Origin of the sequence: uncultured Maricaulis sp., assembly GCF_947259345.1 — a bacterium.
Taxonomy (GTDB): domain Bacteria; phylum Pseudomonadota; class Alphaproteobacteria; order Caulobacterales; family Maricaulaceae; genus Maricaulis.
This window is the reverse complement of sequence record NZ_CAMYLS010000029.1, coordinates 1-91,992: the sequence shown is the minus strand read 5'-3', so window position 1 is coordinate 91,992 and position 91,992 is coordinate 1. Positions and strand designations below refer to the sequence as shown.

Genomic DNA, 91,992 nt, shown 5'->3' with positions numbered 1-91,992 from the left:
TGGCCGCGCTGGGTGCGCCGTTCGAGCGTGACGGCGAGGCCTGGGCCCTGTCCCGCGAAGCGGCGCATTCGCGCCACCGCGTCGCCCGGGTGAAGGGTGATGGCGCGGGCGCGGCGGTCATGGCGACCTTGATCGAGGCGGTTCGCGCGGCCGCTCACATCGAGATCCGCGATGGCTGGAAAGCGGTCGCGCTGACGGGCGATGCGCGCGGCTGCACCGGCGCTGTCGCACAAGGCCCGGACGGGCAGACCGAAACCCTCACAGCCGACGCCACCCTGCTCGCCATGGGCGGCGCAGGCGGATTATTTGCCCTGACCACCACGCCCGCCATCGCGCAAGGCCAAGCCATGGCCATGGCGGCGCGTCTGGGCGCAGATATTCGCGACCCCGAATTCGTGCAATTCCACCCGACGGCGCTCAATGCCGGTCTCGACCCGGCGCCCCTGTGCACCGAAGCCCTGCGCGGTGAAGGCGCGATACTGGTCGACAAGACCGGTCGCCGCTTCATGAAGGCGATCCACGACGATGCGGAACTGGCGCCACGCGATGTCGTCGCCCGCGCCGTGCATCGCCAGAATACGTCGGGAAAAGGCGCCTTCCTCGATTGCCGCGAGGCGTTGGGCGAGGCCTTCCCGGAGCGTTTCCCGGCCGTCTTCGTCGCCTGTCAGCGCGCCGGTATCGACCCGCGCATCGAACCGATTCCGGTGGCCCCGACGGCGCATTATCATATGGGCGGCGTCGCGACCGATATCGATGGCCGCACCTCGGTGCCCGGCCTGTTTGCGATCGGAGAATGTGCTGCCACCGGCCTGCACGGCGCCAACCGTCTGGCCTCGAACTCGTTGGCCGAAGGGCTGGTAAGTGCGGCCCGGTTTGCCAACACCCTCAGGTCCTCGCCCTTGATGGGCGAGGGGGACCGCGAAGCGGTGGAGTGGGTGATCGGTGGTCAGCAGCAGAACGCTGCGCGTCTCACCCCTTCCGCCCCTTCGGGGCACCTTCCCCATCAAGGGGAAGGACCTGGAGCCAGCTTGCCGCCCCTCACCCTGACCCGTCTGCGCCAGGCCATGTCGCGCCATTGCGGGGTTGAGCGGAGCGAAGCGGGGCTGACCGAACTCGCCGCCTTGATCGATACGATGCGAGGCGAGCATGGTGAGGCGGATGCGTTGATCGCCGCGCGCTTCATCGTCACCGGAGCGCTGAACCGGCGTGAAAGCCGGGGTGGCCATTTCCGAAGTGATTGCCCACAAAGGCACACCAAGGCGCGCCATAGCGCGCTGCGCCTGGACGATCTCGCCACAGTCACGCCGCAACCTGCCGCCCTGACCGGTCCGGCCGAATAGGATATCCCCATGTCGATCCTGCCCCTGCCCCGCCATGCCGTCATCGAAGCGGTGACCCGCGCGCTGGCCGAGGACCAGGGCGGGCGCGGTGATGTCACCTCGCTGGCCTGTATTCCCGCCAAGGCCGAGGCGAAATTCTACGTCAATGCGCGTGAGGCCGGTGTGGTCTGCGGCTTCCAGCCGGCGCTGGAGGCGATCTGGCAATGTGACCCGGAAGCCCTGGTCAGCCCACAGCAGGAAGATGGCGACACGGTGAAGCCCGGCGATGTGCTGATCTCGGTCACCGGCCGCGCGCGCGGCCTCTTGTCCGCCGAGCGCATCCTGCTGAACTTCATGGGCCGGATGAGCGGGATTGCGACCTTCACGGCCTGCTATGTCGACGCCGTCAAAGGCACAGGTGCCCGTATCGCCCATACCCGCAAGACCACGCCGGGCTTTCGCGCTTTCGAACTTCAGGCCGTACAGGCCGGCGGCGGCGCGCTGCACCGTTTCGGGCTCGATGACGCGATCCTGATCAAGGACAATCATGTCGCCGTATGCGGCGGTGTCGCCGCTGCCGTGAAGGCCGCCCGCACCCACGCCGGCCACATGACGCGCATTGCTGTCGAGGTGGACCGGCTCGACCAGCTGGATGCCGCGATTTCGGCTGGCGCAGAGAGCGTGTTGCTGGACAATTTCTCGCTGGATGATCTCAAGGCCGCCGTCGCCGCCGCCAAGGGCAAGGTGACGCTGGAAGCCTCCGGCGGCGTCAATCTGGACACGGTGCGCGGCATTGCCGAGACCGGCGTCGACGTGATTTCCGTGGGCGCGCTGACCCATTCAGCGCCCAATTTCGATATCGGGCTCGATGAGGGCTAGGCGACGACCATCGCCATCTTGAGGGAGAGACAGACATGTTCAATCACATCATGCTCGGGACGAGCGATATCGAGCGCTCGAAGCGCTTCTACGACGCGGTTCTGGGTGCGATGGGCGCCGGCGACCCCATTCGCAATGTCACCGCGAGTGGTCATGTCCGCTATTTCTACCTGCATGAGGGCAATGCCTTTTGCATCAGCGAGCCGATCAATGACGAGCCGGCCACAGCCTCCAATGGCTCGACCATCGGCTTCAAGTGCAATTCGCCGGAACAAGTGGTCGAATTTCATGATGTGGCGGTCGCCAATGGCGGCACCTCGATCGAGGACGCGCCCGGTCCTCGCACCACGGATATGGGCATTCTGCACCTGGCCTATGTCCGTGATCCCGATGGCCACAAGCTGTGCGGCATTCACCGTCCGGGCTGAGATGGGGCGTTCAAGCGGCGCCTGGTTTCATGCCGGGCGCCACGGCGCACAACCCGCCATAGGTCGCTTGTCAGCCAGCAGGCCGAATCCGGATCTTCAGCTCAAGGGTGAAACCGCGAAGCGGCCCGGCGGGCCCTTGACCTGAAGATCCGGATACGGCGATCTCTCGGCAAGCGATTTATGGTGCGGTTTGCGCCGGAGGCGCTGGAGAGAAACGAGGCTTCATGGTGTTTGCCCGGTCTAGTTTCCCGACACACCGGCACCTAATCGGCCAGCTGATCGACCAATTCCGTCAGCTCGCCCCTTGCCAGGCTCGGTGCCTCAAGCTGGCCGGGCCGTGAAAAGGGTGACAGCTCGAAGTAATTGGCGACGCTGTTGAACCAGACGGCTTGATCGCCCTGCACGGCGACCACCCAGACCGCGAAATCAAACCCGGTCTCGACCGGTGCGCGCCAGGTTTCCGGCTCGATCATCACGCCTTCCCAGAACGCCCATTGCGCCTCGGACAGCCTGCCTTCGGCGACAATGAGGATACCGCGCAACTGCGCCGCAGTGACAAGACTCATGATTTCAGGATCACTGCGCCGGCCTCGCCCTTGGCGGCGATTTCCTCATCACTGAGACCGCAGATCTCGTGCGGGAAGACCAGCCAGTCATCGCGCTCATGGACGAAATAGTCCGGCGTCAGATCGGTCGTATTGCGCAGGGGTTTGTAATAGACGGTCGCGATCCGGGCATCGGCGGGGAAATTGCGTCGGCACTTGGCTTGCAACACCTTGAGCACGGCCGCGATGGAGCGGCCGCTGTCATAGACATCATCGACGATCAGCAGCCGGTCATCGGCATTGAGCGTGTCGACCAGATAGCCCTCGCCATAGACGCGAACATTGCGGTCCTGCTCGCCGATACCGGTATAGGAGGCGGTGCGGATGGCGATGTGGTCGGTCTCGATCCCGCGATACGCCAGATACTCCTGCACCGCGATCCCGACCGGCGCCCCGCCACGCCAGACACCGACAATATGAGTGGGACGAAAACCGCTCTCGAGGATTTGCCGCGCCAGGCGCAGACTGTCTTCGAGCAGGTCATTGGCGGAGATGTAGTGCTTGGCGCTGGTCATGATCGCAGGATGACCCGGTTTGCCAATGCAGCTCAAGCATTTGCCACCGGCGCGGCACAGCCTAGGCTGCGCGCCAGCAGATCGGGGAGTTGATATGCGCCAGGACCCTTCCCTGCCCGCCGGGCAGGTTCACACGCTTTACATCGACAGCCAGGCACTCGCCTGCAATCGCCTTGGCGATCCGACCCGGCGCCGGGTCGATGTCTATGTCCCGCACGGGCATGACGGGTCCGGCCTGCCGCTCCTGGTCGACCTGGCCGGCTTCACAGGCTCCGGCCTGGGCCATGTGAACTGGAAGAATTTCGGCGAGAATATCCCCGAGCGCGCCGACCGGCTGATCGCCACCGGCGTCATGAAGCCGGCCGTGATCGCCTTTCCCGACTGCTTCACCCGGCTGGGCGGCAACCAGTATGTGAACTCACCGGCGATGGGGATGTGGGAGGATTTCCTGATCAAGGAAATGCTGCCGGGCATCGAGAACAAGTTCGGCTGTGGCGGCACCGGCAAGCGGGCCGTCTTCGGCAAGTCCTCGGGCGGTTATGGCGCCATCATGCACGCGCTCTGGCATCCCGATGTCTGGGCCGGCGCGGTCTGCCATTCCGGCGATATGGGGTTCGAGCTGATGTTCGCTACCGATTTCGCCCATACGCTGCGCCGCATGGCCAAGCATGGCGGCACGATTGCCAGCTTCATCGAGGCCTTTGAGGCCTCCCCCAAGGTCTCCGGCGATGATCTGCACGCGCTGATGACCCTGGCCATGGCCGCGACCTATGACCCCGATCCCGACCCGGATGTGCTGATGGGCATCCGCCTGCCGGTGACGATGGATACGTGTGAGCTCATCCCGGAGCGCTGGGCCGAATGGATGAAGTTCGATCCGCTCGAGATTGTCGACACGCATGGCGAAGGGCTGAAACAGCTCAAGGCCTTGATGATCGATTGCGGCGATATCGACCAGTACAATTTGGTCTATGGCGCCCGCAGGATGACGCGCAAACTGACAGCCATGGGCGTTGCACACCGCTATGAGGAATTCCCGGACACCCATTCCTCCATCGATTACCGGATGGATGTCTCCCTGCCCTATCTCGCCGAGGCGCTCAGCGACTGATCCCGGTCAGGCGTTGGCTTTCGCCTTCGGCGCCACGATCTCCGGCTTGTCGCCTCCCACAGACCGGCTGACTGCGGTCGCGACGATGGCGATCAGCAGGCGGGCGATGATGGTGAAGAAGAGGAGCACGATCTTGTCGTCGGAGACCGCGAAGCGGACCCCGGCGCGCCAGCGTCCGCCGATCGGCAGATGGGCGATCTGGTCCTCGACCCAGTCCGCGGCATCGAGCAGTGAGTGCAGCACGCCCTCGGCTGCGATCGAGATTACGGCCAGCATGATGATCGCGATGACGAAGGACAGGAAGAGCGTCGCCATCATTGACGAGACCTGGCTGATCAGACCCGGTTCCTTGACCTTGTATCGGTCATTGCCGCCGGTCAGGGCGGTGAAACTCCCCCCGATGATCGCCAGGATGATACGGGCGATGATGGTGAAGATGAGCAGGACGATCTTGTCGTCGCTGGCAAACAGGCGGACGAAATTATTGTAACGGTCTTCCAGCGGGATGGCCGCAATCATGTCCTCGAGCAGGTCCGCGCCGTCCTGGACCCAGCTGAGCCAGTCGGCAGCATAGAACCACAGCAGAACCAGCATGAAGATGGCCATGACCATCGACAGGAACAGCGTGGCGGAAATCTTGGACAGACGCGCAAGCAACATGATCTTCCCCCGCCGCCCGGTTTCTTGATGTCAGACGGCCTCGTTGGGCACCATAACGCCGATCCCGCTCGCCGTCGCGGGTGAACACGTGAGGCGCGAAACCGGCCCTGCCGCGGATCGCAAGGCGCGACCCGCGGCGGTATCTCCGGTCTAGCCGGCGATCAGCTGGATGGTCAGCGGGCTGCCATCGGCTGACCAGCCATCCGTGACCCAGCGCTCACCGGGTGCCAGGCCTTCATTCCACGGTCCGCAATTCTCGTCGGCGCCGTTTTCGGTCATGACCTGGATGCAGAGCTGGCTGTCATAGGTCCAGGTCCCGGAAATGCCGCGACTGTCGCTATAGCTGCCATCGGCCTGGAACCAGGCATCGAAGGACTGCTCACCCATGGTCACACGCACGGCATGACCGAACGCGTTTTCCATGCCGTCAGCCAAAGCTGGCGCAGTGAGGCTTGCAGCGGCCAGACCGGCCACAATCAGATATTTCATGGATTTCTCCCCGATAGGCAGACTCGCACGAGTCCGCATGCGCCCCCTTGCGCGAAGCAAGGCTAGCAAACTCGCCTGTTCGGGGAAACCGGAATCCGGTCTGAGCCGGAAACCTGTCAGAGGTCGTCCGGGTCGCCTTCCTCGGACTCGGTCGAGGGCACTTCGACGATCTGCACCCAGTATTCGCCGATGGAGTTGACCACCCGCATCAGGCGATCCAGCGAGATCGGCTTGACGATATAGGAAGACGCTCCCAGCCCGTAGGAGGAGAGAATATCATCCTCGTCCTTGGACGTCGTCAGCACGATGATCGGAATATGCCGCAGATCGGCATCGGCCTTGATCTCCTCAAGCGCCTCGCGGCCATCCTTCAACGGCATGTTGAGATCGAGCAGGATAATCCCCGGGAAGGGTGCGCCCTCGCGGTCTGCGTAATTGCCTCGTCGCTTGAGATAGTCCACCAGCTGCTCGCCATTCTCCAGAAAGTCGAGCGGGTTGCGCAATCGCACTTCCTCGCAGGCTTCCTTGAACAGCAACCGATCATCCGGGTCGTCATCGACCATCAGGATGGTGAAAAGCTGGTTTTCGTCGCTCATGATGACAGCCTCAACCCGGTTAGAGCCTTGATTTGGGATCGTCTTGTAACAAACTCGCCTTTTGAAGCGGCAAGATCAAGGTGAAGACCGCGCCATTTCCGACTTCTCCCTGCGCATGCAGCGTTCCGCCATGCCGTTCGGCAATTTTTCGCGCTGTGGCCAGACCGATCCCGGTCCCGGGATAAGCGTCGCGTGTGTGCAACCGTTCAAAGGGCTGAAAAATCCGGTCCGCCTTGTCCGGTGCGAAGCCGATCCCGTTGTCAGCGCAACGAAACTCGACCCGCCCGTCAGCGCGTTTCTCGCCGTCAATCGTGATCCGAAGCGGCCTGTCGGCGTGCGCATACTGGATGGAATTGGCGAGCAGGATGGTGAACAGGATGCGGAATTGCGCCCGGTCGCAGTGAACGTCCGGCAAATCGCCGATGACAACCTCTCCGCCCGAGGCGGCGAGGCGATCGGCCGCGGACGCAACGAGCTGGGAAATTTCTTCACCCGCGTCAAAGCCCTGCGGGTCGGTCGACGCGTCATTGATACGCGCGTACTGGGCCAACTCGTCCAGCATGCCCTGCATGCGCGTTGCCGCATCGGACATGCGCTCAGCGCAGCGGTCAATCTGGGCATCGGGAGCCGGACCGAGGCGCTCTCGCAATCGCTCACCAAAGGTGATGATCTTGCGGACGGGCTCTCGCAAATCATGACGCGCTGCCTTGGCATAAAGCTCAACATCCTCGAGTCGACGCTGCAGGGCGTCCGCCTCATCGCGCTGCCGGGCATTCACCCGCAAACCGTAAACGGCCAGCGCGCACAGGCCGGCAACGGAGAGCGCACCCAACCCCAACAGCACAGTCTCGCCAAAGGCGGGGCGTGGTGATTCAAAAAAGGGCCGCAGCACCACGAGGGTGAGCACACCGCCAGCTGCGCCGATCAGCACCGGAGCAAATCGGTCAAGCGCTCGCTCGCGAAATGTCATGCCTGCCCCTGCTGTCCCATGAAGTCGCTACATCACGCTTCCCTGCCGCACGGGCAGGAGCAGGGTGAAAACGGCCCCGGAATCCGGCTCGCCCCAAGCCGTCAACTCGCCGGCATGGCGCTCGGCGATCTTGCGGCAAGTCGCCAGACCAACCCCGGTTCCATCAAACTCGTCACGCCCGTGGAGGCGTTCAAACATGCCGAAAATGCGCTCGGCATGGCGAGGCTCGAAACCGACGCCATTATCCGCCACGGCAATCCGCGCAATGGCACCATTCTCACCCACTTCCACACTGCCCTCAATGGAGATCGAGGGCTGCACACCGGGGCGACGGAATTTGAGCGCATTGGCCAGAAGGTTGAGGAAGAGCTGATGCATCTGCCCGGGATCGGCTTCGATCGCCGGTAATTCACCAACCCGGATCTTGGCATCCTCCGCATTGATGCGCGGCTCGAGGTCCGAAAGGACATCGGCGACGACCGTCGACAGATCAACAGGAAGGAAATTGGTGGTCTTGGAATTGACCCGCGAATAGCTGAGCAGATCATCAATGAGGCGGCGCATTCGCGTCGAGGCGTCAACCATCCGTTCCAGATAATGCCGCCCGGTATCGTCCAGCGCGTCATGGCATTTATTGTTCAACCGCTCGCCGAAGGCTTGGATTTTGCGCAACGGCTCCTGCAGGTCGTGCGAGGCCGCATACGCGAATTCCTGCAGCTCGGAGTTCGAGCGTTTGAGTTCCTGAGCATAGCGGCGCAGGGCGAGCTCATCGCGCTTGCGATTGGTGACATCCCGGAATGTGACCACGGCGCCGGCCGATTTGTCATCCGGATCAATCGGCGAGGAGGCGGATTCGATCGGAATGGGTTGGCCGCTCTTGGTCCAGAAGACATCGCCGTCCGGTGATTCCGCCGACACACCCGCACAATGGATCGCGCATTCCTCGCGCGGAAAGATCGAACCATCGCGCCGGGAATGATGCACCACATTGTGCATGGTCTTGCCGATGAGCTCGTCCTCGCGATAGCCCAGCATGGCGCAGGCGCGCGGATTGATGAAAGTCACGACCCCGTCGCCATCGATCCCGTAAATCCCCTCGGCCACTGTCATCAGGATCTGGGACAGGCGCTGATTGGCCTCATGCGTGGCCTGGGCCCGACGCCGGGTGATCGAACGGTGCGCGCTGAACAGGACGGCCAGCAATATGAAGGAGAGCGCCATCGCCACGGCAAAGACCCGCAGGACAGCGCGCGCCTGGTTGGCGCCGGCCATCGCCTCGCCCAGTTCGACCTCGGTGATAATGCCGATATCGCGGGCCGGGTCCCAATCCCAGGCCCCCATCACCAGCACACCACGCATATCGCGGTATCCGCGCAGATTTCTGCCCTGCCCCTCGGCAATGACCCCGGCTGCCGCTTCGGTCAGAGGCCATTCGGCATAGGGACGGGACGGAATGCCGCCCATCGTGACATCAATACCGGGATCACGGACTTCGACATGCAGGATCGAAGGATGCCCCTCGACCAGCAGGTCGGCCTCGATCAATTCCTCGCCGTATCGCGTCTCGGTCAACAGACGCCCTTCACGATCAATGGCAAAGGTCTCGCCAGACACGCCCGTGCGCCCGACACGGAAGGTGGCTGTGTATTCGGACAGGGGATCAATGCGCAGCGCCAGGTAGCCCAGCAGGGTGTCGCCACTACTGACCGCCGCGACGGCATACATCAGGATTTCCTCATCGACCGCATCGGCATTGCCGACATCCGCGACGTCGATCAGGTCGACGATATGCGGCCGGGTGAGAACAACCCCGGCCGAATTGAGGCGATTGGCATTGACCAGGTCGAGCACGAGTGAGGGCTGCCCCAGATCCTCATCGCGCATCGAGGCGAGAGTCGTGCCATTGGGCGCGATCACGGTGAAGCCGCGATAACCATACTCGGTCAGCCAGGGTCCCAGCGTCTCGCGCAACCAGGCTTGTTCCTCCGACCGCGCCAGATCGGCGGGAACCGGCGACTCCCCCAACCCTTCAAGCGCCGTCCGGATGCGTTCATTCTCGGCCCAGATTCGGGCGTCATTCTCTCGCGCCTGTGCCCAGAGCTCGAAGCGTTGACGCGTATTGCGCAGAACCGTTTCCAGCGTCCGGAGGTTGGTTTCGCGGGCGGAGGACATCAACCGCCCCTCACCCGCCATCACGGCCAAGGCGACGATGAAAATACACGTGACTGCAACCAGGCCGGGCAAGACCTGCCCCACCCAGCTATCCGTGTCGGTCAGACGCTGGACGGCCGATTTCGGCGCATCGGCATCCGACGCGGTTCGAAGATAGGTATCGCCGCTTGGCGTTGTGGTCATTCGAATCGGCCCCGATCCATCACCCCGTAAGACGCATCCTAGTGAATTTGCCGCACTTGTCCCCACTTGAAGCCACATTCGGGGCAAAAATGGGTCCAAACGCGTCAGCTGGGGTTCAGGCAGGGCCGCCTAATGTCGTCAGCGTGCGCCCCGCGGTGTACCGGACAGGCCGGCTCGATACCCCTCGCTTCAGGCGGGCCTGCTCCGGTACACCGCACCTTATCCGGCGCGCGCCCTCTGCCCTGTCACCAGACATCGACCACCGGCGCTTGTCCGAGATATTCGGCCAGCCGGCCCCGTGTCGCAGGCGTGGTCCCCTTGGGTGGATCGGCCGGGTCGAACCAACCGGTTTCAGCGATTTCGCCGTCGGCGTCGGGCGTGCAGGAAGACCAGTTCCGCACGATGCAAACAACAACATGATCGCCGCGAAATTTCCGGTGATTGGCGTAGACGCCCAGGACCGGCGCTTCTCCAGCCAGCACCACACCCGCCTCATCGCGCAATTCATGCGCCAGGGCATCGCGAGCGCTCTCGCCCTTTTCAACGCCGCCGCCCGGCAGATGCCAGCCGCCGACATAGGTGTGACGCACCAGAATCACATGGCCATCCTTACGCACCACAATTGCCCTCACTCCCAGTGTGGTTCCGCGTGAAAGCCGCCAGAAGGCATGCATGAAGGGACGGATGACAGGCTCGATGCGTTGACGCCAGTTCATGCCGCATCCACCGCTAGCCAGTGCCGCATCGGCGGGTTATGTACGGACCCAACACATGCCGTTTTGGGGAATTTTCTCATGTACGCTCTGATTGCTCTCGGCCTCGTGGCAGGCATTTTCGGTTTGCTCAATCTCATCGAATATCGCCGTCTCGACTAGTCCGCGAACCGCAAGGTCCGCCCGTCAATGGCTGCTCCCGCTTATATCGCTCTAATTCTGGCCGGCATCGTGATTTTGCTGTTCGGCGGAGATTTGCTTGTGCGTGGCGGCGCCGCGCTGGCTCGCCTCTGGCGACTGCCGCCGCTCCTCGTCGGTCTGACCATTATCGCCTTCGGCACCTCGGCACCGGAACTGGTGGTCTCGATCCAGTCTGCCCTTTCGGGCGCACCGGGACTGGCGCTGGGCAATATTGTCGGATCCAATACAGCCAACTTCCTGCTGATCCTCGGCCTTCCCGCCGTCTTCGGCGCCATCGCGACCACCACGCCGGGCGTGCGACGCAATGCGATCTTCGCGCTCGGGGCCGCCGTGATCCTGATCGCGGTCAGTTGGGACCGGATCATCTCACCGGTCGAGAGCTATATCCTGTTCGGCCTGATCATCGGCTATATCGCCCTGCTGGCCTTCCTGGCGCGTGGCAAGAGTGATGATCCCACCATCGCCGAGCTGACCGATCTGGAACATATGGACGGTCTGCCGAAATCCATGCCGACCATTCTTGGCTCCTTGCTGATCGGCCTCGTGGGACTGCCCATCGGCGCGCAGATGATCGTATCGGGCGGTACGGCCGCAGCGGCGGATCTGGGCGTGGATGACGCGCTGATCGGGCTGACAGCGGTAGCGTTCGGAACGTCCCTGCCGGAACTCGCCACCGTGGTTATGGCGTCCGTGCGTCGCCAGGCCGAACTGGCGATCGGCAATGTCCTCGGCTCAAACATCTTCAACGTCTTTGCGGTCGGCGGCGCGACGGGCATTGCCGCCGCCCTGACGGGCAATACGCTCCCGGTCCCCGAAGGCTTCTTCAGCCTCGACCTCTGGGTCATGCTGGGTGCGAGCGTGGTCATTGCCGGCGTGATCCTGCTCAAACAGCCGATCAGCCGCCTGCTCGGAGCCGCGCTTTTTGCGGGTTATCTCGGCTATATTTTCGTGCTGGCCCGCGGCGTCATCGGCTAGTCATCCGTCCCGGTCTGACGGTCCACAATCAGCGTCTGCAGAAAGCGCCGGTCCGACCAGTCCTCGGTCCGGGTGCGCGGATCATCCACCACACCGCGCGTCATCCGCACCACGACCAGATCGAGCTGCGGAATGACATAGAGACGCTGACCGCCCGCGCCAGCCGCCATGGCGACAAAGGGAAAGTCCGGGTCATGCATCGTGATCTGCGGGCCACGCCGCATCCCTGATGCGCCGCCCGGCGGATTGATCAGCCACCAGCCCAGCCCGTAATTCGGATTGGCCGCACTCGGCTCCCACATCGCCGCCAGCACATCGGGATCGCCCAGCTGGACTTCCCGGAAACGCCCACCTTCCAACACAGCATGGCCGAATCGGGCCCAGTTGAGCGGCGTAATCTGCGTCCCTTCCGACATCGTCGGGTTGCCATCCACCGAGCGCCAGGCCCCGACGCCAATCCCCAGCGGTCTCAGAAAACGGCGCAACAGGTAATCGGCCGGCGTCGGGTCCAGATCGGCCGCCGCAAGACGCCGCCGCACCACCTCGCCCAGCGCCTCGAAATGCGCGGCGCCGTACACGAAGCGCTCGCCCGGCGGGTATTCCTGCCGGGTTTCGACCGCGCGCTGATAGCTGGGCAGGCGCCGATTGCGCGGATTGACGGCCAAGCCGCTGGACTGATCGAGCAACTGACGGATGGTGATGGCGGACCGGTCCGGATCATCCTGCCATTCTGTGAGAATCTCGGCTGCCGGCTGGTCCAGCTCGAGCAGTCCGTCCTGGACGGCGAGGGCGATGATGACCGGGGTGAAGCTTTTCGTCCCACTGGCCAGCCACCTGGCCTCGTCCGCCTCGACTCCGCGATCATAGCGCTCGCATACAAGGATGCCGCGGTGGACAACCAGGAATGCCACGCCGCGCGCCGCGACATGATGGCGACCACCGGCCTCGCAGTCGATTTCATGGCGCGGCTGCGCACTCGCCGACGCAATACCGACTCCCCAAAGCACAATCACAGACAGGCAGATTCTGACAATCAGCATCGACCGGCAACTCCCCTCCAGCCCGAGCGGATCCAGTCTGCCCATTCCGCGACCGGCGGCCAGTCGCGATGGGTCACTTGGCCGTGATCGGCTTAACCGAAGACGCGTCGCAGGATGTCGGTCGTGCGATTGACCGGATCGCGCCGAATGGCCCGCTCTTCTTCGCCGACATAATGGAAGACACCGGCCATGGCCCGACGCGAGGCATCTTCAGTCAACTGATCACGCAGGGATTGCCCGCCCGAGCGGCCTTGCATGAGGCGGCCCAGGAAACCGCCCTGACTATTCATCCGCTCCTCGATCGGTTGCAGGGTGCGGTAGGCCCCGGAGGCTTCCAGCGTGTTTTCCATGCGCGGGCGGATCAGGGCGAAGAGCTGGTCGGAGGTGCGCCGCTCCAGATAATCGGTGGCCGAGCGGTCGCCGCCACGGACAATGCCGACCGCATCATCCAGGGTGATGGAGCGCACCGCATCAACGAAAATGGTCTGCACGGCTGGCATCGCCGCCTCGGCCGAGCGGTTGATCTGGCGTTCCAGATCATCGAGCTGGGCCGACAGGCCGACCCGGCGCAGCATGGATTGCAGATCCCGGATCCGCGACGGCAGCGGAATACGCACCTGTGGATCACCGAAAAACCCGTCTGTTCGTCCCAGACGCGTGGTCGCCAGCCGGGCCGCCTGGCCCAGCGCGGCGCGAATCCCCTCGCTCGCCTGACGATCGGACAGACCGAACTGGCCGGCCCGGACGGGGCTGGCCGCCATGACAAGCGCGCTGGCCAGTCCCAGCGTGAAGAAACGTCGATCCATGCAGGCCTCCCTTGAAGCCCCGCACTCTGGCACATCCCCCACAGCCGGAATACGGGGCAATTCCGCCGATCAGCAAGACAGGGGGGACGCGGCCGCAATCTATCCCCGGGACTTTCCGGTTTCATGGCGCTAGTCTTCCGCGCTATCGCATCCGGGTTGAGGGGGACAAGACCGATGAATGCACCAAGAACAGACCGTCTGGTCTCGATCGATGCCCTGCGTGGCATCGCCGTGCTGGGCATTTTGATGATGAATGTCCAGGGCTTCGCGATGACGCCCTTTGCCTATGACGATCCCACCATGCAGATGGATCTGACCGGCGCCAATCTGGATGTCTGGGCTATGGCCCATACCTTCTTCGCCTTCAAGTTCATCACCATTTTTTCGACCCTGTTCGGCGCCGGCATCATCCTGATGGCGGGCGATGGCGATGATGTCGGCAAGCATTATCCACGCATGCTGTGGCTGCTCGCGATCGGGGCCGTCCACGCCTATTTCCTGTGGTGGGGTGATATCCTCGTCCACTATGCCCTGCTTGGCATGATCGCCGTGAAGGCCCGCCGCATGGCGCCGCTCAAACTGGTCATCTGGGGCCTTGTCCTGATCAGCATCACCGCCTTGTTGATGGTCGGCGGTGGCTATCTCGGCGTGATGTTCGCAACACCGGAAAGTGCTGCCCAGGAAGCCGAAATGATAGCCGGTTTCCAAACCGGAATGACAGCCGCCTACCAGGCCGGCTTTGTTGACCGCCTGCCCTGGAATGCCGGTTTTGCCTTGGTCGGGCAGCTCTTCTCGATGATTGGCCTTGGCCCCAGAACGCTCGGCCTGATGTTCATCGGCATGGCGCTGTTCAAGAGCGGCTTCCTGTCGGCCAGCTGGAGCCATGCCCGCTATGGCATCCTGGCCCTGATCACCCTGCCCCTCGGCTGGTGGCTCTGCCACGAATCGACAACGGTGATGATTGCCGGTGAGTTCGAGACGCAAGCCATGGCTGACGGCAATGCGCTGACCTATATCGGCAGCCTGACCCTGTCCTTCGGCTATGCCTCGGCCGTCATGCTGCTGTCGAAGATCGGCCTCTTCAGCCTGATCATCAAACTCTTCGCGGCGACCGGCCGGATGGCCTTCACCAATTATCTCAGCCAGACCCTGATCATGAGCTTCATCTTCGTCGGCGCGCCGGGCCTCGGCCTGTTCGGAACGGTGGAGCGGGTCGACCAGGCCAAGCTGGTCCTGATCGTCTGGGCCGTCCAGCTGATCTGGTCGCCGATCTGGCTCCACTTCTTCCGCTTCGGCCCACTGGAATGGGTCTGGCGCTCGCTGACCTATGGCAAGGCGCAGCCGCTCTTGAAGGAAAAGCCCGTCGAGGCAGCCGGGTAAAGGTGCAACGACCACCTCTCGTCATCCCTGATGGACGCCCGGCGAAAGCCGGGCGAAAGTCAGGGACCCGGCTGGTGCCTACCCTGCAGAGCCGGTCGCGCTAAGCGGCGGCGTCCACGTCTCCAGCAGATGACGGACGAAGGCGCGGCGCAGCGGCGACTCTGTTCGTGAACCAGGCCAGACGGCGTGCAAGTCGATAGGCGGCACGTGCCAGCCTGGTGCGGCTTCCACGAGTGCGCCTGAAGCAAGATGTCCGGCAACGAGATGGGCGGGCGGCGTCGCGACCCCCATGCCGGCCAGTGCCAGTTCGATCATCGCATCGATGCTGCCGACTTCGGCATGGGTCATCGTTGCCAGTTCGACCGTCTCCCCGTCCGGCGCCAGCAAGGCGCGGCGCGGTGACATGCTGGCGAGGCGTATCCAGGGCCGTTGAGCCAGCTCGTCCGCATCAAGGAGCACGACCTCCGCGTCCCGAAGCCGCGGCGCGCAGACCAGGCAACGCTCGATCCGCCCGATCCGGCGCGTCTTCATGGCACTATCGGCGAACTGGCCTGCGCGAATGCCCAGATCGAAACGCCCGGCAATCAGATCGGCCGCCACGTCCGACACATCGAGCCGGATGGTGATGTCGGGATAGGTCCGCGTGAAGGCCGCCACCGCCTCGCCGAAACCGGCGCCGATCACCGCCGAGGTACAAGTGACAGAGAGCTGACCACGCAGCACACCGGTACGCGTCCCGGCCAAATGCATTGCCGTCTGGGCGGCTGCCAACATCGTATCCGCCTGTTCCCCCAGTGCTTCGCCCAACGGGGTTGGCGACAGGCGACGGGTCGAGCGGTTCAGCAGGGGCGCACCCAGCGCTCCCTCCAGCGCGCTGACATGATAGCTGACTGTCGACGGCGCCATGCCCAGCTGCTCCGCAGCACCGCGGAACGAGCCTGTCCGCAGCACCATGCCGAATGTGGCAAGCGATTTGAGTTGCTCAAGCATTCATCAGATTTTTCGAACGATAAGTATCAATCAGACAATCTAATCAACTTTATCAGCAGCGGCTACCTCCTCGTAAAAGGAGACTGCGATGGGAAATTTGCTGGCCATGAGCGCGTTTGCGCTGACCATGTCGATCTCGCCGGGACCGGTGAACATGATGACGCTGTCCGCCGGACTGCATCACGGACCGGTCCGCGCCCTGCCCTTTGTGGTCGGCTCGACAGCCGGCTTTACCGCCCTCTTGGTGGCGGTGGGGCTGGCCGCCAATCTGGTGGCCGCGATGGGCGGATACTGGATGCAGGCCCTGTCGGCGATCGGCGCCGCCGTGATTGTCTGGTTCGGCATCAGGATCGCGCTCGCTCCGACCGGCCTTGCGGAGACCGACAGACCGGACCTGCCCCGTGCCTGGCAAGGCGCCCTCATGCAATGGGTCAATCCCAAGGCCTGGGCGGCTTGTCTGGCCGCGGTCTCACTGTTCGAACTGACCGGACCCAGCGCGGAATTGGCCGTTTTTGCCAGCTTGTATTTCGCGCTTTGCCTGGTCGGGGTCGGCAGCTGGGCAGTCCTGGGCAGCAGCATCCGCCGCTTCCTGGCCAACCCCGTCCGCATGCGGCTGTTCAACATCACAGTCGGCGGCACGCTTGTCCTGCTGGCGCTGGGACTTGTGGTGGAAAGTCTCGTTTAGCGTCGACCTTGATCGCGCAAGCTTTACCACCACGTTTGTTCATGGGGGCGCCTTGCGCGGACCGAGCCGTAAATCCCTTTTCAGCCAGCGGGCCGTATCCGGTTTTCCAGCTCAAGGGTGAAACCGCGAAGCGGCGCGCTCGCGCCCTTGACCTGGAAAACCGGATACGGCGACGTCTCGGCAAGTGATCTATGGGGCATTGTGCGCCGATGGCGCGTCTGCACCTGCGAATGGCGCGACCTAAACCTTCCGGCGGAACCGTGTCAGACCAACGGCCTCGGCGTCCGCATAGGCATCGACCTTGCGGGTGGTGACCTGGGCGGCGGCGACGGTGGCGGGTTCCAGGGCGAGATCGAGGACGACACCGCACAGGGTTTCCTGAAGGTCGAACTGGCGCGCTTCCAGCGCCTTGATACCGTGCAGGATATAGTCGTAATCGACCACGGTGGCGATGTCGTCCGAGCCGCACCAGGTCTTGTTGACCAGGGTGACAACATCGATCAGGACGCGCTGTTTCACGCCGCGCTCATAGTCGTGAATGCCGATCTCGACATCCAGCTTCACACCCTCGAGACGATAGACGAAGACATCCTCGCCCGACGCATTGGCGAGGGCATTCTCGATCACCTGGTCCAGTCTCATGAGGCATCGTCCTGCGGCGGATTGGCGGCATACATAACATCGCGATTGCGAGCGTCGAGATGCTGGCCACCATCAATGGTGATCGTCTCGCCTGTCATGGACGGGGTCGCAAGGATGAAGCGCACCGCGCGGATGATGTCGTCCGGCGTCGAGCCACCGCGCATCGGGTTCATGGCATGGGCGCGTGCGAACTCGTCCTCGCTCTGACCACCCGATGGCAGGGTGATGCCCGGCGCGATCGCATTGACGCGAACGGCCGGCGCAAAGGCCATCGCCATCGTGGTCGTCGCGCCCAGCAGGGCCTGCTTGGACAGGGTGTAGGCGAAGAAGTCCGGATTGAGATTGAAGAGTTTCTGGTCGAGCAGATTGATTACACAGCCCGAGGCGCGGCCGGTATGATGGGCCGCCATCGCCTTGGCCAGCAGGACCGGCGCAGCGGTATTGATGCGCCAGTGATCTTCCAGCGATTGCGGGGTGACGTCTTCCGGCCGGTCCATCTCGAAAATAGAGGCGGAGTTGATCAGCACATCGACGCGGCCCACATCGGACATGAAGGCGTCGATGGCGCCCGTGTCGGAAAGGTCAAACCCGACCGCCTCCGCCGACCCGCCAGCGCTGCGAATATCCGCAGCCAGCTGGTTCGCGGCTTCGGCCGAAGCATTGTAATGAACGATCACATGCCAGCCATCCTCACCGAGGGCGCTGGCGATTTTGGCACCCAGGCGCTTGCCGCCGCCGGTTACGAGCGCAATCCTGTCCGACATGTCGTCCCAAACTCCTCAATCTGATCCGATAGATGACGCTTCCGCCGCGCAGGCGCAATCTCTGACGGGCGCGAAACTCATCGCGGACTATGTCAGGAACCTGCCACCCAGGCCGGGCGTCTATCGCATGTTCGGCGAAGATGGGGCGGTGCTCTATGTCGGCAAGGCCCGGCATCTGAAGAACCGGGTGTCCAATTATGCCAATGGCCGCGGGCATTCCAACCGCATCGCCATGATGATCGCGCTGACCCGCCGGATGGAGTTCGTGGTCACCCAGACCGAGACCGAAGCCCTCCTGCTGGAAGCCAATCTGATCAAGTCGCTGAAGCCGCGCTTCAATATCCTGCTGCGCGACGACAAGAGCTTCCCCTATATCCTGATCCGCAAGGACCATCCCGCGCCGCAACTGACCAAGCATCGCGGGGCGCGCAAGGTGAAGGGCGATTATTTCGGTCCCTTTGCCTCGGTCGGCGCGGTCAACCAGACCCTCAACACGCTGCAAAAGGCCTTCCTGGTCCGCACCTGTTCCGACAGCGTCTATGAAGGCCGCTCGCGGCCCTGCATGCTGTACCAGATCAAGCGCTGCGCCGGGCCTTGCGTCGATCTGATCGAACCGGCCGCCTATGACGCGCTGGTCTCCGAGGCGACGGACTTTCTGCGCGGCCGCTCCAATGCCCTGCGCCAGGATTTGCAGACCCGCATGAATGAGGCGGCCGAGGCCATGGACTTTGAAAGCGCCGCCAAGCTGCGCGACCGGATCCGCGCCATTGCCGCGGTGACCACCGACCAGGGCATCAATCCGGACGGGGTCGAGGAAGCCGATGTGGTCGCGGTACATCAGGATGGTGGCAAGTCCTGCGTCCAGGTCTTCTTCTTCCGCGCGGGACAGAATTGGGGCAATCAGTCCTTCTTCCCGCGCCATGACAGCGAGGCCGAACCGGCCGAGGTGCTGGCCGCCTTCGTGGCGCAATTCTATGACGACAAGCCGGCTCCGGGCCTGATCCTCCTGTCGCACGAGATCGAGGAAGCCGAATTGCTGGGCGAGGCGCTGAGCCTGAAGGCCGAGCGCAAGGTCGCCCTGCATACGCCCAAGCGCGGCGAGAAGCGCAAACTGGTCGAGCGCACGCTGACCAATGCCCGCGAGAGCCTCGCCCGCCGCCTGTCGGAAAGCGCGACCCAGACCCAATTGCTCAAGGGCGTGCAGCGCATTTTCGACCTGCCCGACCTGCCCCAGCGCATTGAGGTCTATGACAATTCCCATATCCAGGGGACGAATGCGCTGGGCGCGATGATCGTGGCCGGGCCGGAAGGCTTCGAGAAGAACCATTATCGCCGCTTCAACATGAAGGGTGATGACGCCGCCACCAATGACGATTTCGCGATGATGAAGGCGATGCTGAAACGGCGCTTCTCGCGGCTCCTGAAAGAGCAGGAAGACGGCGCCCCCGTGCCCGATCTCGTCCTGATCGATGGCGGCAAGGGTCAGCTCTCCTCGGTCATGGAGATCGCCGAGGAGCTTGGCATTACAGCAGAAACCGGCATCACCATCGCTGCTATCGCGAAAGGTCCGGAACGCGATGCCGGTCGCGAAGCCTTCTACCTGCCCGGCAAGCCACCCTTCAAACTGCCGATGAAGGATCCGGTCCTCTACTATCTCCAGCGTCTGCGCGATGAAGCCCACCGCTTTGCCATTGGCGGCCATCGGGCCAAGCGCAAGAAGCAGATGACCGAAAACCCGCTGGACGGGATCGACGGTATCGGCCCGTCGCGCAAGAAGGCGCTGCTGGCGCATTTCGGATCGGCCAAGGCGGTGCGCAATGCGGCACTGGCAGACCTGGAAGCGGTTGACGGCATCTCCAAAGCCATGGCCAAAAAGATCCATGACTGGTTCCAGAAGTAACGGAGCGACGCTCGTGTCCAACCGCCTTTCAAGCCTGGCTGCCCTTTTGCGCCTCATCCTGGTGATCACCGGACCGGTGGCGATCTGGTTTTCCTTTCGCTGGACCGCAACAGCAGAGGGCGTGGCCCAGTTCGACGGCTTCCTCGACACGTCGCGCGCGCTGGCGGCCTTTGGCGCGGCAAGCTGGGTAATTGCCAGCCTGATCGCAGCAGCCCGTCTCGGCGGTGACCCCCTGATCGCCCGACTGGCCCGGGCCGGCCATGCCAATCTCCTTTTCCTGCTCTACTTGCTGATCATCGGCACGCCCGCCACGCTGGTCGTCCCCGTTCTGGCAATCCTTGTGAGCGATGGCGATGCGCTGCTGCGGCCACGGCCGGGCGATGGGCTGTCTGCCAATGCCGCTCCGATCGCCCTGATCGGCCAGCTCCTTGCTGTCCTCGGTGCCGGCCTGCCCCTGCTGGCCGCAGCGATGGGATGGATCGGCCATGATTGGGCCCTGAATGGCTGGCTGATCGGGCTTTGGCTGGCCGCCGCCTTCAAGCTCTATCGCTTCATGCCGGGCCCGGCCCGCGCCGAATGAGGCTTTTCGCCACGCCACAGCGCTGTATGATCCACCGGCGGCCTCCGTCGGGCGGGTGATTTGAGGAATTTGTTCAATTACTTGCCGCTGGCCCCGGTCGCGACGAGAAGATAGCCACACTCAGCGTCACCGATGGCGAGTGGGGCGAGATGGTCAAACGGGTCAATCATGGTTCCAAGCGCAAATGACACGTCCCTGGCGGGCGTCCGGGCCTTTCTGTTCGACCTTGACGGGACCGTCACGCGCGATGGCCGCGTGCCGGCGAGCAGCCTGGCTGCGATGGAACTCCTGCAATCGGCTGGTATTCTCACCCTTGCGGTGACCGGGCGCCCGGCTGGCTGGTGTGATTTGATCGCGCGCTGGTGGCCCGTCGATGCGGTGATTGGCGAGAATGGCGCCTTCTGCTTTGCCCGCGAGGCCAATGGTCACATCGCCCGTGACTGGTATTGCGACCGCTCCGACGCGCGCCGCCAGCAGCTTGCGGCGCTCGCCGACGGCAGTCTCGCCCTCACCGACAATCTCGCTCCGGCGGCCGATAATGACTGGCGTGCCTGCGATGTCGCGGTGGATTTTGCCGAGGAAGTCTCAGGCGCCTCACTCGATGATGCCGAGCGCGTGCGGGCGCATTTCGAACAGGGCGGTGCGGTGGCCAAGACCAGCTCGATCCACGTCAATGCCTGGTTTGGCGATCACGACAAGAAGACCACGGCCTGTCGCGTTCTGACCGCGCGTTTCGGGCTGGCCGCAGACAGGCTGGCCGAACAGGTCGCCTATATCGGGGACGCCCCCAATGACGAACCGATGTTCGCCGCCTTCCCGATCAGTTTCGGGGTCGCGGGCGTGCGCCGCTTCCTGCCGCAAATGACCGCCCACCCGGCCGAGATCGCCAGGGGCGACGAAGCGCAGGGCTTTGCCGAGATTGCCGGACGACTGCTTGCCGCCAGGAAGGCCCCGCGCTGATGTTGACCCTGCCAAACCTGCTGACTGCGTCCCGCATCGCCCTGGTGCCGCTTCTCTTTCTCGCCCTGTCACTGGACGGGCCGACCCGCTTCGCAGCCGCTCTGGCTATCGCGGTCCTGGCCGAGATCACCGACCTGCTTGATGGCTGGGTCGCGCGGACCTTCAATCAGCAATCAGAATTCGGCGCACAATTCGACCCGCTCGCCGACAGCCTCTACCGGATCGGCGCTTTCACTGCCCTGGCCGCCGCCGGGCTGATTCCGGTCTGGGCGATTCTCGTCTTTGCCTGGCGCGATGTCCTGGTCAGCTATGCGCGATTGATGATGCAATCGAAGGGCGTTGCGGTTGGCGCGCGCCTGTCGGGCAAGCTCAAGGCCATCGTCCAGGGCATTGCCATCATCGCCCTGCTGGGCGCGCCGCTCATCCCGGCCAGCTGGCTGGCGCCCGCGATCGCCCACAATGTCGCCAATGCCAGCTTCTGGATCGCCATCGCCGTGACCGCCTGGTCCTGTGTTGATTACCTCTTGGCCGGGCTACGACCGGCACGCGCCCGGTCGTGAACACCGTTTGGTTCCCTCTCCGGCCGACGCGTGCGGAACGACTTGAATCATCGCGTCATTTGCTGGCAGGTGCCGATAAAGCACCTTGAGCGCCTGCCGCCCACGCGTCATGATCGAAACTCGCAATTCGGCAGGACTTCATGGCCCAGACGCCCGGTGATGACCCGCATATCCTCGTGGTCGATGATGACGACCGCATCCGCAACCTGCTCAAGCGCTTCCTGCAGGAACGCGGCTATCGCGTCTCGACGGCCCCGAATGCCGACAAGGCCCTGTCCACCCTCAACTCGCTCGCCTTCGACCTTCTGGTGCTCGATGTGATGATGCCCGGTATGGACGGGTTCGAATTGACCCAGGCTGTCCGCGAGCGCGGGGAGACACCCATCCTGCTCCTGACCGCGCGCGGTGATGCCGAGGACCGGATCAAGGGCCTCTCGCTCGGTGCCGATGACTATCTGCCCAAGCCGTTCGAGCCGGAAGAACTCGTCCTTCGAATCAATGCCATCTTGCGCCGGGCCAAGCCGGCCCAGGCGGCGATCCAGCATGTCTGCTTTGGCGATTGGCGCTTTGACATCCAGCGCGAAAGCCTGACCCGGGCCGGTGAGGCCGTCCGCCTGACGGGTGGCGAAGCGGCGCTGCTGGCCGCGCTGGCGGCCTCGGCCGGGCAGACCGTCTCGCGCCTCACCCTGTCGGAACGGACCGGCGGCGGCGAACGCGCCGTGGATGTCCAGGTTACGCGTCTGCGGCGCAAGCTGGAGACCGATCCGAAAGAACCCCTCCACTTGCAGACGGTCCGCGGCGAAGGGTATCGCCTCCTCGCCGACCCGGTCTTCGAGGACTGACCCGGCGTGTCCCTGATCAAGCGCTTCATGCCCAAGGGGCTGTTCGGCCGGACCCTCCTGATCATTGTCCTGCCCGTGGCTCTGATGCAGGTCGCCGTGGCCTGGTCCTTCTTCGAGGAGCACTGGGAGACGGTCACCAGCCGTCTGTCGGAAGGCGTGGCCGGCGAAATCGCCATGGCGACACGGCTCTATGAGGAAGAAGGCGGCGAGACCCCGGCCTTCCAGCGTCATATCGAGACGGCGCTGGGCACAACCCGCCTTTCGATCGATTTCCGGCCCGATGACACGCTCCCGACCTCGCGTCGATCCTCCTTCTTCCGCACGCTGGACATCACCCTGCGGGAAGCGCTTTCGCAGCAGCTCGACAATCCGGTCTGGTTCGACACCACCCGCTACCCCAGCTATGTCGATGTCCGCGTCGAGGTGGAAGGCGGGGTCCTGCGTTTCATCACGCCGCGCGACCGGGTCTTTGCCACGACCGGGCATATCTTCCTGCTCTGGATTATTGGCGCGACGACGCTGCTCACGGCCGTTTCGGTCGTCTTCATCCGCAACCAGGTCAAGCCGATCCGCCGCCTTGCCGACGCTGCCGAGCAATTCGGGCGTGGTCAGGACGTCGCCCATTTCCGCCCGGCCGGCGCCACTGAAGTCCGTCAGGCCGCCCATGCCTTCCTGGAGATGCGGGCCCGCATTCGCCGTCATCTTGAACAGCGCACCGCCCTTCTGGCCGGAGTCAGTCATGACCTGCGCACCCCGCTGACCCGGCTCAAACTCCAATTGGCCCTGATGCCGCCAAGCGACGAAACCGCCGATGCCCGACGCGATCTCGACGAGATGGAAGCCATGCTGGACGAGTATCTCGACTTTGCCCGCGGCGAAGCGTCAGAGGAGACCGCCCGTTGCGACCTGGTCGCCCTGACCCGCGAAGCGGTCGAGGACGCCCGGCGCCAGGGCGGCGAGATCCGCTTCGAGCCCGGTGAGCCACTCGATGCCGAAGTCCGGCCGGGCGCAGTTCGGCGCGCCCTCGCCAATCTGATCGGTAATGCGCTGAGCTTCGGGGATGTGGTGGCTGTCACGGTCAGCCCGGCCGGCTCGCGCGTGGAAATCCGGGTCGAGGATGACGGGCCGGGCATTCCGGAAGAGCAATATGAAGACGCGCTGAAACCCTTCAACCGCCTCGATGAAAGCCGTAACCAGAACCGCAAGGGCGTCGGCCTCGGCCTCGCCCTCGCCCGCGATGTGGCGCGCAATCACGGCGGCGATATCCGGCTTGGGACGTCAGAGCTGGGCGGGTTGATGGCGGTGATCAGCTTGCCGAGATAGGGGGTGGCCCATGCGCGTCAAGTTGATGCTGGTATTGATCGCCTCAGGTCTGTCCTTGGTGGTTTGGGCCACGCCAAGTCGGTTGGAAGCCCCATATCAATGCGAGCTCCTCGGCGCTTCCACCGTCGTATTGTCGGGCCGGATCAACGAGGAGATGGCTGACTGTGCCGATGCGTTGCTAAGGCCAGAGATTACTACCGTTGTCGTCGCATCGGATGGCGGGGAGACTTTTGCCGGACGACGTATTGGACATCGCATAGGCGACAGGCCACGCACGCTTGTCATCCGGGACCGTTGTCTGTCCTCTTGCGCAAACTACTTTATTCCGGCAGCTCGGCGCCTCGAGCTCGGTAATCACGCAGTCATAGGATTGCATGGAACGCCAGACCCATCGATGCGGGAGCGGAGTCGTTTCGCTCAGGAGCTTGAGCAAGCCCTGTTGGCTGGCGAGATCACGGAGGATAACTACGCTCGATCAATCGCTCAACACAACTCGCGCTGGGAAAGACAACTCGCAGAAGAGCAAGCCTTCGCTGAACGCTTCGCCGTCCCGCCAGGGTGGCGTCTCTATCGCGACGCCGACGACTCAAGGCTCGGATTCCTCCAGTATTTCATCGGTACCACTGATCAACTCGAAGCATCCAACTGGACCATGCTTGTCGTCGAAGCCCCGATGCTGCGTTCTTGTCTGCCAGGTTTGCAAGTCTCAGCCTCTGCAGCCTTGTCGGAAGGGTCTGATCGTCGAGCGCCTCAGCCCTGGGTAAGATGGGCGGTGCTCGGAAACGCTAGAAGCGGCGATTTGCGCTGCGCACCTGCAAGTGCGGAGGCCGAGGAGGAACCGGCGTCAGCAGACAACTAATGCACCATGCACGAACACCGGTGCCGGACGCTGGCCAGCAACCATAGGCTGGATGGGCTGATGGCGGTGATCAGCTTGCCAAGATAGGGGGGCGAGCTTGCTCGCCATTCCATATTGGCATATATTGCCAATGCTAGGAGTTTTGTCATGGCCACGCGAAACGTCGTCCTCACCGATCCGCAAAATGAGCTCATCGACCAGCTGGTTGCGTCCGGGCGGTATCAGAATGCTTCGGAAGCGCTGCGGGCCGGGTTGCGGCTTTTGGAGCGAGAGGAAATCGAGCTCGATGAAGTCCGGCAGCGACTTCAAGTCGGCCTGGAGGAATACCGGACCGGGAAATTCATCGATGAATCCGGTGAGGACGCGATCAACCGCGCCTTCAATGCCGCACAAGGCGATTAAGCCTTGTCAGACCGCTGGCGCCTCACTCCCCAGGCAAGGCGCGCCATTCAGGATATCGCCCGTTGGACCGTCCAGACCTTTGGCCCCGAACAGGCGGATCGATATCGACAAGCTCTGATCGACACGTGTTCCCGCGTCGCGGGCCACCAAACTTTCGATCAAAGCTGCCGCCGCCTGGTGGCCCACGACCTCGCAGAAGACCTTCGCTTTGCGCGATGCGAACAGCATTTCATCGTCTTCGTACGCGATCCGGGCGTCGTCACCATTATCGACATTCTGCATGCGAGATCAGATCTGCCAGGCAAACTGTCGCGACTGGATCGGGCGCCCTGAGCCTTGCTGCTCTGGCAGTGCCAGCGCGAGCCCCGCCCGCAACCTCCCCTTCAATCAATTGCCTGCCAACAGGCCCTCGCCCTTGATGGGCGAAGTCGATCGGCGCGCAGCGGCGAGACTATGTGGGTGATGGGCAGACGGGGAAGAAAGCCCTACCGCTTGCCCGGATCCTGGCCCATTTGCCGCGAGCGACGTTCCGCAGCGGCAACCGCCTGACGAACCAGTTCCGGCAGTCCGCCGCCTGCGCCCATCAACACATCAACAGCGGCCTGGGTCGTGCCCCCCGGTGAAGTGACCGCGCGGCGGAGTTCCTGGGGCGTCTTGCCGGACTTGGCCAGCAAGGCGCCCGCCCCGACAATGGTTTCGCGGGCCAGCTTGTCGGCGAGATCGCGCGGCAGGCCTTCGGCGAAAGCGGCACCGGCAAGGGCTTCGGCGAGCAGGAAGACATAGGCGGGGCCGGATCCGGAGACCGCGGTCACGGCCCCGATCATGCGCTCATCGCCGACCCATTCGACCGTGCCGGCACCCTTGAGCAGGCGGGTGACGGATTTCTCCAGCGCTTCGCCGGCATCATTGGCCACACAGACCGCCATGCCGGCGCCAACCGCCGCAGCCGTGTTGGGCATGGCGCGGATCAGGGCCCGGTCGCCCAGGGCCATGCTCATGCGGTTGAGGGTGACGCCGGCCATGACCGAGATCACGCCGGCATCGGCCGGCAACAGGCTGGCGATGGCGGCGGCGGCGGGTTCGAAGGCCTGCGGCTTGAGCGCGAACACGACGAGTTCCAGACCGGCGGCCGCCTTCGCGGTCAGTTCGGGCAGGACGGTAACGCCGCCATTGGCCGCAAGGTCCTGAACCGCATCACCGGGATGCGGGTCGATGATGAGCAGCTCCTGCGCCGTGACAGGGCCACGTTTGGTGCGCAGCCAGCCGGACGCCAGCGCGCCGCCCATATTGCCACCACCGATCAGAGCAATCCGATGTGCCGTTTCCATCTTCGCTGTCAGGCCTCGCCCGCAGTTTCGAACATCGCTGCAGCGACCGCCTCTTCAACGCCCTTGCCGCCCCAGACCAGGAAATGGAAGGCCGGGTAGAAACGCTCGCCGGCATCGCGGGCGGCCACGATCATCGCAGCCGCCTGGGACGGGGAAACAGTCTCGCCATTAGGCAGGGAGATCGCGTGACGGTAGACGATCGAGCCGTCCTCGGCCCAGATGTCGAAATGACCGAGCCAGAGCTTCTCGTTGAGACGCGCCACCAGTTCGCAGACATCGCGGAAGCGATTGGCCGGGACTTTCAGGTCAAGGCTGCCGCAAATATGCAGGGCTTCCAGTTCCGGCCGCCAGGCGAACCAGATCTGGTGATCGCGCCAGGCCCCGGATGCGGTGAGGTGCACCTCACCGGTTTCGTCGCGGTCATAGGGGTATTGCTCGGCGATCACCGCCTGTTCGACCGCGTCGAGCGGGTCGGTCACAGTCGGTGAAAATTCGTCTGACAGCAGGTCCATCGAAGTGGCTCCATCGTCTGCGCGGCGACTCACACCGTGCCATGACGGTATGTCTGCGCCGCGTCAGGCGCAATAAAAAGCGCGCTTGGCGCGTGTTCAGGAAAGTCAGGCCTTCTTGGTCTTGGCCTTGCTGGCTGCCGGTTTGGCAGCGGTCGTTTTCTTGCGGGTCGCCGGCTTCGGCTTGGCGGCGGCCTCCAGCGCCTCGAGGCGCTTGGTCAGGGCGGCCACCTCATCCTGTGAGGCGTCCAGGGCGGCTTTCACGGCGTCGAATTCCTCGCGCGTAACCAGGTCCATCTCGGCGACCATGCGATCAGCGCGGGCCCGGAAAACCGAGCGCGCCTCTTCGCCCATCGCCTGTGCCGCGCCAAAGGCGTCGGTCATGAGATCAGCAAAATCATTCAGAAGCGGGTTGCGCGTTTGCATCAAAGAAAGCCATTAGAGTGTTCAACATCGCCTATATGCGGCTCTGGCCCGAAAAGCGCAACGCGCTGTTCCGTCACAGCTGCACCTCGCCGAGCCATGAGCCGAGTACACCATGCAGTATTGCCCGCCAAGCTTTGACCTGATCGACCCCGTCCTGTTTTCGATCGGACCGGACGGATTCGCCTTCGGAAGCCAGGACTCGATCTGGTTCGCCCTGCGCTGGTATGCGCTCGCCTATATCGCCGGTCTGATGCTGGGCTGGCGCTATATGGTCGCTCTCGCCCGCCGTCCCGCACTGTGGCATGCGCCGGGCAAGAAGAAGCCCAAATCGCCCTTCACCGAGCCACAGGTCGATGACCTTTTGATCTGGGCGACGCTGGGTGTGATTGCCGGCGGTCGACTGGGCTTTGTCCTCTTTTACATGCCGGACATGATCTGGGAGCGGCCGCTGGACATCGTGCTGGGCATCACCGATGGCGGCATGTCCTTCCATGGCGGACTGATCGGCGTCTCGCTGGCGCTGTGGTGGTTTGCGCGCGGCCAGAAGCTGGACCTGATGCGGATCGGCGATGCCGCCGCCGTGGTCACCCCGCTGGGCCTGCTCTTCGGCCGTCTGGCAAACTTCATCAATGGCGAGCTCTGGGGCCGTCCGACCGATGTGCCCTGGGCCATGCGCTTCGCCAATGACCCGCAATGCGCCCTGCGCCATCCCAGCCAGCTCTACGAGGCGGCGCTGGAAGGCGTGCTGCTCTTCGCCATCATCAATGTCGCGACCTGGAAATTCCGCTCGCTCGAGAAGCCGGGCCTGAATGCCGGTCTCTTCCTGCTCTTTTACGGCCTGTTCCGGACCTCGCTGGAGCAGGTGCGCGAGCCGGATCTCTACATGCCGGAAGCGCTGCGCGGCTACATCACCATGGGCATGATCCTGTCCATTCCGATGATCATTGCCGGCGTCTGGCTGATCCATCGCGCCCTCAAGAGCGAGACCCCGTCCAAGCCATGATTGCCGACACGCTTCGCGACCGCATCCGGTCGGGCGGCCCGCTGTCGATTGCCGCCTTCATGACCGAGGCCCTGTTTGATCCGCGGCACGGCTTCTATGCCACCAAGGACCCGATCGGGGCCGGGGCGGATTTCATCACCGCGCCGGAAATCAGCCAGATGTTCGGCGAGCTGCTGGGCCTGGTCGCGGCCCAGACCTGGCTCGACATGGGCCGGCCGGACACGCTCAAACTGATCGAAATGGGACCGGGACGCGGCACCATGATGGCCGACGCCCTGCGTGCAGCGCGCACTGTGCCGGGCTTCATGGACGCCGCCGAGGTCGTCCTGATCGAGGCCAGCGCCGCCTTGAAGGCCGTCCAGGCCCAGACGCTGGGCCCGTCCGGTGCGCAGATCCGCTGGGTCGACCGGCTCGAGGCGGTTGCGCCCGGCCCCTCCATCATTCTGGGCAATGAATTTCTTGACTGCCTGCCCGTGCGCCAGGCCCTGCGCCATGAGGACGTCTGGCATGAGCGTCTGGTCGGTCTGAATCCGGACGATGATGATGATTTTGTCTTCGTGCTCGGCCCGCCGCTGGGCGAGGACGAGGCCCTGATCCCGGAACGGCTGCGCGAAGCTGACGATGGCGCCCTGGTCGAGCTGCGCCCGGGGGACCGCCAGGTCGTCGACCAGATCGCTGCCCGCTTTGACGACCAGCCCGGCCGCGCCCTCTTCATCGATTATGGCCCGGCGCAGAGCGAGATCGGCGATACGCTGCAGGCCATTCGCGCTCATAAGAAACAACCGCCCTTGGCGGCGCCGGGCACCGCCGACCTGACCGCGCGCGTCGACTTCGAATCCCTTTTGCAGGCAGGGCGGGACGCCGGATTGACGGTTTACGGTCCGGAAGCCCAGGGCGCCTGGCTGATGGGTCTCGGCCTGGAAGCCCGCGCGGCAGCACTGAGCCAGTCACAACCCGGCAAGCGCGCGGAAATCGCGAGACAAATCTGGCGTTTGACCGATAAAGAGCAGATGGGAGAGCTGTTCAAACTGGTCTGTCTGGACAGTGCCGAACTGCCACTCCCGCCGGGATTCTCCGCAGGCTGATCATTTCAGCTTCAATCCCCGGCGTGCCTCTGTTAAGCAGCCCGCGGTTTCTAAAGACTCGGGGGTCGAAACGATGAAGCTGATGTCGGGCACTGCCAACCAGGACCTGTCCCGGTCCATCGCTGACTATCTCGACGCACCCTTGACCGCCAGCGAGATCGAACGTTTCGCCGATGGCGAGATCTTCGTGCGGATCGACGAGAATGTGCGCGGCGAGGACGTTTTCGTCCTGCAATCGACCTCCTATCCGGCCAATGACCATTTGATGGAATTGCTGATCTGCATTGACGCGCTGGTGCGCGCCAGTGCCCGCCGGATCACCGCCGTCATCCCCTATTTCGGCTATGCCCGGCAGGACCGGAAGACCGGTGGCCGGACCCCGATCTCGGCCAAGCTGGTCGCCAATCTGATCGCCAAGGCTGGCGCCCACCGGGTTCTCACGGTCGATCTGCATGCCGGCCAGATCCAGGGCTTTTTCGATATCCCGACGGACAATCTCTTCGCCACAAAGGTGATGGAGGCCGATATCCGCCGGCACTACGAAACCGACAATCTGCTGATCGTCTCGCCGGATGTGGGCGGAGTTGTCCGCGCCCGCGCCCTGGCCAAACTGCTCGACGCCGAGATCGCCATTGTCGACAAGCGCCGCCCCAAGGCCGGTGTCGCCGAGGTGATGAATATCATCGGTGAAGTGGAAGGCCGTCGCTGCATCCTGTTCGACGATATGTGCGACAGTGGTGGCACGCTGGTGAATGCCGCCGACGCGCTGCTGGAAAAGGGGGCCGTGGAAGTCTCCGCCTATGTCACCCATGGCGTCTTGTCGAATGACGCCCAGGGCCGCATCGCCAAGTCGAAACTGCGCGAGCTCGTGGTCACCGATTCGATCGTTCCGCCTCCGGGCTCGACCGAAACCCCGAAAGTGCGCCGCCTCTCCGTCGCCCCGCTGCTCGGCGAAGCCATCCGCCGCATCGCCAATGACGAGTCGGTGTCGAAACTGTTCGACTAGCCGCGCAAAGGTTGCGCCGCCACTTTGATTCCCGTTAAAATCACCCCGATTGTCATGGGGGTCAGGATGCGTATTCGGTTTTGCGCGGCAATATTGGTTGCGGCAGGCTTATCGACCGTCGGCCCGTTCTCGGCCGACGCGGACAACAGCTGCCCCAAGGTCTGGAACACCGTTGACCGCATCGCAGATCCGCAGCTTGGCGTTATCCTTCGACAGGAATTGAGAGTTGGAATCCAGTCAGAGGCCGAGGCTGTCGCCAGTCATGAAGCCCTCATCGCGGAGGCCCGTGCCGCCGGCCTGAATGCAGACGTTACCTTCCGATCCCTTTTGGAAGGTCCCGACTGCAATGGTGATCAGGTCGTCGACGGCTATGAGCACATCTTCCTTGATGGTGCCCCGGTCGGCTTCAGTCCGGAAGATTGGGCGGTGGCGCGCACCGCGCGGTCAGACCCCTTCATGGCACCGCTGCGCGAGGGCCGGGCTGAGGCTCCGGAATGATCCGCGTCAATTCATCCCAATCGATACAAAGCTGTCCGCCCCGCATCGTCCTAATTTCGACCTTGCTGGCCGTCACACTTGCCGCCTGCGCCAGCCAGCAACTCGTCCATTTCGGAGGGACCCTCAATCCGGTCGAGCCGCCTCACACCGCGCTGATCTGCGCCGAGGCTGGTGAGCACATGACGATAGTCGACAGACCCGCTCCGGATTTCCCGGAAGAGCTCGCCTATTTCATGTACATCGGTCAGAGTTCGGCCCCGCGGCAGATCCATATGCGTTTCGATATCGGCCCGGACGGGACCACAAAAAACATTCGATATGGCGGCGATCTCGAGGATCTGGATCATGGCGCGACGCGCGACGCGGTCCTGCCAGCGGCCAGCGCGATCGAAACCTGGCGCTATGCCTGGAATGACACCGCTCCGGCCAATTATGCCACCGGATGCGAGACCCGCTTCGACTTTGCGATGCGCGGCTGACCGGGACAGGGCTGCCAATCGCTGACTCTTCCCGTGCAGCGCTGTTGCGTGGGGCGTTTGGATCGGCTATAGCCCGCCGCTCGAAATAACACTGTGGCATCAAGCCTGGATAGATCGCCGCCCGCCGGGGCAAAACCGGCTGGGGGCGGCGTTTGCATTTAAGGATCTGGACCGATGAGCTCCAACATCGTTCTCACCGTCGACGTTCGTGAAGGCACTGGCAAGGGCGCGGCTCGCGCTGCCCGCCGTGAAGACCTGGTTCCGGGGATCGTCTATGGCGGCAAGCTCGAGCCGGTTTCGGTCACCCTGCGCGGCAATGAAATCCGCAAGGCTCTGCTGGGCGGTCACTTCCTGTCCAACATGATCGAGATCGATCACGAAGGTAAGCGCCAGACGGTCATCGCCCGGGACATCCAGTTCCACCCGGTATCCGACCAGGCCATGCATATCGACCTGTATCGCGTCGACGAAGACACCAAGATCAATGTCGATGTGCCGGTGAACTTCATCAATGAAGACGCCTGCCCGGCCCTGAAGCGCGGCGGCGTGCTCAACATCGTGCGTCACGATGTCGAGCTGCTCTGCCCGGCCGGCTCCATTCCGGAATCGGTCGAAGCTGACCTGACCGGCCTGGACATTGGCGATTCGCTGCACATCTCGGCCATCAAACTGCCGAAGGGCGTGGTCCCGACCATCACCGACCGTGACTTCACCGTCGCCACCCTGCAGGGGTCGCGCGCCGTCCTGACGGATGCGGAAGAAGAGACGGACGAGACGCCGGAAGAGCCGGAAGCCATCAAGCAGAAGGGCGACGAGGAGTAAGCTCCTTCGCTTTTCAGCACTGGAATTGGGATCAGCGAGGCCACACCATGGCTTCGCTGATTTCGTATCCGGCAGATGTTTGCCGGTCCTGTGGGGAGACCGCGCGATGAAGATCCTGGCCGGCCTCGGCAATTACGAGCCCAAATACCTGCGCAACCGGCACAATGTCGGCTTCATGGCGATGGACATCATCGCGCATGCCTGGAGCGCCGGTCCGTGGCGCAAACGCTTTCATGGTCTCGCCACCGAGCTGGTCATCGGCTCGAACAAACTCCTCCTGCTCAAACCGCAGACCTTCTACAATAATGCCGGCAATTCGGTCGGCGCTGCGGCCGCCTTCTACAGGGTGAAGCCGGAGGACATCATCGTCTTCCATGACGAGCTCGACCTGGCGCCGGGCAAGTTTCGCATGAAAATGGGCGGCGGTGCCGCCGGCAATAACGGCATCAAGTCGATCACCAGCCAGCTCGGCCCCGACTTCCGCCGCGCCCGTATCGGCATCGGCCATCCCGGCGACCGCAATCGCGTCACCGGCTATGTCCTGTCCGACTTCGCCAAGGCCGAAGAAGCCTGGCTGATCGACCTGCTCGATGCCATCGCCGACAGCCTCGACCTGCTGGCGGCTGGCGATTACGACGCCTTCCAGACCCGCGTCACGCACAAGGCACCCGCGCCGGAGGTGGTGAAACGCGGTCCGGAGGCGGATTGAGGCGCTCTCGGCGTTGTCATCCCTGACGCACGCCCGGCCTCGAGCCGGGCGGAGATCAGGGACCTAGGTGTTCGAACATCGAGGTCCCGGCCTTGCGTCCGGCCTTCGCCGGACATTCAGCGGGGATGACAAGGTGAGTCCCCGGCAAGCGAGACCCACTGACAAGCCCATCGACCCCGCGCTGCATTCTTCTTATAAGGCGCGCTCGTACCAGCGAGGGATATCCATCATGGGATTCAAATGCGGCATCGTCGGGCTTCCGAACGTCGGCAAGTCGACTCTGTTCAATGCGCTCACCCAGACAGCGGCGGCGCAGGCCGCGAATTATCCCTTCTGCACGATCGAGCCGAATGTCGGGGATGTCGCTGTGCCCGAACCGCGCCTGGCCAAGTTGGCCGAGATCGCCGGCTCGAAGGAAATCCTGCCGGCGCGGATGAATTTCGTCGACATTGCCGGCCTGGTCGAAGGCGCCTCCAAGGGCGAGGGCCTGGGCAATCAATTCCTCGCCAATATCCGCGAGACCGACGCCATCGCCTATGTGCTGCGCTGTTTCGACGATGACGACATCACCCATGTGAACAACAGGATCGACCCGCTTGCCGATCTCGAAACCGTCGAGACCGAACTGATGCTGGCCGATCTGGAAAGCCTGGAAAAGCGCAAGGCCGGCCTCGAGAAACGGGCCAAGTCGGGCGACAAGGAGGCCAAGGCCGGCCTCACCCTGATCGATGTGGCGCTGGAACAGCTCAATGCGGGCCGACCCGCGCGCTTTGCCGAGATATCCAAAGATGACCGCAAGGCCTGGCGCGGCCTGCAGCTTTTGACCACCAAGCCGGTCCTCTTCATCGCCAATGTCGATGAGGAAAGCGCCGGGACCGGCAATGCCTATTCCGAGATTGTCCTCAAGCGGGCTGCCGAGGAAGGCGCCCAGGCCGTGGTCATCTCGGCCAAGATCGAGAGCGAGCTGGCGCTGCTGGAAAATGAGGAACGCGACGAATACATGGAGGCGATCGGTCTGGAAGAGCCCGGCCTCGACCGGCTGATCCATACCGGCTATTCGCTCCTGGGCCTGCAGACCTATTTCACCGCCGGCCCGAAAGAAGCCCGCGCCTGGACCATCCGCGAGGGCTGGACCGCCCCGCAGGCGGCCGGCGTCATCCATGGTGATTTCGAGAAGGGCTTCATCCGCGCCGAAACCATCGCCTATGACGATTATATCGCCTGCGGCGGTGAGGCTCCGGCCAAGGAAGCCGGCAAGATGCGCGCCGAAGGCAAGGACTACATCGTCAAGGATGGCGACGTCCTGCACTTCCGGTTCAACGTTTAAGCGGCGCCTGCGCCAACCGGTCACATCGTACATCGGCGCAAGCCGTCCTACATCCGCCTCATGTCGTCACCTATTCCCGTCCGCGTCACCCAGGCCCGCCAGACCGCCCGTACCGAGGCGGCGGAGATGGGCATCACGCGCGAGCAGATTTCCGATCTGGTCGAGACCTTCTACGGGCATGTCCGTAGTGACGATTTGCTGGGGCCGGTTTTCGCCCGCGCCATTCCCGGTGACTGGGGGCCGCATCTGGAAACGATGAAGTCCTTCTGGTCAGCGATCGTGTTTCATGATGGCGGCTATGCCGGTCGCCCCATGCCGGCGCACATGAAGCTGAAGCCACAGATCTCGCCGGACCATTTCGGGCGCTGGCTGGCCTTGTTCGAGCGGACACTGGATGAAATCGGTGCCACACCCGCGGCCAAGGCGGCCTTCCTGGAACGCGCCAATCGCATCGCCACCAGCTTCCAGGCCCATCTCTTCTACGATCCGTCCTCGAGCGTCTGAACCAAAAACACCCGCAAGACTTGCACTTTATGCGCTGAAGTCGCATTTCACCCGGGCGGTATGGTTCCATATCGCTCCCCGGGAGCCCGTCATGACCCAGCCGCATAAGGCCACTGGCGACGCCTTGCCGATGTCGCTGACAGAACTTGTCGCCCTGCTGGTCGCCATGACGGCCGTGGTGGCGCTGGCGATCGACATGATGTTGCCGGCGCTGGACGATATCGCCGGTGATCTCGGCGTCCTGGCCGAGAATGACCAGCAATTCGTGATCGGCGTCTATCTGATCGGCTTTGGCGCGGCCCAGTTGATCTATGGCCCGCTCTCGGACCGCTTCGGTCGCAAGCTGGTCATCCAGGGCGCACTCGCCTTTTTCATCCTGACCAGCCTGGTCTGCACGCTGACGCCCACATTCGAACTCCTGCTGGTCGCGCGCTTCTTCCAGGGCGCCGCCGCAGCAGCCTGCCGGGTCATCGTGACCGCGATCGCGCGGGACCTGACCTCCGGTCGCCGCATGGCCGAAGTGATGTCGATGGTGATGACCGCCTTCATGGCTGTCCCTGTGCTCGCGCCGATGCTGGGCCAGGCCATTCTCATGATCGCACCCTGGCGCTGGATTTTCGGCTTCCTGGTCGTCTTCGGGGCCGGATTGATGGTGTGGCTGCAAGTGCGCCTTCCGGAAACCCTGCACCCGGAATTCCGGGTCGCCCTGCGCGTGAAGCCGCTCCTGGCGGCCTTCAGGGAGACGTTCCGGCACCGGCTCATGGTCGGTTATACGCTGGCCGGCGCGCCCTTCTTTGGTGGGTTGTACGGCTTTCTCGGCTCATCACAGCAGATCTTCGTCGGCCATTTCGGCCTGTCGGACACGGCTTTCCCCTTTGCCTTCGCCGCGATTGCCGGCGGGATCGGCGTGTCGAGCTATGTCAATTCCAAGCTGGTGATGCGGCTTGGCCAGCGCCGCTTGTCGCACGGGGCCCTGATCGCTTTCACCGCGATCTCCGCCATCCACGCGGTCATCCTCGCCAGCGGGATCGACAATTTCGTGCTCTTCCTGGTCCTGCTCTCGGCGGCCATGGCCTTCCTCGGCCTGATCGCAGCGAATTTCTCGGCCCTGGCGCTGGAACCGGTCGGCCATGTCGCCGGTACCGCCTCCGCCGTCTATGGCTTCATCACAGGGGTCATCGGGGCGGCCATCGGCGCCTATGTCGGCCAGCTCTATGACGGCACCGCCACACCGCTGATCGTCGGCCAGGCCCTGATGGCGGCAACGGCGCTCGGCATCGTTTTCGTGACCGAGCGCGGCAAGCTCTTCCAGGTGGGTGACTGACCCGTTTGCGGTGACGCATCGGCATTGCCCGTCGAGCCTCGCCCGGCGGGGATGACAAGCCGCAAGCTCCACCCCATCATACGGCAAACGCCACAAGCATGAGGGGACGCGCTTGGCCTATTCCACGATCCGGTATGATGTCGACGAGCAGATCGCCACGATCACCATGAACCGGCCGCACCGGCTCAATGCCTTCACCTATGAAATGGGCGACGAGATGATGGCGGCGCTTGACGAGGCCGATGGTGACGACACGGTCCGGGCCATTATCGTCACCGGGACCAAGCCCGCCTTCTGCGCCGGTGCCGACCTGTCAACCGGGACCGAAACGTTCGACATGGTCTCCCAGACCCAGCATGACGGGACGTTCGACGCGAAGGATCCGAAATGGCGCGACCGTGGCGGCCTGCTCAATCTGCGCATCTGGAACACGCTGAAGCCGGTGATCGGGGCCGTCAATGGGGCGTCTGTGGGCATTGGCGCGACCATGATCCTGCCAATGGATATCCGGCTCGCCTCGATGGACGCCAAATTCGCCTATCCCTTTGCCAAGCGCGGCATTGTCTGGGACGGTTGTGCGAGCTGGTTCCTGCCGCGTGTGGTGGGCATCTCCACCGCCATGGACTGGGGCCTGACCGGTCGCACCTTCAGCGCTGCCGAGGCCTTTGAGTCCGGCCTGGTCGCCCGCGTTGTGCCGGCCGAAAACCTGATGGGCGAAGCCCGCGACCGGGCGCGCATGATCGCCGAACGCTGCGCCCCGGTCTCGGTTGCGATGATGCGGCGCATGGCCTGGCGGATGCAGGGCGCGGCCCATCCGATGGAAGCCCACCGCGTGGAGACGCAAGGCATTCTTCACGCCGGCATGGGCGCGGACGCCAAGGAGGGGGTGATGTCCTTCCTGGAAAAGCGGGCGCCGGACTTCCCGATGACAGTGTCGCAAGACCTGCCGCCCTGGCACCCCTGGTGGGACGCCGCCGAGGATGAATACTGAGCGGCGGCCCTACGGGACGGTAGACACGCCCGCCCGGACGGCGTCTGATGAGCGTATCCGTTCTGGAGAGAACATGCGTCCGACATCAAGGCCGGGACCCGGCTTCTACTTGTCCTTCCTGTTGATCGGTCCGCTGACCTATCTCGCCCATGAGCTGGGCCACTGGGCGGGCGGTGAGGCTGTCGGCGTCGACATGTGGATGACGCTCAACAAGGCGGGTATTGCCTCGGGCGGCACGCCGGGAGGCTTTGAGGCCCTGGTCATTGCGGCCGCCGGACCGGTCGTCACCCTCTCCATTGCCATCATCGCCTATATCCTGGCTATCCGGCGATGCTCCTTCATCGCCTATGGCGTGCTCTTCTTCCAATTCATGTTCCGGCTGATTGCCGGCGGCATCACCCTGGCTGGAAACAACCCCAATGACGAAGCGGCAATCGGTGCCATGCTGGGGATCGGAGTCTATCCGCTGACCGTCGCCATGAGTCTTGTCCTGCTGGCCTTCACCTGGGATGCAGCCCGTCGGCTCAGGCCCGGGCTGGTCGCCAATTTTGCCGGCTACGCACTGTCCAGCCTGGTCATCACGGTCCTTGTATTCGCGGACGGGCTGATGCGCGGGGCCGATATCCGTCTGCTCTGAGCGGAAGCCCCCTTGGCCATCTCGGCAAGTCACTGTCCAAGCCTCATCCCAGGTGGTAACCTTCCATGAAAACATGGGAGGTTGCAATGGCTGAACACGTCCTCTTGATCCATGGCTGGAGCGCCAGCGACAAGTCGATGGCCCGGGTCGGCGACCTCCTCGCCGCGCACGGATATGAGACCTCGGACGTTTTCCTCGGCGGTTATCCCTCCATGGATGATGATGTCCGCATCGAGGACTCGGGGCGACGCCTGCACACGGTGATCACCGAGATGCAGGGCGATGGTCGCCTGCCCGCCCGCTTTCATGTTGTCGTGCATTCGACCGGGGCGCTGGTGGCGCGCTGGTGGATGGCCGAGTATTTCCCGCGCGGTGGCGCGCCGGTGGCCAATTTCCTGATGCTCGCTCCGGCCAATTTCGGCTCGCCCCTGGCCACGATCGGACGCTCGACCCTGGGCCGCCTGACCAAGGGCTTCACCAATGGTTTTCAAACCGGCACGCATTTCCTCAATTCGCTCGAACTGGCCTCGCAATTCCAGGAAGACCTGGCCTTGCGCGACCGGCTGAGCGAGGACGGCCATACCGGGAGCCCCTTCTCCGAGAGCGGCACACGGCCCTATGTCATCGTCGGCGCCGATCCGATTTTCGGGACCGGCATTCTTGGCGAGAAGGCCTGGGACGGGACGGTGCGGATTGCGACCGCCAATATCGACCCGCACGGCGTCACCGTCGATTTTTCCAAAGGCTCCATCCTGGAACCGGACTTTCGCGCCTGGAGGCGCCGCGGGCCGGACGAGACGCCCTTCGCCGTCATCCCGGATCGCAGCCATCTGAGCATTCTCAAACCGGCACCGAAGCAGAGCGCGTCCAAGGACGAGACTGTCTCCGGACGGCTCGAAAAACTCATTCTCCAGGCCCTGAGCGTAAAGGGCGCGGACGCTTATCGCACGGTGATCGATGACTGGAAGGCGGTCTGCAACGAGACCCGCCAGCTTGCCCAGAACGGCGCCGAGGCTGACGCCTTGCGCGACCGCATTCTTGGCCGGGCCAGCGCGGATGGTGATCGCTTCCGAGAGTTCTACCAGGTCGTGGTCGAGGCGGTGGATGATACCGGCCTGCCCGTCGAGGACTTCTCGATCTGGCTGACCGCGCCGAAAAAGGTCCGGGAGACACAGTTCAAGGCCGGCAACAGCGTCACCCGGATCGAGATTGACGCCCAGCTTTCCCTGATCCAGGACCGGCATGTGAATACCTGCCACAAGAACCGGCTCTCCCTGCATATCGACCGCCGGGAATTGCTGGCCAATTTCCTGCGCGACCGCATTCCGCCCAGCTATGAGGCTTCGCTAGCCGCCGGCATCACGGCCGCCTCACCGGGCAAGCGCGTCGGCTATTTCGACATGGATGGCAAGGAGCACAGCGCGCTGATCCGCCTGCGAGCGCTCGACCCTGGCGACGAGACCAGGGGCAAGCGTTTCCTCAAGCGCTACTCGACCCATTTCCTGCGGGTCATCCTGCCGCGCGCCACCCGCGACGATGTGTTCACGGTGCGGCCGCTGCGCTAAGTGATGTCGCCGGTGAAGAGCTCGCCTTCGGCAATTTTCACCGCGTCGCCACCCAGCATGAGATCGATCAGCTTGCCGCCTTCATGCTTGAGACGCAGCCGGATCAGGCTGGGTCGGCCCATCTCGACACCCTGATAGATGTCGACACCATGCTCGCCCTCGCCGAGACCGCCCTGCTCGCTGATCAGCCCGGCAAAGGCCGCCGCGGCGCCGCCCGTGGCCGGATCCTCGGTGATGCCCAGATGCGGCCCGAACATGCGAACGCGCCAATCTGTCGTGTGCTCGGTCAGCGTCGCCTTGGCGACCACGAGAGCGCAAACCGGGTTGTCGCCCCCGAACACATCCTCAAAAGCCGCCAGATCCAGCTTGATCGCCGAAAGCCGGGCCGGGTCGCGAACCGGCACGATGGCGAAGGGCACACCGGCCGACCAGATCCCGCCGCGCACCGGTGTATCAAGCAGGTCACCCGGCTTGAGCCCCAGCGCCGCAGCGATGCCATCAAACTCGGGCAGCTCGCCGACCTGTTCAGGCAGTTTCGGAGCAAAGAAGCGGGCCGAGCCGTGGCGCGGTCCATTGACCCGGCCATCCGCCGTGACATCGCCGACTGTTTCCTCAAGCACGAAACGCTTGCGCTGACCCTCTGAGGCCCCGCTGGCGAGCGTCAGCGCCACCGTGGCCCCGATGGTCGGGTGCCCGGCAAAGGGCAGCTCCTCGCGCGGCGTGAAGATGCGCAGGCCAAAGTCGGCATCGCGGCCACGCGGCTCGGAAATGAAAACCGTCTCTGACAGGTTGAACTCGCCGGCAATGGCCTGCATGGCGACCTCGTCGAGATCATCCGCCCCGAACACCACGGCAAGCGGATTGCCGGCCAGGGCCTGGTCGGTGAAGACGTCGAAAATGGCATAACGATGTGTGGTCACGGAGCGATGTCCTCAGGTCTTGAGCCGGTAGCCGGTCTTGAACATGCGCCAGACGATGAAGAGGCAAAGCGCGAAGAAGCCGGCAATCGCCGCCAGGGAGATACCGATATCCACGTCCGACACGCCATAGAAGCTCCAGCGGAAACCGCTGATCAGATAGACGACCGGATTGAACAGGGTGACGGTCTGCCAAAAGGGCGGCAGGACGGAAATCGAGTAGAAACTGCCCCCCAGGAAGGTCAGCGGCGTCACGATCAGCATCGGCACGATATTGAGCTGCTCGAAATTGTCCGCCCAGATGCCGATGATGAATCCGAACAGGGAGAAGGTCACCGAGGTCATGATGAGAAAGGCCAGCATGGCCAGCGGATGCTGGATCTCCATCGGCACGAAGAAGGCCGCCGTGGTCATTACCAGCGCCCCCAGGATCAGCGATTTCGTCGCCGCCGCCCCGACAAAGCCGGTGACGATCTCCAGCGCCGAGATCGGCGCCGAGAGGAGCTCATAGACCGTACCGTTGAACTTGGGAAAATAGATGCCGATGGCGGCGTTCGAGACCGACTGCATCAGGATCATCATCATCACCAGGCCGGGCACGATGAAGGCGCCATAGCCAATCCCGTCGATCGATTCCATGCGCGAGCCGATGGCCGCGCCGAAGACGACGAAATAGAGCGAGGTCGAGATCACCGGGGCAAGGACGGACTGCATCAGCGTCCGCCCAGTACGGGCCATCTCGGCCTTGTAGATGGTCAGTGCGCCGCGCCAATTCATGATGCGCCTCCCACGAGATCAACGAAGATCTCTTCCAGCGAGCTCTGCTGTGTTTCCAGGTCGCGCACCGACACGCCGGCCGCATTGAGATTACTCAGCAAGGTGGTGATTCCGGTCCGGTCGGACTGGGTGTCATAATCGAAATGCAGGGCATACCCGTCTTCGGCCAGGCTCAGACCGTCCACGGCCAGCGCCTCCGGCAGGGCTTGAAGCGGCTCTGCCAACTGCAGGGTGAGTTTCTTGCGGCCCATCTTGGCCATCAGGGTGGCGGTCTCCTCGACCAGCACGATCTCGCCCTGGCGGATCACGCCGACCCGGTCGGCCATTTCCTCGGCCTCCTGGATGTAATGCGTGGTGAGGATGATCGTCTTGCCGCGCTGACGCAGCTTCTCGACCACCTGCCACATGCCCTGGCGCAGCTCGACATCGACACCCGCGGTCGGCTCGTCGAGGAAGAGGATGTCGGGGTCGTGCGAGAGCGCCTTGGCGATCATCACCCGGCGCTTCATGCCGCCGGACAGGGCGCGCATCTGTTCATTGCGTTTGTCCCACAGGGAGAGATCCCTGAGCACCTGCTCGACATAGGCCGGATCCGCGGGCTTGCCGAACAGGCCACGCGAATAGGCGACCGCATCCTTCACCTTGGTGAACATGTCGATCGACATCTCCTGCGGCACCAGACCGATGCGCGCGCGGGTCAGGCGGAAATCGCCCTTGATGTCATGACCGAAGACCTCGACCGATCCGGAGGAGGCGTTGACCAGTCCGCAAATAATGCCGATCAGCGTCGTCTTGCCGGCGCCATTGGGTCCGAGGAGCGCGAATATTTCGCCCTTGGCGATGTCCAGATCGACCGATTTCAGCGCCGTGAAGCCACCGGCATAGGTCTTGGACACGCCCTTGATCGACAGGACAGCCGCAGCGCTGCCTGACGGAGTTTCATGCGTCATGGAGAAGGTCAGCCTTGTGTCGAGTGTCAGACGCGCTGCCCCGCGCGGATGGGACCAAGGTGGCGTTTCAATCTGGAAAATCAACCCACAAGCCCCGGCGTATGGATGCGATTCGAGGATCGGGGAGATGGAGGCTTGTCATCCCTGACGGACGCCCGGCCTCGAGCCGGGCGAAGATCAGGGACCTAACCGGTCGAACATCGAGGTCCCCGCCCTGCAGCCCGCCTGCGCGGGCTATCCGGCGGGGATGACAAGATTGGAAGACAACGCGCCCCCTAATCCTCACTCTCTTCCAGGTCTTCCTCGGTCAGGCCGCCATCGACGCGCCAGCCATAGCCATCGCCCTGGGCGAGGGTTTCGGCCAGCCAGGGCATGGCCGCGACCAGCTTGTCTTCCAGGGTGAAGGGCGGGTTGATGATGACGACACCGGCGCCGGCCAGCTTGCCTTCCGAGGCAAGATCACGGATCCACAGATCGGCGCGCAGGATTTTTTCCGGCTCGAACTCCTTCTCCGAGATCAGCCATTCGGCCAGACCATTGTCGAAACGGTCGGCAGCCCAGAGGTTTTTCAAAGAGCGCCAGAAAATGAAGGTGCCGGTCGGCCATTTGGCCAGGGCACCCATCACGGCTTCGGCCATATGGGCCAGCTCGTCGCGGTCCTCGAAAGGCGGATCGATCAGCACCAGGCCGCGCTTCTCCTTTGGCGGCACCAGGCTTTTCAGTGCCTTGTAACCATCGCGGCGCTCCACCTTCACGCGGGCATCGCGGCGATAGCGATTATCCAGCGTGACACTGTCGGCCTCGTGCAATTCGCACAGATGGAGACGATCCTCCTCCCGGGTCAGGCGGGCGGCGATCTCCGGCGAGCCGGGATAGGCCGTAATACCGTCCGGATTCATGTCGCGCACAATATCGAGCCAGGGACCCAGCATGGCCTGGACCGGTTCGGGCAGATCGGCCTCCATCAGGCGGCCAATCCCGTCCTTCCATTCCGGCGAGCGCTCGGCTTCCGAGGAGGCGAGATCATAGCCGCCGATTCCGGCATGGGTGTCGATCACCCGATAGGGTTTTGGCTTGGCGTTGAGATGCTCGAGGCACAGGGCGAGCACCGAGTGCTTGAGCACATCGGCGAAATTTCCGGCATGGAAAGCGTGGCGATAATTCATGGCGGCGCTATAGCGCGGAGCGGGCCCGGACGCCACCACCTGCAAAACCGCCCTCGCCTCGGAGCCGGGCTTGTCCTAGCTTTCGCGGGGCTCGGGACAGCTTTGAGGGACGCCGCCACATGTTCGTGAAACTCTATCGCCGCATGCAGGATGAAGCCGCCCATGGCGAACGCCGGGTGATGAAGGCCGGCTGGTTTCTCAAGGACGAGAAGTCGAGCCTGATCTGGGATGCGCCCAAGCCGGTCAGCTTTGACCATGACAAGCCGGCGACCTCGAAATCCGCCCTGTCCTGTCCCGCCGCGATCGAGTTTGACCGTCGGCACTATGCCATTCCCTGCCCGATCGATGTGCATCTGCGCATGGTGCGCAACGCCCAGGGTCAGCTGCAGCTGACCAATATCGAGGGTCCGCAGGCGTCGACCCGCCCGGCCGGCCTGCAGCAAATCCTGATGATGTCGCCACAAAATGAGTGGCGCCACCCGTCCCGGCCCATGCTGCAACTGGTGACCCCCTATGTCTTCGTCTCGGATGACCCGCTTTATGTGAATCAGTTCCCGCCCTTCCTGCATTACGAGACCCAGAGCCGGCCCGGCGTCATGCTGTGCGGACGCTTCCCGGCCGATATCTGGCCGCGCCCCCATATGTGGGCCTTTGAATGGCATGATCTGGAAAAGGACCTCATTCTCAAGCGCGGCGAACCCCTCTTCTATGTCCGCTTCGAGGGCGGTGACCCGGCATCGCCATTGCGCCTCGTGGAGGCCGAGATGACCGAGGAATTGATGGGCTTCATGCGCTCGCTCACCGATGTGACCAATTTCGTCAATCAGAGCTTCCAGCTGTTCAAGACCGCCCGCGAGCGGCGTCCCAAGACCCTTCTGGTGGAGAAGAAGCGCTGAGCCTCACGCTGATGTGACGCGGCGTTCTGACTTCGCGATCCCGCCCTGCGCGCCCTGGCGGCTATCGTCCGCAAAACGGAGATATGCCATGACCTTGCTTGCGCTTGCAGCCCTTACCACTCTGCTTCAGGCCACCCCTGCCTCCGCAGTGGAGCGCCCGGCGGTCGAAGCCTTCATCCCTCCGGCTGATCGTGAGGGCGCGGAGCATTTCCGGATGTCCTCGGCCGTGCGCGCGGGAGACCGGCTCTATCTGTCAGGCGTCGTCGGTTATATCCGGCTGAGCGAGGCACGGACGCCAGACGCCTATGAGGCCGCCATTCGGGATGCGTTCGAGCGCGCGGGGACGGTTCTGGCCAGCGCCGGCTGCGACTGGCATGACGTCGTCGAAGTGACCAGCTTCCACGTCGATATGCGCGAGCACCAGGAAATCTTCCGCGCCGTGCGGGAGGAATTCATCACCGAGCAGCCCTGGCCGGCCTGGTCAGGAATTGGCGTCGAGCAATTATGGTCCGACGCCCTGTTTGTGGAAATGCGGATCGTCGCCCACACCGCCGACTGCTAGCCCCGCCGGTTGCAAAGCCGCACACCATGCGGGCTTTGCCTGGCCGCGCGAGCGCCCTACTCTCCCCGCCAACCATAACCGGTCAAACCATCGGGGAGTTTCACCATGTTCCGACTATTCGCCGCCGCCATCACAGCGGTCGCCCTTACACTGCCGGCCGTCGCCCAGGACGATGCAACGCCGGAGCCGCGCAGCTGGGAAAGCCGTGGCCAGGTCACCGTCAATGGCGAGCGTATCCGCTACACCGCCACGGCGGGCGAGACCTTCCTGCGCGATGAAGACGGCAATCCGACCGCCTCGATCTTCGCCACCAGCTATATCGCCGACGGCACGGATGATCCGCGCACGCGTCCGGTCGCCTTCGTCTTCAATGGCGGGCCGGGTTCGGCCAGCCTGTGGCTGCATATGGGCGTGTTCGGCCCGCAGCGCCTCGTCCTGCCCGATGCCGGCGATGATGGCGCAGCCCCCTTCGACATGGTGGAGAACACCGTTTCCATCCTCGATGTGGCTGACCTCGTCTTCGTTGACCCGGTCGGCACCGGCTGGTCGCGCGCCCTGGGCGAGAGCTCGGGTGATGATTTCTGGGGCGTCAATGAGGATGGCGAGAGCCTGGCGCAATTCATCCGCATCTGGCTGTCCGAGCATCAGCGCTGGAATTCGCCGAAATACCTCCTGGGCGAGAGCTATGGCACGCTGCGTATCGGTTCGCTGCTGAACCAGCTGGAGGGCGGCTATACCGATGTCGCCATCAATGGCGTGGCGCTGATCTCCACCGTGCTGGACTTTCGCTATGACGACACCTCCAACGGCAATGATATCGGCTATGTCGGCCTGATGCCGGGCTATGCCGCAACGGCCTGGTATCACGGCAAGATCGATCGCTCGGCCTGGAATGATGATATCGAGGCCTTCCTCGCCGCGGCCCGCGAGTTTGCCATCGAGGACTACATGCCGGCCCTGATGCGCGGCGTGACCCTGGACCCGGCCCGCGAAGCCGACGTGATCGGCCAGCTCTCCGCCTTCACCGGCCTGTCAGAGACCTTCCTCGACCGCGCCAATATGCGCGTCTCCCTGCAGCGTTTCATGCGTGAGCTGCGCCGCGATGAAGGCCTGTCCGTGGGACGTCTGGACAGCCGCTATACCGGGGTCGAGGTCGATGGGATCGGCGACACGCCGGAAACCGATCCGAGCTTTTATGGCATTGATGCCAGCTTCACCGCCTCCATGCTCGACTATTTCGGTCGCACGCTGGGCGTCGAGATGACGGAATACTATTCCACCATCGGCGGCATTGGCGGCTGGAACTGGGATGCCGGTCGGACGGGCAATAACAACTACATCAATGTCGCGCCCTGGATCTCTCGCGCCATGCGCCAGAACAGCGATCTCGAAGTGCTGGTGCAGCAGGGTTATTACGACCTGGCGACGCCCTTCTTCGCCGCCGAGCTGATGTTCAACCAGCCCGGTTTCGTCCAGGACCGTGTCCACTTCCGTTACTACGAAGCCGGACACATGATGTATATCCACGAGCCATCGCTTCTCGAGATGACGGACGATGTGCGCGCGCTGATCGCGGACTAGGACGACGCAGCAATCGCAACAGGAGAGGCCCGGCGCACAGTGCGTCGGGCCTTTTCACGAGAGCTACCGGGTTTTGCGTGTGAGATCACAAATCGCGGCCAGCGCGGTCAGGATGAGGAAAGTCGCGGTTCCCATATAGCCTGCCACCGCCAGGTCTTCCGGGATCGGCGCGGCGTGATTGGCGTACTCCGCAAGCGCCAGCAGCGCCATGAAGATCCACGGCCAGACACGGCCGATCAGGCCTTTCGCCTCGGTCATACGCAAATAGAGAAGAAATCCGCCCAACAGGACGCCGAACTCGACCGCCAGGGCGAGCGGGTAATTATTCCAAAGTCCGAGCCCGACCCGCATCCCGCCCGGCCATAATTCCAGATCAGGCACATGCACGATCAGGTCGAGCAGCCAGTGCGAAAACACTGCCAGCCCGATCGCCAGACCGCCGAGGCGTTTCTGACGCGGCGCAAGCCCCATCCAGACAAGACCGGCAAACACCGACCAGCCCAGCGCGCCCGGCAGGGAATGGGTTATCGGCATGTCATAGAGGTCGAGCGGGTTGGCCTCGGTAAAGCCGGGCACGATACGGACATGCTCGATGCCGTTGGCGATGAAAACGCCCCACAGGACATCAACAAACTGCACCGCCAGGAAAAAGGCCCAGAGCGGCACTGACCGGGCGATGGCTTTGCCGGCAAGGGCCGGACCGTAGTGACCGACGAACATGATGTCTTTCCCCGTATTTCAGACCGGCACCCTAGCTGCAAAGCTGGGGCAGGAAAGTCGCAAGGCGCGCGATCCGATCACATATCGGAGAGCAATACAAAGCGTGCCTAATCCCCCTCGAACGCCACCAGGCTGGAGACCGGAACGCCCAGCGCCTCGATACGCTTGGCTCCGCCCAGATCGGGCAGATCGATGATGAAGGCGGCGCCGACAACCGTTGCCCCCGCCCGCTGGAGAAGCTTGATCGACGCCTCGGCCGTACCGCCGGTTGCGATGAGATCATCAACCAGAAGGACCCGGTCCCCTTCGGTGATGGCATCGACATGAATCTCGATCGCATCCTGGCCGTACTCCAGCTCGTATTCCTCGATCAGGGTGCGATGGGGCAGCTTGCCGCGCTTGCGCACGAGCGTGAAGCCGACCGAGAGCTGGTGGGCGACAGCGCCGCCGAGAATGAAGCCGCGGGCCTCGGTGCCGGCGACCTGGTCGATCTTGGCCCCGGCCCAGGGCTGAACCATGCGATCGACGGCGACGCGGAAGGCACGCGCATCGCCGATCAGCGTGGTGACATCGCGGAACTGGATACCCGGCTTGGGATAGTCCGGAATGGTGCGGATCGCGGCTTTCAAATCCATGGGTTCAGTCTCGGTCTCGCGCTAGATCGGGTTGTCATACGGGTTGGCGAAAGTCTCGGCCTGGGCGGCCTGGTGCCAGACGCGATAGTCTTCATCGGCCAGCAGCGTGTCGCAATAGGCTTGCGCCTCAGCGTGCAGGGGAATGTCATAGGCATAAAAACGCGCCGCAACCGGCGTGAAGACGGCGTCGGCAATGCTCCAGCGCCCGAACAACCAGGGACCATCGACGCTTTTGACATCATGCCAGAGGGCCTGGAGCCTGGCGATATCCAGCTGGGTGGCATCAGTCAGCATAATCGCCGAGGGCGACCGGCACAGATCCATCGGACAAGTCTCGCGAAGGGCCATGAAACCGGCATGCATCATGGCGACCGCCGACCGGGCGCGGCCGCGCTGACCTTCATGGACCGGCCAGAGTTCCGGCGCCTGTTCGGCCGCCCATTCGCAGATCGCCAGGGAGTCCCAGATCACCGCATTGCGGGTGTGCAGCGCTGGCACCGTCCCGCCCGGCGAGATCGCCGAGAGGGCCTGCCGGGTATCCGCCTGGTTGAGCGGTACAAGCGTCTCGTCAAAGGCCAGGCCCGCCTTCTTCATCACCAGCCAGGCGCGCAGCGACCAGCTGGAGAAGCGGCGATTGCCGATATAGAGGATCGGCGTCTCCACCTCAGCGCTCCGCGAGCTCGTCGGCGCGGGCCCGGGTCAGGCTGATTTGGCAATCCAGGGTGATTTCCTCACGCGAGGCCTCGGACAGGAACATCGCCGCTGAGCGGCGCGTGCATTCGGCGTCGCGATAGGTCGTCCAGGCGGACTGGGCCGCATCGAAGGCTTCAAGAGCGCCGAAGCGCCCGCCGGAATCGGCGTCGACGGCCTCGGCTTCCGTGCGCGCCGCCTCGGCGGCGGTGTCGAGCCGGTCCTCGGCCGTGTCCAGCAGGTCACGCAGGCAATTGCGGCGGGCATTCCAATTGGTCAGATGGGCCGCACACTCCACGGCCGGACGCGGCGTTGGGAAAGTCAGGTCCTGAACCGCCATGGCGGCGAGATAAATTCCGGAAATCACAAACATGTCCCACTCCCCATTGGAGCCCTGTTATGGACGAGGCCTGCGGACGGGGAAAGGGGGCAGGGATCAGCGCGCTGTATCCGCCTCGATGAAGCTGATCAGCGTTTCAAGAAAGTGGTCCGACAAGCGTCGGGCGACGCCGTAGCGGCGACTATCCTCCTGCAACATCACATATTGACCGACGTGCAAGCCGACCACATGCGGCACGCCCTTGATCATGGTCACCATGGGCGAGCCGGACAGGCCCGGACGCGAAGGACAGGTATGCACGATGAGACGCTCATCGGCCCAGTGCTCGATCCGCTCGACGCGGCAGGCGCGATTGTCCATGACCCGATTGACCATCGTCAGGCCGCCCGTGATGCCGGGACCGGCACCGGCCGCCTGCAGGCGCGTGATGCCGGCGGGCAGCCGTCCGGCGGTTCTCAGGATTGCCCAGTCCTCGCCGAATTCATTGTCCTCGCGCGGGTCCTGCGGGGCGAGGACCATTTCGATGATCCGGCCGGTCTCTTCGTCCTCGCCATAGACCCGGCATTGACGCTCGCCGCCTTGACCGGTCACGCCGTGACGCGCGGCGAGCAGGACGTCATGATCGCCACGCGCGCCCGATACATCCAGCAATACGGCCCGACTGACATAGGCATGACCATTCGTCGGGTCCTCACAAAACAGGCGCACGACGCCATTGCGACTATCGGCGAAACTGTCCGGGTCGAGCGGCATGAAGGATAGGCGGTCAGCCGCCTGGACGGAAGCAGGCACGACAAGCGCCAGGCTGGCGGCAATCAGGAACAGCAGGCGGATCAACATGATGCCATCCAAGCACTGCGCCCGGCACCGGTCCAGTGAAATGCCCGTGAGGCGCGATCAGAGCACCCGGCCAGCGATGGCCTGCAACCGCTTCACCAGGATTGGGTCACGGGCCGTCGGCGGGGTGATGATGGCCGAATCGAGACAGGTCTCGATCCCGCCCGGCGCCGGCGTTCGCGGTGTCTGCGCGAGTGTGGCGGCCAGCCGCGCGAGCAGGCGTTTGGCGGCGATGGTGTTCGACTTCATCACGGCCAGTACCGTGGCGACGTCAACACTTTCGCCGACATCGCGCCAGCAATCATAATCGGTGACCATGGCGATGGAGGCATAGGGCAGCTCGGCCTCGCGGGCCAGACGGGCCTCGGGCATGTTGGTCATGCCGATCACATCCATCCCCCATTGCCGATACAGCTCGCTCTCGGCACGGGTGGAAAATTGCGGCCCTTCCATCGCCAGATAGGTGCCGCCGCGGGTGACCGGCACAGCCTCCGCCTCACCGGCTTCGGCGGCCAGACCGGCCAGGCGCGAACAGACCGGCTGTGCCATCGGCACATGGGCGACACAGCCCGTCCCGAAGAAGGAGCGCTGGCGCCCCACCGTGCGGTCGACATACTGGTCGACCATGACGAATTGGCCCGGCGGCAAATCCTCCCGCAGCGATCCACAGGCGGAGATGGAGAGAAGGTCGGTGCAGCCGGCCATTTTCAGCGCCGCGATATTGGCGCGAAAGGGTATCTCCGACGGCGGGATGGCATGCCCGGCGCCATGGCGCGGCAGGAAGACCAGCTCGATCCCGTTGAGATGACCGCGGGTCAGCGGTGCGGACGGAGCGCCCCATGGGGTCTCGATGGTGTCCGTGCGGACATCGCTGAGCCCGTCAAGCGCATAGAGGCCCGAGCCACCGATGATGCCGAGTGTCCAGGTCGTCATGGTCATTGCCCCTTGAGCGCCGGTGCCAGCCGGAAACGAAAAGGGCCGCAGACTAGGTCCGCGGCCCTTCAAATCATGTCGTCGAGCCGTAAAGCCTAGTGCTTCACATTCGACCAGATCTGGCGATAGGCCAGATAGACGAGAATCGCGAAGATCAGCAGGTAGATGAGCACCATCACACCCATCTGCTTGCGCTTCTCCATATGCGGGTCACCGGCCCAGCTGAGGAAGGTCGTGACATCCTCGGCCATCTGCTCGACGGAGGCTTCCGTCCCGTCGGCATACTCGATGATGCCGTCTGCCAGCGGCGGAGCCATGGCGATGGCGCCGCCCGGGAAGTACGGGTTGTAATACTGACCCGGCGCCAGGTGCGAGTCGGCAGGCGCCTCCTCATATCCGGTCAGCAGGGCGTAGATGTAATTCTCGCCATGGCCACGGGCCTTGACGATCAGCGACAGGTCCGGCGGGTAGGCGCCGCCATTGGAGGCACGGGCCTGCTGCGCATTGTCGAAGGGTGCCGGGAAGGGGTCGGACGGCAGGCCCGGACGTTCCACCGGATCACCGTCCTCATTGACCTCATCCATGTCCCAGACGCGGGTATAGCTGGCCGCGATCTGCATCACGATCGGATTGTCGTTCGGGTTCGGAAAGGCTTCCTCCTCGAACGGCCCACCCGGCTGGGCCAGATTGCGGAAACGCATCAGGTCCATGGAGTGACAGGAGGCGCAAACCTCCTGGTAGATCTGGTAGCCACGCTGGACGGCCTGGCGGTCATAGGTGCCAAACGGGCCGTCATGATGCCAGTGGTGCGCGTGCGGCGTGTGCTGGTCGCCCTCGAAGGCGGCCGCTGTGCCAGCGAAGCCAAGGGCCGCAATGGCGGCGGCGAAAATGCGGGTCATCTTCATGATCGTCGCTCCCCTCAGGCCTTGTCCGTTCCAAGAACCGCGGCTTCGATCGAGGCCGGACGCTCCTTGGGTTTTTCAATGATGCCCAACACCGGCAGAACGACGATGAAGTAGGCGAAATAGTAGAAGGTCAGGAACTGACCGAGATAGAGGAATTTGAAGCCCTCAATCCCCATCACGAAATCATCCGGGTTCTTGGCGCCGCACCAGCCGAGGCCGAGTGCTGCCACCACGAAGAAGATGAAGAACCAGCGCGTCAGCGGACGGTAGCGCATCGAGCGCACCTTGGAGGTGTCCAGCCAGGGCAGGACGAACAGGATGCCGATGGCGCCGAACATGGCCAGCACACCGCCAAGCTTGGCGTCGATGGGACCGATGTCGAAGGTGATGGCACGCAGGATCGCGTAGAAAGGCAGGTAATACCATTCCGGAACGATATGCGCCGGGGTCACCAGCGGGTCTGCCTCGATATAGTTGTCGGCATGGCCCAGCACGGTCGGCAGGAAGAAGACGAAGACCGCGAAAACCATCAGATAGACGATGATCGCGAAGCCGTCCTTCACCGTGTAGTACGGGTGGAAGGGCAGCGTGTCCTTCTTGTTGTCCTTGCCCTTGCGAGCCTCGAGGCCGACCGGATTGCCATTGCCCGGCACGTGCAGCGCCCAGATGTGCAGGCCGACAACGGCCGCGATCACGAAGGGCAGCAGGTAATGCAGCGAGAAGAAGCGGTTCAGCGTGGCCTGGCCGACCGAGAAGCCGCCCCACAGCCATTCGCGGATGGCTTCACCGATAAAGGGCAAGGCACCAACCAGATTGGTGATCACCATCGCGCCCCAATAGGACATCTGACCCCAGGGCAGGACATAGCCCATGAAGCCGGTTGCCATCATCAGGAGATAGATCACGACACCGAGGATCCACAGGATCTCGCGCGGCGCCTTGTAGGAGCCGTAATAGAGACCCCGGAACATGTGCAGGTAGACCGCCACGAAGAAGAAGCTGGCGCCATTGGCGTGCATGGACTGGATCAGCCAGCCGAACGGCACGTCGCGGGTGATGCGCTGGACGCTCTCGAAGGCATAATCTTCGTGCGCCACATAGTGCATGGCCAGGACGATGCCGGAGATGATCTGGATCATCAGGAAGACGGCGAGAATACCGCCAAACGTCCACCAGTAGTTCAGATTCCGCGGCGTCGGGAAGTCGACAAAGCTGTCATAGCCGAGGCGGATGATCGGGAGACGCTCATCGAGCCATTTCTCGATGCCGGTCGACGGATTGTAGGTCGAAGGTCCGCTCATGATACAGCCCACCCGGAGTTAGAGGCTTCTTCAGGTGACAGACCGATTTTCACGGTTGTCTCGGTCTCAAAGAAGTAGTCGGGGACCGGGAGGTTTTCCGGTGCCGGTCCGCGACGGATGCGGGCCGAGGTATCGTAATGCGATCCGTGGCACGGGCAGTACCAGCCATCATAATCGCCGGTATTGGCGCCCAGACCGAGCGGCACACAGCCCAGATGGGTGCAATTGCCCTTCACGATCAGGAATTCCGGGCGCAGGACGCGGTTGGCGTCCGTACCCGGCGTGCCGGCCGGCAGATTGTCATTGCGGGCCTCTTCGTCGGGCAGAGCGTTGAGCTCGACCGACTGGGCCTCGGCAATCTCTTCCTCGGTGCGGTGACGGATAAAGACCGGACCACCGCGCCACATGACGGTGATTTCCGATCCGACCGCTACCACCGAGACATCGACCCGGATGGATCCCAGCGCGAGCGTATCCGCTGCGGGATTCATCTGATCGATGAACGGCCAAGCCACGAGACCGCCACCAACAGCGGCCGCGCCGCCAGCAGCGATATAGATGAAGTCGCGGCGGGACGGTTCCTGACCGTCTGCACCGGGCGCGCCGTTCTCTTCCGTCACGAGCCGACCTCTTCTCTTATCCATTACGGGACCGCGGGATGCGGGCCCTGCCCCAGAAAAACCACGTCTCACTTGACGTGCCCGCACATGCGGGCTTTGACGCGGTATAAACTACTCCCGGACGCACTGACCAGTAGGTGGCGCAATGCCGCATGCATGCAGTTGGGTCCAGTCTCAGCGCGGCTTAGAATGCGGATCGTATTTTTTCAACCGGATATTCCGCAAAACCTGGGGGCAGCGATGCGGGTTGCAGCCTGTTTCGGGGCGGAACTCGACGTCATCGAACCCTGCGCCTTTCCCCTGACGGACAAGGGGATTCGGCGCGCCGCCATGGACTACAAGGCGGCCATTCAACCGGTGCGTCACGCCTCGTGGAACGCCTATCAGGCAAGTGCAGAAGCCGCTTCGGGCCGCCTCGTCCTGTTCACGACAAAGGGCGCCGGAGAGCTGTGGAATTTTTCATTCAGAGCAGACGACCGACTGCTTTTCGGTCGCGAAAGCGCCGGTGTTCCCGATGATGTCCATGACGCGGCGGAATGTCGCGTCCGGATTCCGATTCGCGAGGGCATGCGCTCGCTGAATGTGACGGTCTCCGCGGGAATCGCCCTGGCGGAGGCGTCGCGGCAGCTTTGGTGAACCTGCCGCCGACCGCACCAAACCTTGTCATCCCCGCTGAATGTCCGGCGCAGGCCGGACGCAAGGCGGGGACCTACATGCTCGAACACCTGGGTCCCTGATCTCCGCCCCGCCTGCGCGGGGCGTCCGTCAGGGATGACAAAGGGAGGGCACATACCGCCGCGCTTGCCCTCCTGACCTGCTGCGCTAAACATCGCCGCATGACACACACATCCGCCCCCGCCGCCGCCGCCACCGATATCCAGCGCGAAAGCGCGCAATGCTGGTTTGAAGACCTGCGCGATCAGATTTGCGCCGAATTCGAAGCCCTCGAACACGAGGCCCCCGATCAGCTCTATCCCCGCGAGGCCGGCACATTCGAACGCGAAGCCTGGACCCGTGGTGACGGGTCGAAGGATGAGGGCGGCGGGACCATGGCGATCATGCGCGGGCGCCTGTTCGAAAAGGTCGGCGTGCATGTCTCGGCGGTGCAAGGCGAATTCTCCGAACAATTCCGCCAGCAAATCCCGGGCGCGGCCGAGGATCCGCGCTTCTTCGCCACCGGGATCTCGCTGATCGCCCATATGTGGTCGCCCAAAGTGCCGGCCGTGCACATGAATACGCGCTTCATCACCACAACCGAGTGGTGGTTTGGCGGCGGCATGGACCTCACCCCCGTGCTCGACAGCGCCCGGACCCAGAACCATCCGGACGCGAAGGCCTTCCATGCCGCCTGCAAGACGGCCTGCGACGCGCATGGCGAGGATTTCCACGCCCGCTTCAAGAAATGGTGCGACGAATATTTCTACCTGCCCCACCGCGATGAACCGCGTGGGATTGGCGGAATTTTCTACGACCGCCACAATACCGGCGACTGGGATGCCGATTTCGCCTTTACCCGCGATGTGGGCCGGGCGTTCCTGGACATTTATCCGAAAATCGTCCGCGGCCGGATGGGCGAAAGCTGGACCGCCGAAGACCGCGAGGAACAGTTGATCCGGCGCGGCCGCTACGCCGAGTTCAATCTCCTGCACGACCGGGGCACCAAGTTCGGCCTGGAGACGGGTGGCAATGTGAAGTCCATCCTGTCGTCCATGCCGCCAGAAGCGAAGTGGCCGTAAGCCGGGCAAACCGGGCACTTCCTGCCCGGCAAGGTTGAGCCCCCGGCAATTCCCCGCCGGGGCCGGCCCCAACAGATCACGAAATAGCAGGCGATCTCAGCGCGTTGAGCTGGCATCCGGGTTGCAGCCCACTGGTTGTGAGTTTGTAGCAAGGCGTCAGACAATGAGTATTGCCGGTATCGGCCCGACGGGCGCAAACCCGTTTCTCACCGCGACATCCCGCCCCGAGGCGGTCCGCCCCGAAGAGGTCCGGACTTCCACGGCAGCCGCGCGCCAATATTCGGCGGCCGAGACCGATGCGAAACCCGCTGCAAACCCACGCCCGACGCCGGCCGAACCCGCCTCCAAGGCCTTGTCGACAGAGGAATCCGTCGCCGTCACCGAATTCCTCCGCTGGGCCAACATGACGCCGGCAGAACGCATCCGGGCGCAATATCTGGAGCGGGAAGGCTTGAGTGAGGACTCCCTGGCCTCCCTGCCCGAGGAGGAGCGCGAGCGTATCGAGATGGAAATCCAGCAGCGCATCCGCGACGCGCTGGGCGGCACCGCCGACAAAGCTGACATCTCGCAGCGCGCCAGCCAGGCCTATCAGACCGCGTCCGGCCTGATCGGGTGATCGGCCGGCGCGAGCAATCACAGACAGCCCGCATCCAATAGCGGATCGGGCCGCATCAAACGGGTGAAGCCAAGAGGCGAGCCCGTCGTGCCCCAGACCCAGATTTCCCAGCCCTTCCAGCGTTTTCGCGCCGACATCGTCGCGACAGCCTTCGCGCCGCATCGCCATGACACCTATGTCTTCGCCTTGACCACACGCGGCGTTCAGGACTTTGACTATCGCGGAGCGACCCGCCGTTCCCAGCCCGGCGCCGTGGTCGTCCTGCATCCCGATGAGCTGCATGACGGTCGTCCCGGCGATACGGGCGGTTTCGGCTATGCCGGGCTGAGCATTCTGCCGGAAACGCTCGCACAATACCGGCCCGGAGGCGGACTGCCCTTCCTGCCCGGCGGGGTCAGCCGCGACCCCGCACTGATGCGGGCCGTTCGCGCCCTGCTGGAACCTGCGCCGTTGAGCGATAACCTGCAGTCCGAAAGCGCGCTCATCGACCTGGCGCTGGCGCTGGACGGCGTCAGTGACGCACCCAGTGCGACGAGCCCGGTCAGCCGGGCCGTCGTCGAGGCCGCTTGCGCACATATCCGCTGCCACAGCCAGCGTGGCGTTTCACTGGCCGAGCTGGAGGCCCTGACCGGAATGGATCGCTGGCAATTGAGCCGGGATTTTCGCGCCCTGCGCGGAACCAGCCCGGCGCGATACTTGACCCAGCGCCGCCTCGATCAGGTCCGCCAGGCCATTGCCGACGGCGACCGCCTGGCGGACGCGGCGCAGGATGCCGGCTTTGTCGACCAGGCCCATATGAGCCGCCATTTCAAGGCCGCCTATGGCATCACGCCCGGCCAGTTCGCCCGCACGATCATACAAGACCCCATCCCGACACATCGCCACCCTGTCCTTCACTGACCGCCAACCAGGCGGCCGCGTTGAAGGAAATGCCCCATGTCTCTCACCCCGTCCCATCGCAGCCGGATCGAGCTGCTCATCGAACTCGTCCTGGTGGCGATCGTGATGACCGGCTCGAAGGCCCTGTTCGACCAGGTCGACTGGCGCTTCGCCGGCCCGTTCTCGATGGGCTGCACGATCACCACCATTGCCCTCATCAGCTATTTCCGGAAGGAGAGCTGGGCCAATCTCGGCTTTCGCAAACTGCGCCACTGGTGGTCCGGCCCGCTGATCCTGCCGCAGGCCCTTCTGGGCGTGATCGTGATCATCGGTATCGGAGCCGGCGCCGCCTATCTCGGCGATGCCCTGGGGGCCTGGAATGTCGATGAGACGCCGGAGGGCGTGGAAGCCCGTTGGGGCAATGTCGAGGGCAATCTGCCGGTTTACCTGATGTGGCTGGCCATCATCTGGACCAGTGCCGCCTTTGGCGAGGAAATCTTCTTTCGCGGCTATCTGATCGACCGGGTCGGCCGCTTTCTGCCCAATGCCCGCTGGGCCAGCTTCATCGCCATCCTGATCCCGGCCCTCATCTTCGGTGCCGTGCATGCCTATTATCAAGGTTTCCGCGGATTTGTGGTGACGGGCCTGATCGGCCTTGCCCTGGGCGCACTCTACCTCGCCAACAAGCGCAATCTGTGGCCAAACATCCTCGCCCACGGCGCGGTCGATACGCTCGGCTTCACGGCCATGTATCTGGATCTGGATATCTGACAGGGATCAGTTCCGGCCAAGAAAAAACCCCGGCAGTGAGGCCGGGGTTTTTATCTGTGAAGGCTGGCGCTGACGGCCTAGTGCGTCTTCAACTTGGCGATCAGCTCGTCCTTGGTGGGTTCGAACCGGTCGGCAATCCACAGCGCCTTGAGCTCGTCCAGCGCGTCGCCGAGCATCGGGCCGGGCTCATAGCCCAGAAGGATGAGATCGCCGCCCTTGACCGGGAATTCCGGCTCTTGCCACTCGCGGGCAAATCTGGCGAGCAATTGCCAGTCGCGCGGCGGCGGAGCCACCTCGCCGGCCGCCTGGAGGCGGACCTGGTCTTCAAAGGCACGGGCGCCGAGCTTCATCAGCGCACGTTCCGCGGCCTGGAGATCGGAGAAAGCCTCGGTCACGTCGTCCCGGGCCGAGGGGTCGACGGCGCCCTGGAGGCGACGGGCTTCCGCGTTCGACATTTTCATCTTGGCTGCCATGGTCCTGATCCTTTCCGGTCCGCCATCGGCGAGCGCCGCAAATCTGAGCATCGAATCGGGCGCTAATCCGTAGTCTACATCTTGCGCAATGATACCGCCCAGGACTCTTAATGATCCGTTCACTCCGAGCATCATTTCCAGTAGGCCGAAATCGCGCATCACCTTAAGGACCGCCCGCGGATCAGGTGCGGACAGGAGTTTTTTCAGTTCGGACCACACTCGCTCGGCGGATAATTTATGCAGACCCTGCGCGTGTGCACGCACCGCTTCGAGCGCGTTTGCGTCCGGTGAGCCGCTGCCATACCAGGCCTCGAAGCGGAACAGGCGCAGGATGCGCAGATAGTCTTCGCAGATCCGGTCACCCGCCTCGCCGACGAACACAAAGCGCCGATCCGGCAGGTCGGCGAGACCGCCGGTCGGGTCATGCACGACACCCGCAGCATCGGCATAAAGTGCATTGAGCCGGAAATCGCGGCGCTGCGCGTCCTCGGCCCAGTCTAGTGTGAAGGCGACCACGGCGCGGCGGCCATCGGTGGCGACATCCCGGCGCAATGTGGTGACTTCAAAAGGTTGGCCATCGGCCACCACGGTAATCGTGCCATGGGCCTTGCCAGTCGGGACCGGTTTGAGACCGGCGGCCCGGGCCGCGGCAATGACCTGGTCGGGATCGAGCTGGGTGGCGATATCAATATCGGCCACCGGTGCGCCCAGCAGCGCATTGCGCACACATCCGCCGACAAAGCGTGACTCGCCCAGGTCCGCGGCGTCGAGGGCCGCCATGACCTTGCGGGTCGGCGCGGCCCTCATCCAGTCATGGTGAGCCGGGTCGAGCCTTGTGGCCGTCATTGCGGGTCGTCATCTCCGGGCGTCGGCTCGATATCGCCTGCCGTCTCGTCTTCCTCGGCCGGCACGAAATGGCCCGGCACGATCCGGCCATCGATGTTCTGCGGCGGGACATAACGCTCGCCGGCATGACCGGCACGGCTGGCGTCGAAGACGACGAGCACCAGCATCATGATCACGGCCAGGCCGGCACCGGCCGCAGCCAGGCGCAAAGTTGGCAGGCGACCGGCGTCCGGTCTGCCCGAGGAGAGCCGCTGCCAGATCATGAACAAGGCGAAGGGCAGCAGGAAGGAGGCAATTTCAATGAGCGTGATGCGGATCATGATTCAACCATATAGCCTGTCGTGCAGGGATTTCAGCATGCCCGCTGTCGCCCCCCAGATATAACGCCCCTCCCAGGGCATCGCATAATAGTGTCGGACATGGCCCTGCCATTCACGCGAGTGGCGTTGGTGATTGGCCGGATCCATGAGGAAGTCAAAGGGTGTCTCGAAGACATCCGCGACCTCGCCCGGGTCCGGACGCAAGGTAAAGCCTGGTTTGATCACGCCGACAAAGGGCGTGACGTGATAGCCGGTCACCGTGGCATAGCTGTCGAAGCGACCGATCAGCTCGACATGATGCCCGCCAATCCCGACCTCTTCCTCCAGCTCGCGCACCGCCGCCTGGGCTGCGGTCTCGCCGCCGGCATCGATCCGGCCGCCGGGAAAGCTGATCTGGCCGGCATGGCGCGGCAGATGCGAGGCTCGCTCGGTCAATAGCAGACGCGGCGGGCCGTCATGCAGGATGAGCGGCGCAATCACAGCCGCATCGCGAATTTCCACATCGGCGAGTTCCGGCGGAACGGGCGCGTCACCATTGAGATCGGCATCACCGAAGCGCGGCCGCTCGGGCGGGGCATCGATCGGGTCGAGCCGGTCGCGCAAATGGGCGACCAGCGTCTCGGCCTCACGCATCGCCGTCGTCGCCATCATCATCACCGAGCGGGTAGAAAACGCCGCCGCTCCACACACCGGTCTTGCCGTCATGCTCGACGGCGCGCTCCGCCAACTCGTAAAAGACCGGCCGTGTCATCAGCGCTTCCAGTTTGCCGCGAACATGTACCAGCGGTGTCGGCTCACCGGTTACCGGGTCAATCGATACCGAGATCGGATGGTCAGGTCCTGCTTCGGTCAATTCATCCATATTGGTAGTAAAAATCAGCGACTGCTCGCGGCCTTCGCCAACCGCGTCGACTCGCACCGCCAGGAAGGGCGCGACCTCCACCTCGATGCCGATTTTCTCAACCGGCGTCACGAGATAATGAATGCCGTCGTCATCTTTCCGCAAGATTGTGGCAAACAGCCGTATAAGACGGTCCCGCGTGATGCGCACACCTTCATGCCACCATGACCCGTCCCGCTTGATGACGAGGTCCATCTCCCCGCAATATTCGGGATGCCAGCGCTCGACCGGCGGCAGGCCGGTTCCGGCTTCGCGAGCTGCCTTGAGCAGTGACTGCATTGGATCACGGGATTGCGCGTTCGAGGGCATGGACACCTTATCTGCGCAACGCCATGCTGCGTCGCGCCAACTGGCCTATATCGGGTCTGTATCGGAAAGGAATGTAGGACGATGACCGAGATGAATGAACCCGGTGCAGAGCTGATTGCTGAAGCCGACGCCGCGACGGATCGCCTCAAGGCGGTCAAGGAATCCATCGGTCGCGTGATTTACGGCCTGGAAAACGAAGTCGAGCTCTGCCTCACCGCGATGCTGTCCGGCGGGCATACCCTGCTCGTTGGCGCGCCCGGCCTGGCCAAGACCCGCCTGGTGGAAACGATTGCGGTCGCGACCGGGATCGACACCAAGCGTATCCAGTTTACGCCGGATCTGATGCCGGCCGATATCCTCGGCTCGGAAATGCTCGAGGAAGGCGATGACGGAAAGCGTCATTTCCGCTTCCTGCCCGGCCCGATCTTCTGTCGCCTGCTGATGGCTGACGAGATCAACCGCGCCAGCCCGCGCACCCAGGCCGCCCTGCTGCAAGCCATGCAGGAAGGCCATGTCACCGTCGCCGGCGAGCGTCACGACCTGCCAAAGCCCTTCCACGTTCTCGCGACCCAGAACCCGATCGAGCAGGAAGGCACCTATCCGCTGCCCGAAGCCCAGCTTGACCGCTTCCTGCTGCGCGTCGACGTGCCCTACCCGTCCCGCGAGGCCGAGCGCGCCGTCCTGCTGGCGACGACCGGTGCCGATACGGCCGAATCGGTCTCGGTGCTGGACGCCGAGGAGATTCTCAAACTCCAGGCCTTGGTCCGTCGCCTGCCCGTCGGCGAGCGGGTGCTGGAATCCATTCTCGACCTGTTGCGCCTGGCCCGCCCGGAAGATTCCGATGTGCCGGAAGTGCGGGAGGGCGTCTCTTGGGGTCCGGGGCCACGCGCCGGACAAGCCCTGATGCTCGCCTGCCGCGCCCGCGCGCTCCTGCAAGGCCGCCTCGCCCCGTCGACCGAAGACGTTGCGGCGCTGGCCGAGCCAGTGCTGAAACACCGCATGGCGCTCTCCTTCGCGGCCCGCGCTGACGGTCACACGCTGGAAGGCCTGATCAAATCGCTGGCCGACCGGGCCGCCTGATCATGAGCCAGGGCGCCAATCGCCAGGATGAGGCAAGGGTCGTCGCGCTCCGCCATGCAGGCGAAGACGCGGCCGCCAGCCTGCCCGCCCTGCTGGCCGAAGCGGATCGCATTGCCGCGACCGTCGCCCAGGGTGTGCACGGACGGCGCCGCTCCGGCATTGGCGAGACATTCTGGCAATATCGGCATCACCGCCCCGAGGATGGACGTCAGGCGATTGACTGGCGCCAGTCAGCCCGTTCCGACCAGCTCTTCGTGCGTCAGAATGAATGGGAAGCGGCCAGCACGGTCTGGCTGTGGCGCGATGGCTCGGCCTCCATGCGCTATGCCTCGAGCCGCAATCATGGCGCAAAGATTGACCGCGCGGCTGTCTGCCAGATCGCGGTTGCGGCCCTGCTGACCCAAGGCGGTGAACGCGTCAGTGTACTCGGTGAGTCCGCCATTGCCCGTACCGGTGCCCTCGGCCTGGAGCGCGCCTCGCGCCGCCTGGCGCTGGGTCCCGGTGATGCCTCGGCGGTCGAAGCGCCCAATATTTCCCGCTTTGGCCGTGTCGTGCTGGCCAGCGATTTCCTCGACCCGATCGAGACCTGGGCCTCGCGCCTGTCGCGCTTTGCGGCCATGGAGGCGCATGGCGTCCTCCTGCGCGTCGTTGATCCGGCGGAAGAGGATTTCCCTTACGCAGGCCGCACGCGGTTTGAACACCCGGGTGGCGGTGAAAGCCTTCTCTTCGGACGTGCCGAGGAAGCCCGCTCGGCCTACCGCAAACGCTGGGCCGAACATGGCGAACGCCTCGCCGACCTGGCCCGTCAATACGGCTGGACGCTGGTGACCCACCGCACTGATCGTCCGGCGACCAGCGCCGTACTCGCCCTGTTCCGCGCCCTCGCGAGGGATGTCTGACCTGATGTTTGCTCTCGGCCCCCTCTCCTTCGGCGCCCCGCTGGCGCTGGCCGGTCTTTTGACCCTGCCACTCCTGTGGCTGCTCCTGCGCGCCACGCCGCCAGCGCCCAAACGCGCCATCTTTCCGCCGCTGCGCCTGCTGCTCGGCGCGCCGGATGATGCCGAGACCCCGCAGCATGCGCCCTGGTGGCTGATCCTTTTCCGCCTCCTGATCGCCGCCCTGGTCATTATCGCCCTGGCGCGTCCGGTCTGGACGCCGCCCAGCGTCGAGGAAGAGACCCGTCCGGCCCTGATCGTCATGGACAGCGGCTGGGCCAGCGCCGCCGCCTGGAATGACATGCGGCAGGAAGCCGAGCGCCTGATCAACGAGGCCGAGCGCGAAGGTCGACCGGTGACCCTGATCACCACGGCCCCGACCGGACAGGCCATGCCCGCCCTGCGTCCCGGCAATGCCGACAGTGCCCGCCGCCAGCTGGAAACCGCCGAACCCCAGCCCTGGCCCGCCGATCGCGGGGCCACGGCCGAACGCCTCAATGCTGCACGCGCTGAAGGCGCGCTGAGTGCGCCCATGGCCGTGACCTGGCTGAGTGATGGTGTCGACAGCCGCGATGCGGCCGAGCTCTCGCGCGCCCTGGATGCGCTGGGTGATCTCACCGTGATCGAACCCGATGCCGGGCGAGCCCCGCTGGGTCTCGCTGCGCCGGAACCGGCGGCTGATGGGCTGACCGTCTCTGTCCTGCGCGCTGGCGGCGATTTCCCGCGCACCGTCGCCGTGACCGCTCTTGGCAGTGATGGCCGCGCCATCGCCCGTACCGATCTGCAATTTGCCGCCGGTGAAGGGGTGGCTAGTGCCGATATCAGCCTGCCGCTCGATTTGCGCAATCGCATAGCCAGCCTGCGCCTGAATGGCAGCAGCTCGGCCGCCTCGATCCGCCTGCTGGGTGATCAATGGCAGCGCCCGCGGGTCGGACTGATCACGCTGGAAAGCGATGAAGGGCAGCCCCTCCTCTCCGATCTCCACTATGTGCGCAGCGCGCTTGGTCCGCATGCCCAGCTGATCGATGGCGATCTCGATGCCCTGCTGGCCGAGGATGTCTCGGTGCTGGTGATGACAGACAGCGCCCGCTCCGACGATCAACGCATTGTCGACTTCGTCAATGAGGGCGGCGTGCTGATCCGTTTTGCCGGCCCGCGCCTGGCCGCCCAGGGCGATGATCTCCTGCCGGTCATCCTGCGCGAAGGCGGACGCCTTTTCGGCGGATCGCTGAACTGGGATGAACCGCAACGCATCGCCAGTTTCCCGGATACCTCACCCTTTGCCGGCTTGCCCGCCGACAATTCCGCCACCATTGACCGTCAGGTCCTGGCTCAGCCGGGCAGCGCCACGCCGGACCGGGTCTGGGCCCGTCTCGAAGACGGCACGCCGCTGGTCACCGCCGAACGCCGCGCCCGCGGCTGGATTGTCCTCTTCCATGTCACGGCCAGTCCGGACTGGTCCGACCTGCCACTGTCCGGCCTCTTCCCCCGCATGCTGCAGCGCCTGATGGGCCTGTCGCAGGGTGGCAATGCTGCCGTGCCCGGCAATGGCGCCTGGGTGCTCGACCAGGCACTTGACGCCCGCGGCCAGCTGGTCTCGGCACCGGTGAGCGCACGTCCGGTTCCCGCTGCCGCCTTCGACACCACAATCGTTTCTCCGGTCGCCCCTCCCGGTCTATACCGGCTTGGCTCGGCAGCCTCAGCCCTCAATGTCATCGGAACAGATACCCGCATGGAGCCCCTGCCCCGCGACCTTCCCGGCGCTCGTTTCGCCAGCCTCGACGGTCCCCGCGCCCAGCATTTCGACGCCTGGCTGCTGGCGGCGGCCCTCGTCATGCTCGCCCTGGACGTCTTGATCGCACTGGGGCTCGCCGGTCGCCTGCCCGCACGGTTCGGCGCCGCGACCGCGGCGGCCCTGCTCGCGCTTGGCCTTCTGCCGCTGGCCGCAGCACCGCCAGTCCAGGCGCAGGACACAACGCCGGAGCGGGTCGAGCTGAGCGACGAGATGCTGCAGGCCGCGCTGACCTTGCGCTTTGGCTATGTCACCACCGGCGACAACGCGATCGATACGCGCAGCGAGGACGGTCTGACCGGTCTGTCGCAGGAGATATTCCGGCGCAGCGCCATGGAACCGGAACCGCCCCTGGCCGTGAATGTGAACACGGATGAGCTGATCTTCTTCCCGATGCTCTACTGGCCCGTCACCCGGGATGCCGGCCCGCTGAGCCCGGAAGCCTCGCGCCGCGTCGCCAATTACCTGGCTGCCGGCGGGCTGATCGTCTTTGACACGCAGGACGCCGATATCGCCATGCTGCGCGCGGGCGCCCCGCATCCCGGCCTGGTCAATGTGCTCGACAGCATCGATGTCCCGGCCCTGTCACAAATCCCGACCGACCATGTCCTGACGCGCGCCTTCTACCTGCTACAGGAATTCCCCGGCCGGTTCACCGGCTCGCCGGTTTGGGTCGAGGCCAATCCCGATGGCGCCTCCCGTGACGGCACCTCCGGCGTGATCATTGGTTCGCATGACTGGGCCACGGCCTGGGCACGCGGCGCTGGCGGCGGTGCAGCCGCACCCATTGAAGGCGGCGCACGCCAGCGTGAGCTGGCGATCCGCTTCGGCGTCAATATCGCCATGTATGCGCTGACCGGAAACTACAAGGCGGATCAGGTCCATGTGCCCGATATCCTGGAAAGGCTCGGCCAATGACCGTCTCCCAGAGCCTGCCCCTCGGCGCGACGGTCTCGGCGCTTGATTTTGCCCCGCTCCTGCCCTGGTCGGTGATTGGCGGTCTGGCCGGAATCGCCCTGTTGGCGATTGCGATCGGCGGCCTGCAGAAAATGTCAGGTTGGATCTGGCGCTCCCTGGGCGTGTTGATGATCGCCCTCGTCCTGGCCAATCCCTCCCTGGTGGAAGAGGAACGCGACCCGCTGCCCGATGTGGCCGTGCTGGTCACCGATACCTCCGCCTCGATGACCGTCGGCGGGCGCCGCGAAGCGTCCGAGGAAATGGCCGAAGCCCTGCGCCAGGAAGCCGAGAATGACCCGATGCTCGACCTGATCGAGGTCGAGGCTGGTGAAACGGCTGACGGCACCATGCTGTTTGACGGGGTCAATGCCGCCCTGGCCTCGGCGCCGCCGGACCGGCTGGCCGGTGTTGTCCTGGTCACTGACGGGCAGATCCATGACGCCCCGATCGACACGGATGCGCTGAATGTCGATGCGCCGATCCACCATGTGATGACCGGCGACCGTTCTGCCGGGGATCGCCGCCTGGTGATCGAGGAAGCGCCGCGCTACGGCATTGTCGGCCAGACCGTGGCCTTCGTGATCCGCGTCGAGGATGACGCCGTGCAGGGCACCGCCTCGGTCGCGTTCCGCTTTGAGGGCGGCGACCCGCAGGTTTATCCCATCCCGATCGGTCGCTCGACCCGGGTCGAAGTCCCGGTTGAACGCCGCGGACAGAATGTGATCGAGGCCGAGGTCGAGGCCGGCCCGCAGGAACTCTCCCTGATCAATAACCGCGCCGCCGTTTCCGTGTCCGGCGTGCGCGATCGCCTGCGTGTTCTGCTGGTCACCGGCGAGCCGCATAATGGCGCGCGCGCCTGGCGTGACCTTTTGAAATCCGATCCGTCCGTGGATCTGGTCCATTTCACCATTCTGAGGCCGCCGGACCGTCGTGACTCGACTCCGGTCGACGAGCTGGCCCTGATCGGCTTCCCGGTGCAGGAACTCTTCGTCGAGCGCCTGAGCGAATTCGACCTGGTGATCTTCGACCGCTATCGCCGTCGCAACATCATGCCGCCGCTCTATTTCGACTATATCTCGCGCTATGTGGAGAATGGCGGCGCGCTGCTGGTCACCGCCGGTCCGCCCTTTGCCGGGCCGCCGAGCCTCTATCGCACGCCGTTGGCTGCTGTCCTGCCGGTGCGCCCGACCGGCTATATCACCGATGCGCCCTTCACACCGGAGCCGACCGATACCGGTCTTCGCCATCCGGTCACGGCCGGTCTGGCCGGTGGCGGGGAGAGCCCGCAATGGGGTCGCTGGCTGCGCCATATCCACGGCACGGCCCTGGGTGGAGAGACCCTGTTGGAGACGCCGGATGGCGACCCGCTCCTCGTGGTGCAGCGCTCGGGCCAGGGGCGCGCGGCGATCGTGATGTCGGATCAGACCTGGCTCTGGTCGCGCGGTTTTGAAGGCGGCGGCCCCTATGCGGAGATGTTCCGCCGCGTCGCCCACTGGCTGATGCGCGAACCGGAGCTCGACGAGGAACGCCTCACCGCCTTTGCCACCGATGGCGAACTCCAGGTCGACCGGGTCACCCTGTCCGATACGCCACCGCCCTTGCAACTGACCTGGCCCGATGGCCGGCAGGATGTGGTCACCATGACCGAGACCGAAGGCGAGCCGGGCCATTTCGCCGCCCGTGTCCCGGCCAGCGGTTCCGGCCTTGTGCGCCTGCGCTCCGGCGATCTGACGACAGTGGCCGCCCTGGGTCCGATCAATCCGCTGGAATACGCCGATCTGCGTCCCAATGCGGATGTGCTCGATCCTTTCGTCGATGTCACGGGTGGTGGTCTCTTTGCCATTGGCGACGGTCCCAATGCCAATCTGCCAGGCCTGCGCCGGACCCGGGCGTCCGCCGATCAGGCCGGGCGCTCCTGGCTCGGTCTGCAGCGCAATGAACGCTATGTCGTTCGGGCCTCGACCCGTATACCGCTTCTGCCCGGCCTGCTCATGGTGTTGCTGATCGCGGCCATGCTGGGTCTGGGCTGGTGGCGTGAAGGACGCTGAGACCTGACGCCACTGTCACGGTGAAGACCGCATTCACCATGCGGAAACACCTTCTCTGGCATGACGGGGTCAATTGAACCGGAGACACCCATGCGCCGCATTCTGACCCTGATCACCATTCTCGGCCTCGCTCCGGCCCTGTCGGGCTGCCTCGTCATCGGCGCAGCCGCGCTCGCAACCGATGTTGCCGTCGGTACGGCGGGCGCTGCGGTCCGCACCACGGCCGCCGTCGGCGGCGCCGCCATCGATGTCGTCACCCCGGGTGATGACGATGATGACCACGATCATGATCATGATCACGACTAAATGACGCACAGGCGCGCGCTTTCGCGTGCCAGCGCCTTCTCAACCACCCCCTGATACTGATACACTCCGCCTTGAGGGACTGCTTGTAGACGTATCAAGGAGGCGCGTTATGTTGCGCACGATGACGGCCATTCTGGCACTGGGTGCCCTGTCCACCCCGTCGCTGGCGGACCAGCCCGTGACCATTGGCGAGATTGCCTATGGACCGGAACTTATTGAAAACGCAGAGGACTTTGGTGAGCGCGAACTCGAGCGCCTGTCCGGCTATCTGCGCACTGCGCTGGAGCGCGAGCTCCGCGACCAGATGGGTGAAGGCGGCTATACGCTCAACGCGACGATTCTCAACGCACAGCCCAACCGCCCGACCATGGCGCAGATGAGCGGCACGCGCGCCCTGCACCATTCTTCCATCTCGATCGGCGGCGCCGAAGTCGAAGCGGAACTCATCTCTGCCGATGGCGAGATTCTCGAAACCTACAGCTATGGCTGGCAAAGCTGGAATATCCAGGATGTCACCGGCTATGCCCAGTGGACCGATGCGCGGCGGACCTTCTCGCGCTTTGCCGACCAGGTCTCCGACAGTCTTGATGAGCGGGCCGACACCGGCTCCTGATCACATCGGATTTCCGGACAAGACGGACGCGCCTTCGCAGGTGCGTCCGTTTTTTATTGTGCTGCAGCAAGGAATTACCAAAGGCACCCCTGATGCCGCTCACGCAGATGTGATAGGCTGATGCCATCGCAGGGGGGACATGAACCCAGGAGAGACCGAAATGCGTACTCTCGTTTGTGTACTTGCGTTGTGTTGCCTGACCCCGCCGGCCCTCGCCCAGAATGGCGACGCCTTCCAGGCCGAATTTCGAAGCGAGGCGAGCGGATCCATCGAGATTGGCCGGATCGGTTTTTCCGATCTTGTCCGGGCCAAGGCTGACAGTTTGGGCGAAGCCGAGCTGGCACGTCTGGCGACCTATCTGCGCGATGACCTGTCGCGGGCCCTGATTGATGCTGACTGGCATGGGGTGGCCACGCGGGAGACCGTGCTGACCGTGACCATCACCGATGTCGTGCCGAACCGGCCGACCATGAACCAGATCCAGGTCATGGACACCGCGCACTACTCTGCCCACGCCAATGGCGGCGCTGCGCTGGACGCTGAATTACGCGATGCCGATGGCGGTCTGGTCGCCACCTTCACCTATGCCTGGTTCAATCCGGACAGTGGCGACGGGGCCGGCTATGGCGTGTGGACGGACACACGGCGGGCCTTCCACGCCTTCTCGACCGCGCTGGCCGAGAGCCTGGGCGCCGCCCCCATGCCGCGCAGCTAGCCGGGGAACCGGATCAGGGCGCACCGATCCATTTATGGGTCTGCAGGGAAAGCGACCATTTGGGGTGCGCCAGGCAGTAGTCGAAAGCGGCCTGGGCATTCTCCATCATCCGCGGCCCGTCCATGGGCTGCAGGGAGAAGCGTTTGAAGTCCCAGCCCTCAAACGCAGACGGATCAAGCTCCGGCTGCGGATAGACAAGCTTGAGCTCATGGCCCGAGGTCTGGACGACCGGCGCCTTGCCTTTCGGGCTGACCGTGATCCAGTCGATCCCGTCCGGGGCCGCGAGTGTACCGTTGGTCTCCACCGCAATCTCGAAGCCGCGCGCATGCAGGGCGTCGATCAGCGGCGAATCCAGCTGCAGGAGCGGCTCGCCACCCGTGCACACAACCAGCGGCGCCCCGCCGCCCGGCCAGAGTTCGGCAACCGCCTCGACGAGCGCCTCCGGCGTCTGGAACCGCCCGCCGCCGGGACCGTCCATGCCGATAAAATCCGTGTCGCAGAAATTGCAGATCGCCTTGTGCCGATCCTGCTCTCGCCCGCTCCACAGATTGCAGCCGGCAAAGCGCAGAAAGACCGCAGGGCGGCCTGACTGGGCTCCTTCGCCCTGGACCGTCAGGAAGCGTTCCTTCACCGAGTAGGTCATGCCGGCAACCCCGCCTTCCAGGCAGCATGGCCACGCGCCCGCAGCTCGCAGGCGGGACAATCATCACAGCCATAGCCCCAATCATGCCGCGTGCCGCGTTCACCGCGATAACAGGTATGGCTGGCCTCCTCGATCAGGCCGGTCAGGGCCGAGCCGCCGAGCTCATCGGCGAGCGCCCAGGTCTGTGCCTTGTCGAGATGCATCAGCGGTGTGGCGATGCTCAGCTCGGTATCGAGACCGAGGCCGAGCGCCGACTGCATGGCGTCGATCGTCTCGCGCCGACAATCGGGATAGCCGGAATAATCGGTCTCGCACATCCCGCCCACCAGCACACCATGTCCGCGCCGATAGGCCAGCGCCGAAGCAATGGTGAGAAAAACCAGATTGCGGCCCGGCACGAAAGTGCTGGGCAGGCCGCTGGCTTCCATCTCGATGGCGCGGTCGGCCGTCAGCGCGCTCTCGGCAATGGCGCCATAGCCGGACAGGTCAATGACGAAGTCCTCACCCAGACGCTCGCCCCAAGTCGGAAACCCGCGCTGCGCACCGGCACGGACCGCCTGGCGGGCGTCCATCTCGACATGATGTCGCTGGCCATAATCGAAGCCGACCGTCTCGACCCGGCCGAAACGGTTCAGCGCCCAGGCCAGGCAGGTCGCGGAATCCTGGCCACCGGAAAACAAGACAAGGGCCGATTGGCTGGCGGTTTCGGGGGTGGAGGTCTGGCTCATGCGGCGCTTATATACCGATGGGGAGAAATTTGGCCATGCACAGCCTACGCCTGATCTACACGACCTGGCCCGATGCCGACAGCGCGCAGGCTGCTGCCGGCATTGTCGTCACCGAAGGATTGTGCGCCTGCGCCAATCTCCTGCCCGGCATGACCAGCGTCTATCGCTGGCAGGGCAAGATCGAAACCGCAGGCGAATGCGTCGCCCTGTTCAAGACCAGCCAGGCTGCCGCCGAGACCCTGGTCGCCCGCCTGACCGAACTCCACCCCTATGACGAACCCGCGATCCTGGGCCTGCCAATCGATGCCGAGAGCAGTGCCGCCGGCTTTCTTGACTGGGTCGCCTCCGAGACCGGGCTTGGCCGAGGCGATCCGCGCTGACACTTCGGCTCGGCATGAAGCCGCCTGCTATGCCGCAAATTCGTGTGAAATATTCGTGAAAGCATTGGCATTGTCGCCAGCGCTTGAATGAATGGAAACCGTTTTCATGGACAAGCATTCCCGTAATCGGTGAGACGATCGAAAGCCCAGGCTGAATCCCGGGCAGGACGAGGGGATTTTGATGGTGGGCTTGGTTCGAGACGTTCTGGTCGATGCGCCGGCCGTCGCAACGGATACGACCGGCGGCGAGGTTTACGAGCATTTCTCGGAAGATCCGGATCTGCTGGTGATGGCTGTGGTGACAGAGGGCAAGCCGGTCGGCCTGGTCGCCCGCGATCAGTTTTTCCTGCGAATGGCCGACCGACATGGTCGCGCCCTGTTCGAGCGCCGCCCGATTACTTTCGCCATGAACAAATCGCCGCTGATCGTAGAGACCCGCACGCCGATCAGCGAGCTGAACGCCCAGATCCTCAAGGATCGCCCGGCGGCACTGATGGACGGCTTCATTGCCACCCGCAATGGCGAATATGCCGGTGTGGGCACGACACTGGAACTCTTCCGCGTCATGGCCCGCGAGAATGCCGACAAGAATCACCGCCTGTCCAACCTCGCCGAACAGCTCGGCCGGGCCCGGATCGAGGCGCTGGCCGCGTCTAAGGCAAAGTCGGACTTTCTGGCCACGATGAGTCACGAGATTCGGACGCCGCTGAACGGCGTGCTTGGCGTCACCCAATTGTTGCAGGCCACCGCCCTGGACGAAGAGCAGCGCGATTTCGTTCGGGTGATCGACGAGAGCGGCAATATCCTGCTGCGCCTGCTCAATGACATTCTCGACCTGTCCAAGATTGAAGCCGGCAAGATGGAGCTGGAGTTGCGGGCCTTCCGGCCGTCTGCCCTGGTGCATGACACGCGAACGCTCTGGCTGGGCCGGGCCCGCGAAAAAGCCATCGCCTTCGAAATCGAGGCGGATTGCGACCATGACGCGCATTTCGAAGGCGATATTGTTCGCATCAAACAGGTCCTGTTCAACCTGATCAGCAATGCGATCAAGTTCACCGAGGACGGTCATGTCGATGTTCGCCTCCACTTCCTGCCCATCGGCCGGCGTCGACATGTCATGCGGGTGGAGATCAAGGATACCGGTTGCGGCATTCCGGAAGCCGCCCAGGGCGAACTCTTCTCGGCCTTCAAGCAAGCCGATGCAGCGACCAATCGCCTGCATGGCGGAACCGGTCTCGGACTGGCTATCTGCCGCCGCCTTGTGGAATTGATGAGCGGCTCCATCGGCTTCGAAAGCACGGCTGGGCAGGGTTCCAGATTCTGGTTTGACCTGCCCTTGCGGTCGGTCGAGGCCGAGGCGGCCCCGGCGGCCGTCGCGCCTGCCATTGCGCCGGTGGCCCCGGTGCCAACCCAGGCGCACACCATTCTGGTCGCCGAAGACAATCCGGTGAACCAGGCTGTCGCCCGAGGCTTTCTCAAACTGCGCGGCCTTGAGGCCGATTATGTCGAGAATGGTCAGGCGGCCGTTGAAGCCGTGAAGACCCGCCATTACGACCTGGTGCTGATGGACATGGAAATGCCGGTGATGGACGGGCTGGCCGCCTGCCGCGCCATCCGGAAGCTGGACACACCGGCGTGCACGGTCCCGATCGTCGCGCTGACGGCCAATGCCATCGGCTCGGCCAAGGATCGGTGTCAGGAGGCGGGCATGGATGATTTCATCACCAAGCCGATCATGCGCGCCGATCTCGAACGCGTGCTGGACGCCTATCTGGATCCGGCCCGCCGGGCCGCGAGGTCCAGGGCCGCGTGAGCAGCGGAAATCCATATCGATTTCGAAAATGCGGAGACAGGGACCGGCGATTGCATCATCACTCGGCATGGAGTCGGCGGGCTTGCCATTCGGGCATCGTTGCCGACCCTATGTGCTCACCCGAGACCGGCCGGCGCCCATGACCACTGCAGCAATCCTTGAACTTCTGGCCCGCGGCGGCACGACCGGCCTCGCCCTGATGCTGGCCCTGTTTTTCTGGCGCGATGCCCGGCGCGCAATCGGCGCCCGTCTCGGCCTGCTCTTTGCCCTCGGCGTCGCCTGCTACGCGCTGGTCTCCTCCAACGTGATCTCCCTGGCCCTGGGTCCTGTATCCCTGGCCCTGAACCTGCTGGCCATTCCGACAGCAGTCCTTTTCTGGTGGTTCGTCACGGCGCTGTTTGACGACCGCTTTGCCTGGCGCCAATGGCGTCTGATCCCGCTCGGGATTGTCGCCCTTGCAGCGACCGGTCATTTCCTGCCGGGGCCAGACTCACCGCTGCCCCTGATCGCCATGCTGGCATGGCAAACCGCGAACGTGCTCATGATGGCGCATGCCGCCGTCCTGGCGATCCGCGATTGGCCGGATGATCTGATCGAGCCGCGTCGCCGCTTTCGCGTTGCCCTCGCCAGCCTGGTCCCGATACTCGGCATCACGGTTTCGGTGATGGAGATCCGCTTCGCCGGCATCGGCTTTCCCGACTGGGTGTTCCACGCGCAGGGCGTCACCCTGTTCGGGCTCGCCCTCCTGTTCACCGGCTGGCTCATCGCGGCACCGACCGACCTCTTCCCGCCCGACACGGCCCGCGCGCCGGGCGCCGTTCAAAGCGGCAAGCTCGCACCGGAGGACCGGCCACTGGCGGCCCGGCTGGATCAGGCCATGGCCGATGGGCTGTACCGGGAGGCCGGTCTGACAGTCGGCGCCCTCGCAGGGCATCTGAAAACCCGCGAGCACAGATTGCGGCGCCTGATCAACAAAGGTCTGGGCTATCGCAATTTCTCGGCCTTCCTGAACACCCACCGCCTGGCTGAAGCCAAACGCCTGCTGGCCGCGCCTGAACGCGCCCAGGACCAGATCCTGATCATCGCGCTTGAACTCGGCTATGGCTCGATTGCGCCGTTCAACCGGGCCTTCCGGGCCGAAACCGGGACGACACCGACCCTGTATCGGCGGACCGCCCTCGCGGAAGCCTGATCAAAACCGGAAAATTCGCGTCGATTTCGGCAATGTCCGAGCGCATTCGACATCGCCGCGACAGTCAAGCCGCCGACAGCAAGCCTGCCCCCTCACTCCTGCCATGAGGTCAGCAATGCCGTCGATACAATCTGCCATGCCGGACGTCCTGTTGGAGGCCTTGGCGGCCGCGCCGAATCTCTTCCTCAGCGATCTGTTGCGTTATGTTCTGGCCGCCGGAATTGTTTACCTGCTGGTCCATATCGTATTCGCGAAAGCCCTGGCGCCACGCCGGATACAGCCGCGGCGCGCCGGGCCGGGTCAGATCCGGCGGGAAATCCTGGCCTCCCTGCGGTCCATTGCCGTCTTTGCGATCGTCGGGACACTGGTTGCGCTGGAACTGCTCACCGGCGTCTCCCAAGCCTATTTCGATTCGATGGAACGCGGCCCAGTGTGGTTCATAGTGTCGCTGCTCGCGCTGATCGTGGCGCATGATGCCTGGTTCTACTGGACGCACCGGCTCATGCACCGGCCACGCTGGTTCCGCCGCTTCCATCGCCTGCATCACAAATCCCGGACACCGACCCCGTGGACGGCCTATGCCTTCAATACCGGTGAAGCGGTCCTGCATGCCCTCTTCCTGCCCGTCATCCTGCTCATCCTGCCCGTGCCGGTGCTGGTCATATTCCTTTGGGGCATCCACCAGATCGTCCGCAATGCGGTCGGTCATTGCGGTGTGGAAATCTTTCCGGCCGGAAAGGACGGACGTCCGCGTTTCGACTGGATCACGACGGTTACCCATCATGATCTGCATCATGCCGAGCCCGGCTGGAATTTCGGACTCTATTTCACCTGGTGGGATCGGTGGATGGGGACGGAACACCCGGTCTATCACGCCCGTTTCGCGGCAATCGTCCAGCGCCAATCTGACCCGCTGGCCGAGGGTCAGCCCACTACCCGTGTGACGAAAGAGGCGTGAAGGCGAGGCGACGGTCTCCGGGATGCACAGCCAACCGCATCCCGGAGGCCCGCCAAGCGCGTGCGTCAGAGATCCGGCGCGACATGCCGTGTGGCCTCGTGTGCGGCTTCATCAAAGCCGCGTCGGCGCGAGATCACCAAAACGGTCGACAGGGCCCCGCCCAGCGCCAAGCTGACGACGATTCCAAGCCCCAGCGCGACCCAGCCATGCACGCTCATCTCCACCCCGGCCAGCTTGATCATGCCGAAGATCATGAAGACCGCGCACAGCGACAGCACGATGACCGCGGCGAAAATTGACAGGATACTGGAACGCGACATGGCCGAAGCCTCCGAAATGGCAGGCGCCCTATATGCGTCCCCATGCCCGGCCTTGCCACCCGTCACCCGGTCGCAGGCGGATATGTCGCACGCCACGCGCCAGGTCGCCAAGGGGGCCAGCTTGAGGATATCTGAGAGGGGAAATGGTGGCGAGGGAGAGACTTGAACTCTCGACCTCACGATTATGAGTCGTGCGCTCTAACCAGCTGAGCTACCTCGCCACACCTGTCTCTCCGCAAGGGAGAGGCACGCCGTATACGCGCAGCGCCCACGACTGGCAAGCCGTGGGCGCTGGCGGATTTCAGTTGTCTCGCAGTTAGGCCGCACGGACCTCCTGGAGGAATTGTTCAACCGCACTCTTGAGCGAGTCCGACTGCCGCGACACGGCCAGGGATGCTTCAAGCACTTCGCCTGCGCTCTCACCGGTTTCCGAGGTTGCCTGATCGACTTCCTGGATATTGGTGAAGACCTGGCTGGTACCATCGGCCGCTTCCTGGGCCGAGCGGGTGATCTCACCAGCCGCGGCCCGCTGCTCTTCCATCGCGGCGGCAATGGCGGTGGCAATCTCGCTCATCTCGTGGATCGTACCACCGATCGAGGACATGGCTTCGACGGCCTTGGCGGTCGCGCCCTGGATGCCCGAGATGTGCTCGGAGATGTTCTGCGTCGCCGCGCCGGTCTGGCTGGCCAGCGCCTTGACCTCGGAGGCCACGACCGCGAAGCCCTTGCCGGCTTCACCGGCGCGCGCCGCCTCGATGGTGGCGTTCAGGGCCAGGAGATTGGTCTGTTCGGCAATATCGTTGATGAGGCTGACGATATTGTCGATCGACTTGGCCGCGTCATCGAGACGCTGGACATCGCCATTGGTCTGTTCGACCTGGTCCACAGCGGAATTGGCGATGTCGGTGGAACGGGAGATCTGCTGCGAGATCTCGCCGATTGACGACACCATTTCCTCGGCCGCAGCCGCCACGGTCTGAACGTTCTGGGATGCGCCTTCCGACGCCTGGGCAACAGCCGCGGACTTGCCGGTCGTGGCAGCAGCGGTCGAGCTCATGGCGCGGGCCGAGGTTTCCATGCGCGTGGCGGCTTCGGCGACCTGGGTCAGCGCGTCGCTGGACGCTTGTTCGAAGACCTGGATCAGGCTTTCAACGGCTGCCGAACGCTTTTCCTTCATCCGGCGTTCTTCTTCGGTCTCCGCCTCGAGGCGGGCCCGTTCGATGGCGTTCTGGCGGAAGACATCCACCGAGCGCGCCATGTCCCCGATTTCATCCTTGCCCGGGTTGAAGCCGAGATTGACGTCGCTATTGCCCTCGGCCAGTGCGCCCATAGTGCGGGCCATGGCGCTGAGGCGCTTGAGCAGCATGTTATTGACGTAGAAGAATCCGATAGCGGCGGCGACGACGAGGCCGATGGCGGCGATGGCAATCAGCAGGATACGACCGGTGATCACCGCGGTGTCCGCCGCAGCAGTGGCATCGCTCACGCGGCCAGCCACCTGGGTCTTGAAGTCCTGAACACTGGTCAGAAGGGTTTCTGCGGAGATACGGGCTTCCTCGGCCACCACTTCGGCTGCGGCAACGGCGGCCAGCTCGGCCTTGCGCAGCTCGAACACGCCAGCATCGCCTTCACCGAAATTGATGAGCGTGTCGGCCTGGGTCTGCATGACGTCGGTCACGATCGGGCCGAGAATGGCGAAATTGACGTCCAGCTCGCCAGCCGCTTCATCGAAGCGGTCGAAAACTGCATCGACTTCACCGGTGGAAGCCGATGTGTCGACTTCGTTGAACTGGATCATGATCTGGTTGGCAGCGAGCAGGGCGCGCAACAGGCTTTCAATATCGGCCTCGTCGCTGGAATCCAGGGCGCCTTCGACGCTGTCTGCCAGATCGGTGCGAGCCTCACGCGCTTGAGAGGTGACATACCAGCGTCGATCACGGATCTGCAGGCGGCGCTCGACCACTTCATTCATGCTCTCGACCAGCTCGTTCAGGTCGGCGACGGCAGCCTCCAGGGCGGCGGTTTCACCAGCGCCGGCGAGCGCCTGGAGCTGTTCGAGCTCTTCGGTCAGGGAATCGCGGTAGCCGACGACGCGGTTGTAGTTGTCGAGTCGGGCTTCGACGGTCGTGGACCCCGCGAAAACGGCGAGCGCCTCGCTCAGACCGACACTGTCTTCCGACAGGGCATCCACCAGCTGGGTTTCTGGAATGGCGCGATTGGCGATCTGCTCGACGGCGTAATTGGCCGAGTTGAAGCCGGTCACACCGACGATCGCGGCGACCAGGGTCATCACAGACGTCAGCCCGAAGGCGGCCAGAAGCCGGACCCGGATACTGGTCGTCTTGTCGAGGAATTTGGCGAACACAGAATTCATGGCAAGGCCCCTAGGGTTAATGCCCCGATACAAAAGGATACGGCGACGCTAACGCGCCGCCGTAAATGAATTCTTATTATGGTAAACGCTTTTCAGTTCTTTCGCTGATTAGCGCTTTGCCTCCGGGCCTTAGCCGCCGAGGTTAAAGTCGAAACGCTGCTGGACACCGGCGGTTGCCGACGCGGCCGGAGCATATTCCCAGCCTTCGATGGCCCGCAGGACGGCGCGATCGAACACGCCTTCCGGCTCGGCTTCAACGACCGTGGCTTCGGCAACCGAGCCGTCTTCGGCCACGGTATATTCGACCACAGCGTAGCCTTCGATGCCGCGACGCTCAGCGCCCCGCGGATATTCCGGAGCTTCCACTGCGGTGCGCTCGCGGTCCTGAGCCAGTGCCGGAGCCGCAGTGAAAGCCAGAGCCGACATTGCGGCTGCCAGAATCATGGTTCCCGTCTTTTTCATGACTTACCCTTCATCCATTTTAAAGTGGCGCGTCCGGGATTCTTCCCCGTGTTCGAACGCCGTGTTGAATTCGTGCGGGTCGTTTGCTGCCCGACGAGATGGATAATGCAGGAGAGCGGTTGCCAAACGTTTAAACCGAAGCGGAAAAGGCGGCTTTTGAGCCCGTTTTTTATATCAATAAAATCATATAGTTATGACGCTTCTTGCATTTGAGATCCCGTTTTGTGCCAAAATGTGACAGGTTTCGATCTGATCTATGCTTAATAAATCCCTAATGCCCGCACACAAATCTTATGCATATTGCCCGTTTATTGAAACAGGGAGACCGGGTCGGAGATGAGCGCACCGGAACACCGCCTGAACCCGACTGATTTAAAGGCGTTCTGCACCACGCTTTTGTGTGCCGGTGGCGCCAGACCGGACGACGCCGCCTGCGTCGCTGCCCATCTGGTTGATGCCAATCTCAAGGGACATGACAGCCATGGTGCGGGCCTGGTGCCCGCTTACGCCCGACACATGAAGCGAGGACTGGTCAATCTGGAGGCTTCGGAACAGGTCCTGGCCAATACCAGCGTGATCCTGCGCATCAATGCTGATGGCGGCTGGGGGGCGCCGGCCGGGCGACGCCTGGTAGAGCGGGCCTGCGTCAAGGCCAGCGAGCACGGGCTGGCGGCGGCGACGCTGGGCCATGTCCATCATCTCGGCCGGATCGGCGCCTATGCCGAACAGGCGGCCGCCGCCGGTCTGGTCTCGTTGCACTTCGTGAATGTCACCGACCATGCGCCCCTGGTCGCCCCCTATCGCGGCTCGGATGCGCGTTTTGGCACCAATCCGGTCTGTATCGGTTATCCGGCGACGCCGAGCCGACCCGCCTTCCTGCTCGACATGGCGACCAGCCAGATCGCCCTGGGCAAGGTACGCCTCGCGGCCAATCGCGGCGTGGCGGTGCCGAGCGGGTCCCTGATCGACAAACGCGGCATGCCCACAACCGACCCCGGCGGCATGGCCGGGTTTGAACTGGAGGGCGCCCTCACCCCGCTGGGCAAGCACAAGGGCTATGGCCTCGCCTTCGCCTGTGAACTCCTGGCCGGTGTGCTGGGCGGTGGCGGCACGATCCAGCCGGGCACGACGCGCAAGGGCGGCATCACAAACGGCCTGTTCTCGATCTTCATCGACCCGGCGGCCTTCGGCGATACCGACTGGATGAAGGCCGAGACCGACGCCATGGCCCGCTATGCCCTCGCCTCTCCACCCATGGATTGGGACAGTCCCGTCCTCTATCCCGGCGACCCGGAACGCGCCATTGCCGGCAAACGCGCCAAGGAAGGCATCCCGATGGATGAAGTCACCATCAGGCAGCTGAACAAGGCGGCGGAAGAGCTGGGTGTGGTAGAGCGGCTTTAAGGCCTACCCCAACTCCAGCCCGACCAGACCGAACGCCGCCATCACATCCTCGCCGATCCGCATCGGGCGGCGGCTGTCGCGGCCGATGCGGCACCATTCCGTGGTGGCGCGGGCGGAAAAACGTTTGGCGCCGGGTTTGCGGATATCGACATGGCGGTCAAAGCGCGGTCCGTGGACCTTGCCGAGCCAGGTGCGGATCTCGGCGGTTTCGCCGGGCAGGATCGGGTCGCGATACTCAATCGTGTGCTTGAGCGCCACCCAGACCTCGCCACTCACCATGTCGTCCGGGGCGACGGCGTGCCAGTGCGTGATGGCGATGTCCTGGACCCAGCGCAGATAGACGACATTATTGACGTGGCCGAGCTCGTCGATATCGGCCGGGCCCGGTTCGATCCGGCGCAGGAAGGCGGCCTCGAAAGAGACACAGCCCATGCCTTCGCCGACCATCGCCTGGTCGGCGCCAATGATGCCGGAAAGGAAACTGCCGTTATCGTCCATCACGCACACCCCTGATCATGGCCTCTATATAGAGACGTCAGCGACGAGCGAAAGGTTCAGAGCCGCCAGCAGACTGGGGACAGGTACAATTAGCGCGCGGCGTTAATTGTACCTGTCCCCAATATCAGCACTACTTCTTCGGCGCAGAAATATGGATCGGGTGGCCCAGCGCCGTGAGGGCGGCTTCGGCGAAGCCTTCGGTCAGCGTCGGGTGGACGTGGATCGTGCCGGCGATGTCGTCGAGGCGGGCGCCCATTTCGACCGCCAGGGCGAACTCGCCTGACAATTCGGAGACATGGGTGCCAACGGCGTGGATGCCGAGGATGACATGGTCGTCCTTGCGCGCGGTGACACGGACAAAGCCACCATCCGTGCCCGCTTCCATCGACAGGTAACGACCTGAGGCGGCGAGCGGGAATTTGCCGGTGATGATCTCTTCGCCCTTCGCCTTGGCCTCGTCCGGCGTCAGGCCGACGCCGACGACTTCCGGCTCGGTAAAGCAGACGGCAGCGATGGAGACCGGATCATGGACGCGGCGATGACCGGCAATGATCTCGGCGACCATCTCGCCTTGGGCCGTCGCCTTGTGCGCCAGCAGCGGCTCGCCGACGACATCGCCAATGGCAAAGACGCCGCGCATGCCGGTGCGGCACTGATTGTCGACCTTGATGAATTTCCCGCCATCCAGGTCGAGGCCCATCTTGTCGAGCCCCCAGCCGTCCAGGCAGGCCTTGCGACCGACCGCGACAAGGATCTTGTCGGCTTCGATGGACTGCGCCGCGCCCTTGGCGTCCTCATATTCGAGAATGGTCTTGCCATTCTTCTCGGTGACGCCCTTGGCCTTGCAGGACAGGTTCACATCGACCTTGTGCTTCTTCAGCCACATGGTGATCGGACGCGTGATCTCCTTGTCATAGAGCGGCAGGATGCCCTCGGAGGCCTCGATGAAGGTGACCTCCGAGCCCAGCTTGCGGAAGGCGATGCCAAGTTCCAGACCGATATAGCCGGCCCCGACCACGACCAGTTTTTCCGGCAGCTCGGACAGGTCGAGCGCATCGGTCGAGCCGATCACAGTCTCACCGAAGGGCAGGAAGGGCAGTTCAACCTCGACCGACCCGGTCGCCAGGATGACGTTCTCGGCCGTGATCTCGACCTTTTCGCCGTCTTCCTGTGTGACGACACAGGTCTTGGCGTTGGAGAATTCGGCCCAGCCGGCAATATGCTCGGCGCCGGCGGCCTTGATCAGCTGGCCAACCCCACCTGTGAGCTTGGAGACGATGCCGTCCTTCCAGCCCACCAGCTTGCCCATGTCGAGCTTGGGCGCTTCGGCGAGCGAGATACCCAGCACATCGCTGTCCGCATGCTTGGCCATGTCCTCGTATTTGGTGGCGGCGTGGATCATCGCCTTGGAGGGGATACAGCCGCGATTGAGGCAGGTCCCGCCCAGACCGTGCTTGTCGACAATGATGGTATCCAGACCCAGCTGGCCGGCACGTATGGCGGCCGGATAGCCACCCGGGCCACCACCGACAATGAGGACTTGGCAAGACCGTGTCTGCATCACAGGCGCTCCTTGGAAGATCAAAGCACGAAACCGCGTTTTCCGGGGATGGATTTAGCGGTTCGGCGGATAAAGGGAAAGGGGGCAGACTGAGCCTCGCCCAACCGGCTCGCGGGATGCCTGAACACCACCGACACCCGCGCAGACAGCTGCATCCATGCCAGACAGTCCAATCATGTCGCTGACACGCTGCGTGCGATCAACCCACCCATGAAACAAGCCAATCTGGCCGGTTGAATAACTCAGACAATTAAGGCATGACAGCCGGACAGCAAGCTGAGGACATGCCATGATCATCGGGAAACACCTTGTCGCCGGAAACTGGGTCGGCAGCGATACCAGCTTCACCTCCAGCCCGGCCCACGGCCCGTCTCACGACTTCGCGGTCGGCACGCCGGATCTGGTCGACCAGGCCTGTCATGCCGCTGAGGAAGCCTTCTGGTCCTATGGCTACTCCTCGCGCGAGGACCGCGCCAAATTCCTCAACACCATTGCCGACGAGATTGACGCGCGCGGCGAGGCGATTACCGAGATCGGCACCCAGGAAACCGGCCTGCCGGAGGCGCGCCTCAATGGCGAGCGCGGCCGCACGGTCGGACAACTTCGCCTCTTCGCCGAGCACATCCTGAAGGGCGATTATCTGGACACGCGCCACGATGCCGCCCTGCCTGATCGCCAGCCCCTGCCGCGCCCGGATATCAAGCTCGTCCAGCGTCCGGTTGGCCCGGTCGCCGTCTTCGGCGCGTCCAATTTCCCGCTCGCCTTCTCCACCGCCGGTGGCGACACCGCCGCGGCCCTGGCCGCCGGTTGCCCGGTCGTGGTCAAAGGGCACTCTGCCCATCCCGGCACGGGTGACCTTGTTGCCCAAGCCATAGACGCGGCCATCAAGGCCTGCGGCGTCCATCCCGGCGTATTCAGCCAGATCCAGGGCGGTGACCGCAAGGTCGGCCAGGCCGTGGTCGAGCATCCGCTGATCAAGGCAGTCGGCTTCACCGGTTCGCTGGCCGGTGGTCGCGCCCTGTTCGACCTGTGTGCCGCGCGTCCGGAACCCATCCCCTTCTTCGGCGAGCTGGGCTCGGTCAATCCGATGTTCCTGCTGCCCGCCGCCATGGCGACGCGCGCCGAGACGATCGGCACTGGCTGGGCCGGCTCCCTGACCATGGGCGCCGGGCAATTCTGCACCAATCCCGGCATCGCCGTGGTCATTGACGGCCCTGAGGCTGAAAGCTTCATCCAAGCCGCGGTCGCCGGTCTCGGCGAAGTCGGCCCGCAGACCATGCTCACCGACGGCATCGCCAGCGCCTACCAGAAGGGCCGCGACGTGATCCGTGGCACGGCCGGCGTCCGCGAAGTCCTGACCACGACCTGCGACCTGCGCAATGCCACGCCCTATCTCTTCGTCACCACCGGCGAGGACTGGCTCAAGAACGAGGTCCTCGGCGAGGAAGTCTTCGGTCCGCTCGGCCTCGTGGTCACGGTCAAGGACGAGGCGGAAATGCTGAAAGTCGCTCACTCCCTGCAAGGCCAGCTGACAGCGACCCTGCACATGGAAGACGGCGATACGGCGCTGGGTCAAAAGCTGATGCCGGTGCTGGAACGCAAGGCCGGTCGCATCCTGACCAATGGCTTCCCGACCGGTGTCGAGGTCTGCGACTCCATGGTCCATGGCGGTCCCTACCCGGCCTCGACCAATTTCGGCGCCACCTCGGTTGGCACGATGTCCATCCGCCGCTTCCTGCGCCCGGTCAGCTATCAGAACATGCCGGACGCGCTGCTGCCGGGCGATTGGGGGTAGGACCGACAAGGTCCTCGCGCTTGATGGGCGAGGTGGATTGCCGCGATCGCGGCAATGTCTGGAGATGAATGGGGACAGGTATAATTAACGCGCCTCGGTCGAGGCGCGTTAATTATACCTGTCCCCTTCGCCAGCTCACATGAACAGCGTCGCCGGGTTTTCCAGATAGCCCTTGACCGCCTGGATCAGCATGGCGGCTTCATAGCCGTCGACAATGCGGTGATCGAAGCAGCTCGACAGGTTCATCAGCTTGCGCGGCACGACCACGCCTTCGGCATTGTAGCGCGGCAGGGTCTGCATCTTGTTGACGCCGATAATGGCGGTTTCCGGCGCGTTGAGGATGGGTGTGGTGACCAAGCCACCAATCGCCCCCAGCGAGGTGATGGTGATGGTCGAACCCGTGAGCTCGTCCTTGGTTGCCTTGCCGTCCTTGGCCGCACCGGCCAGACGCCGCAGCTCGGCCGCGATCTGCCAGATATCGAGGCTCTCGGCATGCTTGATCACCGGCACCATGAGACCGTTTGGCGTCGCCGCAGCAACACCGCAATGAACGGCATCATACTTGGTCAGCAGCATGGCCTCGCCATCGAAATGGGCATTGGCCTGCGGCGTCTTCGGCAGCGCCTTGGTCAGCGCCATGACCAGGAAGGGGATGAAGGTCAGCTTGGCCTGGTCATCCGACTTGGTGGCGTTGAGATGGGCGCGCAGCTCTTCCAGCGCCGTGACGTCGATTTCCTCGACATAGGCGATATCGGGAATGGTGCGCTGGGCGTGGGACATATTGTCGGAGATGCGACGGCGCAGGCCGATCACCTTCTCCTCGGTCACGCCGGTGCGCGGTGCCCGGACCGATGAACTGCCCGAGCCCGAACGGGCCACGAGGCGGCCGCCGGACTTGATGAAATCGTCCAGGTCATCATGCGTGATGCGACCGGCCGGGCCGGTCCCCGGCACATTGGCCAGGTCGATATCGGCTTCCAGGGCGCGCTTGCGAACGGCCGGGCTGGCCAGCGGACGCTCGCCGCCGGAACGGCTGGCAATCGACGGCGCTTCGGCTGCGGCGACCGGTTCTGCGGCTTTCGGCGCCGCCGGCTTGGCCGGTTCGGCGGGCTTGGCCTCGTCCGCCGGAGCCTCGTCCTCGGCGGGAACAGCCCCGTCGACGGCGATGAACATGATCTCCGTGCCAACCGCGATGACATCGCCCGGCGCGCCGACCAGCTTGGTCACCTTGCCATTGACGGCACAGGGAATTTCAACCGTGGCCTTGTCGGTCATCACGTCGAGGACATGCTGATCCTCGGCGACACTGTCGCCTTCCTTGACGTGCCATTCGACGATTTCCGCCTCGACGATCCCTTCGCCGACATCGGGCATCTTGTAACGGTATTCGCTCATCGATCAGGCCTCCAGAACGGCGTTCATGGCATTGATGAAACGGTCAGGACCCGGGAAATAGGCCCATTCATGCGCATGCGGATAGGGCGTATCCCAACCGGTCACACGCTGGATCGGCGCCTCAAGGGCGTAGAAACATTCTTCCTGAACCTGGGCCGCCAGTTCAGCCGCAAAGCCCGAGGTGCGCGGGGCTTCCTGCGCGACAATGCAGCGACCGGTCTTGTTGACCGAGCGGGCAATCGTCTCGAGATCGTAAGGCACCAGCGTCTTGAGATCGATCACCTCGGCATCAATGCCGGCCTTCTCGGCCGCCGCCTGGGCGACCAGGACCAGCGTACCATAGGCAATAATGGTAACCGCCGAACCTTCACGCACGACTTCCGCCTTGCCGATCGGCAGGCTGTAATGCTCTTCCGGCACTTCACCCTTGGGATGCTTGCCCCAGGAGGACAGCGCGCCGCCAGAATGGCCTTCAAAAGGACCATTATAAAGGCGTTTCGGCTCGAAGAAGATGACCGGGTCCGGGCTTTCGATCGCGGCGATCAGCAGGCCCTTGGCGTCATAAGGGTTGGACGGCATCACGACCTGGACGCCCGGCACCTGGGTGAAAAAGGCTTCCGGACTCATCGAATGGGTCTGGCCACCCCGGATACCGCCACCACAGGGCGCGCGGACCACGACCGGCGCCGTGAACTGGCCGGCTGAGCGATAGCGCAGGCGTGACATTTCCGAGACGATCTGGTCGAGCCCGGGGAAGATATAGTCGGAGAACTGGATCTCGGCGACCGGCTTCAAACCCTTCGCCGCCATGCCGATCGCCATGCCCATGATGGCGGCTTCATTGATCGGCGCATCGAAGGAGCGATCGAGACCGTATTTGGACTGCAGATTGGCGGTGACCCGGAAGACGCCCCCGAAATAGCCGGCATCCTCGCCGAAGCTGATCACGTCCGGGTCGCGTTCCATCATGTTGTCGAGGGCCGAATTGAGGGCCTGGATCATGTTCATCTTGGCCATGATCTTAAACTCCCAGATCCTGACGCTGGCGACGCAGGCGCCAGTCCGGTTCGGCATAGACATCCTCGAAGATCGACTCGACCGGCGACAGCGGACCGTCATGCAGCGTGCCGTGGCTTTCCGCTTCCTTGTAGGATGCGATGACCATCTCGTTGAGTTCCTTCTCGAGCGCGGCATGGCGCTCCTCATCCCACTCACCCAGACCGATCAGGTGTTGTTTGAGACGCTCGACGGGATCGCCCAGCGGCCAGATTTCATTCTCGCCCTTGGGACGATAGCCGGACGGGTCATCCGAAGTGGAATGCGCATCGGCGCGATAGGTGAAATGCTCGATTACCGTGGCGCCATGGCCGGCCCGGGCGCGCTCGGCGGCCCATTTGGTGGCCGCGTAGACAGCCAGGAAGTCATTGCCGTCAATACGCAGCGAGGCCAGGCCATACCCCATGCCCTTATAGGCAAAGGTCGGCGCGTCCCCGGCGGCAATACCCTGGAAGGTCGAGATCGCCCACTGGTTATTGACCACATTGACGATGACCGGCGCGCGATAGGTCGAGGCCAGCACCAGGGCGCCATGGAAATCGCCCTCGGCGGTCGAACCGTCACCGATCCAGGTCGCCGCGATCTCGCCATCGCCGCGGTATTCACAGGCCATGGCATAGCCGACGGCTTGCGGCAGCTGGGTCGCGAGATTGCCCGAGATCGAGAAGAAATTGCCCTCGGCCCAGGTGTAGTGGACCGGCAGCTGGCGGCCTTTGAGGTTATCGCGACTGTTGGAGATGCAGTGGCACATCATGTCGACAATGTCCCGGCCGCGGGCAAACAGGATGCCCTGCTGGCGATAGGACGGGAAAACCATGTCCGACTTCTGCATCGCCATGGCACCGGCGACGGCGACCGCCTCCTCGCCCGTGGACTTCATGTAGAAGCTCATCTTGCCCTGGCGCTGCAGCTTCAGCATGCGGTCGTCATAGACCCGCGTCAGTACCATGTGACGCAATCCCTCACGCAGGACATCCGGGTCCAGCTTGGGATCCCACTCTCCCACCGCCTGGTGGTTGTGATCGAGCACGCGGACCAGGCCGAGGGCCAGATCGCGGGTCTCCATACCGGCCACATCGGTCGCAGGCCGCTTGGCCTCCCCGGCCGGCGGGATGGCGATATGGGAGAAGTCAGGCGTGTCACCGGGACGCACATGCGGCGCGGGAACGTGGAAGCGGGGTTCAGTGTGTGCCATGGGCTCTCGCTGAAAACTTCGGCAGGACGTGCCTATAGGGGGCTCCCGCCATGATGCGGGAACGCGACCGGCGTCTAGCGCGGAAGAGCCGGTCTTGTCCAGCATAGCAATGCGGTGCCATTTCGGGGTTCGCAAGTGCGGAAAGTTGAATTATTTTCCCTCAAAATCATGATTTGAGGAAATAATGACCGTCACCCTGGACACGATTGATGTACGCATTCTCGAAGCCCTGCAGGCGGATGCGGGCCGTTCCGTCGCCGACATCGCCGAAATCGTCGGCCTGACGCCCTCGCCCTGCTGGCGCCGCATTCGTCGTCTGGAGACCGAAGGCATTATCAAGCGCCGCTCGATCCAGCTCGACCGGCGCATGATCGGCCTCATGTTCACCGCCTATCTGGAAGTGAAAATCCAGCCCGCGCGCAAGGCCAATTACGAGAAGTTCGAGAAGGCCATCCAGACCTTCGCGGAAATCACCGAGGCCTGCACCATGACCGGCCCCTACGATTATCTGCTCAAGGTCGTGACCCCGGACATCGACGCCTACAATGAATTCATGTCCGAAAAGATGATTCCGCTGGACGTGGTCGGCGACTTCCGCACCTCGGTCCAGATCCGCAATGTCAAGGAAGGCCGCGGCCTGCCCCTCGGGCATATCGACGGCTGATAGCGACCGCGGTTTCGCCAGTGCAGCATGCAGGATGGCGCGCTTGCGGACGTTTCTGCCCAGGCGCGCCCATCACGCCTGTTTCAAGAGCGCCGAAGCCGCCTTGGCAATATCCTGCTCGATCAATTCCGGAAGCGGCGCCTTAGGCAGATAGAGCCGGACCGCGCCGAGCGGCAGACCGATCAGGGCCAGGCGGACACGTTCAAGCGGCAGGCCCTGCGCCTTGGCAAAACCTGACAGGGCATTGCGAGCCTTGCCGTTCGCCGCCGCAAGCCGGGCATGGAGCGCATCCGGCGCCTTGTCCGACATCATCTCCCTTTCCCGGGCACTGACCAGGAGGGCAGCCCGGTCCGGCGCGTTGCGGCAAAAGCGCGGTGTCGCGAGGGCGGCGGGCAGGCCCGGCACGTCCGATGGCATCGCCAGCGCGGCGAGAAATTTCACCTGGAAAGCCTCGACCGCATCAATCCATGCCTCGGCCATCAGGCCTTCACGGCTTCCAAAGCGGTGATAGAGCGAGCCGGTCGAAAGACTGGCCGCTTTGGTCACGGCCTGCAGGCGAACCTCCCCGGCCTCAACGAGGCTGCGCGCTACAGCCGCATACACAGCCTCATCAGCAAAGCTTGACGGTCGACCCATATTAGAACATCTATTCTAGAATAAAAATTACAGAACGAGATCATCATGGACATTCTCGCCGCACTGGCAAGCCTGACTGCCCTCACCACTTTCGCGGTCCACACCTTTGCCGGCGGACCGGTCGTCGCCCGCCCCCTGTTGGCGGACACTCACCTGCCGCCGGAATCGAAGTGGTTGAACTATTATTGCTGGCACATCACCACCGTCCTGCTGGCCTTCATGGCGGTCGGATTTGCAGCGGCGGCCTGGTCCGCGACCTATGCCATCTACCTGGTCTTCCTGGCCCCGCTGGCCCTGACCTTGAGCGCATTGAGCGCCTGGGTCGCCATCAAGGGCGGGATCGCGCCCTGGCGGCTGCCCTCCACGTCGATGTTCGCACTGACCGGGCTGCTGGGTCTGGGCGCGGCCCTCACCTGATCCCTGCCGAAAGGACGTCGCCATGTTACTGCTTGCCGCCTTGCTGACCGTGCTGGTCGGCCTGTTTCATTCCATCGTCGGCGAGATCCGTCTGGTCCGGCCGCTGCTGGCCCGCTCCGACCTGCCGCGCCTGGGCCATGGCCCCTGGTATGCGCGGGCCCTGATCCGCACCGCCTGGCACATCACCACGCTGACCTGGCTCGGCATCGCGGCCATGCTGGTCGTCATCCATCGGACCCTGTTTCCGGATCACGCCCCGCTACTTTGGATCATCAGTGCCGTATTCGCCGTGAGCGGGTTAGCGGCCCTCATCCTGAGCCGGGCAAGGCATCCGGCCTGGCTCGCCTTCCTGCCCATCGCCGGGCTCACCGGCTGGGCGGCTGCGGGCAGTTGAGGCTCGGCGAGGACTGGACACCGCTGGACGCCCGAACCAGCTGCATACCGGGCCCGAAACCCGGCCGTGGGCGAGCCACAAAACCAAGACGCTCATAGAAGGCCTCGCGACCCGTGGCGCACATCAGCATGACCGCCGCATGCGGGCAGGCCTCTGCCACAGCCTCTAGCAATTCCGACATGAGGCGCTGGCCAAGCCCGCACCCGCGTCGGACCTCGGCCACGATCACGTCCTGCACATAAACATAAATCGGGTCACCAACCGCACGAGCGAAACCGACAACCCGCCCGTCGCCATCACGAGCCGTCACTGCGGCAAGAGACCCCGCTAATGCCTGAGCTGCGAGACCTTCTGCAAGAATGCCCCAACCGCAATCGGCGCGATGATTGATAAAGTCGGCCACGGGTGGCGCCACCCGTTCGATCACAAAGTCTGGCATCGGGTCTTCCGCTTTCTCTCGCCGCACGACAAAGGGCGCAGCCATCGGCCGCGCCCTCTCCATGTCGGCCTGCATGGCAAGGCTTACGCGAAGCGCTCAACCGCAACCGCGGTCGCTTCACCGCCACCAATGCAGAGCGAGGCGACGCCCTTGGTCTTGCCGTGCTTTTCCAGCGCGGCGAGCAGGGTGACCATGATGCGGGCACCGGAAGCGCCGATCGGGTGACCCAGGGCACAGGCGCCGCCATTGACGTTGATGATGTCGTGGGAAATGCCCAGCTCCTTCATCGCGATCATCGGAACGACGGCGAAGGCCTCGTTGATTTCCCACAGATCCACATCATCGATCTGCCAGCCGGCGCGCTCGACGACCTTGCGCATGGCCGGAACCGGGGCCGTAGTGAAATAGGCCGGCTCGTGAGCATGGGCGGCAGTGGCCACGATCTTGGCGATCGGCTTCAGGCCACGACGCTCGGCTTCCGAGAGACGCATCAGGATCAGCGCGGCAGCGCCATCCGAAATCGCCGAGGCATTGGCCGCGGTGACCGTGCCGTCCTTGGAGAAAGCCGGACGCAGGGAGGGGATTTTCTCCGGCATCGCCTTGCGCGGCAGCTCGTCGGTATCGACGACCACATCGCCCTTGCGACCCTTGATCGTGACCGGGGTGATCTCGCGTTTGAAGTCACCCTTTTCAGTGGCGCGCTGGGCCCGGGCCAGGGTTTCCAGGGCATAGGCGTCCTGCTGCTCGCGGGTGAATTGGTGTTCCTCCGCAATCATGTCGGCATAGACACCCATCGGCTTCTTCTCATAGGCATCTTCGAGACCATCCTGGGCCATATGGTCCTTGATGGTGTCGTGGCCGTATTTGAAACCGCCGCGATGCGTCGGCAGCATGTGCGGGGCATTGGTCATCGACTCCATGCCGCCGGCAATGATGATCTGGGCATCGCCCGAGGCGATCGAGGCGCGCCCCATGATCGCGGCCTGCATGCCCGATCCGCACATCTTGTTGAGCGTCGTGGCTTCAACCGATTTGGGAAGACCCGCCTTGATCGCCGCCTGGCGACCCGGGGCCTGGCCCTGACCGGCCATGAGCACATTGCCCATCAGGATCTGGTCGATGTCATCACCGGCAATGCCGGCTTCTTCCATCGCCGCCTTGACGGCAACGGCGCCGAGTTCATTGGCGGACAGGGGTGCAAGTTCGCCGAGCAAGCCACCCATCGGGGTGCGGGCCATGCCGACGATGACGATGGGATCGTCCACAGCACTCATTTGATCTCTCCTCTGGGATTATTCTGTCTTAGTCTGGCGCGCATGATCGAATTATGCGGCACAGCGTCAAGTTATTTCGCAGATGCAAAACGCGCGGTCCGGACTTGGCCGGGATTAGCCAATTGGGGGCAATCCCTTTTAATCCTTGCGGCTTTTGTCGTCGCAACGCTCACAATCAATAAAGTTGAACCGCTGTTCAAGTTTGCAGTCACGGACGATTTACAAGCCCTGTTAGCGATAGCAGCAGTGGCATTTTTTATCCCGGCCCTGGCGGAAGAGCTGATCTTTCGAGTCGGGCTCGCCGGTCGCAAGGGAGGAGTTCGCGCCGCGCTGGCAATCGCCGCCTTCGTGCTCTGGCACCCGCTTCAGGTCTGGCTCGGCTTGCCCATGGCACAGGACCTCTTCCTGAACCCGGGTTTCCTTGCCATCACCGCCGCACTCGGCCTCGCCTGCACGATGGCTTATCGGACAGGCGGCTCGATCTGGCCGGCCGTCCTGATCCACTGGCTGGTGGTGGTCGGCTGGAAGGGAGTGACCGCGCCGGTCTAGCGGCGACAGGCCTCCTCCGCCCCCAGTTCACAAGCGCGCGCAAACAAGGCCCGCGCCCGTTCGGCATCCCGGCGCATGGTCTGCGCCCCGTCACGGCCGCGCTCGAACATCAAAGCGAGCTGGTAGCAGGCGGTCGCGTCATCAGCGTCACAAACCGCCGCGCAATCGGCCTGCTTGCGCATCCGGCCCGGGCGATTGCCGTAACAGGCCTCGCGCTGCGCCGGAAGCGGGTCACGCCCCAGCGCGGCCAGGATATCCGCCTGACGCGCACAGCCATCATTGAAGCCGCGTTCGCACGATCGCCGCGCCAGGTCGAGGGCCTCGAGCCGGTCGGCCTCGCTGCCATCCTCCAGCAGGCCGGCCGCCTGCCAGCACGCCATCGACGACCGGTTCTCGCAGCCGGATCGCGCGACCGGGAGATAGCGGTCGCGATCATAACGGACATCATCATAAGGATTGGGCTCATTGATGCGCTCGAACAGCCAGCACGCCCCGTCTGAGCCGAGACTGCAGCTGCGCATCATCAAGGCGACCGCCTCATCGGTCAGCCAATAGGTCCGGTCCGCCCGCTGCATCAGCCCGTGGGCATAGCTGCAGGCAAAGCCTTCCCCGGCCTCGCAGCGCTCGAGAAAGGGCGCCGGGTCGGGAGGGACCGGCTGGGCTGTCGCCGGAACCGTCAGGAACAGGCTGAAACAGAAGATCAAGAAGAGACGCATCTTGCCTCGCAGGTTGAGTAGTCAGGATAGGCAGCCGCCCCGCATTCCGGCAAGCACGGACAGCGCCACGGCGCTCGCGCCTGGCGGTTTGGGCAGAGAGGGGAACGGGATGTCGGCCAATGCCGTCAACCGGTTTGATTTGAATAACGTGACATCGCCGACATCCCGTCCGCGGAGTTTTCCCGGGCTGTCTCCACCCCGATTCCAATGCGCCAGGTAGATGGGGTCGGTCGTTTAGTG

Annotated in this window: 101 protein-coding genes and 1 tRNA gene; 54 read left to right on the top strand and 48 right to left on the bottom strand. The window is 63.9% G+C overall.

Annotation, left to right across the window (positions count from 1 at the left end; translation table 11 throughout):
* The 3 genes from Q0X62_RS13950 to Q0X62_RS13940 form a co-directional block, all read left to right on the top strand.
* The coding region (locus Q0X62_RS13950) for an FAD-binding protein (protein WP_297737068.1) at positions 1-1,340 on the top strand (1,340 nt) is incomplete at its 5' end.
* A gap of 9 nt (positions 1,341-1,349) precedes the next feature.
* Positions 1,350-2,198, top strand: a complete 849-nt coding sequence (nadC, locus tag Q0X62_RS13945; protein WP_297737065.1) for a carboxylating nicotinate-nucleotide diphosphorylase — start codon at positions 1,350-1,352, stop codon at positions 2,196-2,198.
* A 35-nt stretch (positions 2,199-2,233) separates the two neighbouring features.
* Entirely contained in the window at positions 2,234-2,626 is a 393-nt protein-coding gene (locus Q0X62_RS13940; RefSeq protein ID WP_297737063.1) for a VOC family protein, read from the top strand.
* A gap of 263 nt (positions 2,627-2,889) precedes the next feature.
* Here the strand turns inward: Q0X62_RS13940 and Q0X62_RS13935 are convergent, their stop codons facing one another.
* Together Q0X62_RS13935 and Q0X62_RS13930 are read right to left on the bottom strand one after the other, a co-directional pair.
* Positions 2,890-3,192 (bottom strand): hypothetical protein, encoded by a 303-nt coding sequence (locus tag Q0X62_RS13935; RefSeq protein ID WP_297737061.1) that lies wholly within the window; start codon positions 3,190-3,192, stop codon positions 2,890-2,892.
* A complete protein-coding gene (locus tag Q0X62_RS13930) occupies positions 3,189-3,746 on the bottom strand; it encodes a phosphoribosyltransferase (protein ID WP_297737057.1) in 558 nt (185 codons plus the stop codon). The genes Q0X62_RS13935 and Q0X62_RS13930 overlap by 4 nt, the downstream gene beginning before the upstream one ends.
* Positions 3,747-3,840: 94 nt before the next feature.
* Between Q0X62_RS13930 and Q0X62_RS13925 the strand changes: the two genes are divergently transcribed.
* A complete protein-coding gene (locus Q0X62_RS13925) occupies positions 3,841-4,857 on the top strand; it encodes an alpha/beta hydrolase-fold protein (protein WP_297737054.1) in 1,017 nt (338 codons plus the stop codon).
* Positions 4,858-4,863: 6 nt separating this feature from the next.
* Here the strand turns inward: Q0X62_RS13925 and Q0X62_RS13920 are convergent, their stop codons facing one another.
* The 6 genes from Q0X62_RS13920 to Q0X62_RS13895 form a co-directional block, all read right to left on the bottom strand.
* Complete coding sequence (locus tag Q0X62_RS13920) at positions 4,864-5,517, bottom strand: hypothetical protein (protein ID WP_297737051.1); 654 nt, start codon at positions 5,515-5,517, stop codon at positions 4,864-4,866.
* 150 nt (positions 5,518-5,667) lie between these two features.
* Positions 5,668-6,006 carry a hypothetical protein gene (locus Q0X62_RS13915; protein ID WP_297737048.1) on the bottom strand — a complete coding sequence of 113 codons (339 nt, stop codon included), beginning with the start codon at positions 6,004-6,006 and terminating at the stop codon, positions 5,668-5,670.
* A 116-nt stretch (positions 6,007-6,122) separates the two neighbouring features.
* Entirely contained in the window at positions 6,123-6,602 is a 480-nt protein-coding gene (locus tag Q0X62_RS13910; protein WP_297737045.1) for a response regulator, read from the bottom strand.
* 19 nt (positions 6,603-6,621) lie between these two features.
* Positions 6,622-7,572 (bottom strand): ATP-binding protein, encoded by a 951-nt coding sequence (locus Q0X62_RS13905; protein ID WP_297737042.1) that lies wholly within the window; start codon positions 7,570-7,572, stop codon positions 6,622-6,624.
* 27 nt (positions 7,573-7,599) lie between these two features.
* Positions 7,600-9,927: an ATP-binding protein gene (locus tag Q0X62_RS13900; RefSeq protein WP_297737039.1), complete on the bottom strand. Its 2,328-nt coding sequence runs from the start codon at positions 9,925-9,927 to the stop codon at positions 7,600-7,602.
* 245 nt (positions 9,928-10,172) lie between these two features.
* Complete coding sequence (locus Q0X62_RS13895; protein WP_297737036.1) at positions 10,173-10,643, bottom strand: NUDIX domain-containing protein; 471 nt, start codon at positions 10,641-10,643, stop codon at positions 10,173-10,175.
* A 186-nt stretch (positions 10,644-10,829) separates the two neighbouring features.
* On the opposite strand from Q0X62_RS13895, the gene Q0X62_RS13890 reads away from it, so the two are divergent.
* On the top strand, positions 10,830-11,816 hold the full coding sequence (locus tag Q0X62_RS13890) for a calcium/sodium antiporter (RefSeq protein ID WP_297737033.1): 987 nt from the start codon (positions 10,830-10,832) through the stop codon (positions 11,814-11,816).
* Here the strand turns inward: Q0X62_RS13890 and Q0X62_RS13885 are convergent.
* Positions 11,813-12,856 carry a serine hydrolase gene (locus Q0X62_RS13885; protein WP_297737030.1) on the bottom strand — a complete coding sequence of 348 codons (1,044 nt, stop codon included), beginning with the start codon at positions 12,854-12,856 and terminating at the stop codon, positions 11,813-11,815. The genes Q0X62_RS13890 and Q0X62_RS13885 overlap by 4 nt on opposite strands.
* 92 nt (positions 12,857-12,948) lie before the next feature.
* Positions 12,949-13,662, bottom strand: a complete 714-nt coding sequence (locus Q0X62_RS13880) for a DUF4197 domain-containing protein (protein ID WP_297737027.1) — start codon at positions 13,660-13,662, stop codon at positions 12,949-12,951.
* A gap of 174 nt (positions 13,663-13,836) precedes the next feature.
* Here Q0X62_RS13880 and Q0X62_RS13875 point away from each other — a divergent pair, with 174 nt between their 5' ends.
* Positions 13,837-15,042, top strand: coding sequence for a DUF418 domain-containing protein (locus Q0X62_RS13875; protein ID WP_297737024.1), 1,206 nt, complete (start codon positions 13,837-13,839; stop codon positions 15,040-15,042).
* A gap of 78 nt (positions 15,043-15,120) precedes the next feature.
* Here Q0X62_RS13875 and Q0X62_RS13870 read toward each other — a convergent pair whose 3' ends face one another.
* A complete protein-coding gene (locus Q0X62_RS13870; RefSeq protein ID WP_297737021.1) occupies positions 15,121-16,032 on the bottom strand; it encodes a LysR family transcriptional regulator in 912 nt (303 codons plus the stop codon).
* Between the two features lie 88 nt (positions 16,033-16,120).
* Between Q0X62_RS13870 and Q0X62_RS13865 the strand changes: the two genes are divergently transcribed.
* Entirely contained in the window at positions 16,121-16,717 is a 597-nt protein-coding gene (locus Q0X62_RS13865) for a LysE family translocator (RefSeq protein WP_297737018.1), read from the top strand.
* 240 nt (positions 16,718-16,957) lie between these two features.
* Here the strand turns inward: Q0X62_RS13865 and Q0X62_RS13860 are convergent, their stop codons facing one another.
* Together Q0X62_RS13860 and Q0X62_RS13855 are read right to left on the bottom strand one after the other, a co-directional pair.
* A complete protein-coding gene (locus tag Q0X62_RS13860; protein WP_297737015.1) occupies positions 16,958-17,359 on the bottom strand; it encodes a dihydroneopterin aldolase in 402 nt (133 codons plus the stop codon).
* Positions 17,356-18,123, bottom strand: a complete 768-nt coding sequence (locus tag Q0X62_RS13855; RefSeq protein WP_297737012.1) for an SDR family oxidoreductase — start codon at positions 18,121-18,123, stop codon at positions 17,356-17,358. Before Q0X62_RS13855 ends, Q0X62_RS13860 begins: the two co-directional genes overlap by 4 nt.
* On the opposite strand from Q0X62_RS13855, the gene uvrC reads away from it, so the two are divergent.
* The 9 genes from uvrC to Q0X62_RS15670 all read left to right on the top strand — a co-directional run bounded on the left by uvrC (position 18,122) and on the right by Q0X62_RS15670 (position 25,882).
* Entirely contained in the window at positions 18,122-20,023 is a 1,902-nt protein-coding gene (gene uvrC, locus Q0X62_RS13850) for an excinuclease ABC subunit UvrC (RefSeq protein WP_297737009.1), read from the top strand. The genes Q0X62_RS13855 and uvrC overlap by 2 nt on opposite strands.
* A gap of 13 nt (positions 20,024-20,036) precedes the next feature.
* Positions 20,037-20,603, top strand: coding sequence for a hypothetical protein (locus Q0X62_RS13845; RefSeq protein WP_297737007.1), 567 nt, complete (start codon positions 20,037-20,039; stop codon positions 20,601-20,603).
* Positions 20,604-20,771: 168 nt separating this feature from the next.
* Complete coding sequence (locus Q0X62_RS13840) at positions 20,772-21,563, top strand: HAD-IIB family hydrolase (RefSeq protein ID WP_297737004.1); 792 nt, start codon at positions 20,772-20,774, stop codon at positions 21,561-21,563.
* Positions 21,563-22,123, top strand: coding sequence for a CDP-diacylglycerol--glycerol-3-phosphate 3-phosphatidyltransferase (pgsA, locus tag Q0X62_RS13835; protein WP_297737001.1), 561 nt, complete (start codon positions 21,563-21,565; stop codon positions 22,121-22,123). The genes Q0X62_RS13840 and pgsA overlap by 1 nt, the downstream gene beginning before the upstream one ends.
* A 140-nt stretch (positions 22,124-22,263) precedes the next feature.
* Positions 22,264-22,965 carry a response regulator transcription factor gene (locus Q0X62_RS13830; protein ID WP_297736998.1) on the top strand — a complete coding sequence of 234 codons (702 nt, stop codon included), beginning with the start codon at positions 22,264-22,266 and terminating at the stop codon, positions 22,963-22,965.
* A 6-nt stretch (positions 22,966-22,971) separates the two neighbouring features.
* On the top strand, positions 22,972-24,288 hold the full coding sequence (locus Q0X62_RS13825) for an ATP-binding protein (RefSeq protein WP_297736995.1): 1,317 nt from the start codon (positions 22,972-22,974) through the stop codon (positions 24,286-24,288).
* A gap of 10 nt (positions 24,289-24,298) precedes the next feature.
* Positions 24,299-25,147 carry a hypothetical protein gene (locus tag Q0X62_RS13820; RefSeq protein ID WP_297736992.1) on the top strand — a complete coding sequence of 283 codons (849 nt, stop codon included), beginning with the start codon at positions 24,299-24,301 and terminating at the stop codon, positions 25,145-25,147.
* A 147-nt stretch (positions 25,148-25,294) separates the two neighbouring features.
* Positions 25,295-25,549 (top strand): type II toxin-antitoxin system ParD family antitoxin, encoded by a 255-nt coding sequence (locus Q0X62_RS13815; RefSeq protein ID WP_297736988.1) that lies wholly within the window; start codon positions 25,295-25,297, stop codon positions 25,547-25,549.
* 3 nt (positions 25,550-25,552) lie between these two features.
* Positions 25,553-25,882: a type II toxin-antitoxin system RelE/ParE family toxin gene (locus Q0X62_RS15670; RefSeq protein WP_366946165.1), complete on the top strand. Its 330-nt coding sequence runs from the start codon at positions 25,553-25,555 to the stop codon at positions 25,880-25,882.
* 152 nt (positions 25,883-26,034) lie between these two features.
* On the opposite strand, the gene proC is transcribed toward Q0X62_RS15670, so the two are convergent.
* The 3 genes from proC to Q0X62_RS13795 all read right to left on the bottom strand — a co-directional run bounded on the left by proC (position 26,035) and on the right by Q0X62_RS13795 (position 27,812).
* On the bottom strand, positions 26,035-26,877 hold the full coding sequence (gene proC, locus Q0X62_RS13805; protein WP_297736983.1) for a pyrroline-5-carboxylate reductase: 843 nt from the start codon (positions 26,875-26,877) through the stop codon (positions 26,035-26,037).
* An 8-nt stretch (positions 26,878-26,885) separates the two neighbouring features.
* A complete protein-coding gene (locus tag Q0X62_RS13800) occupies positions 26,886-27,389 on the bottom strand; it encodes a YbjN domain-containing protein (RefSeq protein WP_297736980.1) in 504 nt (167 codons plus the stop codon).
* Positions 27,390-27,494: 105 nt separating this feature from the next.
* Entirely contained in the window at positions 27,495-27,812 is a 318-nt protein-coding gene (locus Q0X62_RS13795) for an accessory factor UbiK family protein (protein ID WP_297736978.1), read from the bottom strand.
* A gap of 112 nt (positions 27,813-27,924) precedes the next feature.
* Between Q0X62_RS13795 and lgt the strand changes: the two genes are divergently transcribed.
* From lgt to Q0X62_RS13730, 13 genes are all read left to right on the top strand, one after another.
* On the top strand, positions 27,925-28,815 hold the full coding sequence (lgt, locus tag Q0X62_RS13790; RefSeq protein WP_297736975.1) for a prolipoprotein diacylglyceryl transferase: 891 nt from the start codon (positions 27,925-27,927) through the stop codon (positions 28,813-28,815).
* Positions 28,812-29,900, top strand: coding sequence for an SAM-dependent methyltransferase (locus Q0X62_RS13785; RefSeq protein ID WP_297736971.1), 1,089 nt, complete (start codon positions 28,812-28,814; stop codon positions 29,898-29,900). Before lgt ends, Q0X62_RS13785 begins: the two co-directional genes overlap by 4 nt.
* A gap of 73 nt (positions 29,901-29,973) precedes the next feature.
* Entirely contained in the window at positions 29,974-30,906 is a 933-nt protein-coding gene (locus Q0X62_RS13780) for a ribose-phosphate pyrophosphokinase (RefSeq protein WP_297736967.1), read from the top strand.
* 66 nt (positions 30,907-30,972) lie between these two features.
* Complete coding sequence (locus Q0X62_RS13775) at positions 30,973-31,404, top strand: hypothetical protein (protein WP_297736963.1); 432 nt, start codon at positions 30,973-30,975, stop codon at positions 31,402-31,404.
* Entirely contained in the window at positions 31,401-31,883 is a 483-nt protein-coding gene (locus tag Q0X62_RS13770) for a hypothetical protein (protein ID WP_297736960.1), read from the top strand. Before Q0X62_RS13775 ends, Q0X62_RS13770 begins: the two co-directional genes overlap by 4 nt.
* A gap of 174 nt (positions 31,884-32,057) precedes the next feature.
* On the top strand, positions 32,058-32,705 hold the full coding sequence (locus Q0X62_RS13765; protein ID WP_297736957.1) for a 50S ribosomal protein L25/general stress protein Ctc: 648 nt from the start codon (positions 32,058-32,060) through the stop codon (positions 32,703-32,705).
* A 106-nt stretch (positions 32,706-32,811) separates the two neighbouring features.
* Positions 32,812-33,414 carry an aminoacyl-tRNA hydrolase gene (gene pth / locus Q0X62_RS13760; protein WP_297736954.1) on the top strand — a complete coding sequence of 201 codons (603 nt, stop codon included), beginning with the start codon at positions 32,812-32,814 and terminating at the stop codon, positions 33,412-33,414.
* A gap of 229 nt (positions 33,415-33,643) precedes the next feature.
* Complete coding sequence (ychF, locus tag Q0X62_RS13755; RefSeq protein ID WP_297736951.1) at positions 33,644-34,741, top strand: redox-regulated ATPase YchF; 1,098 nt, start codon at positions 33,644-33,646, stop codon at positions 34,739-34,741.
* A 60-nt stretch (positions 34,742-34,801) separates the two neighbouring features.
* Positions 34,802-35,245, top strand: coding sequence for a group III truncated hemoglobin (locus Q0X62_RS13750; protein WP_297736948.1), 444 nt, complete (start codon positions 34,802-34,804; stop codon positions 35,243-35,245).
* A 91-nt stretch (positions 35,246-35,336) separates the two neighbouring features.
* Complete coding sequence (locus Q0X62_RS13745) at positions 35,337-36,569, top strand: multidrug effflux MFS transporter (protein ID WP_297736946.1); 1,233 nt, start codon at positions 35,337-35,339, stop codon at positions 36,567-36,569.
* Between the two features lie 112 nt (positions 36,570-36,681).
* Entirely contained in the window at positions 36,682-37,560 is an 879-nt protein-coding gene (locus tag Q0X62_RS13740) for an enoyl-CoA hydratase-related protein (RefSeq protein WP_297736943.1), read from the top strand.
* A 73-nt stretch (positions 37,561-37,633) separates the two neighbouring features.
* Positions 37,634-38,197: a hypothetical protein gene (locus tag Q0X62_RS13735; RefSeq protein ID WP_297736940.1), complete on the top strand. Its 564-nt coding sequence runs from the start codon at positions 37,634-37,636 to the stop codon at positions 38,195-38,197.
* 86 nt (positions 38,198-38,283) lie between these two features.
* Positions 38,284-39,762: an alpha/beta hydrolase gene (locus Q0X62_RS13730; protein ID WP_297736938.1), complete on the top strand. Its 1,479-nt coding sequence runs from the start codon at positions 38,284-38,286 to the stop codon at positions 39,760-39,762.
* Here the strand turns inward: Q0X62_RS13730 and Q0X62_RS13725 are convergent.
* The 4 genes from Q0X62_RS13725 to rlmJ form a co-directional block, all read right to left on the bottom strand.
* On the bottom strand, positions 39,759-40,682 hold the full coding sequence (locus Q0X62_RS13725) for a PhzF family phenazine biosynthesis protein (RefSeq protein ID WP_297736936.1): 924 nt from the start codon (positions 40,680-40,682) through the stop codon (positions 39,759-39,761). The genes Q0X62_RS13730 and Q0X62_RS13725 overlap by 4 nt on opposite strands.
* A gap of 12 nt (positions 40,683-40,694) precedes the next feature.
* Positions 40,695-41,456 (bottom strand): ABC transporter permease, encoded by a 762-nt coding sequence (locus tag Q0X62_RS13720; protein ID WP_297736933.1) that lies wholly within the window; start codon positions 41,454-41,456, stop codon positions 40,695-40,697.
* The gene (locus Q0X62_RS13715; RefSeq protein WP_297736930.1) at positions 41,453-42,406 is read right to left on the bottom strand and encodes an ABC transporter ATP-binding protein; all 954 of its coding nucleotides are present in this window, start codon (positions 42,404-42,406) and stop codon (positions 41,453-41,455) included. Before Q0X62_RS13715 ends, Q0X62_RS13720 begins: the two co-directional genes overlap by 4 nt.
* A 275-nt stretch (positions 42,407-42,681) precedes the next feature.
* Entirely contained in the window at positions 42,682-43,572 is an 891-nt protein-coding gene (gene rlmJ / locus Q0X62_RS13710) for a 23S rRNA (adenine(2030)-N(6))-methyltransferase RlmJ (protein ID WP_297736928.1), read from the bottom strand.
* A 119-nt stretch (positions 43,573-43,691) separates the two neighbouring features.
* On the opposite strand from rlmJ, the gene Q0X62_RS13705 reads away from it, so the two are divergent.
* The 3 genes from Q0X62_RS13705 (at position 43,692) to Q0X62_RS13695 (ending at position 46,611) form a co-directional block, all read left to right on the top strand.
* Positions 43,692-44,468 carry a hypothetical protein gene (locus Q0X62_RS13705; RefSeq protein WP_297736926.1) on the top strand — a complete coding sequence of 259 codons (777 nt, stop codon included), beginning with the start codon at positions 43,692-43,694 and terminating at the stop codon, positions 44,466-44,468.
* A gap of 88 nt (positions 44,469-44,556) precedes the next feature.
* Positions 44,557-45,030, top strand: coding sequence for a Rid family hydrolase (locus Q0X62_RS13700; RefSeq protein ID WP_297736923.1), 474 nt, complete (start codon positions 44,557-44,559; stop codon positions 45,028-45,030).
* A 105-nt stretch (positions 45,031-45,135) separates the two neighbouring features.
* The gene (locus Q0X62_RS13695) at positions 45,136-46,611 is read left to right on the top strand and encodes a peptidase S10 (protein ID WP_297736919.1); all 1,476 of its coding nucleotides are present in this window, start codon (positions 45,136-45,138) and stop codon (positions 46,609-46,611) included.
* A gap of 63 nt (positions 46,612-46,674) precedes the next feature.
* On the opposite strand, the gene Q0X62_RS13690 is transcribed toward Q0X62_RS13695, so the two are convergent.
* The 9 genes from Q0X62_RS13690 to petA form a co-directional block, all read right to left on the bottom strand.
* Positions 46,675-47,331 carry a hypothetical protein gene (locus Q0X62_RS13690; RefSeq protein ID WP_297736918.1) on the bottom strand — a complete coding sequence of 219 codons (657 nt, stop codon included), beginning with the start codon at positions 47,329-47,331 and terminating at the stop codon, positions 46,675-46,677.
* A 107-nt stretch (positions 47,332-47,438) separates the two neighbouring features.
* The gene (locus tag Q0X62_RS13685) at positions 47,439-47,966 is read right to left on the bottom strand and encodes an adenine phosphoribosyltransferase (RefSeq protein ID WP_297736915.1); all 528 of its coding nucleotides are present in this window, start codon (positions 47,964-47,966) and stop codon (positions 47,439-47,441) included.
* 21 nt (positions 47,967-47,987) lie between these two features.
* The gene (locus tag Q0X62_RS13680; RefSeq protein WP_297736912.1) at positions 47,988-48,629 is read right to left on the bottom strand and encodes a glutathione S-transferase family protein; all 642 of its coding nucleotides are present in this window, start codon (positions 48,627-48,629) and stop codon (positions 47,988-47,990) included.
* A gap of 1 nt (position 48,630) precedes the next feature.
* Entirely contained in the window at positions 48,631-49,029 is a 399-nt protein-coding gene (locus tag Q0X62_RS13675; protein WP_297736910.1) for a lysozyme inhibitor LprI family protein, read from the bottom strand.
* A gap of 63 nt (positions 49,030-49,092) precedes the next feature.
* The gene (locus tag Q0X62_RS13670) at positions 49,093-49,836 is read right to left on the bottom strand and encodes a hypothetical protein (RefSeq protein WP_297736908.1); all 744 of its coding nucleotides are present in this window, start codon (positions 49,834-49,836) and stop codon (positions 49,093-49,095) included.
* A 57-nt stretch (positions 49,837-49,893) separates the two neighbouring features.
* Positions 49,894-50,766 (bottom strand): S-methyl-5'-thioadenosine phosphorylase, encoded by an 873-nt coding sequence (locus tag Q0X62_RS13665; RefSeq protein WP_297736906.1) that lies wholly within the window; start codon positions 50,764-50,766, stop codon positions 49,894-49,896.
* A gap of 95 nt (positions 50,767-50,861) precedes the next feature.
* Positions 50,862-51,671 (bottom strand): cytochrome c1, encoded by an 810-nt coding sequence (locus Q0X62_RS13660; RefSeq protein ID WP_297736903.1) that lies wholly within the window; start codon positions 51,669-51,671, stop codon positions 50,862-50,864.
* Between the two features lie 14 nt (positions 51,672-51,685).
* A complete protein-coding gene (locus Q0X62_RS13655; protein ID WP_297736901.1) occupies positions 51,686-52,972 on the bottom strand; it encodes a cytochrome b N-terminal domain-containing protein in 1,287 nt (428 codons plus the stop codon).
* Positions 52,969-53,592, bottom strand: coding sequence for a ubiquinol-cytochrome c reductase iron-sulfur subunit (gene petA, locus Q0X62_RS13650; RefSeq protein ID WP_297736898.1), 624 nt, complete (start codon positions 53,590-53,592; stop codon positions 52,969-52,971). The genes Q0X62_RS13655 and petA overlap by 4 nt, the downstream gene beginning before the upstream one ends.
* A gap of 189 nt (positions 53,593-53,781) precedes the next feature.
* On the opposite strand from petA, the gene Q0X62_RS13645 reads away from it, so the two are divergent.
* The 5 genes from Q0X62_RS13645 (at position 53,782) to Q0X62_RS13625 (ending at position 57,594) form a co-directional block, all read left to right on the top strand.
* Positions 53,782-54,228, top strand: coding sequence for a tRNA (cytidine(34)-2'-O)-methyltransferase (locus Q0X62_RS13645; RefSeq protein WP_366946167.1), 447 nt, complete (start codon positions 53,782-53,784; stop codon positions 54,226-54,228).
* A gap of 200 nt (positions 54,229-54,428) precedes the next feature.
* A complete protein-coding gene (gene hemF / locus Q0X62_RS13640; RefSeq protein WP_297736893.1) occupies positions 54,429-55,328 on the top strand; it encodes an oxygen-dependent coproporphyrinogen oxidase in 900 nt (299 codons plus the stop codon).
* 163 nt (positions 55,329-55,491) lie between these two features.
* The gene (locus tag Q0X62_RS13635) at positions 55,492-55,944 is read left to right on the top strand and encodes a hypothetical protein (RefSeq protein ID WP_297736891.1); all 453 of its coding nucleotides are present in this window, start codon (positions 55,492-55,494) and stop codon (positions 55,942-55,944) included.
* An 87-nt stretch (positions 55,945-56,031) separates the two neighbouring features.
* A complete protein-coding gene (locus tag Q0X62_RS13630) occupies positions 56,032-56,844 on the top strand; it encodes an AraC family transcriptional regulator (protein WP_297736888.1) in 813 nt (270 codons plus the stop codon).
* Positions 56,845-56,880: 36 nt separating this feature from the next.
* Positions 56,881-57,594: a CPBP family intramembrane glutamic endopeptidase gene (locus Q0X62_RS13625; RefSeq protein WP_297736885.1), complete on the top strand. Its 714-nt coding sequence runs from the start codon at positions 56,881-56,883 to the stop codon at positions 57,592-57,594.
* Positions 57,595-57,671: 77 nt separating this feature from the next.
* Here the strand turns inward: Q0X62_RS13625 and Q0X62_RS13620 are convergent, their stop codons facing one another.
* Genes Q0X62_RS13620 through Q0X62_RS13605 form a run of 4 tightly spaced genes read right to left on the bottom strand, consistent with a single transcriptional unit; the run spans position 57,672 to position 60,413 of the window.
* Complete coding sequence (locus Q0X62_RS13620) at positions 57,672-58,913, bottom strand: CCA tRNA nucleotidyltransferase (protein WP_297736883.1); 1,242 nt, start codon at positions 58,911-58,913, stop codon at positions 57,672-57,674.
* Positions 58,910-59,233 (bottom strand): DUF6111 family protein, encoded by a 324-nt coding sequence (locus Q0X62_RS13615; protein ID WP_297736881.1) that lies wholly within the window; start codon positions 59,231-59,233, stop codon positions 58,910-58,912. The genes Q0X62_RS13620 and Q0X62_RS13615 overlap by 4 nt, the downstream gene beginning before the upstream one ends.
* Before the next feature lie 3 nt (positions 59,234-59,236).
* Positions 59,237-59,881, bottom strand: coding sequence for a CoA pyrophosphatase (locus Q0X62_RS13610; protein ID WP_297736878.1), 645 nt, complete (start codon positions 59,879-59,881; stop codon positions 59,237-59,239).
* Complete coding sequence (locus Q0X62_RS13605; protein ID WP_297736877.1) at positions 59,859-60,413, bottom strand: DUF1285 domain-containing protein; 555 nt, start codon at positions 60,411-60,413, stop codon at positions 59,859-59,861. Before Q0X62_RS13605 ends, Q0X62_RS13610 begins: the two co-directional genes overlap by 23 nt.
* Before the next feature lie 111 nt (positions 60,414-60,524).
* Between Q0X62_RS13605 and Q0X62_RS13600 the strand changes: the two genes are divergently transcribed.
* From Q0X62_RS13600 to Q0X62_RS13570, 7 genes are all read left to right on the top strand, one after another.
* Positions 60,525-61,523 (top strand): MoxR family ATPase, encoded by a 999-nt coding sequence (locus Q0X62_RS13600; protein ID WP_297736875.1) that lies wholly within the window; start codon positions 60,525-60,527, stop codon positions 61,521-61,523.
* 2 nt (positions 61,524-61,525) lie between these two features.
* Positions 61,526-62,422 (top strand): DUF58 domain-containing protein, encoded by an 897-nt coding sequence (locus tag Q0X62_RS13595; RefSeq protein WP_297736873.1) that lies wholly within the window; start codon positions 61,526-61,528, stop codon positions 62,420-62,422.
* A 4-nt stretch (positions 62,423-62,426) separates the two neighbouring features.
* Positions 62,427-65,168 carry a DUF4159 domain-containing protein gene (locus Q0X62_RS13590; protein WP_297736871.1) on the top strand — a complete coding sequence of 914 codons (2,742 nt, stop codon included), beginning with the start codon at positions 62,427-62,429 and terminating at the stop codon, positions 65,166-65,168.
* Positions 65,165-67,255 (top strand): glutamine amidotransferase, encoded by a 2,091-nt coding sequence (locus tag Q0X62_RS13585; RefSeq protein ID WP_297736868.1) that lies wholly within the window; start codon positions 65,165-65,167, stop codon positions 67,253-67,255. The genes Q0X62_RS13590 and Q0X62_RS13585 overlap by 4 nt, the downstream gene beginning before the upstream one ends.
* Before the next feature lie 90 nt (positions 67,256-67,345).
* Positions 67,346-67,561, top strand: a complete 216-nt coding sequence (locus tag Q0X62_RS13580) for a hypothetical protein (RefSeq protein WP_297736865.1) — start codon at positions 67,346-67,348, stop codon at positions 67,559-67,561.
* Positions 67,562-67,670: 109 nt separating this feature from the next.
* On the top strand, positions 67,671-68,174 hold the full coding sequence (locus tag Q0X62_RS13575) for a hypothetical protein (protein ID WP_297736862.1): 504 nt from the start codon (positions 67,671-67,673) through the stop codon (positions 68,172-68,174).
* 160 nt (positions 68,175-68,334) lie between these two features.
* Positions 68,335-68,889 carry a DUF3313 family protein gene (locus Q0X62_RS13570; protein ID WP_297736859.1) on the top strand — a complete coding sequence of 185 codons (555 nt, stop codon included), beginning with the start codon at positions 68,335-68,337 and terminating at the stop codon, positions 68,887-68,889.
* Between the two features lie 13 nt (positions 68,890-68,902).
* Here the strand turns inward: Q0X62_RS13570 and queE are convergent, their stop codons facing one another.
* On the bottom strand, positions 68,903-69,532 hold the full coding sequence (queE, locus tag Q0X62_RS13565; protein ID WP_297736856.1) for a 7-carboxy-7-deazaguanine synthase: 630 nt from the start codon (positions 69,530-69,532) through the stop codon (positions 68,903-68,905).
* On the bottom strand, positions 69,529-70,260 hold the full coding sequence (queC, locus tag Q0X62_RS13560) for a 7-cyano-7-deazaguanine synthase QueC (protein ID WP_297736853.1): 732 nt from the start codon (positions 70,258-70,260) through the stop codon (positions 69,529-69,531). The genes queE and queC overlap by 4 nt, the downstream gene beginning before the upstream one ends.
* Before the next feature lie 35 nt (positions 70,261-70,295).
* On the opposite strand from queC, the gene cutA reads away from it, so the two are divergent.
* The 4 genes from cutA to Q0X62_RS13540 all read left to right on the top strand — a co-directional run bounded on the left by cutA (position 70,296) and on the right by Q0X62_RS13540 (position 74,603).
* Complete coding sequence (gene cutA / locus Q0X62_RS13555) at positions 70,296-70,640, top strand: divalent-cation tolerance protein CutA (RefSeq protein ID WP_297736850.1); 345 nt, start codon at positions 70,296-70,298, stop codon at positions 70,638-70,640.
* 181 nt (positions 70,641-70,821) lie between these two features.
* Entirely contained in the window at positions 70,822-72,453 is a 1,632-nt protein-coding gene (locus tag Q0X62_RS13550) for an ATP-binding protein (protein ID WP_297736847.1), read from the top strand.
* 139 nt (positions 72,454-72,592) lie between these two features.
* Positions 72,593-73,645: an AraC family transcriptional regulator gene (locus Q0X62_RS13545; protein ID WP_297736845.1), complete on the top strand. Its 1,053-nt coding sequence runs from the start codon at positions 72,593-72,595 to the stop codon at positions 73,643-73,645.
* 115 nt (positions 73,646-73,760) lie between these two features.
* On the top strand, positions 73,761-74,603 hold the full coding sequence (locus Q0X62_RS13540) for a sterol desaturase family protein (RefSeq protein ID WP_297736842.1): 843 nt from the start codon (positions 73,761-73,763) through the stop codon (positions 74,601-74,603).
* Between the two features lie 65 nt (positions 74,604-74,668).
* Here Q0X62_RS13540 and Q0X62_RS13535 read toward each other — a convergent pair whose 3' ends face one another.
* From Q0X62_RS13535 to Q0X62_RS13520, 4 genes are all read right to left on the bottom strand, one after another.
* A complete protein-coding gene (locus Q0X62_RS13535) occupies positions 74,669-74,923 on the bottom strand; it encodes a hypothetical protein (protein ID WP_297736839.1) in 255 nt (84 codons plus the stop codon).
* A 144-nt stretch (positions 74,924-75,067) separates the two neighbouring features.
* A tRNA-Met gene (locus Q0X62_RS13530) sits at positions 75,068-75,144 on the bottom strand.
* Between the two features lie 95 nt (positions 75,145-75,239).
* Positions 75,240-77,297: a methyl-accepting chemotaxis protein gene (locus Q0X62_RS13525; protein WP_297736836.1), complete on the bottom strand. Its 2,058-nt coding sequence runs from the start codon at positions 77,295-77,297 to the stop codon at positions 75,240-75,242.
* Between the two features lie 129 nt (positions 77,298-77,426).
* Entirely contained in the window at positions 77,427-77,759 is a 333-nt protein-coding gene (locus tag Q0X62_RS13520; protein WP_297736833.1) for an energy transducer TonB, read from the bottom strand.
* Positions 77,760-78,095: 336 nt separating this feature from the next.
* Between Q0X62_RS13520 and Q0X62_RS13515 the strand changes: the two genes are divergently transcribed.
* A complete protein-coding gene (locus tag Q0X62_RS13515; RefSeq protein ID WP_297736830.1) occupies positions 78,096-79,163 on the top strand; it encodes a malate/lactate/ureidoglycolate dehydrogenase in 1,068 nt (355 codons plus the stop codon).
* Positions 79,164-79,166: 3 nt separating this feature from the next.
* Here the strand turns inward: Q0X62_RS13515 and Q0X62_RS13510 are convergent, their stop codons facing one another.
* Positions 79,167-79,661 (bottom strand): thioesterase family protein, encoded by a 495-nt coding sequence (locus Q0X62_RS13510; RefSeq protein ID WP_297737071.1) that lies wholly within the window; start codon positions 79,659-79,661, stop codon positions 79,167-79,169.
* Positions 79,662-79,791: 130 nt separating this feature from the next.
* The gene (gene lpdA / locus Q0X62_RS13505; RefSeq protein ID WP_297736828.1) at positions 79,792-81,222 is read right to left on the bottom strand and encodes a dihydrolipoyl dehydrogenase; all 1,431 of its coding nucleotides are present in this window, start codon (positions 81,220-81,222) and stop codon (positions 79,792-79,794) included.
* 289 nt (positions 81,223-81,511) lie between these two features.
* Here lpdA and Q0X62_RS13500 point away from each other — a divergent pair, with 289 nt between their 5' ends.
* Complete coding sequence (locus tag Q0X62_RS13500) at positions 81,512-83,017, top strand: aldehyde dehydrogenase (NADP(+)) (protein WP_297736826.1); 1,506 nt, start codon at positions 81,512-81,514, stop codon at positions 83,015-83,017.
* Positions 83,018-83,152: 135 nt separating this feature from the next.
* On the opposite strand, the gene Q0X62_RS13495 is transcribed toward Q0X62_RS13500, so the two are convergent.
* From Q0X62_RS13495 to Q0X62_RS13485, 3 genes are read right to left on the bottom strand one after another with little or no spacing between them, the layout of a single operon-like run.
* A complete protein-coding gene (locus Q0X62_RS13495; protein WP_297736824.1) occupies positions 83,153-84,412 on the bottom strand; it encodes a dihydrolipoamide acetyltransferase family protein in 1,260 nt (419 codons plus the stop codon).
* 3 nt (positions 84,413-84,415) lie between these two features.
* Positions 84,416-85,429 carry an alpha-ketoacid dehydrogenase subunit beta gene (locus tag Q0X62_RS13490; protein WP_297736822.1) on the bottom strand — a complete coding sequence of 338 codons (1,014 nt, stop codon included), beginning with the start codon at positions 85,427-85,429 and terminating at the stop codon, positions 84,416-84,418.
* Positions 85,430-85,433: 4 nt separating this feature from the next.
* Positions 85,434-86,663 carry a 3-methyl-2-oxobutanoate dehydrogenase (2-methylpropanoyl-transferring) subunit alpha gene (locus Q0X62_RS13485; RefSeq protein ID WP_297736821.1) on the bottom strand — a complete coding sequence of 410 codons (1,230 nt, stop codon included), beginning with the start codon at positions 86,661-86,663 and terminating at the stop codon, positions 85,434-85,436.
* Positions 86,664-86,847: 184 nt separating this feature from the next.
* On the opposite strand from Q0X62_RS13485, the gene Q0X62_RS13480 reads away from it, so the two are divergent.
* On the top strand, positions 86,848-87,327 hold the full coding sequence (locus tag Q0X62_RS13480; protein WP_297736819.1) for an Lrp/AsnC family transcriptional regulator: 480 nt from the start codon (positions 86,848-86,850) through the stop codon (positions 87,325-87,327).
* Between the two features lie 72 nt (positions 87,328-87,399).
* Here Q0X62_RS13480 and Q0X62_RS13475 read toward each other — a convergent pair whose 3' ends face one another.
* A complete protein-coding gene (locus Q0X62_RS13475; protein ID WP_297736817.1) occupies positions 87,400-87,963 on the bottom strand; it encodes a TetR/AcrR family transcriptional regulator in 564 nt (187 codons plus the stop codon).
* A 45-nt stretch (positions 87,964-88,008) separates the two neighbouring features.
* Between Q0X62_RS13475 and Q0X62_RS13470 the strand changes: the two genes are divergently transcribed.
* Positions 88,009-88,380 carry a hypothetical protein gene (locus Q0X62_RS13470; RefSeq protein WP_297736814.1) on the top strand — a complete coding sequence of 124 codons (372 nt, stop codon included), beginning with the start codon at positions 88,009-88,011 and terminating at the stop codon, positions 88,378-88,380.
* A gap of 22 nt (positions 88,381-88,402) precedes the next feature.
* Positions 88,403-88,774 (top strand): hypothetical protein, encoded by a 372-nt coding sequence (locus tag Q0X62_RS13465; protein ID WP_297736812.1) that lies wholly within the window; start codon positions 88,403-88,405, stop codon positions 88,772-88,774.
* Here Q0X62_RS13465 and Q0X62_RS13460 read toward each other — a convergent pair.
* Both Q0X62_RS13460 and Q0X62_RS13455 read right to left on the bottom strand, forming a co-directional pair.
* On the bottom strand, positions 88,746-89,258 hold the full coding sequence (locus tag Q0X62_RS13460; protein WP_297736810.1) for a GNAT family N-acetyltransferase: 513 nt from the start codon (positions 89,256-89,258) through the stop codon (positions 88,746-88,748). The two genes, Q0X62_RS13465 and Q0X62_RS13460, sit on opposite strands and share 29 nt — an antisense overlap.
* Positions 89,259-89,296: 38 nt before the next feature.
* Positions 89,297-90,487, bottom strand: a complete 1,191-nt coding sequence (locus Q0X62_RS13455; RefSeq protein ID WP_297736808.1) for a thiolase family protein — start codon at positions 90,485-90,487, stop codon at positions 89,297-89,299.
* Positions 90,488-90,529: 42 nt separating this feature from the next.
* Between Q0X62_RS13455 and Q0X62_RS13450 the strand changes: the two genes are divergently transcribed.
* Positions 90,530-91,036 carry a CPBP family glutamic-type intramembrane protease gene (locus tag Q0X62_RS13450; protein ID WP_297736806.1) on the top strand — a complete coding sequence of 169 codons (507 nt, stop codon included), beginning with the start codon at positions 90,530-90,532 and terminating at the stop codon, positions 91,034-91,036.
* Here Q0X62_RS13450 and Q0X62_RS13445 read toward each other — a convergent pair.
* On the bottom strand, positions 91,033-91,752 hold the full coding sequence (locus tag Q0X62_RS13445; protein ID WP_297736804.1) for a hypothetical protein: 720 nt from the start codon (positions 91,750-91,752) through the stop codon (positions 91,033-91,035). The two genes, Q0X62_RS13450 and Q0X62_RS13445, sit on opposite strands and share 4 nt — an antisense overlap.
* Positions 91,753-91,992 lie beyond the last annotated feature (240 nt).

Bases quoted from the DNA above. Each gene is read 5' to 3' on its own strand.
- Q0X62_RS13695 (WP_297736919.1), top strand. From the start codon at position 45,136: ATGTTCCGACTATTCGCCGCCGCCATCACAGCGGTCGCCCTTACACTG.
- Q0X62_RS13875 (WP_297737024.1), top strand. From the start codon at position 13,837: ATGAATGCACCAAGAACAGACCGTCTGGTCTCGATCGATGCCCTGCGT.
- Q0X62_RS13625 (WP_297736885.1), top strand. From the start codon at position 56,881: ATGTCTCTCACCCCGTCCCATCGCAGCCGGATCGAGCTGCTCATCGAA.
- queC (WP_297736853.1), bottom strand. From the start codon at position 70,260: ATGAGCCAGACCTCCACCCCCGAAACCGCCAGCCAATCGGCCCTTGTC.
- Q0X62_RS13750 (WP_297736948.1), top strand. From the start codon at position 34,802: ATGTCGTCACCTATTCCCGTCCGCGTCACCCAGGCCCGCCAGACCGCC.
- Q0X62_RS13880 (WP_297737027.1), bottom strand. From the start codon at position 13,662: ATGGATCGACGTTTCTTCACGCTGGGACTGGCCAGCGCGCTTGTCATG.
- rlmJ (WP_297736928.1), bottom strand. From the start codon at position 43,572: ATGAATTATCGCCACGCTTTCCATGCCGGAAATTTCGCCGATGTGCTC.
- Q0X62_RS13470 (WP_297736814.1), top strand. From the start codon at position 88,009: ATGGACATTCTCGCCGCACTGGCAAGCCTGACTGCCCTCACCACTTTC.
- Q0X62_RS13925 (WP_297737054.1), top strand. From the start codon at position 3,841: ATGCGCCAGGACCCTTCCCTGCCCGCCGGGCAGGTTCACACGCTTTAC.
- Q0X62_RS13605 (WP_297736877.1), bottom strand. From the start codon at position 60,413: ATGCAGTCACTGCTCAAGGCAGCTCGCGAAGCCGGAACCGGCCTGCCG.
- queE (WP_297736856.1), bottom strand. From the start codon at position 69,532: ATGACCTACTCGGTGAAGGAACGCTTCCTGACGGTCCAGGGCGAAGGA.
- Q0X62_RS13795 (WP_297736978.1), bottom strand. From the start codon at position 27,812: ATGCAAACGCGCAACCCGCTTCTGAATGATTTTGCTGATCTCATGACC.
- Q0X62_RS13635 (WP_297736891.1), top strand. From the start codon at position 55,492: ATGAGTATTGCCGGTATCGGCCCGACGGGCGCAAACCCGTTTCTCACC.
- Q0X62_RS13685 (WP_297736915.1), bottom strand. From the start codon at position 47,966: ATGGATTTGAAAGCCGCGATCCGCACCATTCCGGACTATCCCAAGCCG.
- Q0X62_RS13495 (WP_297736824.1), bottom strand. From the start codon at position 84,412: ATGAGCGAATACCGTTACAAGATGCCCGATGTCGGCGAAGGGATCGTC.
- Q0X62_RS13450 (WP_297736806.1), top strand. From the start codon at position 90,530: ATGATCGAATTATGCGGCACAGCGTCAAGTTATTTCGCAGATGCAAAA.
- Q0X62_RS13620 (WP_297736883.1), bottom strand. From the start codon at position 58,913: ATGACGGCCACAAGGCTCGACCCGGCTCACCATGACTGGATGAGGGCC.
- Q0X62_RS13520 (WP_297736833.1), bottom strand. From the start codon at position 77,759: ATGAAAAAGACGGGAACCATGATTCTGGCAGCCGCAATGTCGGCTCTG.
- Q0X62_RS13800 (WP_297736980.1), bottom strand. From the start codon at position 27,389: ATGGACCTGCTGTCAGACGAATTTTCACCGACTGTGACCGACCCGCTC.
- pth (WP_297736954.1), top strand. From the start codon at position 32,812: ATGAAGATCCTGGCCGGCCTCGGCAATTACGAGCCCAAATACCTGCGC.
- Q0X62_RS13770 (WP_297736960.1), top strand. From the start codon at position 31,401: ATGATCCGCGTCAATTCATCCCAATCGATACAAAGCTGTCCGCCCCGC.
- Q0X62_RS13915 (WP_297737048.1), bottom strand. From the start codon at position 6,006: ATGAAATATCTGATTGTGGCCGGTCTGGCCGCTGCAAGCCTCACTGCG.
- Q0X62_RS13865 (WP_297737018.1), top strand. From the start codon at position 16,121: ATGGGAAATTTGCTGGCCATGAGCGCGTTTGCGCTGACCATGTCGATC.
- Q0X62_RS13785 (WP_297736971.1), top strand. From the start codon at position 28,812: ATGATTGCCGACACGCTTCGCGACCGCATCCGGTCGGGCGGCCCGCTG.
- Q0X62_RS13890 (WP_297737033.1), top strand. From the start codon at position 10,830: ATGGCTGCTCCCGCTTATATCGCTCTAATTCTGGCCGGCATCGTGATT.
- Q0X62_RS13575 (WP_297736862.1), top strand. From the start codon at position 67,671: ATGTTGCGCACGATGACGGCCATTCTGGCACTGGGTGCCCTGTCCACC.
- Q0X62_RS13815 (WP_297736988.1), top strand. From the start codon at position 25,295: ATGGCCACGCGAAACGTCGTCCTCACCGATCCGCAAAATGAGCTCATC.
- Q0X62_RS13585 (WP_297736868.1), top strand. From the start codon at position 65,165: ATGACCGTCTCCCAGAGCCTGCCCCTCGGCGCGACGGTCTCGGCGCTT.
- Q0X62_RS13590 (WP_297736871.1), top strand. From the start codon at position 62,427: ATGTTTGCTCTCGGCCCCCTCTCCTTCGGCGCCCCGCTGGCGCTGGCC.
- Q0X62_RS13765 (WP_297736957.1), top strand. From the start codon at position 32,058: ATGAGCTCCAACATCGTTCTCACCGTCGACGTTCGTGAAGGCACTGGC.
- Q0X62_RS13550 (WP_297736847.1), top strand. From the start codon at position 70,822: ATGGTGGGCTTGGTTCGAGACGTTCTGGTCGATGCGCCGGCCGTCGCA.
- Q0X62_RS13900 (WP_297737039.1), bottom strand. From the start codon at position 9,927: ATGACCACAACGCCAAGCGGCGATACCTATCTTCGAACCGCGTCGGAT.
- Q0X62_RS13720 (WP_297736933.1), bottom strand. From the start codon at position 41,456: ATGAATTGGCGCGGCGCACTGACCATCTACAAGGCCGAGATGGCCCGT.
- Q0X62_RS13745 (WP_297736946.1), top strand. From the start codon at position 35,337: ATGACCCAGCCGCATAAGGCCACTGGCGACGCCTTGCCGATGTCGCTG.
- lgt (WP_297736975.1), top strand. From the start codon at position 27,925: ATGCAGTATTGCCCGCCAAGCTTTGACCTGATCGACCCCGTCCTGTTT.
- lpdA (WP_297736828.1), bottom strand. From the start codon at position 81,222: ATGCAGACACGGTCTTGCCAAGTCCTCATTGTCGGTGGTGGCCCGGGT.
- Q0X62_RS13775 (WP_297736963.1), top strand. From the start codon at position 30,973: ATGCGTATTCGGTTTTGCGCGGCAATATTGGTTGCGGCAGGCTTATCG.
- Q0X62_RS13455 (WP_297736808.1), bottom strand. From the start codon at position 90,487: ATGAGTGCTGTGGACGATCCCATCGTCATCGTCGGCATGGCCCGCACC.
- Q0X62_RS13595 (WP_297736873.1), top strand. From the start codon at position 61,526: ATGAGCCAGGGCGCCAATCGCCAGGATGAGGCAAGGGTCGTCGCGCTC.
- Q0X62_RS13730 (WP_297736938.1), top strand. From the start codon at position 38,284: ATGGCTGAACACGTCCTCTTGATCCATGGCTGGAGCGCCAGCGACAAG.
- pgsA (WP_297737001.1), top strand. From the start codon at position 21,563: ATGTTGACCCTGCCAAACCTGCTGACTGCGTCCCGCATCGCCCTGGTG.
- Q0X62_RS13895 (WP_297737036.1), bottom strand. From the start codon at position 10,643: ATGAACTGGCGTCAACGCATCGAGCCTGTCATCCGTCCCTTCATGCAT.
- Q0X62_RS13600 (WP_297736875.1), top strand. From the start codon at position 60,525: ATGACCGAGATGAATGAACCCGGTGCAGAGCTGATTGCTGAAGCCGAC.
- Q0X62_RS13940 (WP_297737063.1), top strand. From the start codon at position 2,234: ATGTTCAATCACATCATGCTCGGGACGAGCGATATCGAGCGCTCGAAG.
- Q0X62_RS13645 (WP_366946167.1), top strand. From the start codon at position 53,782: ATGCGGATCGTATTTTTTCAACCGGATATTCCGCAAAACCTGGGGGCA.
- Q0X62_RS13525 (WP_297736836.1), bottom strand. From the start codon at position 77,297: ATGAATTCTGTGTTCGCCAAATTCCTCGACAAGACGACCAGTATCCGG.
- Q0X62_RS13885 (WP_297737030.1), bottom strand. From the start codon at position 12,856: ATGCTGATTGTCAGAATCTGCCTGTCTGTGATTGTGCTTTGGGGAGTC.
- Q0X62_RS13935 (WP_297737061.1), bottom strand. From the start codon at position 3,192: ATGAGTCTTGTCACTGCGGCGCAGTTGCGCGGTATCCTCATTGTCGCC.
- Q0X62_RS13480 (WP_297736819.1), top strand. From the start codon at position 86,848: ATGACCGTCACCCTGGACACGATTGATGTACGCATTCTCGAAGCCCTG.
- proC (WP_297736983.1), bottom strand. From the start codon at position 26,877: ATGGAAACGGCACATCGGATTGCTCTGATCGGTGGTGGCAATATGGGC.
- uvrC (WP_297737009.1), top strand. From the start codon at position 18,122: ATGTCGTCCCAAACTCCTCAATCTGATCCGATAGATGACGCTTCCGCC.
- Q0X62_RS13535 (WP_297736839.1), bottom strand. From the start codon at position 74,923: ATGTCGCGTTCCAGTATCCTGTCAATTTTCGCCGCGGTCATCGTGCTG.
- cutA (WP_297736850.1), top strand. From the start codon at position 70,296: ATGCACAGCCTACGCCTGATCTACACGACCTGGCCCGATGCCGACAGC.
- Q0X62_RS13860 (WP_297737015.1), bottom strand. From the start codon at position 17,359: ATGAGACTGGACCAGGTGATCGAGAATGCCCTCGCCAATGCGTCGGGC.
- hemF (WP_297736893.1), top strand. From the start codon at position 54,429: ATGACACACACATCCGCCCCCGCCGCCGCCGCCACCGATATCCAGCGC.
- Q0X62_RS13780 (WP_297736967.1), top strand. From the start codon at position 29,974: ATGAAGCTGATGTCGGGCACTGCCAACCAGGACCTGTCCCGGTCCATC.
- Q0X62_RS13445 (WP_297736804.1), bottom strand. From the start codon at position 91,752: ATGCGTCTCTTCTTGATCTTCTGTTTCAGCCTGTTCCTGACGGTTCCG.
- Q0X62_RS13830 (WP_297736998.1), top strand. From the start codon at position 22,264: ATGGCCCAGACGCCCGGTGATGACCCGCATATCCTCGTGGTCGATGAT.
- Q0X62_RS13655 (WP_297736901.1), bottom strand. From the start codon at position 52,972: ATGAGCGGACCTTCGACCTACAATCCGTCGACCGGCATCGAGAAATGG.
- Q0X62_RS13855 (WP_297737012.1), bottom strand. From the start codon at position 18,123: ATGTCGGACAGGATTGCGCTCGTAACCGGCGGCGGCAAGCGCCTGGGT.
- Q0X62_RS13545 (WP_297736845.1), top strand. From the start codon at position 72,593: ATGACCACTGCAGCAATCCTTGAACTTCTGGCCCGCGGCGGCACGACC.
- Q0X62_RS13500 (WP_297736826.1), top strand. From the start codon at position 81,512: ATGATCATCGGGAAACACCTTGTCGCCGGAAACTGGGTCGGCAGCGAT.
- Q0X62_RS13510 (WP_297737071.1), bottom strand. From the start codon at position 79,661: ATGGACGATAACGGCAGTTTCCTTTCCGGCATCATTGGCGCCGACCAG.
- Q0X62_RS13820 (WP_297736992.1), top strand. From the start codon at position 24,299: ATGCGCGTCAAGTTGATGCTGGTATTGATCGCCTCAGGTCTGTCCTTG.
- Q0X62_RS13465 (WP_297736812.1), top strand. From the start codon at position 88,403: ATGTTACTGCTTGCCGCCTTGCTGACCGTGCTGGTCGGCCTGTTTCAT.
- Q0X62_RS13580 (WP_297736865.1), top strand. From the start codon at position 67,346: ATGCGCCGCATTCTGACCCTGATCACCATTCTCGGCCTCGCTCCGGCC.
- Q0X62_RS13930 (WP_297737057.1), bottom strand. From the start codon at position 3,746: ATGACCAGCGCCAAGCACTACATCTCCGCCAATGACCTGCTCGAAGAC.
- Q0X62_RS13910 (WP_297737045.1), bottom strand. From the start codon at position 6,602: ATGAGCGACGAAAACCAGCTTTTCACCATCCTGATGGTCGATGACGAC.
- Q0X62_RS13615 (WP_297736881.1), bottom strand. From the start codon at position 59,233: ATGATCCGCATCACGCTCATTGAAATTGCCTCCTTCCTGCTGCCCTTC.
- Q0X62_RS13705 (WP_297736926.1), top strand. From the start codon at position 43,692: ATGTTCGTGAAACTCTATCGCCGCATGCAGGATGAAGCCGCCCATGGC.
- Q0X62_RS13540 (WP_297736842.1), top strand. From the start codon at position 73,761: ATGCCGTCGATACAATCTGCCATGCCGGACGTCCTGTTGGAGGCCTTG.
- Q0X62_RS13840 (WP_297737004.1), top strand. From the start codon at position 20,772: ATGGTTCCAAGCGCAAATGACACGTCCCTGGCGGGCGTCCGGGCCTTT.
- Q0X62_RS13870 (WP_297737021.1), bottom strand. From the start codon at position 16,032: ATGCTTGAGCAACTCAAATCGCTTGCCACATTCGGCATGGTGCTGCGG.
- Q0X62_RS13920 (WP_297737051.1), bottom strand. From the start codon at position 5,517: ATGTTGCTTGCGCGTCTGTCCAAGATTTCCGCCACGCTGTTCCTGTCG.
- Q0X62_RS13665 (WP_297736906.1), bottom strand. From the start codon at position 50,766: ATGACGACCTGGACACTCGGCATCATCGGTGGCTCGGGCCTCTATGCG.
- Q0X62_RS13690 (WP_297736918.1), bottom strand. From the start codon at position 47,331: ATGTTCGTCGGTCACTACGGTCCGGCCCTTGCCGGCAAAGCCATCGCC.
- Q0X62_RS13515 (WP_297736830.1), top strand. From the start codon at position 78,096: ATGAGCGCACCGGAACACCGCCTGAACCCGACTGATTTAAAGGCGTTC.
- Q0X62_RS13735 (WP_297736940.1), top strand. From the start codon at position 37,634: ATGCGTCCGACATCAAGGCCGGGACCCGGCTTCTACTTGTCCTTCCTG.
- Q0X62_RS13905 (WP_297737042.1), bottom strand. From the start codon at position 7,572: ATGACATTTCGCGAGCGAGCGCTTGACCGATTTGCTCCGGTGCTGATC.
- Q0X62_RS13490 (WP_297736822.1), bottom strand. From the start codon at position 85,429: ATGGCCAAGATGAACATGATCCAGGCCCTCAATTCGGCCCTCGACAAC.
- Q0X62_RS13460 (WP_297736810.1), bottom strand. From the start codon at position 89,258: ATGGCTGCGCCCTTTGTCGTGCGGCGAGAGAAAGCGGAAGACCCGATG.
- Q0X62_RS13660 (WP_297736903.1), bottom strand. From the start codon at position 51,671: ATGAAGATGACCCGCATTTTCGCCGCCGCCATTGCGGCCCTTGGCTTC.
- Q0X62_RS13485 (WP_297736821.1), bottom strand. From the start codon at position 86,663: ATGGCACACACTGAACCCCGCTTCCACGTTCCCGCGCCGCATGTGCGT.
- Q0X62_RS13675 (WP_297736910.1), bottom strand. From the start codon at position 49,029: ATGTTTGTGATTTCCGGAATTTATCTCGCCGCCATGGCGGTTCAGGAC.
- Q0X62_RS13715 (WP_297736930.1), bottom strand. From the start codon at position 42,406: ATGACGCATGAAACTCCGTCAGGCAGCGCTGCGGCTGTCCTGTCGATC.
- Q0X62_RS13570 (WP_297736859.1), top strand. From the start codon at position 68,335: ATGCGTACTCTCGTTTGTGTACTTGCGTTGTGTTGCCTGACCCCGCCG.
- nadC (WP_297737065.1), top strand. From the start codon at position 1,350: ATGTCGATCCTGCCCCTGCCCCGCCATGCCGTCATCGAAGCGGTGACC.
- Q0X62_RS13610 (WP_297736878.1), bottom strand. From the start codon at position 59,881: ATGGCGACGACGGCGATGCGTGAGGCCGAGACGCTGGTCGCCCATTTG.
- Q0X62_RS13700 (WP_297736923.1), top strand. From the start codon at position 44,557: ATGACCTTGCTTGCGCTTGCAGCCCTTACCACTCTGCTTCAGGCCACC.
- ychF (WP_297736951.1), top strand. From the start codon at position 33,644: ATGGGATTCAAATGCGGCATCGTCGGGCTTCCGAACGTCGGCAAGTCG.
- Q0X62_RS13670 (WP_297736908.1), bottom strand. From the start codon at position 49,836: ATGTTGATCCGCCTGCTGTTCCTGATTGCCGCCAGCCTGGCGCTTGTC.
- Q0X62_RS13475 (WP_297736817.1), bottom strand. From the start codon at position 87,963: ATGGGTCGACCGTCAAGCTTTGCTGATGAGGCTGTGTATGCGGCTGTA.